103 protein-coding genes, 1 tRNA gene, 1 other RNA gene and 1 riboswitch (2 of these 106 only partly in view) are annotated in these 112443 nt (G+C 66.5%); of the genes, 39 read left to right on the top strand and 66 right to left on the bottom strand.

What is annotated here, in order from left to right; all coding sequences use genetic code 11:
- The 4 genes from CJZ86_RS02315 to CJZ86_RS02300 all read right to left on the bottom strand — a co-directional run.
- A protein-coding gene (locus CJZ86_RS02315) for an ABC transporter ATP-binding protein (RefSeq protein ID WP_353615201.1) crosses the window boundary here: on the bottom strand, window positions 1-24 show its start. The gene continues 1719 nt to the left of window position 1, outside the view; 24 of the gene's 1743 nt are visible here — the first part of the coding sequence; its start codon is at window positions 22-24; its stop codon lies beyond the left edge, outside the window.
- Between the two features lie 156 nt (window positions 25-180).
- On the bottom strand, window positions 181-1212 hold the full coding sequence (locus CJZ86_RS02310; RefSeq protein WP_094584350.1) for a glycosyltransferase: 1032 nt from the start codon (window positions 1210-1212) through the stop codon (window positions 181-183).
- Between the two features lie 40 nt (window positions 1213-1252).
- Complete coding sequence (locus CJZ86_RS02305) at window positions 1253-1966, bottom strand: biliverdin-producing heme oxygenase (protein WP_094584349.1); 714 nt, start codon at window positions 1964-1966, stop codon at window positions 1253-1255.
- Between the two features lie 76 nt (window positions 1967-2042).
- The gene (locus CJZ86_RS02300; protein WP_094584348.1) at window positions 2043-2495 is read right to left on the bottom strand and encodes a Tery_1686 family protein; all 453 of its coding nucleotides are present in this window, start codon (window positions 2493-2495) and stop codon (window positions 2043-2045) included.
- A gap of 70 nt (window positions 2496-2565) precedes the next feature.
- Here CJZ86_RS02300 and CJZ86_RS02295 point away from each other — a divergent pair, with 70 nt between their 5' ends.
- A complete protein-coding gene (locus tag CJZ86_RS02295) occupies window positions 2566-3996 on the top strand; it encodes an NADP-dependent isocitrate dehydrogenase (protein ID WP_094584347.1) in 1431 nt (476 codons plus the stop codon).
- 44 nt (window positions 3997-4040) lie between these two features.
- Window positions 4041-5414, top strand: a complete 1374-nt coding sequence (locus CJZ86_RS02290; protein ID WP_094584346.1) for a (Fe-S)-binding protein — start codon at window positions 4041-4043, stop codon at window positions 5412-5414.
- Here CJZ86_RS02290 and CJZ86_RS02285 read toward each other — a convergent pair.
- Entirely contained in the window at window positions 5396-6814 is a 1419-nt protein-coding gene (locus CJZ86_RS02285) for a four-carbon acid sugar kinase family protein (RefSeq protein ID WP_094584345.1), read from the bottom strand. The two genes, CJZ86_RS02290 and CJZ86_RS02285, sit on opposite strands and share 19 nt — an antisense overlap.
- A 17-nt stretch (window positions 6815-6831) precedes the next feature.
- Between CJZ86_RS02285 and CJZ86_RS02280 the strand changes: the two genes are divergently transcribed.
- Complete coding sequence (locus tag CJZ86_RS02280; protein WP_094584344.1) at window positions 6832-8052, top strand: FAD-binding oxidoreductase; 1221 nt, start codon at window positions 6832-6834, stop codon at window positions 8050-8052.
- Here CJZ86_RS02280 and CJZ86_RS02275 read toward each other — a convergent pair.
- Genes CJZ86_RS02275 through CJZ86_RS02260 form a run of 4 tightly spaced genes read right to left on the bottom strand, consistent with a single transcriptional unit; the run spans window position 8031 to window position 14089 of the window.
- Complete coding sequence (locus CJZ86_RS02275) at window positions 8031-8894, bottom strand: aldose epimerase family protein (protein ID WP_094584343.1); 864 nt, start codon at window positions 8892-8894, stop codon at window positions 8031-8033. The two genes, CJZ86_RS02280 and CJZ86_RS02275, sit on opposite strands and share 22 nt — an antisense overlap.
- Window positions 8891-11023: an acyltransferase family protein gene (locus CJZ86_RS02270; RefSeq protein WP_094584342.1), complete on the bottom strand. Its 2133-nt coding sequence runs from the start codon at window positions 11021-11023 to the stop codon at window positions 8891-8893. Before CJZ86_RS02270 ends, CJZ86_RS02275 begins: the two co-directional genes overlap by 4 nt.
- Window positions 11023-13131 (bottom strand): acyltransferase family protein, encoded by a 2109-nt coding sequence (locus CJZ86_RS02265; RefSeq protein WP_094584341.1) that lies wholly within the window; start codon window positions 13129-13131, stop codon window positions 11023-11025. Before CJZ86_RS02265 ends, CJZ86_RS02270 begins: the two co-directional genes overlap by 1 nt.
- A 52-nt stretch (window positions 13132-13183) precedes the next feature.
- Entirely contained in the window at window positions 13184-14089 is a 906-nt protein-coding gene (locus CJZ86_RS02260) for an alpha/beta fold hydrolase (protein ID WP_094584340.1), read from the bottom strand.
- A gap of 78 nt (window positions 14090-14167) precedes the next feature.
- Here CJZ86_RS02260 and CJZ86_RS16890 point away from each other — a divergent pair, with 78 nt between their 5' ends.
- On the top strand, window positions 14168-14491 hold the full coding sequence (locus CJZ86_RS16890; protein ID WP_158219486.1) for a hypothetical protein: 324 nt from the start codon (window positions 14168-14170) through the stop codon (window positions 14489-14491).
- Window positions 14492-14504: 13 nt separating this feature from the next.
- Here CJZ86_RS16890 and CJZ86_RS02250 read toward each other — a convergent pair whose 3' ends face one another.
- On the bottom strand, window positions 14505-15866 hold the full coding sequence (locus tag CJZ86_RS02250) for a cation:proton antiporter (RefSeq protein WP_094584339.1): 1362 nt from the start codon (window positions 15864-15866) through the stop codon (window positions 14505-14507).
- A 161-nt stretch (window positions 15867-16027) separates the two neighbouring features.
- Between CJZ86_RS02250 and CJZ86_RS02245 the strand changes: the two genes are divergently transcribed.
- Window positions 16028-18589, top strand: a complete 2562-nt coding sequence (locus tag CJZ86_RS02245) for a glycogen/starch/alpha-glucan phosphorylase (RefSeq protein ID WP_094584338.1) — start codon at window positions 16028-16030, stop codon at window positions 18587-18589.
- Window positions 18590-18616: 27 nt separating this feature from the next.
- Here the strand turns inward: CJZ86_RS02245 and CJZ86_RS02240 are convergent, their stop codons facing one another.
- From CJZ86_RS02240 to CJZ86_RS02225, 4 genes are all read right to left on the bottom strand, one after another.
- Window positions 18617-19096 (bottom strand): DUF8661 family protein, encoded by a 480-nt coding sequence (locus CJZ86_RS02240; RefSeq protein ID WP_094584337.1) that lies wholly within the window; start codon window positions 19094-19096, stop codon window positions 18617-18619.
- 81 nt (window positions 19097-19177) lie between these two features.
- On the bottom strand, window positions 19178-19495 hold the full coding sequence (locus tag CJZ86_RS02235) for a DUF8670 family protein (protein WP_094584336.1): 318 nt from the start codon (window positions 19493-19495) through the stop codon (window positions 19178-19180).
- 89 nt (window positions 19496-19584) lie between these two features.
- Window positions 19585-19836 carry a hypothetical protein gene (locus CJZ86_RS02230; protein ID WP_094584335.1) on the bottom strand — a complete coding sequence of 84 codons (252 nt, stop codon included), beginning with the start codon at window positions 19834-19836 and terminating at the stop codon, window positions 19585-19587.
- A 42-nt stretch (window positions 19837-19878) separates the two neighbouring features.
- Window positions 19879-19952, bottom strand: a tRNA-Arg gene (locus tag CJZ86_RS02225).
- Between the two features lie 189 nt (window positions 19953-20141).
- Here CJZ86_RS02225 and CJZ86_RS02220 point away from each other — a divergent pair.
- From CJZ86_RS02220 to rnc, 4 genes are all read left to right on the top strand, one after another.
- Window positions 20142-20912, top strand: coding sequence for a hypothetical protein (locus CJZ86_RS02220; protein ID WP_094584334.1), 771 nt, complete (start codon window positions 20142-20144; stop codon window positions 20910-20912).
- Between the two features lie 144 nt (window positions 20913-21056).
- A complete protein-coding gene (locus CJZ86_RS02215) occupies window positions 21057-21833 on the top strand; it encodes a hypothetical protein (RefSeq protein WP_502690413.1) in 777 nt (258 codons plus the stop codon).
- A gap of 33 nt (window positions 21834-21866) precedes the next feature.
- An RNA gene (rnpB, locus tag CJZ86_RS02210) (RNase P RNA component class A) lies at window positions 21867-22280 on the top strand.
- 12 nt (window positions 22281-22292) lie between these two features.
- Entirely contained in the window at window positions 22293-23048 is a 756-nt protein-coding gene (rnc, locus tag CJZ86_RS02205) for a ribonuclease III (protein WP_094584332.1), read from the top strand.
- On the opposite strand, the gene CJZ86_RS02200 is transcribed toward rnc, so the two are convergent.
- On the bottom strand, window positions 23026-23205 hold the full coding sequence (locus tag CJZ86_RS02200; protein ID WP_015109734.1) for an NAD(P)H dehydrogenase subunit NdhS: 180 nt from the start codon (window positions 23203-23205) through the stop codon (window positions 23026-23028). The two genes, rnc and CJZ86_RS02200, sit on opposite strands and share 23 nt — an antisense overlap.
- A 184-nt stretch (window positions 23206-23389) precedes the next feature.
- On the opposite strand from CJZ86_RS02200, the gene rimM reads away from it, so the two are divergent.
- The 3 genes from rimM (at window position 23390) to CJZ86_RS02185 (ending at window position 26477) form a co-directional block, all read left to right on the top strand.
- Entirely contained in the window at window positions 23390-23905 is a 516-nt protein-coding gene (gene rimM / locus CJZ86_RS02195; RefSeq protein WP_094584467.1) for a ribosome maturation factor RimM, read from the top strand.
- Window positions 23906-23997: 92 nt separating this feature from the next.
- Entirely contained in the window at window positions 23998-25446 is a 1449-nt protein-coding gene (locus tag CJZ86_RS02190) for a mannose-1-phosphate guanylyltransferase/mannose-6-phosphate isomerase (protein WP_094584331.1), read from the top strand.
- Complete coding sequence (locus tag CJZ86_RS02185) at window positions 25443-26477, top strand: ATP-grasp domain-containing protein (RefSeq protein WP_502690412.1); 1035 nt, start codon at window positions 25443-25445, stop codon at window positions 26475-26477. The genes CJZ86_RS02190 and CJZ86_RS02185 overlap by 4 nt, the downstream gene beginning before the upstream one ends.
- A 226-nt stretch (window positions 26478-26703) precedes the next feature.
- On the opposite strand, the gene glmS is transcribed toward CJZ86_RS02185, so the two are convergent.
- Together glmS and psaC are read right to left on the bottom strand one after the other, a co-directional pair.
- Window positions 26704-28602 carry a glutamine--fructose-6-phosphate transaminase (isomerizing) gene (glmS, locus tag CJZ86_RS02180; RefSeq protein ID WP_094584329.1) on the bottom strand — a complete coding sequence of 633 codons (1899 nt, stop codon included), beginning with the start codon at window positions 28600-28602 and terminating at the stop codon, window positions 26704-26706.
- Window positions 28603-28679: 77 nt separating this feature from the next.
- Window positions 28680-28925, bottom strand: a complete 246-nt coding sequence (gene psaC / locus CJZ86_RS02175; protein WP_011377242.1) for a photosystem I iron-sulfur center protein PsaC — start codon at window positions 28923-28925, stop codon at window positions 28680-28682.
- A 149-nt stretch (window positions 28926-29074) separates the two neighbouring features.
- Here psaC and acpP point away from each other — a divergent pair, with 149 nt between their 5' ends.
- The 5 genes from acpP (at window position 29075) to CJZ86_RS02150 (ending at window position 34581) form a co-directional block, all read left to right on the top strand.
- Entirely contained in the window at window positions 29075-29317 is a 243-nt protein-coding gene (acpP, locus tag CJZ86_RS02170) for an acyl carrier protein (RefSeq protein ID WP_035833476.1), read from the top strand.
- Window positions 29318-29324: 7 nt separating this feature from the next.
- Entirely contained in the window at window positions 29325-30572 is a 1248-nt protein-coding gene (gene fabF / locus CJZ86_RS02165; protein WP_094584328.1) for a beta-ketoacyl-ACP synthase II, read from the top strand.
- 75 nt (window positions 30573-30647) lie between these two features.
- Entirely contained in the window at window positions 30648-32666 is a 2019-nt protein-coding gene (tkt, locus tag CJZ86_RS02160; protein ID WP_094584327.1) for a transketolase, read from the top strand.
- A 57-nt stretch (window positions 32667-32723) separates the two neighbouring features.
- Window positions 32724-34301 (top strand): glucosyltransferase domain-containing protein, encoded by a 1578-nt coding sequence (locus tag CJZ86_RS02155; RefSeq protein WP_094584326.1) that lies wholly within the window; start codon window positions 32724-32726, stop codon window positions 34299-34301.
- Between the two features lie 25 nt (window positions 34302-34326).
- Window positions 34327-34581 (top strand): transketolase-like TK C-terminal-containing protein, encoded by a 255-nt coding sequence (locus CJZ86_RS02150; RefSeq protein WP_094584325.1) that lies wholly within the window; start codon window positions 34327-34329, stop codon window positions 34579-34581.
- Between the two features lie 66 nt (window positions 34582-34647).
- Here CJZ86_RS02150 and CJZ86_RS02145 read toward each other — a convergent pair whose 3' ends face one another.
- Window positions 34648-36354, bottom strand: a complete 1707-nt coding sequence (locus CJZ86_RS02145; protein WP_143594013.1) for a hypothetical protein — start codon at window positions 36352-36354, stop codon at window positions 34648-34650.
- Between the two features lie 384 nt (window positions 36355-36738).
- On the opposite strand from CJZ86_RS02145, the gene CJZ86_RS02140 reads away from it, so the two are divergent.
- From CJZ86_RS02140 to CJZ86_RS02130, 3 genes are all read left to right on the top strand, one after another.
- On the top strand, window positions 36739-37722 hold the full coding sequence (locus CJZ86_RS02140; RefSeq protein WP_094584323.1) for a glycosyltransferase: 984 nt from the start codon (window positions 36739-36741) through the stop codon (window positions 37720-37722).
- A complete protein-coding gene (locus tag CJZ86_RS02135) occupies window positions 37715-38113 on the top strand; it encodes a hypothetical protein (protein WP_094584322.1) in 399 nt (132 codons plus the stop codon). The genes CJZ86_RS02140 and CJZ86_RS02135 overlap by 8 nt, the downstream gene beginning before the upstream one ends.
- 117 nt (window positions 38114-38230) lie before the next feature.
- On the top strand, window positions 38231-39349 hold the full coding sequence (locus CJZ86_RS02130; RefSeq protein WP_158219485.1) for a class I SAM-dependent methyltransferase: 1119 nt from the start codon (window positions 38231-38233) through the stop codon (window positions 39347-39349).
- Here the strand turns inward: CJZ86_RS02130 and CJZ86_RS02125 are convergent.
- The 6 genes from CJZ86_RS02125 to CJZ86_RS02100 form a co-directional block, all read right to left on the bottom strand.
- A complete protein-coding gene (locus CJZ86_RS02125; protein WP_094584320.1) occupies window positions 39339-40274 on the bottom strand; it encodes an NAD-dependent epimerase/dehydratase family protein in 936 nt (311 codons plus the stop codon). The two genes, CJZ86_RS02130 and CJZ86_RS02125, sit on opposite strands and share 11 nt — an antisense overlap.
- 82 nt (window positions 40275-40356) lie before the next feature.
- Window positions 40357-41139, bottom strand: a complete 783-nt coding sequence (locus tag CJZ86_RS02120) for an aldolase/citrate lyase family protein (RefSeq protein ID WP_233133788.1) — start codon at window positions 41137-41139, stop codon at window positions 40357-40359.
- A 69-nt stretch (window positions 41140-41208) separates the two neighbouring features.
- Window positions 41209-43014, bottom strand: a complete 1806-nt coding sequence (locus CJZ86_RS02115) for a thiamine pyrophosphate-binding protein (protein ID WP_094584318.1) — start codon at window positions 43012-43014, stop codon at window positions 41209-41211.
- A complete protein-coding gene (locus CJZ86_RS02110) occupies window positions 43014-44150 on the bottom strand; it encodes a 3-dehydroquinate synthase (protein ID WP_094584317.1) in 1137 nt (378 codons plus the stop codon). The genes CJZ86_RS02115 and CJZ86_RS02110 overlap by 1 nt, the downstream gene beginning before the upstream one ends.
- A gap of 19 nt (window positions 44151-44169) precedes the next feature.
- Window positions 44170-44898 (bottom strand): SDR family NAD(P)-dependent oxidoreductase, encoded by a 729-nt coding sequence (locus tag CJZ86_RS02105; protein WP_143594012.1) that lies wholly within the window; start codon window positions 44896-44898, stop codon window positions 44170-44172.
- Between the two features lie 73 nt (window positions 44899-44971).
- The gene (locus CJZ86_RS02100; RefSeq protein ID WP_094584315.1) at window positions 44972-45937 is read right to left on the bottom strand and encodes a glycosyltransferase family 2 protein; all 966 of its coding nucleotides are present in this window, start codon (window positions 45935-45937) and stop codon (window positions 44972-44974) included.
- 21 nt (window positions 45938-45958) lie between these two features.
- Between CJZ86_RS02100 and CJZ86_RS02095 the strand changes: the two genes are divergently transcribed.
- Window positions 45959-46285 (top strand): hypothetical protein, encoded by a 327-nt coding sequence (locus tag CJZ86_RS02095; protein ID WP_143594011.1) that lies wholly within the window; start codon window positions 45959-45961, stop codon window positions 46283-46285.
- On the opposite strand, the gene CJZ86_RS02090 is transcribed toward CJZ86_RS02095, so the two are convergent.
- From CJZ86_RS02090 to rfbF, 6 genes are read right to left on the bottom strand one after another with little or no spacing between them, the layout of a single operon-like run.
- A complete protein-coding gene (locus CJZ86_RS02090) occupies window positions 46282-48057 on the bottom strand; it encodes a hypothetical protein (protein ID WP_094584313.1) in 1776 nt (591 codons plus the stop codon). The two genes, CJZ86_RS02095 and CJZ86_RS02090, sit on opposite strands and share 4 nt — an antisense overlap.
- A 19-nt stretch (window positions 48058-48076) precedes the next feature.
- The gene (locus tag CJZ86_RS02085; protein WP_094584312.1) at window positions 48077-49132 is read right to left on the bottom strand and encodes an SDR family NAD(P)-dependent oxidoreductase; all 1056 of its coding nucleotides are present in this window, start codon (window positions 49130-49132) and stop codon (window positions 48077-48079) included.
- Window positions 49133-49137: 5 nt separating this feature from the next.
- The gene (locus CJZ86_RS02080) at window positions 49138-50004 is read right to left on the bottom strand and encodes an NAD-dependent epimerase/dehydratase family protein (protein ID WP_094584311.1); all 867 of its coding nucleotides are present in this window, start codon (window positions 50002-50004) and stop codon (window positions 49138-49140) included.
- The gene (gene rfbH / locus CJZ86_RS02075; RefSeq protein ID WP_094584310.1) at window positions 50004-51494 is read right to left on the bottom strand and encodes a lipopolysaccharide biosynthesis protein RfbH; all 1491 of its coding nucleotides are present in this window, start codon (window positions 51492-51494) and stop codon (window positions 50004-50006) included. Before rfbH ends, CJZ86_RS02080 begins: the two co-directional genes overlap by 1 nt.
- Window positions 51491-52624, bottom strand: coding sequence for a CDP-glucose 4,6-dehydratase (gene rfbG, locus CJZ86_RS02070; RefSeq protein ID WP_094584309.1), 1134 nt, complete (start codon window positions 52622-52624; stop codon window positions 51491-51493). The genes rfbH and rfbG overlap by 4 nt, the downstream gene beginning before the upstream one ends.
- 2 nt (window positions 52625-52626) lie before the next feature.
- Entirely contained in the window at window positions 52627-53400 is a 774-nt protein-coding gene (rfbF, locus tag CJZ86_RS02065) for a glucose-1-phosphate cytidylyltransferase (RefSeq protein ID WP_094584308.1), read from the bottom strand.
- A gap of 82 nt (window positions 53401-53482) precedes the next feature.
- On the opposite strand from rfbF, the gene CJZ86_RS02060 reads away from it, so the two are divergent.
- Together CJZ86_RS02060 and CJZ86_RS02055 are read left to right on the top strand one after the other, a co-directional pair.
- Window positions 53483-54151, top strand: coding sequence for a J domain-containing protein (locus CJZ86_RS02060; protein WP_233133786.1), 669 nt, complete (start codon window positions 53483-53485; stop codon window positions 54149-54151).
- 4 nt (window positions 54152-54155) lie between these two features.
- Window positions 54156-55199, top strand: a complete 1044-nt coding sequence (locus CJZ86_RS02055) for a hypothetical protein (protein ID WP_094584306.1) — start codon at window positions 54156-54158, stop codon at window positions 55197-55199.
- A 78-nt stretch (window positions 55200-55277) separates the two neighbouring features.
- Here the strand turns inward: CJZ86_RS02055 and CJZ86_RS02050 are convergent, their stop codons facing one another.
- The 14 genes from CJZ86_RS02050 to ruvB form a co-directional block, all read right to left on the bottom strand.
- The gene (locus CJZ86_RS02050; RefSeq protein ID WP_233133785.1) at window positions 55278-55859 is read right to left on the bottom strand and encodes a PIN domain-containing protein; all 582 of its coding nucleotides are present in this window, start codon (window positions 55857-55859) and stop codon (window positions 55278-55280) included.
- 243 nt (window positions 55860-56102) lie between these two features.
- Window positions 56103-57686 (bottom strand): DUF4435 domain-containing protein, encoded by a 1584-nt coding sequence (locus tag CJZ86_RS02045; protein ID WP_198960054.1) that lies wholly within the window; start codon window positions 57684-57686, stop codon window positions 56103-56105.
- Between the two features lie 131 nt (window positions 57687-57817).
- Window positions 57818-58330: a YfbU family protein gene (locus CJZ86_RS02040; protein ID WP_198960053.1), complete on the bottom strand. Its 513-nt coding sequence runs from the start codon at window positions 58328-58330 to the stop codon at window positions 57818-57820.
- Window positions 58331-58333: 3 nt separating this feature from the next.
- Entirely contained in the window at window positions 58334-59158 is an 825-nt protein-coding gene (locus CJZ86_RS02035; protein ID WP_198960052.1) for an FRG domain-containing protein, read from the bottom strand.
- Between the two features lie 212 nt (window positions 59159-59370).
- Complete coding sequence (locus CJZ86_RS02030) at window positions 59371-60486, bottom strand: rhodanese-like domain-containing protein (RefSeq protein ID WP_094584303.1); 1116 nt, start codon at window positions 60484-60486, stop codon at window positions 59371-59373.
- 13 nt (window positions 60487-60499) lie between these two features.
- The gene (locus tag CJZ86_RS02025; protein WP_094584302.1) at window positions 60500-60922 is read right to left on the bottom strand and encodes a DUF6691 family protein; all 423 of its coding nucleotides are present in this window, start codon (window positions 60920-60922) and stop codon (window positions 60500-60502) included.
- On the bottom strand, window positions 60919-61368 hold the full coding sequence (locus tag CJZ86_RS02020; protein ID WP_198960051.1) for a YeeE/YedE family protein: 450 nt from the start codon (window positions 61366-61368) through the stop codon (window positions 60919-60921). The genes CJZ86_RS02025 and CJZ86_RS02020 overlap by 4 nt, the downstream gene beginning before the upstream one ends.
- A gap of 397 nt (window positions 61369-61765) precedes the next feature.
- A complete protein-coding gene (locus CJZ86_RS02010; protein ID WP_158219484.1) occupies window positions 61766-62167 on the bottom strand; it encodes a DUF1801 domain-containing protein in 402 nt (133 codons plus the stop codon).
- 239 nt (window positions 62168-62406) lie between these two features.
- A complete protein-coding gene (thiC, locus tag CJZ86_RS02005) occupies window positions 62407-63795 on the bottom strand; it encodes a phosphomethylpyrimidine synthase ThiC (protein WP_094584299.1) in 1389 nt (462 codons plus the stop codon).
- 32 nt (window positions 63796-63827) lie between these two features.
- Window positions 63828-63944, bottom strand: a riboswitch (TPP riboswitch).
- Between the two features lie 178 nt (window positions 63945-64122).
- Complete coding sequence (locus CJZ86_RS02000; RefSeq protein ID WP_094584298.1) at window positions 64123-64722, bottom strand: HEAT repeat domain-containing protein; 600 nt, start codon at window positions 64720-64722, stop codon at window positions 64123-64125.
- A gap of 5 nt (window positions 64723-64727) precedes the next feature.
- Window positions 64728-64991 (bottom strand): DUF3188 domain-containing protein, encoded by a 264-nt coding sequence (locus tag CJZ86_RS01995; RefSeq protein ID WP_094584297.1) that lies wholly within the window; start codon window positions 64989-64991, stop codon window positions 64728-64730.
- Complete coding sequence (locus CJZ86_RS01990; protein ID WP_094584296.1) at window positions 64988-66226, bottom strand: amidohydrolase; 1239 nt, start codon at window positions 66224-66226, stop codon at window positions 64988-64990. The genes CJZ86_RS01995 and CJZ86_RS01990 overlap by 4 nt, the downstream gene beginning before the upstream one ends.
- 34 nt (window positions 66227-66260) lie before the next feature.
- Window positions 66261-67043 carry a tetratricopeptide repeat protein gene (locus CJZ86_RS01985; protein WP_233133784.1) on the bottom strand — a complete coding sequence of 261 codons (783 nt, stop codon included), beginning with the start codon at window positions 67041-67043 and terminating at the stop codon, window positions 66261-66263.
- Window positions 67040-68110, bottom strand: a complete 1071-nt coding sequence (gene ruvB, locus CJZ86_RS01980) for a Holliday junction branch migration DNA helicase RuvB (RefSeq protein WP_094584295.1) — start codon at window positions 68108-68110, stop codon at window positions 67040-67042. The genes CJZ86_RS01985 and ruvB overlap by 4 nt, the downstream gene beginning before the upstream one ends.
- Window positions 68111-68172: 62 nt before the next feature.
- On the opposite strand from ruvB, the gene smpB reads away from it, so the two are divergent.
- On the top strand, window positions 68173-68673 hold the full coding sequence (gene smpB, locus CJZ86_RS01975; protein ID WP_094584294.1) for an SsrA-binding protein SmpB: 501 nt from the start codon (window positions 68173-68175) through the stop codon (window positions 68671-68673).
- Between the two features lie 6 nt (window positions 68674-68679).
- Here smpB and CJZ86_RS17240 read toward each other — a convergent pair whose 3' ends face one another.
- The 3 genes from CJZ86_RS17240 to CJZ86_RS01965 are packed head-to-tail and all read right to left on the bottom strand — an operon-like array spanning window position 68680 to window position 71841.
- Window positions 68680-69846: a hypothetical protein gene (locus tag CJZ86_RS17240; protein ID WP_233133783.1), complete on the bottom strand. Its 1167-nt coding sequence runs from the start codon at window positions 69844-69846 to the stop codon at window positions 68680-68682.
- Window positions 69743-70798 carry a protein kinase domain-containing protein gene (locus CJZ86_RS17235; RefSeq protein ID WP_233133782.1) on the bottom strand — a complete coding sequence of 352 codons (1056 nt, stop codon included), beginning with the start codon at window positions 70796-70798 and terminating at the stop codon, window positions 69743-69745. Before CJZ86_RS17235 ends, CJZ86_RS17240 begins: the two co-directional genes overlap by 104 nt.
- The gene (locus CJZ86_RS01965) at window positions 70795-71841 is read right to left on the bottom strand and encodes a cysteine synthase A (protein WP_502690411.1); all 1047 of its coding nucleotides are present in this window, start codon (window positions 71839-71841) and stop codon (window positions 70795-70797) included. Before CJZ86_RS01965 ends, CJZ86_RS17235 begins: the two co-directional genes overlap by 4 nt.
- 60 nt (window positions 71842-71901) lie before the next feature.
- Here CJZ86_RS01965 and egtB point away from each other — a divergent pair, with 60 nt between their 5' ends.
- Genes egtB through CJZ86_RS01940 form a run of 5 tightly spaced genes read left to right on the top strand, consistent with a single transcriptional unit; the run spans window position 71902 to window position 75646 of the window.
- Entirely contained in the window at window positions 71902-73152 is a 1251-nt protein-coding gene (gene egtB / locus CJZ86_RS01960) for an ergothioneine biosynthesis protein EgtB (protein ID WP_094584293.1), read from the top strand.
- Window positions 73146-74117: an L-histidine N(alpha)-methyltransferase gene (gene egtD / locus CJZ86_RS01955; RefSeq protein WP_094584292.1), complete on the top strand. Its 972-nt coding sequence runs from the start codon at window positions 73146-73148 to the stop codon at window positions 74115-74117. The genes egtB and egtD overlap by 7 nt, the downstream gene beginning before the upstream one ends.
- Window positions 74114-74350, top strand: coding sequence for a hercynine metabolism small protein (locus CJZ86_RS01950; protein WP_094584291.1), 237 nt, complete (start codon window positions 74114-74116; stop codon window positions 74348-74350). Before egtD ends, CJZ86_RS01950 begins: the two co-directional genes overlap by 4 nt.
- Entirely contained in the window at window positions 74347-74832 is a 486-nt protein-coding gene (locus CJZ86_RS01945) for a hercynine metabolism protein (protein ID WP_094584290.1), read from the top strand. Before CJZ86_RS01950 ends, CJZ86_RS01945 begins: the two co-directional genes overlap by 4 nt.
- 13 nt (window positions 74833-74845) lie before the next feature.
- On the top strand, window positions 74846-75646 hold the full coding sequence (locus CJZ86_RS01940; RefSeq protein ID WP_094584289.1) for a YdcF family protein: 801 nt from the start codon (window positions 74846-74848) through the stop codon (window positions 75644-75646).
- Between the two features lie 31 nt (window positions 75647-75677).
- Here the strand turns inward: CJZ86_RS01940 and CJZ86_RS01935 are convergent, their stop codons facing one another.
- The 7 genes from CJZ86_RS01935 to CJZ86_RS01905 all read right to left on the bottom strand — a co-directional run bounded on the left by CJZ86_RS01935 (window position 75678) and on the right by CJZ86_RS01905 (window position 82344).
- The gene (locus CJZ86_RS01935) at window positions 75678-75941 is read right to left on the bottom strand and encodes a DUF8660 family protein (protein WP_035832975.1); all 264 of its coding nucleotides are present in this window, start codon (window positions 75939-75941) and stop codon (window positions 75678-75680) included.
- 62 nt (window positions 75942-76003) lie between these two features.
- Window positions 76004-77500 carry a lysine--tRNA ligase gene (gene lysS / locus CJZ86_RS01930; protein ID WP_094584288.1) on the bottom strand — a complete coding sequence of 499 codons (1497 nt, stop codon included), beginning with the start codon at window positions 77498-77500 and terminating at the stop codon, window positions 76004-76006.
- A 72-nt stretch (window positions 77501-77572) separates the two neighbouring features.
- Window positions 77573-78457, bottom strand: a complete 885-nt coding sequence (gene rpaB / locus CJZ86_RS01925) for a response regulator transcription factor RpaB (protein WP_094584287.1) — start codon at window positions 78455-78457, stop codon at window positions 77573-77575.
- Between the two features lie 139 nt (window positions 78458-78596).
- Entirely contained in the window at window positions 78597-79937 is a 1341-nt protein-coding gene (locus CJZ86_RS01920; RefSeq protein WP_094584286.1) for an ABC transporter substrate-binding protein, read from the bottom strand.
- Between the two features lie 3 nt (window positions 79938-79940).
- Window positions 79941-80552 carry a rod shape-determining protein MreD gene (locus tag CJZ86_RS01915; RefSeq protein ID WP_094584285.1) on the bottom strand — a complete coding sequence of 204 codons (612 nt, stop codon included), beginning with the start codon at window positions 80550-80552 and terminating at the stop codon, window positions 79941-79943.
- Window positions 80552-81292, bottom strand: a complete 741-nt coding sequence (gene mreC / locus CJZ86_RS01910; RefSeq protein ID WP_094584284.1) for a rod shape-determining protein MreC — start codon at window positions 81290-81292, stop codon at window positions 80552-80554. The genes CJZ86_RS01915 and mreC overlap by 1 nt, the downstream gene beginning before the upstream one ends.
- A 5-nt stretch (window positions 81293-81297) precedes the next feature.
- Window positions 81298-82344: a rod shape-determining protein gene (locus CJZ86_RS01905; RefSeq protein ID WP_094584283.1), complete on the bottom strand. Its 1047-nt coding sequence runs from the start codon at window positions 82342-82344 to the stop codon at window positions 81298-81300.
- A gap of 159 nt (window positions 82345-82503) precedes the next feature.
- On the opposite strand from CJZ86_RS01905, the gene CJZ86_RS01900 reads away from it, so the two are divergent.
- The gene (locus CJZ86_RS01900) at window positions 82504-82902 is read left to right on the top strand and encodes a single-stranded DNA-binding protein (RefSeq protein WP_094584462.1); all 399 of its coding nucleotides are present in this window, start codon (window positions 82504-82506) and stop codon (window positions 82900-82902) included.
- A gap of 146 nt (window positions 82903-83048) precedes the next feature.
- Here the strand turns inward: CJZ86_RS01900 and CJZ86_RS01895 are convergent, their stop codons facing one another.
- Window positions 83049-83705 (bottom strand): DedA family protein, encoded by a 657-nt coding sequence (locus CJZ86_RS01895; RefSeq protein WP_094584282.1) that lies wholly within the window; start codon window positions 83703-83705, stop codon window positions 83049-83051.
- Window positions 83706-83779: 74 nt separating this feature from the next.
- Complete coding sequence (ahcY, locus tag CJZ86_RS01890) at window positions 83780-85222, bottom strand: adenosylhomocysteinase (RefSeq protein ID WP_094584281.1); 1443 nt, start codon at window positions 85220-85222, stop codon at window positions 83780-83782.
- A 91-nt stretch (window positions 85223-85313) separates the two neighbouring features.
- Here ahcY and tsaE point away from each other — a divergent pair, with 91 nt between their 5' ends.
- Window positions 85314-85850 (top strand): tRNA (adenosine(37)-N6)-threonylcarbamoyltransferase complex ATPase subunit type 1 TsaE, encoded by a 537-nt coding sequence (gene tsaE / locus CJZ86_RS01885; RefSeq protein ID WP_094584280.1) that lies wholly within the window; start codon window positions 85314-85316, stop codon window positions 85848-85850.
- Here the strand turns inward: tsaE and mutT are convergent.
- Window positions 85813-86982, bottom strand: coding sequence for an 8-oxo-dGTP diphosphatase MutT (gene mutT, locus CJZ86_RS01880; RefSeq protein WP_094584279.1), 1170 nt, complete (start codon window positions 86980-86982; stop codon window positions 85813-85815). The two genes, tsaE and mutT, sit on opposite strands and share 38 nt — an antisense overlap.
- A 498-nt stretch (window positions 86983-87480) precedes the next feature.
- On the opposite strand from mutT, the gene CJZ86_RS16430 reads away from it, so the two are divergent.
- Window positions 87481-88851 (top strand): P-loop NTPase family protein, encoded by a 1371-nt coding sequence (locus CJZ86_RS16430; protein ID WP_158219483.1) that lies wholly within the window; start codon window positions 87481-87483, stop codon window positions 88849-88851.
- 519 nt (window positions 88852-89370) lie between these two features.
- On the top strand, window positions 89371-94302 hold the full coding sequence (locus tag CJZ86_RS01875; protein ID WP_094584278.1) for a DEAD/DEAH box helicase: 4932 nt from the start codon (window positions 89371-89373) through the stop codon (window positions 94300-94302).
- 1735 nt (window positions 94303-96037) lie between these two features.
- Here the strand turns inward: CJZ86_RS01875 and CJZ86_RS01870 are convergent.
- The 4 genes from CJZ86_RS01870 to mgtE all read right to left on the bottom strand — a co-directional run bounded on the left by CJZ86_RS01870 (window position 96038) and on the right by mgtE (window position 101465).
- On the bottom strand, window positions 96038-97867 hold the full coding sequence (locus CJZ86_RS01870; protein WP_094584277.1) for a recombinase family protein: 1830 nt from the start codon (window positions 97865-97867) through the stop codon (window positions 96038-96040).
- A 225-nt stretch (window positions 97868-98092) separates the two neighbouring features.
- Window positions 98093-98854, bottom strand: a complete 762-nt coding sequence (locus CJZ86_RS01865; protein WP_094584461.1) for a putative 2OG-Fe(II) oxygenase — start codon at window positions 98852-98854, stop codon at window positions 98093-98095.
- A gap of 65 nt (window positions 98855-98919) precedes the next feature.
- A complete protein-coding gene (locus CJZ86_RS01860) occupies window positions 98920-99873 on the bottom strand; it encodes an RpoD/SigA family RNA polymerase sigma factor (RefSeq protein ID WP_094584460.1) in 954 nt (317 codons plus the stop codon).
- Window positions 99874-100088: 215 nt separating this feature from the next.
- Entirely contained in the window at window positions 100089-101465 is a 1377-nt protein-coding gene (gene mgtE, locus CJZ86_RS01855) for a magnesium transporter (RefSeq protein ID WP_094584276.1), read from the bottom strand.
- A 79-nt stretch (window positions 101466-101544) separates the two neighbouring features.
- On the opposite strand from mgtE, the gene CJZ86_RS01850 reads away from it, so the two are divergent.
- On the top strand, window positions 101545-102024 hold the full coding sequence (locus tag CJZ86_RS01850) for a glutathione peroxidase (RefSeq protein WP_094584275.1): 480 nt from the start codon (window positions 101545-101547) through the stop codon (window positions 102022-102024).
- A gap of 27 nt (window positions 102025-102051) precedes the next feature.
- Here CJZ86_RS01850 and CJZ86_RS01845 read toward each other — a convergent pair whose 3' ends face one another.
- Window positions 102052-102369, bottom strand: coding sequence for a hypothetical protein (locus tag CJZ86_RS01845; protein WP_094584274.1), 318 nt, complete (start codon window positions 102367-102369; stop codon window positions 102052-102054).
- Window positions 102370-102386: 17 nt separating this feature from the next.
- Window positions 102387-104345 (bottom strand): DNA topoisomerase (ATP-hydrolyzing) subunit B, encoded by a 1959-nt coding sequence (gene gyrB, locus CJZ86_RS01840; RefSeq protein WP_094584273.1) that lies wholly within the window; start codon window positions 104343-104345, stop codon window positions 102387-102389.
- Between the two features lie 249 nt (window positions 104346-104594).
- Between gyrB and miaA the strand changes: the two genes are divergently transcribed.
- Together miaA and infC are read left to right on the top strand one after the other, a co-directional pair.
- Window positions 104595-105530 (top strand): tRNA (adenosine(37)-N6)-dimethylallyltransferase MiaA, encoded by a 936-nt coding sequence (gene miaA, locus CJZ86_RS01835; RefSeq protein ID WP_233133781.1) that lies wholly within the window; start codon window positions 104595-104597, stop codon window positions 105528-105530.
- Between the two features lie 20 nt (window positions 105531-105550).
- On the top strand, window positions 105551-106132 hold the full coding sequence (gene infC, locus CJZ86_RS01830; RefSeq protein WP_094584272.1) for a translation initiation factor IF-3: 582 nt from the start codon (window positions 105551-105553) through the stop codon (window positions 106130-106132).
- 45 nt (window positions 106133-106177) lie between these two features.
- Here infC and CJZ86_RS01825 read toward each other — a convergent pair whose 3' ends face one another.
- Entirely contained in the window at window positions 106178-106987 is an 810-nt protein-coding gene (locus CJZ86_RS01825; protein ID WP_233133780.1) for a dienelactone hydrolase family protein, read from the bottom strand.
- A 104-nt stretch (window positions 106988-107091) separates the two neighbouring features.
- Here CJZ86_RS01825 and CJZ86_RS01820 point away from each other — a divergent pair, with 104 nt between their 5' ends.
- Both CJZ86_RS01820 and cysE read left to right on the top strand, forming a co-directional pair.
- Window positions 107092-108081 (top strand): GntR family transcriptional regulator, encoded by a 990-nt coding sequence (locus CJZ86_RS01820; RefSeq protein WP_015109798.1) that lies wholly within the window; start codon window positions 107092-107094, stop codon window positions 108079-108081.
- A 12-nt stretch (window positions 108082-108093) separates the two neighbouring features.
- Window positions 108094-108843 carry a serine O-acetyltransferase gene (gene cysE, locus CJZ86_RS01815; protein ID WP_094584270.1) on the top strand — a complete coding sequence of 250 codons (750 nt, stop codon included), beginning with the start codon at window positions 108094-108096 and terminating at the stop codon, window positions 108841-108843.
- Between the two features lie 217 nt (window positions 108844-109060).
- Here cysE and CJZ86_RS01805 read toward each other — a convergent pair whose 3' ends face one another.
- Window positions 109061-109336, bottom strand: coding sequence for a type II toxin-antitoxin system VapB family antitoxin (locus CJZ86_RS01805; RefSeq protein ID WP_094584269.1), 276 nt, complete (start codon window positions 109334-109336; stop codon window positions 109061-109063).
- A 46-nt stretch (window positions 109337-109382) separates the two neighbouring features.
- Window positions 109383-112217 (bottom strand): preprotein translocase subunit SecA, encoded by a 2835-nt coding sequence (gene secA, locus CJZ86_RS01800; protein WP_094584268.1) that lies wholly within the window; start codon window positions 112215-112217, stop codon window positions 109383-109385.
- Window positions 112218-112393: 176 nt separating this feature from the next.
- Between secA and CJZ86_RS01795 the strand changes: the two genes are divergently transcribed.
- Window positions 112394-112443: the 5' end (the start) of a GNAT family N-acetyltransferase gene (locus CJZ86_RS01795; protein WP_094584267.1), read on the top strand. It continues 415 nt past the right edge of the window; the window shows 50 of its 465 coding nt (coding positions 1-50); the start codon lies at window positions 112394-112396; its stop codon lies off the right edge, out of view.

The following is a 112443-nucleotide window of genomic DNA, read 5'->3' as shown; positions in this document are numbered from 1 at the left end:
GGCGACGCCGGCGAGAATCGCCAACGGGATCAGGCGCATCAGCGCCCGCTTGCGACGACGCGGCAATTGGGCCAGAAGTCGCACCAAACTCTTGAAGGTTTGGCTTTTGCGAAACATCTGGTCAGACTTTTGCCGGAATCGTACCCGTGCGGCCCGAGGGGCCGCCGCTGCGCCAGCCAGTCAGTTCAGTGATCGCCACATGGCCGAAAATCGGCGCCGCCACTGGTCGATCCGCACGGCCAGCACGGGGGGCGAGCGCAACGGCGACGCCCCCTCCAGCAGGTGGGTCCAGTGGGCGTCGATGGCCTCCAGGGCCGAATGCCAGCGTTCCTGCAGCATCGGCTCGCTGCAGGCCTCCAGCAGGCTGGCGAGGCGGGCCGGCGGCGGCAGCCAGGCCAGAGGGTCGGCCACCGCCGCCTGGATCCTCTCCAGATCGTGCTCCAGGCTGCCGCAGCCGATCTGGTGACCCACCACCCCCGGATCGAGGCTGTCGGCCAGGGCATGGTTGAGGCTGCTGAACACCACACAGCCACAGGCCATCGCCTCCAGGGGCGGCAGCCCGAAACCCTCGCTCACCCCCCGGCCGCGCCAGTAGTCGGCGGAGTCGTAGAGGACGACGGCCGCACTGTTGAACAGATCCACCAGATCGTCCACCCAGCCGCTCTGCACCTCCACCCGCAACCCGCGCCGGCGCAGGGCCGGCACCAGCTGCTCCAGGAGGTAGTGGCTGCTCTTGCGCTGCTGCACCAGAACATCGATGGGCCGGCCGCAGCCCACGGGGGCCGCCCGGTTGCCCCGCTCCAGCCACTGGGGCTGGAGCGCGTTCGGCACCAGGAACAGGGGATTGCGGGGGGACCGGTCGCCCCAGTAGCCGAGGGTGTTGCGGCTGACCGCCAGCAGCGGCACCCCGGGCGGCAGCGAAAACCCGTAGCCGCTGCTGTGGGCGTGGTAAGCCACGGGCCTGCCCCGCAGTCGCCGCAGCAGGCGGGGCACATCGAACCCCCAGCTGACGATCCAGAGGGCGTCCCCGGGCGCCTGCTCCCGGGCCAGCAGATCATCCAGGAACGGGTGATCGGCTTCCCGCTTCCGGTAGGTGACCACCTCGGTGGGGGTCAGCTGGGACGTCAGCCTGGCGGTCTGCAGTTCAACCAGCAGGCCGCCGCCGCGGAGGCGGCCGGTGGTGCCGGGGAGCAGGAAGCGGATCGGGCGCACGCGGTTCGGAGGGGCGGCGGCCGCCGCTGGCCTGGGAAACCTAGGCGGGCACGGCCTCGGTGCTGCCGGCGCGGGTGCGGCGGGTGAGGAAGCCGAACAGCACCTTGCCGATCGCCGCCACCAGATTGCCTTCCAGCTCCTGGAACATCTTCATGTTGCAGTGGAAGGCTTCGTTGGCCTCGGCCACGATCCGGTCGGCCATGGCCTGGTCGATGGGCAGGCTGTCGAGGGTGGCGCGGTAGTTGGCCTTGAAGGCCTTTTCGTCGTCGATGGCGTCGAATTCGTAGAAGCGCAGGCCATCGTGCTCACCCAGGTTCATCGCCTTCTGGGCGATGTTCTTGAGGATCTGGCCGCCGGAGAGGTCGCCGATGTAGCGGGTGTAGTGGTGGCCGACCAGCAGCTCGGGGCACTCCCGCGCCACCTGGTGCAGGCGGGCCACATACTCCTGGGCGCCGGGGGTGGCGCGGATCTGCTGGCGCCAGTCGCCACCGAAATAGAAGGTGAGATCGGCCTCGAGGGTTTCGCGGCGGTTGAGCTCGGGTGAAGCGATCGGACCGACCACCGGATGGTCGGCCAGCTTGCCGATCTCCTCCTCCATGGCGCTGTAGACGAACCACAGGTCGGCGACCAGGGTGCGATAGCTGGCCTTGTCGACGACCCCCTTGAGGAAACAGCTCACGAAGCCGGTGTTCTCGGCCATGGTGTGGGCTTTCTTCGTTCCCTCACGGAGTTGGGAAGCAAGGGCGACGGGCATGGGATCGGGAGGCTGCGCGGGCAGACGTACAAACGTAGGTGGGGCCTGCGGGGCGACGCGGCAAGGTTGCGAAGGATTACGCGGCCCGGGTGCCGCCGGCCGACACATCGCCAAAGAGATCGAACAGCTCCCGGCACACCTGCTGCAGCACGCCGACCACCTCCTCGGCGGGGAGATGGGACCCGGAGGGCTGCCAGTCCCCCACCGTGGCCAGGCGCCAGCGCTCCGATTCGTAGGTGAGCCCGCGGATCAGCACCCCCAGCAGCCGGGGCCGTTCGCCCGATCCGACCGGCGCCCGCTCCAGGCGCAGCTGCACCAGCAGCGAGCGGCACTGCAGGCGGGGGCTCCAGCCGGGGAAGTGGAAGGAGAGATCCAGTGTCTCCCGCTCATCGAAGGCCCGGGTGAGGGGATCGTCGCGCCAGGGGGTCAGGTTGGCCCGGGCGGCGGGGAAATGCAGGCGGAAGTGCCCCACCACCGCGGCGATCGCGGCGGCCAGTTCCACCGATCGGGCCTGGTCGGCCGCATTCATGCCGTTTCCCCTGAGCAGAAAGCCAATGTGTCCGAAACCTAGGCTCATCGGCGTGTTCCGTGCCGACTCAATGGCCACATACGAGAAGCTCACCGTCCCGTCCAGCGGCACGGCGATCCGATTCGAGGGCGGCCAGCCGATCGTTCCCAACGACCCGATCATCCCCTTCATCCGCGGCGACGGCACCGGCGTGGACATCTGGCCCGCCACCCAGAGGGTGCTGGACGCGGCCGTGGCCAAGGCCTACGGCGGTGAGCGCCGCATCGAGTGGTTCAAGGTGTACGCCGGCGACGAGGCCTGCGAGCTCTACGGCACCTACCAGTACCTGCCCCAGGACACCCTCACGGCGATCGAGCAGTACGGCGTGGCGATCAAGGGGCCCCTGACCACCCCGATCGGCGGCGGCATCCGCTCGCTGAACGTGGCCCTGCGCCAGATCTTCGACCTCTATTGCTGCGTGCGGCCCTGCCGCTACTACGACGGCACCCCCAGCCCCCACAAGCGGCCCCAGGACCTGGATGTGGTGGTCTACCGGGAGAACACCGAAGACATCTACATGGGGATCGAGTGGGAGGCCACGGATCCGGTGTGCGTGGAGCTGATCGCCCACCTCAACGACACCGTGATCCCCGCCAACGGCAAGCTCGGCAAGCGCCGCATCCCCGAGGGTGCCGGCATCGGCATCAAGCCAGTGAGCAAGGCGGGCACCCAGCGCCACGTGCGCAAGGCCATCCGCCACGCCCTGGGGCTGGAGGGCGCCAAGCGCCACGTGACCCTGGTGCACAAGGGCAACATCATGAAGTTCACCGAGGGGGCCTTCCGCGACTGGGGCTACGAGCTGGCCACCACCGAGTTCCGTGACCAGTGCGTCACCGAGCGGGAGAGCTGGATCCTGGGGAACCTGGAGGAGAAGCCCGGCCTGAGCATCGAGGACAACGCCCGCCTGATCGAACCCGGCTACGACAGCCTCACCCCCGAGAAGAAGGCGGCCGTCGACGCGGAGGTGAAGGCCGTGCTCGACGCCATCGGCACCAGCCACGGCGGCGGGAAGTGGAAGTCGATGGTGATGGTCGACGACCGCATCGCCGACAGCATCTTCCAGCAGATCCAGACCCGGCCCCAGGAGTACTCGGTGCTCTGCACCCTCAACCTCAACGGCGACTACATCTCCGACGCCGCAGCGGCGGTGGTGGGCGGCCTGGGCATGGCGCCCGGCGCCAACATCGGCGACAACGCGGCGATCTTCGAGGCCACCCACGGCACCGCCCCCAAGCACGCCGGGCTCGACCGCATCAACCCGGGATCGGTGATCCTCTCCGGCGTGATGATGCTGGAGTACATGGGCTGGCAGGAGGCGGCCGACCTGATCACCCAGGGGATCAGCGCCGCGATCGCCAACAAGGAGGTCACCTACGACCTGGCCCGGCTGATGGAACCCCGCGCCGAGGCCGTGAGCTGCTCCGGCTTCGCCGAGGCCGTGGTGCGCCACTTCGGAGGCTGAAGCCAGGGGCCTGGGGGCCCGCACGAGCGATCACAATGGGCCGCATGAGCCTTCCGTCCATCGCGACCAGCGGATCCCAGGCTGCCGGGGCGCCAGGGGCCGGCTTCATCGCCGCCGACCCCTGCGTCCACTGCGGTTTCTGCCTGCCCACCTGCGCCAGCTACCGGGTGCTGGGGACCGAGATGGACTCGCCCCGGGGGCGCATCCATGCCCTCAAGGCCATCGACGCCGGCGAGCTGACCCTGGATGCCACGGTCGCGAAGCACTTCGACACCTGCCTGGGCTGCTTCGCCTGCGTCACCGCCTGTCCGGCCGGCGTGCGCTACGACGAGCTGATCGAGACCATGCGGCCGCGGCTGAACGCGCCCGAGCTGCGCAGCCCCGGCCAGCGCACCTTCCGGCGGCTGCTGTTCGCCCTGCTCCCCTACCCCGGGCGGCTGCGGGCCCTGCTGGCCCCCCTGCGGGCCTACGCCGGCACGCCCCTGCAGGCCCTGGCACGCCGCAGCGGCCTGACCAGGCTCTTCGGGCCGCAGATCGCGGCGATGGAGACCCTGCTGCCGCCCCTGCCGGCGCAGTCCTTCCGTGACGACTGGCCCGTGCTGGTGCCGGCCGTGGGTCCCCGCCGCCACCGGGTCGGGCTGGTGCTCGGCTGCGTGCAACGGGTCTTCGAGCCGGGGGTCAACGCCGCCGCCATCCGGGTGCTGGCCGCCAACGGCATCGAGGTGGTGATCCCCCCCGACCAGGGCTGCTGCGGCGCCATGACCCACCACCAGGGGGAACTGGAGCAGACCCGGGAACTGGCGGCGGCCCTGATGGCCAGCTTCGAGGCGGTGATCGGCCCGGGGCGGGCGGCGGGCCCCGAACCCCTCGATGCCCTGCTGGTGGCGGCCTCGGGCTGCGGCCACACCCTGAAGGCCTACGGGCAGATCCTGGGCACCCGCCACCCCGTGCTGGGCACGGTGGCCGACCTGCAGGAATTCCTCGACACGGTCGGGCTCAGCGAGGACTTCCAGGCGGGGCTGCGGCCCCTCCTCCACGACGACGGCACCCCCGCCAGCGCCGAGCGACCCGTGGAGCTGGCCTACCACGATGCCTGCCACCAGCTCCACGGCCAGGGCCTGGCGGCCCAGCCCCGGCGCCTGCTGGGCCGGATCCCCCATGTGCGGATCCGCGAAGCCACCGAGGCCGGCGTCTGCTGCGGCAGTGCGGGCATCTACAACCTGGTCCAGCCGGAGGAGGCCGCCGAACTGGGCCGGATCAAGGCCGCGGATCTGAGCGGCACCGGGGCCCAGCTGGCCGTGAGCGCCAACATCGGCTGCACGCTCCAGATCCGCCAGGCCATGGCGGCGCAGCAGCGGCCGCTGCCGGTGGTCCATCCGATCGAACTGCTGGATCGCAGCTACGCCGGCCCGGCCTGAGCCTCCATCCGCCGCCAGGCCTCCCACAGGGTGCCCTCGTCGCCGAGATTGCCGGGAAAGGTGAGCACGGGCAGGGGCCCCTGATGGACTCCCTGGGCGGCCAGCACCAGGGACAGCCCCGGCAGCAACTGGCCCTGGAGCTCCACCTGCTCCAGATCCAGCCCGTCGGCCAGCAGGGTGTGGGTGGTGATGCCCCCCTTGCTGATCAGGTAGCCCAGGGCGGGGGCCAGAGCGGCCGCCAGCCGCGCCATCGCCCCCGCCAGGGCCAGGCCCAGCGCCCGGCGCTCGCCGGCATGGCGGCAGCGGGCCTCACCACGGCTGGTGTAGAGCACCGGCGTGTGCCCCCCGGCCAGCACCTCCGCCAGGCGCCGAGCCCAGGCCTGCTCCAGGGAGGCCAGCAGCAAGACGGGTTCCGGGCCCTCCAGCAGCCGCTGGACCTTGCTCACCTCCAGCTCCACCCCGACGCAGTCCGGCTCCGCCAGCAGCCGCTCCAGCTGCCGGTCGGCCAGGGGCACGTGGGAGCCCACCAGCACCAGCCCCGGCAGGGGGCCTGCGCCGCCGCGGCGGCGCAGGGACGCCAGGGCCGCCGGCGCCAGCGGCTGGGGCGGCAGCGCAGCCAGGGCCTGGATCAGGCTGGCGGCGCACTGGAACAGGAAGCGGCGGGGACGCCCCTCCCCGGGCCCATCGCCCGCTGGCGTTGACCCCCCGGCCGCACTCAGGGAGCGCACCGCGGCGGCCAGGGCCGCCAGCTGCTGGGTGGAACCCCCATCCACCGCCACGCAGACATTGCGCTCCAGGGAGGCCAGGTGGCCCATGAGGGCGGGGCCGCCGGCGTCCAGCTCCCGCCAGCCGATGCGGTCCACGGCGGTGGCGGGGATGCGGCCGCCGCTCTTCTCCTCCACCCAGTCCGGCAGATGGCTGGTTCCGTAGGCGAACAGTCCGTCCCGGGCGAACGGGCTCTCGTGCACGGGCTGGCCATGGAGCCGATGGACCCCATCGACGGTGGTGCGCCCCCCCTCCAGGAAGGCCGGCACCAGCAGGGTGGCGTCGAAGGGGCCGAGCTCCGCGGCGATCACCTCCACCTCCAGGGGGAAGTGGCCCCGCAGGGTGGAATCGCCCCGGCTCACCACCAGCCAGCTGCTGATGGTGCCGGCGGCCATCGCCCGCTCCAGGGCGGGCCGGAGGGCCCGGCAGATCTGCCGCACCCGGTCGGCCGCCTCGGCCGGCGCCAGGGCGCGGGTGTTGGCCAGCAGGAACAGCAGCGGCGACGGGTGGGCCAGGCCGGCGGCGAGCGTCTCAGCGTCCCAGCGCAGCAGCAACGGACAGCCGTGCACGGTCTGGGAGCCGGTGGGATCGTCGTCGATCACCACGATCTTGATCGCCTGGGCTGCCTGCGCCATGGCACCATCGTGCCGTGATGCGACCTGAGCCCAGCGAGCTGCAGGAGCTGGTGCGTGACCTGCACCGGCAGGGTTCGGCTTGGCTGCCGGCGGGCCTGGGCACCCGGCTCGACTGGGGCCCGCCCGTCGCGGGGCCCTGCACGGTGGTCAGCTGCGCCGGCCTGCGGGGCGTGCGGGAGTTCAACCCCGGCGACTTCACCATCACCGTGGCCGCTGGCACACCACTGGTGGAGGTCCAGGAGGTCCTTGGACACCAGGGACAGTGGTTGTCCGTGGATGCCCCCTGGGGGGACCGGCAGGGCGCCGCCGCCGGCAGCATCGGCGGCCTGGTGGCCCGGGGCCTGGCGGGCGGCTACCGCCAGCGCTACCTGGGGGTGCGGGACCAGCTGATCGGCCTGGCCCTGATGCGCGCCGACGGGGTGACGGCCAGGGCCGGCGGCAAGGTGGTCAAGAACGTGGCCGGCTACGACCTGATGCGGCTGTTCACCGGCAGCTGGGGCTCCCTGGGCCTGATCACCGAGCTGACCCTGCGCACCCTGCCCCAGCCGCCCCTGCGGCGCAGTGTCTGCTTCCAGGGAGGGGCGGAGGATCTGGCCGGCCTCAGCCGCTGGCTGCTGGGCTCCAGCCTCAGCCCGGAGCGCATCGACTGGTGGAACGGCAGCCTCGCCGCCGCCGCCGGGCTGGACCCGGAGCCCCTGCTGCTGATCGGCCTGGCCAGCGTCGATGCCGCCACCCTCCAGGAGCAGGTGCGCTGCCTGCAGGAGCGCAGCACCCTGCCCGCCCGGGTGCTGGACGCCGCCACCACCGGCACCTGGCTGGCCCGCGCGCGGGGGGGCACCGGCCCTGCCGCCGCAGCGCCCACGGGTGCCACCGCGCCCGCCTGGCTGCTGCGCCTCGGCGTCAGCCCCGATCGGCTCGGGACCCTGATGCAGGCCCCGGCCCTGGCGGGACTGGCCGTGGACATGGCGGCCGGCAGTGGCCTCGGCCTGGCCTGGTCAGACCCGACGGAGCCCCGGCCGGCCCTGACCTCCAGCCAGGTGAGCACCCTGCGCAGCCTCTGCAACGAACTCGGCGGCCATCTCACCGTGCTGCGCCAGCCCCCGGACGCCGGCCTGCCGGCCTGGCTGGATGCCCCCTCCCGCCCCCTGATCGAGGCGATCAAGCACCGTTTCGATCCAGCCGGCCAGCTGGCCCCGGGCCGGCTCCCCGGCGTCGCTCAGAGGCTCTCGACGGTGTAGCGGCACCCCAGCTCCAGGGAGTCCCCGGGGGGCACCAGCAGGCGCCGTTCGCCCGTGCTCAGGGCCCCCCGCGGGCCGCTCCAGGGCTCCAGACAGAGCATCGGCCGGGGCGGATCGCTCCACACCACCACCAGATCCATCGGAGCGGCGGGATGCAGCGTCACCGCCCGGCCTCCCGCCGGATCCACCAGCCGCACCGGGCCCCGGCCGCTGCAGAGGAAATCGACGCCCTGTTCCAGCCGGGAGAGCTGATCGGCGGTGACGGCCGGAGCCATGGTGAGGTGGTCGAAGCAGTCCGCCGGCAGGCCTTCGAGCCGCACCTGGGACAGGTCGGCGACGGCGATGTAGGGGTGCAGGCCCAGGCTGAAGGGCAGGGGATCGGTGCCGGCCTCGCCCTTGTGGCTGATCCGGGCCGTGATCGCCAGGGCCGAGGGCTGCAGCCGCAGCTCCAGCTCCAAGGCGAAGGCGAAGGGGAAATGGGGGCGGCTCTCCGGGCCGTCCTCGAGGCGCAGGGCCACGCCGCTGCCGTCGGCGAGCGGGGCGATGGACCAGGGCAGATTCCTTGCGAACCCGTGCTGGGGCAGCGGGAAGCGCCCCTGACTCAGCACGAGCGCGTCGCCGGGCAGGTTGCCGCAGATGGGGAAGAGCACGGGGATCCCGCCCCGCACCGATTTGGCGGGGTCGGCGAAGCGCTCCGCATCGAAGTAGAGGACGTCGCTGCCGCCGCAGCACCAGCCGGTGACCAGCCCGCCGCGCTCGGGGGCGACCGTGAGCACATCGCCGCTGGCCGGATCGGTGAAGCGCCAGTGGGGGGAGTCCCCGGTGGGGGGTTGCAGGGTCATGGCGACGGGGGGGAAAGGGTGGGCCGGGGGCTGGTGAGGCCCTGCTGCTGGAGAAAACGCTCGAACGGGGCTGCCAGGGAACGGCTCCCCGACACGCTCAGGTGGTGGGAATCGGCGTAGAGCGGCGTGCCGTCGGGCCGGCGGTACACCACCCGCCCATCGGGACCCACCAGGTAGGGGGTGGGGTCGAAGACATGGACGTTGGGAAGGCCGGCGGCCACTTCGGCGAGCAGCCTGCCCAGGGTCGCCCGCATCCGGGCGGTGGTGGCGGCATCGCCGGCGCAGCTGCTGCCGGCAGGGTCCTGACAGGCCACCGGCTCCCTGGCCAGGGACGGGTTGTCGACCACCAGCACCAGCTGGATGCCCCGGGCCGCCAGCCGCTCGGCGTAGGCCCGCATGCCCCCCACCCAGGCCCGCCGCACCTCGGCGATGCGCAGGCGGCGCTGGCCCAGGTAGGTGGGGGCGCCGTAGCCCCGGCCCTCCAGGTCGTTGCTGGCCAGGTAGTTGTGCAGGAAGCCCGAGACCAGGACGATGTCCCCCGGCTGGAGGCGCTGCAGGGAGCGCTCCATCTCGCCGGCCGAGAACTGGCGGCAGGATTCGTAGCGGCCCTGCTGCCAGGTGACCGTGAGCTGCGGATCGATCAGGCAGGCGCCCATGGCGGCGAAGGTGAGCCGCTGACCGGTGCGGGCGGTCACCGCATCCAGCATCGGCAGCAGGTGCTGGGCATGGGAATCACCGAGCAAGAAGATCTCCCGGGCGCCGGGGGTGCCGGGCCGGTTGCACTTGTCGAAGTTCGGCCGGGTGGTGGCGTTGTAGGGCTTGCCAGTGGGCACGGTGCAATCGCTGGTGATGCCGGTGCCCGGGATCAGGGGATTGAGGGCATGGACGCGCTCGCTGATCGGCACCGGATCGGCGTCCTTGCCGAGAAACAACTTGCCGCGGAACTGGTGGTGCAGGGCATCGATGCCGATCCACAGGCCCGCCACCGCCAGCACAGCCAGCAGCGTCTCCCACCACCACTTCAGTGGATAACGCCGCACCGGCTGCTCCACCAGCCCGTACGCCGCCACCGCCAGCACCACGCTCCCCGCCACCGCCACCACGTACTGCCACCACGTCTCCATCCCCCACGTCCACCGCAGCAGCACGATCACCGGCCAGTGCCACAGGTACAGCGAATACGACAGCAGCCCGCACGTCAGCAGCACCCGCTCCAGCCAGCGTCCCGGCAGAAATCTCCCCCCCTCTCCCGGGCCCGCCTGCAGCACCAGCAGCGTCCCCACCACCGCCGGCAGCACCCCGGGCACCGGGAAGCCCTCACGCTCCGACGTCATCACCACCGCCCACAGCAGCAGCGCCGCCCCCGCCAGCCGCGGCCAGCGGCCCTTCATCCACTCCGCCCCCAGCAGACCCCGCCGCTGCGACACCAGCAGCAGCGAGCCCACCGTCAGTTCCCACAGCCGGCTCGGCATCAGGAAAAACGCCGCCATCGGCGCGCTCTGCGTCCACCACCAGCTCGCACCCAGCGACAGCACGATCAGCGCCGCCAGCAGCGGCACGCTCCGCCGCACCCCGTAGCCGATCCCCACCATCAGCAGCGGGAACACCAGGTAGAACTGCTGCTCCACACCCAGCGACCAGGTGTGCAGGAACGGATTCAGATCCGAATCCGTGGCGAAGTAATCCAGCTGCCCCATCAGGTAGTTGTTCGACCACCCGAACAGCGCCTTGAGGGCGACGATGAAATACGGCCCGCTCTCCAGCGGCGGGATCAGCATCGCCACCCCCAGGCTCGTCACCGCCAGGCACACCAGCAGGTTCGGCAGCAGACGCCGCACACGCCGCAGATAGAAATTCCCCAGCCGGGGCCACAGCGGCTTGCTCGCCTGGCCCAGCAGCGAGCCCATCACCACGTAACCCGAGATCACAAAGAAGATGTCCACCCCGGTGAAGCCACCCGGCAGCCAGGCCTTGTTCAGGTGGAACACCAGCACCGCCAGCATCGCCGCTCCCCGCAGCGCATCGATGTCCGGCCGGTAGGCGAATGCTCCCCCCTTCCCGCCGCCTCCGGACGCCGGGACGCTCGCCGCTGCGGCGGCTCCGGTCGTGGCGGTGGGGGCCACCGCCATCAGCGCCCCCCCGGAATCAGGCCCGCCTCGGACAGGAACCGCTGGAACGGCCCCGCCAGCGAGCGACTTCCCGTGACACTCAGGTGGTGGGAATCGGAGTAGATGATCTTGCCCAGGTCATTGCGGTAGCGCACGCGGCCATCCGGGCCCAGCAGATAGGGGGTGGGGTCGAACACATGCACGTTCGGCAGGCCCGCCGCCGCCGCCGCCAGGGTGAGGCGCACCGCCTGCTGGCCCGCGGCGGTGGCGGCGGGGTCGGGGGCGCAGCTGGTGGCGGAATTCTTCGGGCAGGCCACGATCTCACGGGCGAGGGTGGGATTGTCGACCACCAGCACCAGCTGGATGCCCCGGGCCGCCAGACGCTGGGCATAGGCCCGCATGCTGAGAATGTGGGCCTGACGCATTTCAGCGACGTTAAGCCTCCGGCCTGAGAGGTAAGCCGGCTGCCCCTGGCTGGTGCCACCGGGGTCGGCGCTGCTCAGGTAGTTGTTGAGGTTGCTGGAGATCATGACGATGTCCCCCGGCTTCAGACGTTCGAGAGCCCGCTCCATCTCCCCGGCGGCGAAATCGGTGCAGGGCTTGTAGGGACGGTTGTTGAGGAACAGCGTCAGCTGGGGATCGATGAAACAGGAGCGCTTGTTGGTGAAGGTGATGCGCTGGCCTGTGGCGGCGGTGACCAGATCGAGCATCGGCAGCAGATGCTCGGCATGGGAATCGCCCAGCAGGAAGATCTCCCCGGCACCGGGCCGACCGGGCTTGCTGCAGCGTTCGAGATCGGAGCGGCTGGCGGGGCTGTAGGGGGTCCAGTAGGGAATGGCGCAGTTCTGATCGATCCGGGTGCCGGGCAGGGTGGGATTCCACTCCTGGACCCGTTCATGCAGGGGAACCGGATCCCGGTCGGTGCCGATGAAGAAGCGGCCGCGCACCGAATAGTGGAGGGTGTCGATGGCCGTCCACAGGCCCGCCACCGCCAGCACAGCCAGCAGCGTCTCCCACCACCACTTCAGTGGATAACGCCGCACCGGCTGCTCCACCAGCCCGTACGCCGCCACCGCCAGCACCACGCTCCCCGCCACCGCCACCACGTACTGCCACCACGTCTCCATCCCCCACGTCCACCGCAGCAGCACGATCACCGGCCAGTGCCACAGGTACAGCGAATACGACAGCAGCCCGCACGTCAGCAGCACCCGCTCCAGCCAGCGTCCCGGCAGAAATCTCCCCCCCTCTCCCGGGCCCGCCTGCAGCACCAGCAGCGTCCCCACCACCGCCGGCAGCACCCCGGGCACCGGGAAGCCCTCACGCTCCGACGTCATCACCACCGCCCATAGCAGCAGCGCCGCCCCCGCCAGCCGCGGCCAGCGGCCCTTCATCCACTCCGCCCCCAGCAGACCCCGCCGCTGCGACACCAGCAGCAGCGAGCCCACCGTCAGTTCCCACAGCCGGCTCGGCATCAGGAAAAACGCCGCCATCGGCGCGCTCTGCGTCCACCACCAGCTCGCACCCAGCGACAGCACGATCAGCGCCGCCAGCAGCGGCACGCTCCGCCGCACCCCGTAGCCGATCCCCACCATCAGCAGCGGGAACACCAGGTAGAACTGCTGCTCCACACCCAGCGACCAGGTGTGCAGGAACGGATTCAGATCCGAATCCGTCGCGAAGTAATCCAGCTGCCCCATCAGGTAGTTGTTCGACCACCCGAACAGCGCCTTGAGGGCGACGATGAAATACGGCCCGCTCTCCAGCGGCGGGATCAGCATCGCCACCCCCAGGCTCGTCACCGCCAGGCACACCAGCAGGTTCGGCAGCAGACGCCGCACACGCCGCAGATAGAAATTCCCCAGCCGGGGCCACAGCGGCTTGCTCGCCTGGCCCAGCAGCGAGCCCATCACCACGTAACCCGAGATCACAAAGAAGATGTCCACCCCGGTGAAACCACCGGGCAGCCAGCCCTTGTTCAGGTGGAACACCAGCACCGCCAGCATCGCCGCACCCCGCAGCGCGTCGATGTCGGGCCGGTAGGCGAAGCCTCCACCCTTGCTGCTCGCTCCAGACGCTGGGACGCTTGCCGACGGCGCGGCTCCGGTGCTCGTGACGGCGGCGATCAACTCGGCCCCCCTGTGTGGTGGGAAATGTACCGACCGGGAGCCGTCGCCGGGTTCAGCCGGCGGTCAGCGCGGGAACCGGGCTTTCCACCAGACCCGTCAGCCACTCCAGCAGGGCCCGGTTGACCTGATCGGGCACCTCATCGTGGGGGCAGTGGCCGGCCTCGAGCACCACTTCGGTGGTGCGGGCGGGGGCATGCCGCTGGAAGCTGGCCCGGCGGCCGGCGGCGTTGATCCAGGGGTCCCGGATGCCCCAGAGCAGCAGCAGCGGGGCGCTGAGGTCGGCGAACAGTTCGTCGAGGGGCTGGCCGCGGGGGATGTCGAAGACGGTGCGGAAGACGCCGAAGGCGCCGGGGTCCCGGGAGGGCCGCAGGATCGCCTCCACCAGGGCGTCATCGACGTTGGTGCGGTCGATGTACACCTGATTGAGGGTGCGGCGCACGGTGGCGGGCCGGCGCATGTTCTCGAACAGCAGGCGCTGCAGCACCGGGCTGCGCAGCAGGGCCGCGCCGATGGTGCGGCGGGCGATGGCCCCCCAGCCCCGCGGCGGCTCCTGCTCGTCGCTGAAGGGGCCGGCCGCATTCAGCAGGGCCACGCCGGCGGCCTGATCGCCCAGGGCGGCACCGGCGGCGAGGGCGGCGAAACCGCCGAGGGAGTTGCCCACCAGCACCGTGGGCCGACCGATCCGCTCCGCCACATAGGCGCAGAGCTGGTCGCGCCAGAGGGCGCCGCCGTAGGTGAGGCCGGCGGGTTTGGCGCTGCGGCCGAAGCCGAGCAGATCGATGGCATGGACCTCATGGGTGAGGGCCAGCACGGGGATGTTGAAGCGCCAGTGGTCGGTGGAGGCGCCGAAGCCATGCACCAGCAGGATCGCCGGTCCGGTGGGCTGCTCCGGAGCCGAGTGAATGGCGTGCACCCGATGGCCCAGGAACTGCCAGGGGGTCTCGGGTGACGAAGCCATGGACGCAGCGGTGGCGTGATGAGAGACGATGCTAGGAAGCGCGGCCAGTGCGCGGCCCTGCCCCCTGCGCCTGCCGCCATGTCCGACGCCTTCAGCCTCTCCGACCTGAGCCCGCTGCTGCCGGGGATCGCCCTCTGGGCCCTGGCCCTCTATCTGCCCCTGAGCATTCCCCTGGCCCGGCTGGAGAAGGTCCTGGCGGAGGCTTCCCTGGAGGAGGGGCTGCAGCAGCTGGTGCTGGTGGGCGGCAGCCTGCTGCTGGCCCTGGCGGTGGGCCTGGTGGTGGAACTGCTGCTGAGCTGGGCCCTGGGTCCGGGCTGGGCCGGCAGCCTGGGCCTGATCGCCGTGCTGGGCGGCCTGTCGATCGGCCTGGCGGCCGGACGGGACGACGAGCGCCGGCGCTGAGGCGGGGCCGGGATCAGGCGGCCTGCTCGGCAGGGGATGGCTCCGGGGGGTCGGCGGGGACCTCCACACCGCTGATCGCCAGCCGCAGCAGCAGGGGCGCCAGGAAGGTGGTGCCGATCACCATCAGCAGGATGGCCGCCTCCAGGGGCGCCGAAAGGATGCCGGCCTGGCTGCCCAGGCCCAGGAAGATCAGGCCCACCTCGCCGCGGGGCATCATCCCCAGGCCCACCACCAGCCGGTTGGTCTTCTCCTTGCTGAGGTAGCTCCAGCCGGCGGCCACCTTGCCAGCGATGGCCACCGCCAGCAGGAACAGGGCGACGAGCAGGCCTTCGCGGTTGTCGGGATTGAGGGGATTCATCACTGACAGATCCAGGGAGCTGCCGATCAGCACGAAGAAGACCGTGGCGAACAGGGCCACCAGGGGCTTCACCGACTGCTGGATCGCCTTGGTGTGCTTCGAGGCGCTGAGGATCAGTCCGGCGGCGAAGGCCCCGAGGGCCGCCTCCAGGCCGATCGCCTCGGCGACGAAGCAGCACAGGCCCAGCACCACGAAACCGGCCACCGCCACCTCCCCCGGAGCCTTGAGCCGATCGAGGAGCCAGTCGAAGGCGGGGGCGGCCGTGCGGCTGAGGAACAGGGCCACCGCCACGAACACCGCCGCCGCCAGCACCAACTGCAGGATCGGACCGGCCGAAAGCACGCCGTCACCGGAGAGGGCCACCACCACCGCCAGGATCACGATGCCGAAGATGTCATCAAGCACGGCGGCACCGATGACGGTCTGGCCTTCCCGGGTGCGGAGGAACCCGAGTTCCCCGAAGACGCTGGCGGTGATGCCGATGCTGGTGGCGGTCATCGAGGCGCCGGCGAACACCGCCGGAAACAGGGGAACATGGAAGAGGAGGTACAGCCCCGCCGTGCCCAGGGCGAAGGGCAGCACCACACCGGTGAGGGCCACGGTGGTGGCCTGCCGGCCCACCGCCATCAGCTCGTCGAGTTCGCTCTCCAGGCCCGTGAGGAACAGCAGGGCGTAGAGACCCAGCTTGGACGTGGCCTCCAGGGAGGGGAAGCTCTCGGCGTAGATCGTGGCCACCGCCTCCGGGCTGACCCCGGCGCAGGCGCCGATCAGGTCGAGCATGGCCTGGTTGAGCTGGGCGTGGACGTCCGGCGGCAGGATCAGGTGCAGACCGGTGACGCCGACCAGAACGCCCGCCAGCAGTTCCCCGAGGATCGTGGGCAGCCCCAGGCGCACCATCAGCTCCGCCAGGGTCCGGGCCGCCAGGAAGATAACCAGATAGCGCCCCACCTGCAGCAGGGTTTCCACCGTCTCGATCTGGGTGCTGCCGACCTCGAGCAGCAGGCTGGGCGCGACCATGAACGAAATCTGTGGCGAACGGACGCTAAGGGCGTGGGCGCCGGTCACGTGTGCCGTTGCTGATCTCCCAACAGGCCGGGCGAGGGGAATGGCAACCACCGCTACGGTCTGGGAACGCACGGCAAGACCTGTGCCCGAGGGACCACCGCGCGCCGACCGCCATGACCGACCAGCAACCCCGCAACCTGAGCCTGCCCACACCCGGGTGCTTCGCGGACCCCGATCGCAGCGGCCTGACGGCGACGGACGTGTTCGAAGGCATGACCGAGCACCTCTTCTACACGCTCGGCAAGCTGGCCCCCAGCGCCAGCCGCCACGACCTCTACATGGCGCTCAGCTACGCCGTGCGTGACCGGCTGATGACCCGCTACCTGGCCGGCATCGAGGCCATCGGTGCCAACCCCAAGCGGATCGTCGCCTACCTCTCGGCCGAATTCCTGATCGGCCCCCAGCTCGGCAACAACCTGCTGATGCTCGGCATCCAGCAGGAGGCCGCCGAGGCCCTGCGCCAGTTCGGCATCAATGACATCGAGGAGATCCTCGACGTGGAGGAGGAGCCTGGCCTGGGCAACGGCGGCCTCGGCCGTCTGGCCGCCTGCTTCCTCGAATCCCTCGCCACCCTCGAGGTCCCCGCCACCGGCTACGGCATCCGCTACGAGTTCGGCATCTTCGACCAGCTCATCCGCGACGGCTGGCAGGTGGAGATCACCGACAAGTGGCTCAAGGCCGGCTGGCCCTGGGAGATTCCCCACCCCGACCAAGCCTGTTTCGTCGGCTTCGGCGGCCACACCGAGAGCTACCGCGACCAGACCGGCGCCTACCGGGTGCGCTGGATCCCCGCCGAGCACGCCATCGGCGTCCCCCACGACGTGCCGGTGCTGGGCTATCGGGTCAACACCTGCGACCGGCTGCGCCTGTGGCGCGCCGATGCCACCGAATCGTTCGACTTCTACGCCTTCAACAGCGGCGACTACTACGGCGCGGTGGAGGAGAAGGTGGGCTCCGAGACCCTCTGCAAGGTGCTCTATCCCAACGACGGCACCGCCAAGGGCCGCCAGCTGCGCCTCAAGCAGCAGCACTTCTTCGTCAGCTGCTCGCTGCAGGACATGATCCGCAGCCTCGATGCCCGTGGCATTCCCGTCCAGGAATTCCCTGAGCACTGGGCCATCCAGCTCAACGACACCCACCCCTCGATCGCCGTCGCCGAGCTGATGCGGCTGCTCCTCGACGACAAGCACCTGGAGTGGGACACCGCCTGGGCCATCACCACCGCCTGCCTCTCCTACACCAACCACACCCTCCTGCCCGAGGCCCTCGAAAAGTGGGGCCTCGATCTCTTCGGGTCGCTGCTGCCCCGCCACCTCGAGCTGATCTTCGAGATCAACCGCCGCTTCCTCCAGCAGGTGCGCCTCAAGTACCCCGGCAACGACGCCGTGCTGCGCCGCCTCTCGATCATCGATGAATCGGGCGAGCGGGCCGTCCGCATGGCCCACCTCGCCACCGTCGGCTCCCACCACGTCAACGGCGTCGCCGCCCTCCACAGCGCCCTGGTCAAGCAGGACCTCTTCCCCGAATTCGCCGCCCTCTGGCCCGAGAAGTTCACCAACGTCACCAACGGCGTCACCCCCAGGCGCTGGGTCGCCCTGGCCAATCCCCAGCTCTCGGCCCTGCTCGACACCTCGATCGGCGACGGCTGGGTGCGCAACCTCGATGAGCTGCGCCAGCTGGAGCGCTACGCCGACGACAGCGGCTTCCTGGAGCACTGGGGAGCCACCAAGCTGTCGGTGAAGCGCCACCTCACCCACTACATCCATCGCCACACGGGCGTGCTGGTGGATCCCGCCTCGATGTTCGACGTGCAGGTGAAGCGCATCCACGAGTACAAGCGCCAGCACCTCAATGCCCTCCAGGTGATCGCCCAGTACCTGCGCATCAAGAACGGCCTCGCCGATGGAATGGCGCCCCGCACCGTGATCTTCGGGGGCAAGGCCGCTCCCGGCTATGCCATGGCCAAGCTGATCATCCGCTTCATCAACGGCATCGCCGACGTCGTCAACGCCGACCCCGACATGGACGGCCGCCTGCGCGTCATCTTCCTCGCCGACTACAACGTCAAGCTCGGGGAGCGCGTCTACCCCGCCGCCGATCTCTCCGAGCAGATCTCCACCGCCGGCCTCGAGGCCTCCGGCACCGGCAACATGAAATTCATGATGAACGGCGCCCTCACCATCGGCACCCTCGATGGTGCCAACGTCGAGATCCGCGAGCAGGTCGGCGACGACAACTTCTTCCTCTTCGGCCGCACCACCGAGGGCATCGCCGAACTCAGGCAGCAGGGCTACCGGCCCTGGGAGCTGATCGGCTCCACCCCGGAGCTGCCGGAGGTGCTGCATCTGATCGAGAGCGGCCACTTCAGCAACGGCGACAAGGAGCTGTTCCGTCCGCTGCTGGAGAATCTCACCGGCCGCGACCCCTTCTTCGTGCTGGCCGACTTCGAGGCCTACATGAAGGCCCAGCAGGACGTGAGCGAGGCCTGGAGCGACCGCCCCCGCTGGAACCGGATGTCGCTGCTGAACACCGCCCGCAGCGGCCTGTTCTCCTCGGATCGCTCGATCCGGGAGTACTGCGAGCGGATCTGGCAGGCGGAGGAGTTCCCCGTGACCATCACCTGCGAGATCGACGAGGCCCCGGCCAAGGGCCGTCGGCTGCCCGCCGCCCAGTGAGGGCGGCCTGAGACTGGCCGGGGCGGGTCAGCCGCCCCGGTGATCGGGCAGGTCGGGGGTCTGATGCAACAGACGATTGAGACGCAGCCGGTCGGCGTTGAGGGGGTCGGGGGCCAGTTCACCGGCCACTTCCCGGAAGGTCTGCTCCACGGGCTCGGGCACCCTCACGTCGAAGATGCGCTCCATCAGTGCTTCGATGGAGAAAAGGTGGGCGTTGATGTTCTCCAGATCGGCCATGGCCTGCTGGATCGCCTCGTTTTCAGGGGGTGCGTCGGCGCTGGCGTCGGCTGAGGCGGCTTCAGGGGCCGCGGGGGTGGGGGGCGTGTCGCCGTCGCCGTGCTGCTTCTGGAGCTCCTCCAGCACCCGGCCGGCGAGGGTGCGGAACGACTGCAGCGCCGCCCAGTTGAGCTCCTGCTGCTGACGCAGGCTGGGATTTTCGCGGATCAGCCGGTCGTGTTCCCGATAGAACCGCTGGCAATCAGGACATTGGCAGGGCTCTTCTGGCACCGCGTCCCTTCTTTCATTCAATGGTCATCATGGCACCGACCGGGAGCAGCGGGGCAAAGTGCAGCGCCGGAGCCGAAGCGATCAGGCGGCCATCGGGTCCTGATCGGGATGGTCCCCCGCCTCCTGGAGCAGCGGCAGGGGAATCTCGATCGAACTGACCACCTGAATCACATCGCGCAGGCGCATCGAGTCGGCGAACCAGCCCATGGCCTGCTCGACGTCACCGCGGCGCTCGGCATCGCCGGCCTGCTCCTCATGGGCATCGGCCAGCAAAGCAAGCCAGCAGAGGCAGCGGGCCTGGACCACCGACAGATCGAGTTCGTCGGGGTGGCTGTGGGCGATCGATTCGCTCTCCTGTTGCACCAGCAACCGCAGGCGCAGGTCGTGAAGCTGGGTCATCCACTGCTGACGACTGGCGACACGCTAGCGGGAGCGTCCGCTTTGGGAAGCCCACCAGCGGTAGCGCTCGTTACGGCCCAGGCCAGACGTCAGTTGCCGGCGTAGGCGATGCCGGCCTCCACCTCGGCGATCGCCTGGTTCACCAGGTTGATCGCCCGGTCGCGGTGCCCACCTTTGTTGGGGGCGGCCATCTGCAGGGACGACCGGGCGCTGAACAGCGCATTCAGGGCGTTCTGCATGTTGGGCTGCTGGGCCACGGCCACGCCCGAGGCGACGGCCGCACCGGCGAGGAAGGCGACGGGGGTGGCGAGCCAGGGGGAGAGCAGGGGACGGGAAGCCATGGCCTTAAGAAATGCTCAAGGAAATCTAGGCGGACCGGGGAACGGGGCTGGCGGGACTCGAACCCACGACCTACGGTTTAGGAAACCGTCGCTCTATCCGGCTGAGCTACAGCCCCTTGAGGCCAATTATGAAGGGTGTCGGGATCCGGCACGGCAAGCCCCGAGAGAACCCAGTGGCCACCTGGCTTCGACCGCCAGGGGCCGGGCCGGGATTTGCGGGTTCCTGGACAAGGGCCCGGGAATTCTGTGAAACGGGTGAGAGGTGGTAGTATTTCGGCGGTACGACTCCTCTCCTCCTACCCACCATGCTTTCGCTCAGATCGCCTATAGGCCTTGGGGCTGCGCTCAGCGCAAGCCTGGCCGCCTCTCTTCTTTCCGTCAGCCCGGTCCAAGCCCAGACCGCCGGAGCGCCCTCCGGCAACGAGTGGCCCGGCGGCGTCGACGGCAGCAGCAAGCCCGCTGCTTGCAACAGCTTTGCTCTGGGTTCCCAGATCTTCAGCGGCAGCTTTGCCTGCATCGCCGGCGATAAGATCTACAGCAGCTTCAGCCTGATCCAGGATACCGGCAATAAGCTGGCCTCCAGCATCTTCCAGTTCACGATCAACGGTACCAACCACACTCTGGCTGCCATCGGCGACTTCACGCCCGGTACCTATGAGTATGGCTACACCATGACCATCTTTGACGCTCTCAACAGCGGTCAGAGACTGGAAAGCGCTGCGACGTCGGCCACTTCGTCCAACATCGGCACCTCCATCCCGGCTTGGACCAAGACCCTGGATGTCTCCACCAACGACGAGGACCTGTTCATCACCACCTCCCAGGCCGGTGGCCCCCTGACGACCACCGATGGTCCCAAGACCTTCGGAGTGGCCGTTCAGCCAGTCTCGGCTGACTTCATCTCGAAGCTGGTTGTCGCCAACCTCCCGAACAACGCTGTCCAGGGGATCACCGATACCGTGACCCAGAAGTTCGACGACGGCGAATCCGTCCCCGGCCCGCTGCCCATCCTTGGTGCAGCCGCAGCCTTCGGTTTCTCCCGCAAGCTGCGCAGCCGCATCAAGCAGACCGTCTGAGCCCAATCGGGTCAACGTTTGTTTCGCCTCCACTTCGGTGGGGGCTTTTTTTTGCCTGATTGCCAGCCTGGTGATCGCTCCTGCAGGCGATGCTCCTCCTGACAAACGTCGGCGTGCCGGTAGATTTGGCCTCCCTTCAGAAGAATGCCCGTAATGGATGCGACGGAACTCAGGTCTTCGGACAGCGGTGAGGTGCGCATCAGGAAGGAGGCCGCTCGTGCCTTCTCCGTCGTGGGCATTGTCTCCATCGGCCTGGGTCTGGTCGTGCTGGTGTTCAGTTCCCTGCCGGTGCGCCTGATGGACCCGGTCTGGCAACTGCAGTTCTCCGGCGCCCTCACGGCGGGGGGGTTCTCGCTTCTGATCGGCACGCTGCTGGTCTGCACGGCCGGTGCCCTGCCGGTCTCGCCTCCACCCATCCACGCCAACGTGAAGTTGTTGCGTGGCATCTGCACCTGGGTGGCGATTCTCTATCTCGCACTCATCCCGATTCAGCTCTATGCCGGCATGCGGGTGCTGCAGCAGAAATCGGGCGAGGAGGGCCGGACACAGGCGAGCTGGAGAAAATTCAAGAAGCAGCTCGAGGCCACTGGCAACGAGCAGGAGCTGCGTGCCCTGCTCGGGCAACTGCCCCAGCCCATCAATCTTCCGGCCAAGCTCGACCAGCCGTTCCCCAAGTTCAAGGAGCTCATCGTTGCCGAAGCGGATTCCCGCTTCAACGCCCTCGCCTTCCAGACCGACCAGGCCCGCTCCAGGCGTCTGCAGGGCTTCATCAGCGAAGCGGCCAACAACACCCTCAAGTCCCTGCTGTTCGCGGGGGGCTTCGCCGCCTTCGGCCAGGGGAAGGAAGGCGGGCCGACCCTGCTCGACAAGGCGCTGGGTCTGTTCGGCAACAAGCCCCGCCGCCGCGGCCGCGCGGCATGAAGCCCAAGGGGTCGCTGCCTACAGTGACCCCGGAAAGCAGGCGAGGTGATCGCGATCGGTGCGGTGCGGCCTTCGGGCCACAGCCGCGGCCGGTTGAGGAAAGTCCGGGCTCCCCAATGGCCAGGCCTGCTGGGTAACGCCCAGTGCGGGTGACCGTGAGGACAGTGCCACAGAAACACACCGCCGATGGCCCGGGCTTGCCCGGCGCACAGGCAAGGGTGCAAAGGTGCGGTAAGAGCGCACCAGCGGCATCGAGAGGTGCCGGCTTGGTAAACCCCGGCTGGGAGCAAGGCCCAGGGACAGCGGTTGGCCATCTTCCCCGTCCCGATTCCCATGCGCCGCTCGAGGCCGCCGGTGACGGCGGTCCCAGACAGATGATCACCCCCCCAGCCGGCGGTCCGCCGCCGGCTGGGGAGAACAGAACCCGGCTTACGTCCTGCTTTCCCCTTTTGCCCCACGATGACTCCCCAGCGCCGCCAGCAGATCCTGGCCTTTCTGGAGAGCCTCGGCTTCGGCGCCCCCTCCGGCCTGCTGCCCCCGGATCCGGCCGCCGCGGACGCCGCCCTCGACACCCTGGATGAGGCCCTCACCCACAGCTCCACCGGCCTCCCCCGCCACCACGACCGCCTGGAGTTCCTCGGCGACGCGGTGCTGCGGCTGGCGGCCGCCGAGTTCCTGCACCGGGAGCATGCCTCCCTCAGCGTGGGCGACACCTCCGCCCTGCGGGCCCAGCTGGTGTCCGACCGCTGGCTGAGCGAGCTGGCCCGCAGCATCGCCCTGGAGCCGGTGCTGCTGATGGGGCCGATGGCTGCCGGCGACCGGGCCGGCCGCTCCACCGTGCTGGCCGAATGCGCCGAGGCCCTGGTGGGCGCCATCTATACGGTGGGGGGCGGTCCCCAGGGCGGCCTGATGGCCGTGCAGCGCTGGCTGGCCCCCCACTGGCAGCTGAGCGCCGCCGAACTGCTGGCCGACCCCGCGCGCCACAACTGGAAGTCGGTGCTGCAGGAATGGAGCCAGGGCCAGGGGAAGGGCCTGCCCATCTACCGCAGCCAGGAGCGCAGCCGGGTGCACGGGGATCCGGAGCGCTTCGAATGCCGGGTGGAGGTGGCCGACCTCAGCGGTGAGGGGCGGGGCGGCTCCCGCCGGGAGGCGGAGCAGCAGGCGGCCAGGGCGGCGCTGGCCGCGCTGGCGCTCAGGCCTGCTCCAGGGTGCTGAGGGGCACGGTCACCAGCTTGTCCCAGTTGCCGCCCTCGAACAGCACCGCGGCCATCGCCCCGCTGATGCGCTGCACGAAGCCCTGGTAGCCGTTGTAAATGGAGCGGGGATCGCGCACCACCACGGTGGAACCGGGCAGGATCGGGCTGCTGGCCATGGCGGATGCCCTGGGGGGGACCATCAAGTGGGGCCATTATCGATGCCGAAGCGTCGCGTTGGGCCACCGGCGGGTGCCCGCGGGCACCGCACAGCCCCGTGACGCGATGATGCGCCGCGACGGGAGCGATCAGGCCGTGGCCGACACCAGCAACGAGAGCCAAGGGGCCGACCCGGGTGAGCTCATGGCCGTCGGGCGGATCGTGGCGGCCCAGGGCATGGGCGGCGACGTGCGCCTGCTGCCCCTGAGCGACTTCCCCGAGCGGTTCACCCGGCCCGGCCCCCGCTGGCTGCAGGCCCCCGGGGGCCAACCCCGGCCGGTGCGGCTGCTGGCCGGCAGACCCGTGCCCGGCAAAACCCTGTTCGTGCTGCGCCTCGAGGGCATCGGCGACCGCAACGCCGCCGAAGGCCTGGTGGGCCATCACCTCATGGTGCCGGCCGCCGACCGTCCCACCCTGGAGCCGGGGGAGTTCCATCTCCTCGATCTGGTGGGGCTCCAGGTGCGGCTGCTGCCGGATCCCCAGGCCCCGATCGGCACCGTGACCGACCTGATCCACGGGGGCAACGACCTGCTGGAGGTGGAGCTCAGCAACGGCGGCCGGCGGCTGCTGATCCCCTTCGTGGAGGCGATCGTGCCGGAGGTGAACCTGGCGGAGGGCTGGATCGGCCTGACGCCGCCCCCCGGCCTTCTGGACCTCTGAAACCCTCCGGGGTTCACCCGGACGCTGACGGCCGGGTGCGGCTCCGGTTGAATGGGCCCGTCTGATGGTCCTGCGGGACAGCTGCCGCCGCGATGGCTACCCCCTCCCTGGTCCCGGTGATCCTCTGCGGCGGCACCGGCACCCGCCTCTGGCCCCTGTCCCGGGCCAGCTATCCGAAGCAGTACTGGCCCCTGGCCGGCACCACCGAGGAAACCCTCCTGCAGCAGACCCACCAGCGCCTCCAGGGGCTGCCGGACCTGGCGCCGCCGTTGCTGATCTGCAACGAGGACCATCGCTTCATCGTGGCCGAGCAGATGCGCCAGATCGGCGTCGAGCCGGCGGCGATCCTGCTGGAGCCGGTGGGGCGCAACACCGCCCCGGCGGTGGCGGTGGCGGCCCTGCAGGCCACCGCCCGCGGCGAGGACCCCCTGCTGCTGATCCTGGCGGCCGACCACGTCATCCGCCGGGCCGCCGACTTCCGCGCCACCGTGGCCGCCGGCATGGCCGCCGCCACCGCCGGCCAGCTGGTCAGCTTTGGCATCGTGCCCACCAGCCCCGAGACGGGCTACGGCTACATCGAGGCCTCCGAACCCCTGGCGGCCACCCCCGTGCCGATCGCCCGCTTCGTGGAGAAGCCGGACCGGGCCACCGCCGAGGCCTTCCTGGCCACCGGCCGCTTCACCTGGAACAGCGGCATGTTCCTGTTCCGCGCCAGCGCCATCCTGGCGGAGCTGGATCGCTTCGTCCCCGAGGTGGTGAGCGCCTGCCGCACCGCCCTGGAGCACGACAGCGCCGACCTGGAGTTCCTGCGGCTGGAGCGGGAGGCCTTCGCCAACGGCCCCAGCATCGCCATCGACGTGGCGGTGATGGAGCGGACCGACCGGGGCGTCGTGCTGCCCCTCGATGCCGACTGGAGCGACGTGGGCAGCTGGGCGGCCCTCTGGGAGACCTCGGAGCAGGACCCGGAAGGCAACGTGCTGCGGGGCCGGGTGATCAGCGAGGGCAGCCGCAACTGCTACCTGCGCAGTGAGCACCGCCTGGTGGTGGGGCTGGGGGTCGAGGATCTGGTGGTGGTCGAGACCGACGACGTGGTGCTGGTGGCCCACCGCGACCGCGCCCAGGAGGTGAAGGGCATCGTCGGCCGGCTGGAGCGGGACGGGGCCCCCGAGAGCCGCGCCCACCGCCGCATCTACCGCCCCTGGGGCCACTACGACGGGGTGGTGGAAGGGGAGCGCTGGCAGGTCAAGAAGATCTCGGTGAAGCCCGGCGCCAGCCTGTCCCTGCAGATGCACCACCACCGGGCCGAGCACTGGGTGGTGGTGCGGGGCACCGCCGTGGTGGAGAAGGACGGGGTGGAGGAGCTGGTGGGCGAGAACCAGAGCACCTACATTCCCCTCGGCGCCCGGCACCGCCTCACCAACCCCGGCAAGATCCCCATGGAGCTGATCGAGGTGCAGAGCGGCCCCTATCTCGGCGAGGACGACATCGTGCGCTTCGACGACCAGTACGGCCGCAGTGACGCCCCCCTGACCTGCCCTTGAAGAGCGTGTCCAGTTTCATGGCAGGGGCGGAACGGCCCCTGCGACCGCTCAGGCGCGCCCTGTCGGCGGCCATCAGCCGCCACCTGGCCCGCCGCCTCCTGCGGACGATGGAGCGCGCCACCCCGGCGCCGTTCGCGACGACCCCACCGGAGGGGTTCCGCCGCGGCATCGACCACTACACCCGCCAGGACCTGATCGCGGTCCTGCAGAACGTCCTGGCCTCCTACCGGAGGGCCTGCGGCCGCTACCCCGATCTCGCCAGGCCCCGCTCCTACTCCGAGAAGGTGAGCCACGCCAAGTTCTTCGCCCCCATCAAGGTGCCCGAGAGCGGCAACAAGCTGCTCACGGGCAGCTTCCTGCCCCCGGCCCTGGCGGGCCAGGTGAGCGTGCCGGAGGTGGTCTGGCACCACGACCAGCCCCAGCTGCCCGCCAATGGGCAGCTGGAGCCGGGCGAGTACTACCTCAAGGCCAGCCACGGCTCCGACATGGTCCAGCGCATCCGCTTCCCGCTGGAGGCAGGGCAGCGGGAGGCCCTGGAGGCCACCTGCCGGCGGTGGCTGAGCCGCCCCTTCGGCCTCGGGCAGGGTGAGTGGTGGTACAACAGCTTCCCCCGGCGCCTCCTGATCGAGCGGTCGATCTCCTCCCGCATCCCGTCGCTGTCCCTGCTCTTCTATGTGCTCGGGGGTGAGGTGGCCCTGATCACGGTCTTCGCCAAGGCGCTGCAGCCGGGCAAGCCCAACCGTCGCCTGCTGCTGGACGGACGCTTCGTCCCCCTGGCCGAGCAGGATCCTGCGGAGAAGCGGCTGGCGGACTTCCAGCTCAGCGAACCGCTCCAGCGGCGCTGCCTGGAGGTGGCCCGCACCGTCGCCGGCCCGTTGCACTCGGTCAGGGTCGACCTGATGGTGGGGGACGACGGCCGGATCTACCTGAACGAGGTCACCTTCTCCCCCAGCAACGGTCTCCCCTTCGTGGGCAGGGACCTGGACCTGCAACTCGGCCAGCTCTGGCCGGGGACCAGCCTGTGGCGCTGAAGGCGCCGGCCTGGGGCGGCGAGCCCGCGGAGCGGGCAACGCCGCCTTCGGTCGGCGCCCTCAGCGCCACAGGAGCTGGCGGAGAGGGGGGCAGGCACAGGCCATCCAAGCTTGCGGCAGAAGGCTCTCGCCTCCCCCGGGAGGGTGTGGCGCTGCGGTGAACCGGAGGCGGCGTTGCCGGCCCAGGCCGGCTCGCCGACCGGAGTTTCCCCGCAGCGCCACACCCTCACTCGACAGTGACGGACTTGGCCAGGTTCCTGGGCTGATCGACGTCCAGGCCCCGGTGGGCGGCGATGTGATAGCTGAGCAGCTGCATCGGGATCACCGTGAGCAGGGGACTGAGCAGCTCGTCCACCTCCGGCAGGGGCAGCAGCACGTCGAACAGCTCGGTGTCCGGGCAGGCGGGCGCCACGCCGATCAGCTGGGCATCGCGGGCCTTGGCCTCCTGGGCATTGGAGAGCACCTTCTCGAACACGGTTCCCGGCACGGCGATCGACACCACCGGAACCCGGGCGTCGAGCAGGGCGATCGGGCCGTGCTTCATCTCACCGGCCGGGTAGCCCTCGGCGTGGATGTAGCTGATCTCCTTGAGCTTGAGGGCCCCCTCCATGGCGATCGGGTAGTTGATGCCACGCCCCAGGAAGATCACGTCCTGGGTGTCGGCAAACAGGTGGGCCAGCTCGGCGCAGCAGCGGTCATGGTCGTCGACCAGGCGCTGCAGCACCGCCGGCATGGCCCGCAGCTGCTCCACCAGCTCCCGCAGCTGGGCGGGGGTGCGGCCGCCACCGAGGGGATGGGCGGTGCCGCCCCGGCGCTCGGCGAAGGCCAGGGCCAGGCCGTAGAAGGCCAGCAGCTGGCCGAGGAAGGTCTTGGTGGCGGCCACCCCCACCTCGATGCCGGCGCCGATGTCGAGCAGGTGGGGGACCAGGCGGCCGAGGGAGCTCTCCGGGCGGTTGGTGATGCCCAGCAGCCTGGGGGCATAGGCCGGATCGGCCACCAGGAAGCGCCGGTCCTGCTCCATCGCCAGGGCGGCGAGGGTGTCGGCCGTCTCCCCTGACTGGGTGACGCCGATGGTGAGCGTGTGGGGCTCCAGCGGCGGCGGGGCGTAGCGGAATTCACTGGCGTAGAACACCGACGTGGGCAGCCCCGCCAGCTGCTCGAGCAGATGGGCCCCCACCTGGGCCGCATGGCGGCTGGTGCCGCAGGCGAGGATCTGGATCCGCTCCACCCCCTCGTAGACGGACTCATCGAGGGGAAGGGCCACCAGGGCGCCCTCCGGCAGATGGCGGGCCACCCACAGGGCCACCGTTTCGGGTTGCTCGTGGATCTCCTTGTGCATGAAGTGGCGGAAGCTGCGCTTGTCCGCCACGTGCTCGGTGCCCACCAGCAGCGTCGGGTTGCGCTGCACCCGCGCTCCGTCCCGGTTGTAGAGCTCGATGCCCAGGGGCGTGAGCAGGGCCACCTCCCCGTCCTCCAGGGGCAGGATCGTGCGGGTGAAGCCAGCCAGGGCCGGGGTGTCGCTGGCGCAGAGGAACTCCCCCTCCCCCAGGCCGATCAGCAGCGGCGCCTGGCGCCGGGCCACCACCACCGCCCCAGGCACCGCCGCCCACACCACCGCCAGGGCATAGGCCCCGTGCAGCAGGGGGAGCACCTGCTGCAGGGCCTCCAGCAGCAGCGCCGGCGAAGCGCTGGCCCCCTCGGCCTGCCGCTGCCGCAGCCAGCGGGCGATCAGGTGGGGGATCACCTCGGTGTCGGTGTCGGAGCGGAACTCCACCCCCTCGCCCTGCAGCTCCTCCCGGAGGCTGCGGTGGTTCTCGATGATGCCGTTCTGGACCACGGCCAGCTGGCCGCTGCCGTCGAGGTGCGGGTGGGCGTTGCGCTCCTCCGGCTTGCCGTGGGTGGCCCAGCGGGTGTGGCCGATGCCGCACTGGCCCGGCGCTCCCCGCTCCTCGAAGCGGGCCGTGAGGTTGACCAGCTTGCCCTCGGCCTTGAGGCAGTGCAGGCCGGCCCCGTCAACGGTGGCGATGCCGGCGGAGTCGTAGCCGCGGTACTCCAGCTGGCGCAGGCCCTCCAGCAGCTGGGGGGCCGCCTCCCGTGAGCCGATCAGGGCAACGATGCCGCACATAGAACAAGTAGGCCAAAAAAAAGCCCGGCGCAGGCGCCGGGCATGAGCTTATGGGAGGGCAGCGGCGGCGCCGGTGCTCAGTAGGCCAGGCCCATGGAGCGGCTGGTCTCGTCACCCAGGTAGACGCGGATGCTCAGGAAGTCGGTGGGGCAGGCGGTTTCGCAGCGCTTGCAGCCGACGCAGTCTTCGGTGCGGGGCGAGGAAGCGATCTGGGCGGCCTTGCAGCCATCCCAGGGCACCATCTCGAGAACGTCGAGGGGGCAGGCACGGACGCACTGGGTGCAGCCGATGCAGGTGTCGTAGATCTTGACGGCGTGGGACATGCCAGGGCCGGGAACGAACGGCGAGGTGCCCAAAGTACCCACACCGTTCCGGCGCAGGGCGACACCCGGGGCTGGCCGTCACCCTTGTTCATACGCCGAAAGGCCCCGAACGGGGCGACCCGTAGGATGCTGCCTCCCTCACAGCAGCCATGTCCCAGGAAGCGATCTTCGAGAAAGTCCGGTCGATCGTTGCCGAACAGCTCAGCGTGGAGGCTGACGAGGTCAAGCCGGAATCCAATTTCCAGAACGATCTGGGCGCCGATTCCCTCGACACCGTCGAGCTGGTGATGGCCCTGGAGGAAGCCTTCGACATCGAGATCCCCGACGAGTCGGCCGAAGGGATCACCACGGTGGGTGACGCCGTCAAATACATCCAAGAGAAGCAGGCCTGAGGCGTCCATGGTGGAGGGTCTCCGCCGCGTCGTCGTCACCGGCCTGGGCGCGGTCACACCGATCGGCAACAACGTCGCGGATTACTGGGAGGGGCTGACCAGCGGCCGCAATGGGGTGGCGCCGATCACCCTGTTCGATGCCTCCCGCCATGCCTGCCGCTTCGCCGCCGAAGTCAAGGACTTCGACACGGCGGGCTGGCTGGAACCAAAGGAAGCAAAGCGCTGGGATCGCTTCTGCCAGTTCGGGGTGGTCGCGGCCAAGCAGGCGGTCGCCGATGCCGGCCTGACCATCGACGACGGCAACGCCTCGCGCATCGGTGTCGCCATCGGCTCCGGCGTGGGCGGGCTGCTGATGATGGAAACCCAGGCCCACGTGCTGGCCGACCGCGGTCCCGACCGGGTCAGCCCGTTCTGTGTGCCGATGATGATTCCCAACATGGCCACCGGACTGGCGGCCATCGCCATCGGCGCCAGGGGCCCCAGCAGCGCCGTGGCCACCGCCTGCGCCGCCGGCTCCAACGCCATCGGGGATGCCTTCCGGCTGATCCAGATGGGCCTGGCGGACGCCATGGTCTGCGGCGGTGCCGAATCGGCGATCACCCCCCTGGGGGTGGCCGGCTTTGCCAGCGCCCGGGCCCTGTCGTTCCGCAACGACGACCCCGCCACCGCCAGCCGCCCCTTCGACGCCGAGCGCAACGGCTTCGTGATCGGTGAGGGGGCGGGGGTGCTGGTGCTGGAGAGCCTCGAGCACGCCACGGCCCGGGGCGCCCGGGTGCTGGGCGAGATCGTCGGCTACGGCATGACCTGCGACGCCTACCACTACACCCTGCCCTCCCCCGGCGGCGTGGGGGCGGCGGAGGCCATCCGCCTGGCCCTGGCCGATGCCCGGCTGGAGCCGGAGGCGGTGGACTACGTCAACGCCCACGGCACCAGCACCCAGGCCAACGACAGCAACGAGACCGCCGCCATCAAGTCGGCGCTCGGGGCCCACGCCATGACCATCCCGGTCAGTTCCACCAAGTCGATGACCGGCCACCTCCTGGGTGGCAGCGGCGGCATCGAGGCCATCGCCGCGGTGCTGGCGGTGGCCCACAACCTGGTACCGCCTACGATCAACTACAGCACGCCTGATCCTGCCTGCGATCTGGATGTGGTGCCCAACCAGGCCCGGGAACACGCCGTCAACGTCGTGCTCTCCAACTCCTTCGGATTCGGCGGCCACAACGTCTGCCTCGCCTTCCGCCGGATGACCTGAACACCCGGCGCGCCAGCGCACCGGGTCACCCATCCCAGGAACACCTCCCTCCTCCCTGTACTCCCCCGTCAAGCCATGGTCGCCGCCCCCTCCACCCAGGTCGATAGTCACGTAGAGACGCTCTGCATCAACAGCATCCGCTTCCTGGCGGTCGACGCGATCAACAAGTCCAACTCGGGGCACCCCGGGCTGCCGATGGGCTGCGCACCGATGGCCTTCTCCCTCTGGGACAAGGTGCTGCAGCACAACCCGAAGAATCCGCAGTGGTTCAACCGCGACCGCTTCGTGCTCTCGGCCGGCCACGGCTGCATGCTGCTGTACGCGCTGCTGCACCTCACCGGCTACGACAGCGTGACCCTGGAGGACATCAAGCAGTTCCGCCAGTGGGGCTCCCGCACCCCCGGCCACCCGGAAACCTTCGAGACCCCGGGCGTCGAGGTCACCACCGGGCCCCTGGGCCAGGGCATCTCCAACGCCGTGGGCCTGGCGATCGCTGAAGCCCACCTGGCGGCGAAGTTCAACAAGCCCGACGCCACCATCGTCGACCACTACACCTACGTGCTGATGGGTGACGGCTGCAACCAGGAGGGCGTCTCCGGCGAGGCCGCCTCCCTGGCCGGCCACCTGGGTCTGGGCAAGCTGATCGCCCTCTACGACGACAACCACATCACCATCGACGGCAACACCGGCGTGTCCTTCACCGAGGACGTGATGAAGCGCTATGAGGCCTACGGCTGGCATGTGCAGCACGTCGAGGACGGCAACACCGACGTGGCCGCCATCACCCGGGCGATCGAGGCGGCCAAGGCGGTCACCGACCGTCCCAGCCTGATCAAGGTCACCACCACGATCGGCTACGGCTCCCCCAACAAGGCCAACACCGCCGGCGTGCACGGCGCCGCCCTCGGGGCCGAGGAGGCCGAGCTCACCCGCCAGCAGCTGGAGTGGGGCTATGGGGCTTTCGAAGTGCCCGAGCCCGCCTACGAGCACTGGCGCCAGGCGATCCAGCGCGGTGCCGCCGCCGAAGCCTCCTGGAACGAGAGCCTGGCCGCCTACCGCAGCCGCTACCCCGCCGAGGCCGCCGAGTTCGAGCGGCTGCTGCGCGGTGAGCTGCCCGAGGGCTGGGATGCGTCCCTGCCGGTGTTCACCCCCGAGGACAAGGGCCTGGCCACCCGCCAGCACTCCTACAACGCCCTCAACGCCTTCGGCCCCGGCCTGCCCGAGCTGATCGGCGGCTCCGCCGACCTCACCCACTCCAACCTCACCGACATCAAGGGCGAGGCCAGCTTCCAGAAGGGCCACGAAGCCAACCGCTACCTGCACTTCGGCGTGCGGGAGCACGCCATGGCGGCGATCCTCAACGGCATCGCGTACCACAACAGCGGCCTGATCCCCTACGGCGGCACCTTCCTGGTGTTCGCCGGCTACATGATCGGCGCCATGCGGCTGTCGGCCCTCTCCGAGCTGGGCGTGATCTACGTGCTCACCCACGATTCGATCGGCCTGGGCGAAGACGGCCCCACCCACCAGCCGGTGGAAACCCTCGCCAACCTGCGGGCCATCCCCAACTTGCTGGTGATCCGCCCCGGCGACGGCAACGAGACGGTGGGGGCCTACAAGGTCGCCGTCACCAACCGCAAGCGCCCCACGGTGCTGGCCCTCAGCCGCCAGGCCATGGTCAACCAGGCCAACTCCGCAGCCGAGAAGGTGGCCAAGGGCGGCTACATCCTCAACGACTGCGACGGCACGCCGGACCTGATCCTGATCGGCACCGGCACCGAGCTCGACCTCTGCGTCAAGGCCGCCGCCCAGCTCAGCGCCGAAGGCAAGGCCGTGCGCGTGGTGTCGATGCCCTGCGTCGAGCTGTTCGAGGAGCAGGACGCCGCCTACCGGGAGTCGGTGCTGCCCGCCGCCGTGCGCAAGCGGGTGGTGGTGGAGGCCTCCAGCTCCTTCGGCTGGCACAAGTACACCGGCTTCGACGGCGCCAGCGTCTCGATCGACAGCTTCGGTGCCTCCGCCCCCGGCGGCGTCTGCCTCGAGAAGTTCGGTTTCACCGTCGACAACGTGGTGGCGACGGCCAAGGCGCTGGGCTGAGGTGGTGCCCAATCCATCCATGGGCACTATCTTCCTAGCGAGTTCTTCCTAAGTCCGATGAAGAAGAAGCCAGAAAGTCCCACGGCAGACTTGCTGGCCCTCTTCTTATCAAGTGGCCTGACCCCAACCGCGGCGCTGGCACAGTTCGTGTTTGCATGCGTCGCGATGGGGGGGTTCATGTTCAGCCATGGCCTGAACATCGACGAAGAGTTGGGTTTGTTTACCCCGTTTTCAATCTCCCTTCAGGGCCGATTTTCCCTTGAACTGTTAGGCCAAATACTGCAGCCACCGGGAGTCTTACCCTTGGCCCCCTATGCACTGCTGGCTGCAGCCTATATCATTTCATATAACACCATTGTTTCCATTCACGGCCTACGCCATTCCTGGAGAACCCAGCTAGGCTTTCTGATTTTTATTCTGTTTCCAACGAACTGGCTTACTCAGGAGTATTCAGGCCTGGCTGCAGGCCTTGCTCTTGGGCTGATCTGCACATCCACGGCTGCCTTGTTGACGGTGGACAGAATCAGGAATCAACGCCCTCCCCTCCAGCACAGCCTGCTCTCAGTTCTCACGGTAGCTCTGCTGGTTCTCGCTCTCAGCACCTTTCAATCCCAGATCACCGTCTATTTTGCCATCGGAATGGGGGTAACCCTGTTTTCGATCTCTCAGGCAGAGAGCCATCAATCAGCATTTGGCCTTACCAGCCTTCGAACCTGGATTGTGTACGGGGTAGCATCCGTCCTGGCCTATGCGCTCACCGTCAAGGCGTATCTCACGCTCACAGGCCAGAACATCCAACATGTGAATATCTACTTTCGAAGCCCCTATTTCATGCTCAGGACAGAGCCGCTTCAGTACATCACGGGCAACCTGGAGCAATACACTAGAACCTATCTCACGCCTGGCTTCTTCTATGGCCATCCCCTCTGGGGCCTGCCCCTGCTTCTGATTGGCGCTCTTGTTCTTTACTTCATCTACTGCGGCCCAGCTCGCGATTTAACCCAGGCTTCCGGGATCCAACTCAAGGCAGGTTGGCGAGGAATGCTCGGCTGGCTATCCCTGCTTGCCATCCCCTTGGCCCTTAACATTGTCTCAAAACCGTATCGGATTCCGATGCGGGCTCTCTTCGCCGTTCCCTATGTGGCCTGGCTGGCATCAATGGTGTGGATGGAGCTGGCGGCAGGCTCACGGAGATTGAGGATTCTCATGGTTGGCGCAGCACTGTCTTGCGTGTTGATTCTGCAGAGCCTTATTACGATTTCCCATTATTACGCAGCACGTGCTTTCAATCAACGTGCTGATCAGCTGGTTGCCAACACTGTTGCTTCCGTGATTGCCACGAGTTCCAAGCAAGCACCCCGGGTCTCCAGAATTGCAACCGATGGCTCACTGCAACGGGAGCAACCTTATCGAACCGGATGGTACTCCTTTGCCGGTTCCTCCTTTTTCAATTGGGATGGAGGCAGTGCTCTGCGGATCAGTGCCTGGCTGAGAGCGATGGGCATTCCAGGCCTGAAACCCGTGGAAGAAAAAGAGAAGAAAAGATTTGAGACCGAGTTTGCAACCATGAAACCCTGGCCGCAACCAGGCTCCATCCAGGTGAATGACGACACCGTACTGATCAAGCTGAGCTGAGCATTGAAGACACAGTCACTACGCCTTGACGAAGTGTCGAGACATTCTCACTGCCGGAGAGTTCTCCAGAATCACCGTAACCTTCGTGCACCGACGCGACGTCGCTTTGCATAGTGAGCTGCGGGCACACGCTGGAGACGCTGACCGTTTCCACTGGCACACGTTCACCGGCTTTGACGGCGCCAGCGTCTCGATCGACAACTTCGGTGCCTCCGACCCCGGCGGTGTCTGCTTGGAGAAGTTCGGCTTCACCGTCGACAACGTGGTGGCCACCGCCTAGGCGCTGGGCTGACCTCGGCCTGGCCGAAGGCAACGCCAAGACATTCATCAACAGGAAGCCGGGATCTCACTCCCGGCTTGTTTGATGCTTCTCCTGGGGATCACTGATCCGTTCATAGAGGATGCCCAATTCATTGGTCTGACGCACGCGGTAAACCTCAAGCAAGTTGACGCCGTGGCGCCGGGCCAGCTCCTCCAAGGGGGGGAAGTTGGCCGGAGCAAGACCAGCACCCTTTCGCGGGGAGGACACATGGTCAAGCACGAATCTGGGCCTGTCCTGCGAAGTGGTGAGCGCGCGGATGTATGCCGTCGTGTCGTTCTTGACCCAGGACAAGACGAGTAGTGTGCCGAGGTTGAGGTCACTGATATGAGTGTCATGAACCCCTAGAAGGTGGGAATTCAATCCAAAGACATGGAGACCTTCCTGACGCGTTTCGGCGGGGAGGAGGGAACCCATGCGACTGCCGCCAGAAGCCAGCTCCCGGGTCATCCTGTGGCCCGTAACGCTCAGCAGAGCGAGAACAGGTGTAAGGGCCAGAAGTGGGGCCCACCATGGCATCGCGAACGGTCGGGCAGGCCATGAAGCCGGGACCTTTGCCGATGCAGCGGAGCTGACAAGGCCAGGGACGTTGGCCAGGCCTGTGGCCATAACCACGACAGCCGTGGGAATAAGAAGCAGGTAGTAGTTCAACATGCCCTTGTTGGGCAGCAGAATCGCGGCGATGGTGGCGAGAGACAGGAGAAGCGACGCCCTGAAGAAATGAAGAGAGTGGGGCGGGTAGCGCTGGGGGCGAACCAGGGGAACGAGCCACACAAGCCAGGCCAGCAGGAATTGAGGGGCTTCGACTGCCAGCGTGCGCAGCTTGGCCAGCAAACCCATGAGCAGATCAGGTGCATTGCGGACGAAAGTGAAAACCTTGACAATGAACCAGACGGCCACAGCCCGGAGAGAAAACCCAGACGGCTCCCTACTGGAGGCGTCGATATCTACGACGCCCATGTAGTCGCCCAACAGGGAACCGGCGCGGCTGAACAGCCCATAGCCCCCCATCCGGTAAACGAGCAGGTCAACCACCAGACACGCCACGAAAGAGATAGCTAGAAGCCGGAAAGTCCGCCGCCGGCCGAGGCCCCCACCCAGGATCAGAGCCCACACCTGGGGTACGAGCTGATACTTAAGGTGAAAGGCGGCCACGGAAAGGGCAACGACACCTGAGAGTGCTCGGCGTCCCGCTGGTCGATGAACCAGAAGCGTCCACATGCCAAGGAGCAGCACACTGCCAAGGATCTCGCCATTAGGAGTGAGTTGGGTGATCGACAGATCCGCTGGCCGGATCAGCAGAGGCGGTCCGACGCAAAAGAAGCAAACGGCAACGGATGCCCCGCGATTCAGCAGGGCACGACTTCCTGCATAGGCCAGCATGGCAATAAGACCCACGGCCACGGACTGCACGAAAGCGATCGCGAATCCGTCCTGTAATGGAGGTGGGATGCCGATGAAGCGGAGCAAAGCCAAGAGCGGGACGTATAGCAGGGGGTGGAGAAAACCTTGCGTATACATGTCAACGACCTCGGTGCCTGGGGGGCGCTGCAAGTAGCGGCGTGCCAGTGACGCAGCCACATGGACATCATCCTGAAATCCACTGGTAATCACACCCGCCCACAGAACCCGAATAAGAATGGCAAGGGACGTAGAAATAAACAGAAGAAGACCGATATTCAGGTCAGATGTTCGGAGCCTGAATGGACGACGAATTCGATCGGCCAGATCCATGAAACAATCACGCTGGTTCACCAAGATACACGACATCAACCCAGCTGAAGAGCCAGTTTGAGGCTGGGAACAAGGAGAACAGGGCACGGGTTCTCTGCAGAAACGAAAGACTGAGATCGCCTGGATGGGAGAAATCGCCAATGGGCATGGCAGTCTTCAACCACTGAGTGCAACAGACCTTCATGGAGTTTCGCCGAACGCCAAATAAGTCCTCGATGGTGCTGCAGCGAAGATGCCATCTGAGCATGATGCTGACGCGACGCCCATCATCGGTTGTGACAGCATGTTCACAGGACAGCATGCAACGGGCGCAAAGGCGTCTCGGAATCTGAAGACAAACGGGAATCATCGGCTAACGTGGAAACGACAGCACTCGTCTGCAGCATGACATCCGAACGACTCGTATACGTATCGACGGCCTACAATGAGTCGCTGAACCTTGAGGAGTTGCATACGCGCTGTCGTCAAGCCTTCGAGCAGATCAGGGAGGCCCTTCCGAACCCTGACGACCTTGAGTTCGGCATGGTGATTGCCGACAACAACAGCAGCGACGAAAGCCTGACGGTGATTCAGCGCATTGTCGCGAAGGACCCGCAGGTTATCGGGATCGCCAACAGCAGTAACTATGGCCCGGAAGCTTCAGCCGTCAACGCCTTCAAGCACGCGGGCGATTGCAGCTTGATGATCTGTCTCTGCTCCGATCTTCAGGATCCTCCCGAGCAGAGTGTGGAGATGGTGGTGCGGCTGCTTCAGGACAATTCCAAGGATGCGGTGCTGGCCGTCAAGAGTCGATCGGCAGGGGGGCCGCTGCTGCAGATGGCGCGCAGGACGTACTACAAGGCCCTCGGCTATTCCTCCAGGCTCCAACAGGTTCCCAGTGGCTTCCATGGCTTCGGCTGCTACCGAAGAGAGGTCGTGGAGGAGATCCTGCGCTACTGGGATGAGTCGGGGATGAACCTGCGCATGTGCATCGCCAACAGCTGCCATTCGCCGGTGCTGATTCACTACAGGCAGGCCGATCGAACCCGGGGGACATCCTCCTATCGCGGCGCAGGCTATGCCCTGGAGGCCATCCGTGCACTGGTGTCCGCAGACGCAGCCGCCAGTCGGCTGGCCCTCACCATCGGTGGATTTGGGGTACTTTTTGCCTTCATGGTGGCCGTGTTCCTGCTCGCCAACTATCTATCCGGGAACAGTCAGTACGAAGGCGGCATCCCCACGGTCATGGCCCTGGTTCTGATCAGCTTTGGCCTGCAGATGCTGACCATGGCGGTGGTCTCCCGGCAGATCGAAGGCCTGCGCCTTTCCGGCTTCAGGCCGAAGCTCAGATATACCTTGATGCGCCAGAGCCAGAGTCCGAATGATTAGCCATTCATTCACCCGCTATGGGCTCAACGGGATCGCCTTCACCATTCTCGGCCCAGCTCTTTTCTGGCTGGCCTATCCAATGGGCGCCTTTCTCGCCCTGGGCCTTGCAGAAGCAACCTGTCATGTCCTGAGGTACTTCAGCTTTCGCTTTCTTGTCTTCCCCAGCAGCCAGGGCTATCGGGTTTCCATCGGGCGCTACATCGTTTCCATCGTGCCCACCATTACGGCGGGAGCCGTCATCGTCGCCCTGTTCAAGGGAGTGATCGGTAGAACGGAGCTGACGGTGCTGGGCGCCGCCACGTCCCTGATCGTTGGCTATGCATGGAGCACGTTTGTTTACAAGCAGAAGATACCCACCAGGCGCACAGAGCATGACGAACCCCAGAGCTGAATCTCCTGCCCGAGGAGATGGGCAGCATGGAAGCCATCTCAATAAGTCCGTACTACGATGCCATTGCGGTGAGCAGCATCCATCATGAGACAGACTTGCCTCGTTTGCGGCCATCAGTTGTCGGAGCCGATCCTTCACTACAGCGATCTCCCTTCCGGCGCCCAACAGATGCCAACGAAGGAAGAGCTGGCTTCAGACAAGGGAATCGATTTCAGCGTCAGGCAATGCCTCTCCTGTGAGACCTTGCAGCTTGACTGCGAACCCGTTGCGTATTATCGCGATGTCATCAGGGCGATGCCGGTCAAGGGTGTCTTTGCCAATCTGAAGCTTGAGCTGTTCAAGGACTTTGCCAAGAAGTTTTCTTTGGACGGCAAGCATCTGATCGAAGTCGGCTGCGGCAAGGGTGACTTCATCCAACTCTTTTCCAGCGAATCGGTAAGGATCTCTGGAATTGAGCATGCGAATACCTCCGTCCTCGCCGCGCAAAGCAAGGGCCTCGACGTCGTTGAAGGATTTGTCGACTCCGCTGAATGCGGGGTGCCGAACGCGCCCTATGACGGGTTTCTCTCGATCAACTTCCTTGAACACCAACCAGATCCTTGCGGCATGCTGGCTGGAATTCACAGAAGCCTGACGCCCGATGGCGTAGGCCTGATTACGGTGCCCAGCTTCGATCACATTCTGCGCTATGATGCCTATTACGAGTTTGTCAGGGATCACCTACTCTACTTTACGGAAACCACGTTGCGGCGCATGCTCGAAACGAATGGGTTTGACATCCTGGAGATGGGCCTCTTCAATGAAGATACAATTTATGCCTACGTCAGGAAACGGCCAGTTGTTGCCTTGAGTGGGCTGTCCAACAACTACATGAAGCTGCGCAGCGAGCTGAATGCGTTGATTGATGATCTCAAGGCCCAGGGCAGACGCGTGGCCCTATGGGGAGCCAGCCATCAAGGCTTTACGATCATCGCTTGTGCGGGTATTGGAGAAAAGATTGAGTACATTATTGATTCGGCAGAGTTCAAGCAGGGCAAATACTCGCCCGCCACGCACATTGAGATCATTTCTCCCGCCGAAGCCCTATCCAGGGCAGCCAATGCCATCATCATCGCCGCACCGGCGTACACCAAAGAAATCCTCGGCGTGATCCTGTCGACCTATCCTTCGGATACCCATGTTTCCGCCCTCCGGCAAGACGGGATTGAGGTTCTTCATCAGCCGGTCAGCCCTTAAGGCCAGCAGCCGTATCGGTGATCTGCTCGTCCATGGTCCATGCGGAAAGGCCATGGGTGGAGAGGAAGTCCAGGAAAGGAGCGGGATCAGAGGAGTAGACATTCGGAGTGAGGCCCGGGTCAACAGAGGAGACGGGCTCAGGAAGGCTGAATAACCTGCTGACTCTCTGTGCCAGGGACGTCAGATCGGTTTCCTCGCTGACAGTGGCCAGGGGAGCCTCCAATGGAGGATGGTCGCTGGCCAGCCACGCCCAGGCCGACGCCACAATGTTGCCGGCATGGCCAAAGCCGCGAACCACGCGATTCTTGGACTTCAGGATGATCTGGCTACCGTCCCGGGCTTTGAGAAGAAAGTCACCCAGGGCATAGATCTCAGGGTTCGTCATGAATCTGCCCGAGAGCGTGTAGATCCTCAGGATGAGGCTGGCGGTGAGCTCCCTGATCCGCACTTCCTCTTCATACTTGAGGGCGCCATAGGGGTTTTCAGCGATCTTCTCTTCAGAGGCCCGACCGGTGCTATCAAAGGCCGCCGCGGCACCGGAGGAAATGTTCACAGCCCTGACGCCGGGTGAATGCACGATGGCCTCGCAGACAAGCCTGGTGATCTCCCGGTTGATCGCGATATAGGCGTCAACACCGACAGCATCCAGCCCGGAGCGAGGGAAGAAGGCCCCATGGAAGAGATAGCCAAAGGGCTCCTGCTTGGCATGCTCCGGCAGCTCAGCCAGTGGGTGGACGGGATAATCGAACGACTGGTCTTGCCCATAGGCTGTGGTGCTCAGCAAGGCGGGCTTACTGGCATAGGCTCGGACCTTCTGACGAAAGACATCGGGCGCGAGCAGACGCTGCAGCTCGTGCAGTGCGGTCTTTCCCACCCACCCGGTGGCACCGGTGACGGCAATGGGCTTGGAATGAAACTCAGACATCAGAAAATGGCGTGTAGGTGAAACAACTGATTCGTCGGTTATTGATCGTATGGCTCAAGATTCAGCATCGAATCGCTCAAGATCAGGTGTCGCGCTCAAGCACCTTCCAGCGGCTCTCCAGCATCTCGATGCGCATCTGGTCTTCCTGGTACATCAGGCCATAGTACTCACGCTTATTGAGCAGCCAGAGCAATTCGAAGTGAACAGCCTGCAGCAAGGCTTCTGCAAGATCGGGCGAGTCAAGGGCTGATCCCTGGAAGATGACCTTGCGGGTTTCGAAACGATCCAGATGGACAGCCTGGAATCGCTTCAGGTTGGGAAACGCATCAATCGACACGGCTCCGCCAACAACGAACTCAAGACCGGCCTTCTGGCACTTCCTGGCGATATCTTCACCAACCTCGGTGACCTCATTTCCTTCCAGGCCCTCCCGACCAACGCCGAGCGAGCAGCTGAAGTCAACACGTCCGAACACGACGCCATTGCAGCCAACCTCCGCAGAGGCTGCTGCGATCAGATCATCGATGCAGCGATAGCCCGCGATCGTTTCCACGTTGAACAGGAACTTGACATCCTCCTGATCCTCAGGAGCAAAGACCTTGTTCTTGGCGGCAATGAATTTCCCCAAGGCATAGGGGGATTCCACCATGGGGGCAATGATGTAATTGACCCCAAATTGCCGCGCCTCAAGCATGTCACGGATGGCCTCGCAGCCACCCACCTTCAGGGCCATGCCCACATCGGCCTTGTGGGCGATTTCGAGCAGCCTCAGGAGCTCGTCCGTACGGGTACCTTCAGCCTCAAACTCAGCCTTTGTTGCAACCACACCGAAACATTCTCTTCCGCGCTTAAGAATATCCAACATCTTCCGTTCATGAGCGTTCATCGGTCTCGTGACGATTGGTCGAATCTTACCAGAAATGGACGCTTTTGATTACTCGGATGTGTGCAGGTATCGGTAAACACAAGAAGCAATCTCGTCGGGGAGGTCGGGAGTCATCCTGTGAAGCGGATTGGATTCCATGCCACCCTGGGCACTGATACGGCTGGAGATCTTGGGGAAATAGCTTTGCTCCGGATCGATGGGTACAAGGAACAACGCTGGCGATGGACGCTCCCATAACTCAAGGAACACAGGATCGTCGGAACACCACCCAGCGGAGAGGGTGTGGACGGGCACGTCATAGGCCTTGCCAAGGAGCCTCCAATCGGGAAACCCCAGACCGGAGGGAACGTCACAGCCGACGTAAGAGCCTTGAAAGTAGTTCTTCTGGGTCATGCGGATCGATGCATAGCCCTCATTGCAGAACAGGAAGATCTTGAGATTCAGATCGTTGACGGCGACCGTGGCCAGCTCCTGAAGGTTCTGACTGAACCCACCGTCCCCCTCAACCAGAACGGTGCGATGGTGGCGGTCGGCGAGGGCCACACCGATCGCCGCCGAAAGGCCATAGCCCATGCTCGCCAGCCCCTTGTTCGTGAGCATCGTCTGGCCCTGACGCAGGTGAAAGGCCTGCATCATCACGGTGAAGGCACCACCACTGCTGCAGGGAACGATGTGGTCGGCATCACCGCAGACCCTGGAGAGGTCCATCACCATGTCGTAGGGATTCAGATAGCCCTCGGCCGTGGCATTGCAGGCCTCTGAGAGGGGCAATCGGGATTTGACGTCATGGCAGAAGGCCAGCCATTCCGGGTGCTGGCAAAGATCATGACGAAGCAGCTGGCTCAGAAAGGCATCGGCATCGGCCTGAATGGCCTCCGCCAGCGTCGGATTCGGCTTGGCCAGCTCGGCTGGGTCGATCTCCACCTGAATCACATCCCCCACCGGCAGGAACTCCTGCCAGTTGAAGCCTGTCTGCTGCAGCCCGAGCCGGGTGCCGATGGCAATCAGCAGGTCGGACTGCTGCAGAAGGATGTTGCTGTACCGCTGCCCCCAGGTGTTGGGCCGACCGAAGTAATTGGAATGGTCGGACCCATAGCGATCGGCCCCATTCCAGGTGGTCATCACCGGCAGACCCAGGGACTGCAGGAGGGACTCAAGCTGCTGGGCACAGGGCCGCGAGACACCACCACCTAGGAGCAGGACCGGCCGTTGGGCTGCGGCGACACGGGCCGCGATCCGGGCCGCGGTGGGGGCGGTGTCGGGAACCGCGGCCGTGGTCGCTGGGGTGAGGGGGGCCCCCTCTGCGGCCAGCCAGTCCTCGGGGACCGGATGGGCCTGGACATCCAGGGGGAGCTCCAGAAACACCGGCCCAGGCCGACCCTGCCAACTCAGCGCCACGCTGGTCAGGAAGGAGAGATGATCCAGGGGCTCCCGCAGACAGAGACTCTGCTTGCACAGTGGGGCCGCCAGCGCCACACCGTCCACCTCCTGGATACCCAGCTGACGCAGGCCGGGAGGGGCCAGATCACTCACTTTGACCTGGCCTCCGAGCAGCAGCAGCTCGCGGCTCTCCAACCAGGCCCCCGCCAGGCCCGTGAGGGCATTGGTCAGACCCGGACCTGCCGTGACCAGGACAAAGGCACGGCCGATTCCTTCTGCCGCGGTTCCCGAATTCAGGGTGGCATTGTGATGTTCGGCGGCAATGACGGCAGCCACCTCATGCACCGTGGGAACGCACACCATCTGATGGCGGGCGGAATTCAGCAGATGCATGATGTTCCCCCCCGCGACAAAGTAGCAGTGGGTGAAGCCCGCGGACTTGAGCCACTCCAGCATCACATCGGAGTATTTCATCAACCAATCTCCTGGGGAACGGAAGACACAGCCTTGAGGGCCTCCTCCATGGCGAGCTGGATGGCTGCCAACTGGGGCTCACCGGCCGGGATCTTGATTTCCTCGACCCCAAGCACACTGGAAGGCTCTAATCCTGGCTTCACACCGCTGGAGGTCGGAACGATCAGATGATAGTAACCGGGAGAATGCTTCTTGTCAGCAAGAAAGGCACGACGGAAACGTTCTGGGTCAAACGATTCAACGGTCGTGGGATCAAGCGTCGGATGCAGAAGCTGAAGGCAATGATCCCAGAGCGACAGACAATCGGGCGGTGACCCGAGAAAGCGGACCGCCGCCATCATCCCCAGGGCCACCGCCAGCCCGTGGGGAATGGCGAACTGGGTCGCCGATTCCAGGGCGTGCCCCCAGGTGTGGCCAAAATTGAGGCAGCGTCGCTCTGCCCGGTCGAATTCGTCCCTCTCCACGAACCACTGCTTGACCCGCAGGGTGGCGTGCAGCAAGGCGGCCAGGTCCTGCTCGCTCCAGGCTCCGGCCAACACAGGCTGCACCAGCTCCAGATAGCTGGAGAAGGCCTCAGGTCCACGGCAGAAGGCGATCTTGGCAGCCTCTGCAGCCCCACCTGCCATCTCCACGGCAGGCAGTGTGCGTGCGAAGACAGGAAGGATCTGAATGCAGCGAGGGGGGTGGAAATTGCCGATCAGATTCTTGTAGGGGCCGACATTGATCGAACTCTTGCCCCCCATGCAGGAATCGGCCATGCCCAGGAAGGTGGTCGGCACGTAGTCCCAGGCGATACCTCGCATGTACAGCGAGGTCACGAAGGTGGCGATGTCCTGGATGACGCCACCTCCCACGGCGAGCAGGCGGGAGCCGCGACCGAGTCCGGCCTGCTTGAGCGCCACGAACAGCTCGATGGTCTGCGGCAGGGACTTGGCGTCTTCGGTGGCCTCCAGGAAGATGACGGGCTGCTCTGCTGGAAAGCTGATCCTGTCCCGGAAGAAGGCATCCATCAGGATCAGGTCCGCCTCAGGCTTCCATGCCCCGAGATCGGTCAGCCCCTGGAAGTCGATGCTGTAGTCGGACAGTGAGCTGCGGATGACGATGGGGGGGAGCGAAGCCAGGGACAGGGACGTCATGAAGGACTGGGAGTGCTGGTTATGTGTGCTTGAAGCCGATGAAACCGCCGTCCACGGTCAGGAACTGGCCGGTGATGAAGCGATTGCCGGGCCCGACCAGGAAAGCCGTGGCTGCAGCGATGTCCTCGGGTTGGGCGAGGCGGTCGAGGGCCGTCTGGGACGTGATCGCCCCGATCTGCTCGGGGGACAGGTGACGTCGCGTCATCGGTGAATCCACCACACCGGGGAGCACCGCATTGATCAGGATGCCCTTCTCTCCCAGATCCATGGCGCAGGACTTCACCAGGCCCTGCAGTGCGGCCTTGGAGACGGTGTAGGAGAGTTTTCCCAGCCGGCTCTCCAGCTGCCAGATCGAACTGATGACGCAGAGGCGACTGCCGCGCTCCAGCCGCCCCGCCGACAACAGCGCCGAAAGACTGGCCGCAATGAACAGCACATTGCATTGCCAGAGCCGCTCGAAGGTGGTCGGATCGAAATCAGCGATCGAATCACTGGCGTTGAGGCCGTGGGCCCACACCACCGCATCCAGCGGCGGCAAGGCCGAAAACAGCTCGGCACTCACCGGCTCGGCATAGGAGAGGGCCACGTGGGAACGGGCACTCCCTGAGGGGGAAACGGCTGCCGAGCCGGCCGTGTGGAGCTGGTCACCCGCAGCCGTCAGGGCTTCGGCGATGGCCGAACCCAGGGCACCCCCGGCGCCGAACACCAGCACATTCCGGGGTCGCGGGTCAGGGGAAACGGCGCTCATGGAAGCAAGACCCCTAGGCCGCCAGCAGCAGGAAGCGTTGCTGTGCCCCATGGTAAGGGGACTCCCAGGATTTTCAGACCCTCGTCTCGCGGGAGGGAACGTTGTGGCGGCTTCGCTCCACCACCAGGGGCAGGCGCAGGGTGCGCTGGTTGATGAAGCCGATGTATTCGCCCAGGATGCCGAGGGCGAACATCATGGTGCCGGCGAAGAACAGCGCCGAAACCGACAGCATGGCCACACCGAACTGGAAGCTGTCCCAGAAGATCAGCTTGCTGACCATCACCACGAACGACAGCAGAATCGAAAGGGCCCCGAGCGACAGGCCGGCGGTGGTGATCAACCGCATCGGCTTGCGGGAGGAGGTGACGATGCCGAGCACGCCGAAATCCACCAGGAAGGAGAGCGAGGCGGAGCTGCTGCCGCCCTTGCGATCGGCACTCACGTAGGGAATCGTGGACCACTTGAAGCCGATGGCGCAGACCAGGCCCTTGATGAAGGGATAGGAATCGATCGATTGCCGCAGGGCCAGAATCACGGAGCGGTCGTAGATGCCGAATCCGGTGGTGTCGCGCACCATTGGGTAGTCGGACAGCCACGAGAGTGTGGCGTAATAGATCTTCTTGCAGAGGAACAGGATCGGGCTTTCGTGGCTGGAGCGCCGCACCGCGAAGATCACCTGGTCATCGCCCTTCTTCCAGGCGCTGATCAGATCGGCCACCAGCTCGGGGGGATCCTGCAGATCCGCCATCAGAAAGACATTGGCATCCGCATCGGGCACCAGCAGGGCATTGGCCGAGGAGCGCACGAAACCGAAGTTCGAGACGTTGCGGATCAGGCCGACGCGGGAGTCCCTGGCCGCCAGCCCCTCGATCAGTTGCACGGTGTGGTCGGTGGAGCAGTTATCGGCAAAAACGATCGAAAAGACATCGTCCGGAAACTGCTCGAGAACCTTGGCCAGCCTCACATAGAGCGCTTCGACGTTGGACGACTCGTTGTAACAGGGAATGCATATGGCAATATGATGCGTCGACGTCGTCATGGGCAAATGTTGTCAAAAAGCATGCTGCAGGCAGTGTATCTTTTGGCTGCCGTTCTTGCGGCATGCCTGGGCCAATTCATCTTGCGGATCCGGCCGCCGGCCGAAGGCGTCCGCACCGGTGCGATCTACCTGGCGGCCTCGCTTGTTTGCTATGGCGCCTCCTTCGGCATCACGGCCCTGGTGCTGCCCGGGGTCGATCGAAAACTGGCCGTGCTGGTGCTGAGCCTGCAATATCCGCTGCTGTATGTGTTCTTCTCGCTGAAGGATGCGGCCCCGGTGGCTCCGGCCAACATCCTGGCCATCACCCTGGGCTATGGGATCGTGGCCCTTGGGATGGCGGGCCGCTAGCTCACTCCCGCAAAGGCCACGGGACTGTCGATCAGCCTGGACACATAGATGGCCGTCTCACCCTTGGAGCTGTTTCCAGGCCGATCCAGATCGCTCAGGGAAAACTCCAGTGTCTCGCCGGAGCGCACCGCCAGGCCGCCTGTGAAGGGGAACCGGGCGATGTGGTTGTCCTGCAATCGGCTCTTGTCCACATCCGCCGAACAGACAGGGGCGGCCGCCGATGGGGATTGAACGCAGAGGCGCAGGACGCCATGGTTGACCCGGTTGTTGGTACCGATCATCAGACCGACGGCCTCCATCTTCAGATCCTCCTGTGGAACGACGGGAAAGCGCATCGTCCGACCGGTGTGCAAGGGCATGGGCTGGAGCTGCCTGGGCAGGAGGTCGCTGACCTTCGAATTCATCGGCGTGAAGTGCATCACGCCGGCGCAGAGTCGGTCGATCTGGGGCCGGCCCAAATGGAAGCTCCAGACGGGGCCCGCGAAGATCTGCAGCTCCATCGGCAGCTTGCCGGGCACCCGACACTGCTGCTCGAGCTGTTCGCTGTAGCTGATCGGCGCCGCGCGGCGGGCGACGTTGTTGTGATAGAAGACGATCGAAAGAATCAGCCAGCAGGCCAGGATCCTGGAGGCCGTTCCCTGGCGGGTTGTGCGATCGCGCACCAGGAGAACAAAGGCCGTGATCAGGATCGTGAGGAACAGAACGGTGTTCCAGAAGAAGAAGCGCCCGCCGGCATCCTCCACGGTCAAGACGGCGAGGGGAGCCCCCCGGCGCACCGCCACCAGCAGGCTGGAGAGGGAGAGCACCATGGTGGAGAACATGGCCAGATAGAGCAGTGACGGCTGCCGCATCCGGCGGCTCACCACCCGCACCGCCAGCACCACAACGGCCACCATCACAGCCACCAGCAGCAGTTGCAGCGGCTCCGGCAGCACCCGCAGGTACCAGCCCGGCTTGTAGCCGCCGAACAGGGGGCTGACCAGGTGGATGGTAAACCAGTCGAGCAGCACATCCGGCCGGGCCAGCAGCTTGCTGATCGCCTCGGCGGTGGAGACCTTGTAGCTGTAGCTCAGCTGGGAGAGATAGAGCTGCACGGAGGAGAGCAGCACCGGCACGGTGAGCCAGACCGGGGCCAGCGAGAGACGGCGCCGCTTCAGCAGCACGAAGACCAGCAGGGGCAGGCCATAGAGGGCGGCGAAGGGGCCCGTGAACACCGCCACCAGCCCATAGAGAAACAGCAGCAGCTGGAAGCCCGGCCACACCCGGAGGGGCGGCGCCTCACTGCCCTGCAGCAGGCGGCCGTAAACCGCATAGGCGATCAGGATGAAGCCGAGCGGGAAGAAGATGTAGGCGTTGGGCAGATTGAGATAGGTTTCCTGGCCGTAGGGATAGAAGACATAGGGGATATAGGAGAAGCGCAGGATCCGGCCGAAGAACCCCATCCGGATCAGGGCCTCCATGCAGCACAGGGGCACCAGGTAGCTGGCCCAGGCCACCGCCAGGAAAAACTGCGGGTAATCCAGCGGCGAGAGGTTGTTGACGGCGAACAGGGCCACCAGGCGCTGCAGCAGGTGGCTGTAGCCGGCGTAGGTCTTGAAGATGGAGTGGACGCCTGAATCGATCGCCGTCTGCAGAAAGATCGATCCGTCTTCCGCATAGAGGAGCGGCTCCAGGGAGATGGAGGGCCGCCTCAGGAAATAGAACAGGGCGCAGAGGCCGATGAAGCCGGCGGAGACGAGCAGGGGGCGCAGCTTCTGCAGGGCAACGGGCATGGTTCGGTTCACCCCGGCCTCAGCCCATCAGGTTGGTTTCGGTCCAGGCGAGCATGCGGCTGACGCCGTCGCGGCAGGAGATGGCCGGCGACCAGCCCAGCAGCCGCTGGGCCTTGGCGATGTCGGCGATGAAGCAGTCCTGGTCGCTGGCGCGGCGGGGGGTGGGGGTGTACACCAGCGGCGGAATGGCCAGCAGCTCGGCGAGCAGGGCGAACAGCTCCAGCAGGCTGAGGGAGTTGGCGGCGCCGCCGCCGATGTTGAAGATCTCGCCGGTCATGCGCTCCCGGTGCTCGTAGGCGGCCCGGTAGAGGCGGATCAGGTCGTCGGCGTGGAGGACATCGCGCACCTGCTTGCCGGTGCCCGCGATGGTGAAGGGCTCGGGGGCCACACCGGCCTGGTGGGCGCGCTTCTGCTCGATGGCCTTCTGGCAGAACCAGCCCACCCAGCCCTGGTCGAAGGAGGCGAACTGGCGGCCGCCGAAGATCGAGGAGTGGCGGAACACCACCGTCTTGAGGCCATAGACGCGGGCCCAGTCGCGTACGTACTGGTCCGCCGCCCCCTTGGAGCAGCCGTAGGGGGTGGAGAAATCGAGGCCGAGGGCTTCGTCGAGGCCTTCGGGGTGGTCGGGGAGGCGGTAGCGGGTGGGGGTCTCCTCGTAGCGGAGGCCCTCCAGGTCGCCGTAGACCTTGTTGGTGCTGCTGTAGGCGATCAGCGCCTCCGGGGAGAGGGCCCGGGCGGCTTCGAGCACGTGGAACGTGCCCAGCACGTTGGTCTGCAGGTCGCGGGCGGGATCGGTCAGGGAGGTGGTCATCGCCACCTGGCCGCCCACATGGGCGATGTAGTCGAAGGGGGCGTGGCGGCGGAAGACGGCCATCACGGCCTCGGCTTCGGCCAGATCGCCCTGGATGAAGTGGAAGCGCCCGGGGGCGGCCTGGGACTCCAGCCAGGCCAGGTTGGCCGCCGAACCGCGCCGGAACAGGGCATCGAGCACGATCACCTCGGCGCCTTCCTGCAGGTAGGAGGCGGCCAGGTTGGAGCCGAGAAAGCCGCAACCGCCGGTGATCAGGACCTTCATCGGATTCAGGGCAGAGGGGACGCGGGAAGCCTCAAACCAGCCAGGTCCGGAACGTATCGCTCGATCTGATCGGGTCGGTCGGGAAGCACACCGGGGCGCAATCTACCGGTCGCCCCCAGGTGGCTCCACTCCGCCTCGGCGAAGGCCAGCAGGCTGGTGGCGACGCCCGAGCCGATGTTGGCCACCAGGGGGCGGCCCGGGGCCACATCGGGGCGCGTGCAGGCCTCCAGCAGGTGGGCCGCCACGGCGGCGACAGGCACGAAATCACTGACCTGGCGGCCCGAGGTCATGGGGAAATCCTCCCCGGCCAGGGCGGCGCGCCGCAGGGAGGGCCAGAAGTTGCCCGCGAACTGGCCCTCGCCGTAGGCGGTGAAGATGCGGCCGTAGAAGAGCTCCAGGCGCCGCTGGATGGCGAAGGTGCGCAGGAGCTGGAAGGCCGCCGCCTTGCTGGCCCCGTAGGCGCTCAGGGGCTCCAGGGGGGCATCGGGGGGGATGGCCGCAAAACGGCGGGCGGCGTTGCCGTACTCGTGGCTGGTGCCGGTGACGACGCAGCGGCGCACCCCCGCCTCCGCCGCCAGCTCCAGCAGCCGCAGGCTGCCGGCCACGTTGGCCTGCACCAGCTCAGCCCAGGGCACCTGCTTCGGGCTGACACCCGCCGAGGCCAAGTGCAGCACCGCCTCCACCCCCTCCAGCGCGGAGGCCGGGAGGGTGAGCAGGTCGCCCTCGCACCACTGGGGCTGGCGGGGCAGGGGGATCACCGGGGCGGAGGCGGGGCTGCGGCGCAGGGCCCGCACCTGGTGCCCCGCCGCCAGGGCCGCCGCCAGCACGTGGGAGCCGATGAAGCCGGTGCCGCCGGTGAGGAACAGCCGCATCAGGCCTGGCAGAAGGCCCGGATCACGTCGATCTCCTTGGCCAGCATCGGCGCCGTGAGGCCCGGGTAGGTGCCGAGGAAGAGGGTGTCGACCATGATCGCGTCGGCGCCGGCCAGGTCGCCCACCACCCGCAGGGCGTCGGGGCGATCGGCGCGCAGCTGCACGAAGGCCGGCTGGCGCACCAGGTTGCCGCCGAACAGCATGCGGTTGCCGATGCGGTGGGCATCGAGCTCCCGGGCCAGGTCGGTGCGGCGGAAGGGGGCGTCGGGCTTGACGGCGATCTTGAAGCCGAACCAGGAGCAGTCGGTGCGGCAGCCGCTGGCATCCCAGGAGAAGCCCGTCTGCGGATCCCAGCCGGTGGCGTGGGTGGGCAGGGAGAACTCCAGCACATGCTCGGTGGCCACCAGGCCTTCACGCAGGGTCTGCCAGTTGCGCTTGCGGGCCTCGATGAACTCCGGCAGGCGGCGCAGCTGCACCCGGCCGATCGCGGCCTGGGGATCGAGGGGTTTGAGGTTGAAGCCGAGGTGGCTGTAGATGTACTTGTGGTCGTAGCCGGCGGGCAGTTCGCCGAGCTGCCAGTCGAAGCGCTTGCCGCAGGTGTCGTCCTTGCCGGAGGGGCACCAGCAGTCGCGGCCCCAGTCGCGGAAGCTCTCTGCCACCACCTTGAGCTTCTGGTCGCGGACGATGTTGACGGCGCCGCCCTCGCCCATGGTGAGGTGGTGAGGCGGGTAGAAGCTCTGGGTGCTGATGTCGCCCCAGGTGCCGGTCCAGCGGATGACGCGGTCGGGGCCCTCATCGAGGCCAGGGCTGTTGTCGGAGAAGCCGAGGGATTCGGCCAGCTCCCGGGGCATGGAATAGGAGCACCCCAATGCGTCGCAGTTGTCTTCGACGAGATAGAGGTCGTGGGCGCGGCAGAAGCGCAGCACGGCCGCCAGGTCGAAGGGGTTGCCCAGGGCGTGGGCCATCATCACGGCCTTGGTGACGCCGGGGGTGAAGGCGGCTTCCAGCTGGTCGCAGCGGGCGTTGCCGGTGATCGGATCGGCGTCGATGAACACCGGCACGGCGCCCACCTGCAGGATCGGCGCCACGGTGGTGGGGAAGCCGGCGGCCACGGTGATCACCTCATCGCCGGGGCGCAGGCGCCGCTCGGCGGGCAGGCGGTGGGAGGTGAGGGCCGAGATGGCCACCAGATTCGCCGAGGAGCCGGAATTGACCAGCAGGCTGTGGCGCACCCCCAGGAAGGCGGCCAGCTCGCTCTCCATGGCGGCGCCTTCCGTGCCGAGGGTGAGCCAGAAGTCGAGGGTGGTGCCCACGGCCGCTTCGACTTCGTCTTCGGTGAAGACACGGCCGGCGTAGGGGATGGTCTGGCCGTCGGCGTGGGGTGTGCGGTCCGGGTCGTCGCCGGGGCGGTAGCCGGCGTGGGCGCGGCGGGCGTAGTCGCGGGTGAGCCGGAGGATCTCCTGCTTGAGCTGGTCGAGGTCGGCGGTCATGGGGTGGATCGGCCCGGCGGGCAGCAGGCGAGATAGGCGGTGAGGTCGTCGAGGCAGCAGGACACGGGGTCGTCGCCGGCTTCGATCACGCGGCGATACCACTGAAGCGTGCGGGCGGTGGTGGTGGCGAAATCCCAGCGGGGCGACCAGCCGAGGCGGTGGTGGGCCTTGTCGACCACAAGGTTCAACAGACCCGCCTCATGGGGAGCGGTGGGATCGGAGGCATCGATCCAGGTGCCGGGCCAGTGGTGCAGGGCCTGCTCCACCAGCTCCTGCACGGGCCGGTTGGCCTCCAGCTGGGGCCCGAAGTTGAAGGCCTCCGCCATCGCGAGGCCATCGGACGGCTCGGCGAGGGCCTCGGCCAAGGCCAGGTAGCCGCCGAGGGGTTCGAGCACGTGCTGCCAGGGGCGGGTGGCGCCGGGATTGCGCAGGGTGATGGGCTCACCGGCGCGCAGGGAGCGGACGGTGTCGGGAATGATGCGGTCGGCGGCCCAGTCGCCCCCGCCGATGACGTTGCCGGCCCGGGCACTGGCCAGGCGCAGGTGGGGCGACTGGTGGGGCAGGGTGCCGCAGTAGCTGGCGCGCCAGGAGCTGATCGCCAGCTCGGCGGCGGCCTTGCTGCTGCTGTAGGGGTCGTGGCCGCCGAGGGGATCGTTCTCCCGGTAGCCGTAGAGCCATTCGTTGTTGCGGTACACCTTGTCGGTGGTGATCAGCACCGCGGCGCAGGGCTGGGCCAGGGGCCGCATGGCCTCGATCAGGTGGATGGTGCCCAGGACGTTGGTTTCCCAGGTGAGCACCGGCTCGGCGTAGCTGCGCCGCACCAGGGGCTGGGCCGCCAGGTGCAGCACCACCTCCGGCTGCACGGCCGCCACCAGCTCGCTGAGGGCGGCCGGATCGCGCAGATCGCCCACGTGGTGGTCGAGGCGGCCGGCCAGGCCCAGCTGGTCGAACAGGGAGGGCTCGGTGTCCGGCGCCAGGGCGAAGCCGGTGACGCGGGCGCCCAGCTCGCAGAGCCACAGGGCCAGCCAGCTGCCCTTGAAGCCGGTGTGGCCGGTGAGCAGCACCCGCTTGCCCTGCCAGAAGGCGGGATCGGGCTGCTGCCAGGCCCGCCGGGGGGAGGTGCTGGCCATGGTCAGCTCCAGATCTTCCAGGGGGCGCGGCCCTGCTGCCAGAGGTCTTCGAGGCGCTGGCGGTCGCGCAGGGTGTCCATGGGCTGCCAGAAGCCGCGGTGCTTGAAGGAGTTGAGCTGGCCCTGGGTGGCGAGGGCCTTGAGGGGGGCCTGCTCCCAGACGCACTGGTCGCCGTCGATCAGGTCGATCACGGGGGGGTCGAGCACGAAGAAGCCGCCGTTGATCCAGGCATTGTCGCCGTCGGGCTTCTCCTCGAAATCCGTGACCACATCACCGTCGAGGTGCAGGGCGCCGTAGCGGCCGGGGGGCTGGACGGCGGTGAGGGTGGCCTGCAGGCCCTGGCGCTGGTGATGGGCGATCAGGGCGGTGATGTCCACATCGGCGACGCCGTCGCCGTAGGTGAAGCAGAAGGACTCGTCGTCGGGGAGGTAGCTGCGCACCCGGGCCAGACGGCCGCCGGTGAGGGTGGCGTCGCCGGTGTCCACCAGGGTCACCTTCCAGGGTTCGGCCTTCTGGCGGTGCACTTCCATGTGGTTGAGGTCCATATGGAAGGTGACATCACTGGTGTGCAGGAAATAGTTGGCGAAGTATTCCTTGATCACATAACCCTTGTAGCCACAACAGATGATGAAATCGTTGATGCCGTGGTGGCTGTAGATCTTGAGGATGTGCCACAGGATCGGCTTGCCACCGATCTCCACCATCGGCTTGGGCCGCAGGTGGGTCTCCTCTGCGAGTCGGGTACCCAGTCCACCGGCCAGGATGACGGCTTTCATCAGGCAGCAACGGGCCAGGCAGGCGGCGGCAACCTAGCAAAGGCACTCCATACCACCGAACCCAGACAGGCCAGGCGTTCTGGTGGCTGCCGCAGGGTCAGGCAGGCAGGCGAAAGACGACAGTTTCCTAAGCCCCCAGGCAACGCCTGAGGCCTCTGGCCAGCATGAAAATCGTTTCCACCACTGGCCTGTGGCCGCCCGAAGCAAGAAGCTGACGCTGACGGAGGTCAGGGGGCTGATCCAGGCGCTCCTTGCGAAGCCGGACCTGGACGAGGCCGACCTGCTGGCCTTCGCGCAGACGGTCAACGGGGCAGCGTTCAAGGATCCGCCGCCGCCAAAGCCCAAGCCGCCCACCGCCACCGAGATCAAGAGCAAGGTGCTGGCCCACTTCAGGTGCAAGACCGTCACCCAGCTGCGCAAGGACAAGAACTTCCAGCTCTCGATGACGGGCGAAGAGGTGGCGCTGAAGACCAAGGACGACTGGCTGGTGCTCTACCGGCGCTTCATCGGCATTCCGGCCAACGAGCGGAACCTGGCGGACGGACCCACCGTGATCAACGGCATCGACGTGCTGCAGCACTTCCGGCCCTGGGTGGTGTTCGGCCTCGACCCGAAGACCGCCACCGCGGATGAGGTGCGCGAGGCATTCCGGCGCCTGATCCAGGTGCACCACCCCGACCACGGCGGCGATCCCCGGGTCGCGGAACGCCTGCAAACCATGAAGGACTCGATCCTTGCCCTGATGCCCTGAAGCGATGCGCGACTTTTTGACGGCCCAGGAAACGGCCAGGATTCTCGGGAAACGGATTGACATCCTCTACAACATCGTCGAAGCGTTCGATGCCAAAGCCGACGACGAATGGGAGCTGGTGGAGGGCGAGCACTTCGAGTACGCCGGCCCTGCCGTGGCCGGCGCCAATGGGCGGCGCCCCCGTCGCTTCAGCGAGGAGGGCGTGGAGGCCCTGGCCCGCTACATCGAAGCCACCGAGAAGACGGGCGTGCTGGGTTGGTTCCGTGAGCGGCTCTTCAACGTGAAGCAGAAGCGCAAGCAACTGTTGGTGTCGCGGCGGATCACCCAGGAGTTCATCGAGGCCGGCGGCACCCTGGAGATCCGGGGCGATCTGGCCTTCGTGAGCCGAAAAACCACGGTGGGGATCCTGCAGACCAACTACAAGGGCCTTTCCAACTCATGGGAGCGGCTGCGCACAGCTGGTACGGAGGAGGGGGAAGAAGCCCTTGAGCTGAACAAGGACTTCCTGGAGAACGAGGAGCGGCAGGTGCTGATCAGCCAGCGGGGCATCGCCCGTGTGGCCCGCGACATGCGGGTCAACAGCCGCATCACAAAAACGCGTCAGGCCTGGATCGAAGCCGTGGGCGAAGTGGTGGAAGCCTGCTTCAACTCCGAGATCCGCTACCTCACCGATGGGGTGAACCGGGCGATCAAGCGCGCCAAGTCGGCGGCCGGCCATCGCTGCGAAATCACCGGCAAGCAAGCGGCGGTGCACAAGAAGATCGACCTCGACGGCCACCATCTGTTCGACCGCCGCAGCCGACCGGACCTGGCCGACCTGCCGGAGAACATCTTGGTGCTGGTGCCCGATCTGCATCGGGAGTTTCATGGCTGGAAAAGCGGCCCCTGTACCCCGAAAGATGTACTGGTGTTCATCGAAACGGCACGGGGTGATCTGTTCGATCCGGTGAACTCTCGCGACATGAAGCGGCTACGGGCGCTGACCCACCGGCTGCAGCGGTTCCAGAGTGAGCGGGAGGGGCAGAAGGTGAGGTATCACCGGGCCTAATGCTTGCCATGGCCTGGCTGCAAAATGCCAGCGGGGCCACGAAGGAGCAGTTCGCGGGGGCATAGGCACAAGGCAGGGTTAGGCATCATTTGTCAGCTTGTAAGAAACCTTCTCATCAGCAACAGTGATGGACTTCGCCTTGGCCATCTGATCGATCACAGCCAGGACGTCTATGTCATTCACTTGCTTGTAAAGGATGGCGTCAATTGAAGACTTGAGAGCTGACAACGTCCGTGGGCGAGAGGACCCAGACCTTAAGCGATCCACCACTAGGGTCATGCGCTCCTTGGGCGTCTTGGCATTTGATGCACGGATCAAAGGGATCTCGCCAATTGTCTCGCTTCTTACCGAAAAAATTTTCCTCTCCCTTAGGTGCTCGATCAGTGGGTCAAACCCTTTGTCCTTGGAAATGATATGAAAAAACGCATTGGGATCAGTCGCACCAATTCTGCCTATGTAAAACGCAATATGAAAGTCTAATGCGTTCGGGCCCGCTCCGGAAATCTTGATATACTTGGCGCGCTCACCAAGGTCCTGTATTGCAGACACGGTCTCAAAAGAGAGTTTTGTCTGCCCCTTGCCCACAAAGACATAGGCAATAAACCCATCCCTATTGAGCAGTTCAAGCTGGTTTGGCTGAACGCTTTCATAGTCAATCAAGACATAGTTGATTCGCTTCGTCGTAGATGACATGCAAAGCGTCAGGCACAAGGACTGTGAAGTTGAGTCTAGGCATTGAAGACAGATATCGCCACTTCAGCAAGCTTCGCAACATTCGAAGCGTGTCCAGGCATATCTGGCTCCTACTGAATGCCTAACGCTTGCCATCACCTGGCCGCCAAGAGCAAGCAAGATCAACAACGTCCATCAGGGCGCGGCAAAGGTGAATGACTGCGTTAGGCGTCACCTTCTCGGCAAGTAGTTCAAGAATCGGCCAAGTATGTCGCTAGATTGGGAATCTTTTGCGAGTCTGAACACAAGCTCGCGATACTCGGCATGCTTCAGCCCCAGGCACGTGGATACTTGATCTGCCAGAGACTTACGGTTGTAGATTTTTAGTATGTCGTCGAGCCTCTGGTTCTGGAGTGCCGCCCTGAAGCGCGCCTCAGCGTCGGCTGCTATCGCTGTAATGTCCAGGGTTGCCAGTAAGGCATCCACTCCAGCTTGGAGCCCTGCTCGATCATTCGACAAGGGCGAGAAGCAGCTCAAGTGATATCTAATCCGTCTCGCTGCGGACTGCGTAACCTGTAGCTCAATTTCAGCGGTTAGAGATCTGCTGACATACTCCGTGACAGCGCGGACTGTTTCTGCCGGATCCCGGGCAAGCACTTGCCCTACGCAAGAGAGTACCTGTTCGTTGCAAAGAAGATTCTCAATTTCCGCAAAGGGAATCGAGAAGACTTGATGCCTCTCCAAAGCGGCGATCTCGTCATCAGACCGATGATCCCTATCCACTAGTCCAAACGCAGTAAGAGTGTGAAGAGCCGGGTTCGCGTTAAGCGCTTTAACCGATTCGACTACCTTTTCACTGCTTCCTCTTGGAACTACGTGATAGCTTGGATAGCACAGCTGGTACAGTGAGTGATCAAGGCCGCCGCGCTCGCCCTCGCAGAAGAGGACAGGCTTCCGATTACCCACGAGTTCAAGTACTAGGCTCTCGGGAAGTGCTTCATCGGTCGGCAGCTCTGACCATGTCCAAGCGCCTGCGGTGAAGCTTTGTACCCAGAACTTGGATGCACCGTACCGACTAGCGGCGAAGTCGAGGTCGTGCGTGATGTAGACGATGGACTTGTCCGGGCAAAGTTCTTCCACCTTGTTCCAAAGCTTGTCCATCAACGACTTGTGTAGATGAAGTTCCGGTTCATCCACGATGACGAGTGACCCTGGCGGCGCCGTAAGGCATTGGCCAAGCAGGTACAGCGTGACGCGCTCACCGTCGCTCATTTCCTTGGCGTGGTACTCGGCCGGTGTCCCCCTGTTGACGACCACCTTTCCATCATGAAATGAGACGGAGCGATGCGGCATCAGATAGCTCCACAGCTTGACAATGTTGTCTATTGCGGAATCAGGTACCGGCAAATACGCGGCGACCTCTCTGGTCATCTGAGTGTGGATTCGATCCCGTTCGCTTTCCTTCGCAAAGAGCAAAGCGAGAACGCCGTTGTAGTCGTTCAGCAGGTGCGTCGCTGGGTTTCCGCCCCAGCGATCATGAATCTTCCGGTCGGTGCTTGCGTGCTGATCTGATCGTCCGAAGTAGAGTTCCCTCTCCGCCTGCTCAACGTTCTTGACCTCTGCGTAGTCGGGCAGCGCTAGTGCCTTTTGCGCTCCTATGCGATGAACGGGAATGTGCCCCTGGTTCTGACCCTCCAGCCAGATGCCAAGTCGTGTCTTTCCGGAGCCGTTTGCTCCAATGACCACAACACGAGATGGATGGGGAACCTCAACAACGAGCCCACCCGGAGTAGTGCTAGGAAATCGAAGTGTCATGTACAGAGGCTTCGGTTGTGACGCCTAACCCCCAACATCAGCGGCGGGAGAAGATTTGTGCCATCATGAATAATTTGGAATCCCGCCCGCTGGATGTTGATGTTAGGGTTCAGTATAGCCAACGGTTTTGACTATGCGTCCAATATTGCGATCACTTCTTCAGGTGAAAGTCTGCGTACATTGCTGATGTCCCCCGCAGCACTAAGCATGCGGCGGTACTTTCCGACCATTGGCATGTGGCTGTTCATGCCATCATTCTGAGCAAGGTACTGCTCCTGTTCTTGGAACTTTCCCTGCTTTTCAAGAAGGAACCGGCAAAACCCTAGGTACCTTGATTCGTTATTCCCATCAAATCCTGGAAAAATGCTCAAATGATGGCTGACCAGCTGGAGGTCTCGGCTAGACCGCTTAACGTCTTCTATTGCTCGGTAGAGATTGAGCACCTCTAGGACAAAACGCCCTTCGCTTTCGGGCATGTCTTCAGAGATCCATTCGTCAACCATTGAATAGAAGACTTCATATCCGCATTCAAGTATATCAATCAACTCTAGATAGCGCGACTCTTCGCCCTTATTTAGTTCAGCAAGAATACGGTACTGGTTGATAAGGATGAGTCGGTCTTTTTTGGTGAGTGTAATTGTCATTTTTCAATAAAGAATCTTGTGCTTGATGTGGCGAGCCATCCCTACGATGTCGGGATAGATTGTGTATTCATCAAGATTAGCCCATCGCAAGAACTCGCGTGCCTCTGGTTTTGCAGCGCTTGGCAGAATCACTTTTCGAAACGTTTCAGAGGCTGCTGACTCAAATCCGGTTGGTAGTGAGCCGGCCACCGTGAAGACCCCCTTTTGAGCAACTAGCCTATCGCTCTGCGGACCTGGGCGTATTGCTAGCGGTTTCTCGATCTTGACTGGCCTATTTTCCCAATACATACTCTTATAATCAAATGACTTGTCTTCGGGTAAATTGATGACGTCATCCCGTCCGCTAAGCCGATTTAAGGCAATAGGGTCTAGTACAAAGAGGGCACTGTCGTCTGAATCGCTGTAGTCGCTATAAAGAATAAATGCTATTGCTACACCCATAACAGTGGTCCAGTCCAGAAGGCGAGTAGGGACCCAATAGTGCTGCATATCAAATAGCGTCTCCCAATCGCTAGTACGGCGGTCGAATAGACGAGTTGCTGACTTCGTAAACTCAATGAACAGCGCCTTTTCTTTCTTCTCCCAATCTGCTTCCCTAGGCAAACTAGGTACAAGATTCCATCCATGATCTGAATGGCCCCTATACCAGGTTTCTGTGGGATTGCCGAGGTCTTGTTCGGCATCTCTCACTTGATCTAGAAACTCACTCCAGGCTGACATGGAAGCACATGCGGAATTCTTCTTCTTATGTAAGTTTACGGTGACAGTGCGCATGGCAGGCATGCTGCTGTGTGATTCTGCCATGGAGATGGAAGACAGCGACGCCATCTGCCATGAACCCTAACTCCTTATTGGACAGTTCCGTGAACCACCCCCAGCCGGCATGTCCATTCCCGATAAGACAACTGAGTTCACAGCAACCAGTCTCTGAAACCCTTGGCAGGCAACGACAATCTAATCAGGAACCCCAACACCAGCCATGGTTAACGGGCCCGTGAACCACTTGTATTTACGGCTACAACAGACCACGATGATGTGATTCAAGCGGGATGCTCCAACGGCAGCCCCTGCGCCTTCCAGGCCCGCAGTCCCCCGCGCAGGTTGGCCACCTGGGTCAGTCCTTTCTTCTGCAGCTGTTGGGTGGCCAGAGCGGAGCGGCTGCCGGAGTGGCAAAGCACCACCGTGGGCCTATCCGTGGGGATCTCGCCGGCTCGCGTCGGCAACTCGGGCAGGGGAATCAGCAGGCTGCCCGGGATGCGACCGTCCGGGCCCTGCACCTCCGCTTCGGAGCGCACGTCCACCAGCGTCAGGGCCTCGCGGTGGCCGGCCACCCAGTCGGCGCTCAGTTCCGGCAGGCCGGCATAGCTGCGCTCGATCGGTGCCCAGTCGTCCGCCTCTTCCAGGCCACCGTCGGCGGGCCGGCCGGAGCGCAGGTTGGCCGGCAGGGCCACGGAGATCCGGTTGGGGTGGGGGAGATGCAGGTTCTCCATGTAGCCCACGAAGTCGCGCTCATCGGCCTCGCCCCCGAGCCGGGCGTTGTAGGCCTTCTCCTCGGCCACCGAGCTCACCGCCCGGCCGCTGTAGTCGTGGGCCGGGTAGAGCAGGCACTGGTCGGGCAGGGAGAGGAGCTGCTCGGTGATCGAGTGGTAGAGGGTGGAGGCATCCCCCTGCTGAAAGTCGCAGCGGCCGCAGCCCCGCACCAGCAGGGCATCACCGGTGAAGGCCACGCTGTGGTCATCGAGCACCACGCTCAGGCAACCGTCGGTGTGGCCGGGGGTGGCGCGCACCTCCAGATGGCGGCCGCCGAAGCTCACCCGATCCCCGTGGTGCAGGGGCAGGGTCACGTTCTCGGCCCCGGCCACGGCCGCCAGGCCGATGGCGCAGCCGGTGGCCCGATGCAGTCGCCAGCTGCCGGTCACGTGGTCGGCGTGCACGTGGGTGTCGAGGCTGGCGACCAGCTGGATGCCCAGCTCGCGGATCTGGGAGAGATCGCGGGGGTGCTGCTCATACACCGAATCGATCAGCACCCCCTGTCGGGAGGCCACATCGGCCAGCAGGTAGGTGAAGGTGCCCGTCTCGGCATCAAAGAGCTGCCGCAGCAGCAGCGGCGCACCGCCGGCGGCGGCCGACAGGGCGAAGGGAGCGTGGGGAGCCATCGCGTCTGCGGCGTCAGCCCTGCAGCTTGGGGCGTCCTTCCGCCAGCACCCCCTGCAGGTAGGCGCCCACGAACATCCCGGCCAGGCCGATCAGCACCGGCCCGTTGCCGATGCCAATGCTGGCCACCGCCGCCCCGGGGCACAGGCCGCACAGGCCCCAGCCCACGCCGAAGATCACCGCCCCCGGCACAGTGCCGGCCAGCATCGGCTTCACCTCGTGGGAGAAGGGCAGCCCCAGCAGCGTGGTCTCCCGCAGCCTCGGGGCCAGCCGGAAGCCGATCGTCGTGACCGCCAGGGCCGCCGCCATCACCAGCAGCAGGCCGAGGTCGCGCAGCTGCAGGAAGCTCAGCACCACCTCCGGCCGGGCCATGCCGCTCAGCGCCAGCCCATAGCCGAACAGACCACCGCCCAGCAGGATCGAGAACAGGCGCTTCATGGGGTCACCCCCAGCAGCATCACGACCCGGGCGGTGACGATGGCCACCGCCATGAACACCGCCACCGCCAGCAGCGAGGCCCGCGAGAAGGAGGCGACGCCGCAGATGCCGTGGCCGGAGGTGCAGCCCGAGGAGAGCCGGGTGCCGAAGCCCACCAGCAGCCCCCCCAGCGCCAGCCGCCACCAGCCCTCCGCCGTGACGAAGAAGGCCTGGTGGGTGGCGGCGTACAGCCAGGCGCCCAGCACCATGGCCAGGGCGAACAGCAGCCGCCACTGGCGCGAGCTGCGCTCAGCCGTGAGCGGCGTGACGTAGGTGAGCGTGGAGCTCAGGACGGAACTCGCCCCGGCTTTGACGCCGAGGGTGAGGTACATGACCATCAGTCCCAGTCCGAGGAACAGCCCCCCGTACAGATAGGACGTGACGCCATTGGGAAATGGGAAGCCCAATCGATGCGGCCAACAACGACGCTTGGACCATAAACACATCGGTGGACGCGGGCAACTTCTCGGGGCAGCCCCCCCGTGGAGGCCTGATCAGGCCGCCATCACCCGCATAGGACAATCCGTGCATGGCGGCCAGGGCCGGGCCGATCAGGTCCTCGGAGGTGATGGGCAGCACCGCTCCGAACTGATGCAGCAGATCCGAGCAGAACAGGGTGCTCTGCGTTTCCTCGAACAACAGGCCCGCATCCCAGCCGTGGGGCAGGTGGGGGGCGAAGTCGTCCACACTGACGACCTTGCTGACGAACGTGCAGACCGGCTCGGCCTGCGGGGCGATCTCGGTGACGCTGGCCGTAGTCGATTGCAGGGATCACTGAATCGCCGGGGGACAAGCGGCGACGTTCTAGGCCATGTCGAGCCCTAGAGCTGTCCGTCGTTCAGCTATGGAATCCTGCAATACCTTCACCGTTGCCGGTGATCGCACGGCCTCAATCGTACGAATCTTGATGTGCCTGAGCCTGGCGCCTGTACCCTCAAGGACTGGATGCGAATCGGCAATACTCGCGCCGTGATAGAAGCCCAGGTTTGCATAGCTCTTCTGGGGCATGATGTACGCATAGGCTTCGGACATCTTCTTCTCTCCAAAGCCATAGGCAACCGATGGCTCACCCGGGCGGGGCACCTCGATGCTATCCGGATGGAGTTCCTGGATGAGCGCTCTCAGAGCTTGGCAGATCAAGCGCACATCCTGCGGCGCAGACGCAAGAACATCCTCGAACGTGCCGAGCCTGTTAATGCTTTTCACTGGGGGCAAACCTCACTACTGGCTAACGCTTGCGATTATCGGCAAGAACGGGGACAACTGTCGCCCTTCCATCTAGGTGCCTCAGGAAATGGTGACTGCCTTTCACCCTGATCTCTTAAAAGCCAATATCTTTCAACGCTGCGATGAGGGCGTTTCCTGAAACCGCCGAATATCTTGTCACGCCAGACAGTCCAGATCAGGGGAAACAAGCTGCAGGGGCGGTGGCCCGCCCCCCCAACTCACACCCCCAGGGGTTCGCCCTGGGCCTTCTTCTGCTCGGCCAGCACCTGCTCCAGACCCTCGATGTCGGCGTCGGTGATCTTGGTCTGCATCGGGCAGTGCTTGGGGCCGCACATCGAGCAGAACTCGGCCTGCTTGTAGATGTCGGCCGGCAGGGTTTCGTCGTGGTACTCGCGGGCCCGTTCCGGATCCAGGCTGAGGTCGAACTGCTTGTTCCAGTCGAAGGCGTAGCGGGCGCGGCTGAGCTCGTCGTCGCGGTCGCGGGCGCCGGGGCGATGGCGGGCGATGTCGGCGGCGTGGGCGGCGATCTTGTAGGCGATCAGGCCCTCGCGCACGTCTTCGGCGTTGGGCAGGCCCAGGTGCTCCTTCGGCGTCACGTAGCAGAGCATCGCCGTGCCGTGCCAGCCGGCCAGCGCCGCGCCGATGGCGCTGGTGATGTGGTCGTAGCCGGGGGCGATGTCGGTGACCAGCGGGCCAAGCACGTAGAAGGGCGCCTCGCTGCACTCCTCCATCTGCTTCTTGACGTTGAACTCGATCTGGTCCATCGGCACATGGCCCGGACCCTCCACCATCACCTGCACGTCGTGCTTCCAGGCGCGGCGGGTGAGCTCACCCAGGGTCTTCAGTTCCGCCAGCTGGGCCGCATCGGAGGCATCGTGCTGGCAGCCAGGGCGCAGGGAATCCCCCAGGGAGAAGCTGCAGTCGTAGCGCTTGAAGATCTCGCAGATGTCGTCGAAGCGGGTGAACAGCGGGTTCTGGCGGTGGTGGTACAGCATCCACTGGGCCAGGATGCCGCCGCCGCGGCTCACGATCCCGGTGAGCCGTCCCTTCACCTTGGGCAGGTGCTCGATCAGCAGGCCGGCATGGATCGTCTGGTAGTCGACGCCCTGCTGGCAGTGCTTCTCGATCACATGCAGGAAGTCGTCCTCATCGAGCTTCTCGATCATCCCGTGCACGCTCTCCAGCGCCTGGTAGACGGGCACCGTGCCGATCGGCACCGTGGAGGCGTTGATGATCGCCGTGCGCACCTCATCGAGGTTCACCCCGCCGGTGGAGAGGTCCATCACGGTGTCGGCGCCGTACTTCACCGCCAGCTTCAGCTTGGCCACCTCCTCATCGAGGTCGGAGGCATTGGGGGAGGCGCCGATGTTGGCGTTGACCTTGCACTTGCTGGCGATGCCGATCGCCATCGGCTCGAGGCCAGGGTGCTCGATGTTGGCGGGGATGATCATGCGGCCCCGGGCCACCTCCTCCATCACCAGCGACTCGGGCAGGTTTTCCCGCTTGGCCACGTAGGCCATCTCCTCGGTGATCACCCCCTGGCGGGCGTAATGCAGCTGGGTGACGTTGGCTTGACCACGACGCTTCTGGATCCAGGCGCTGCGCATGACAGGAATGACGAAGGACTGTTGGGCGCAGCCTGAGAGCTTCCGCACTTCCCTGCGCCGGCATGACCCGGATCAGGTTCGGAGGGTGTGATCTCAGCCCTGGGCGAAGCGATCGGTGGATCCTGCGCCGGGCACCCCTAGTGACCCTCGAAACCTAGCAAGGCTGAACGGGGGTGGGGCCAGGGCTGAAAGGGTCAGGGCCAGGGCGGAACGGGGACCGGGCTCCGCCACCATGTTTCCGGGTTCTGTACAGGCTGTACAGGTTCGGGAAACGGCGCGCGCGCGCATCCCCGGGGCCACGAACGCCCGCTGGCGAGGGCGCAGGTGTCAGGTCTGCAGGCCGTCCAAAGCAATGGCCGTGACGCGATGGTCGCCGTCGCCCTGCAGCGCCGCCAGGGCCTCGCGGGCCTGGGCCGCCTCCGGCCCCCGGCCGTCCCGCACCAGGCGGCCCAGGATCTCGGCCCCACCGGCCCGGACCGTGCCGTCGCCATCGGTCACCGCCTCCCGAGCCAGCTCCAGCAGCCAGGCCGCCGGCATCGCCTCCTGCTCCGCCAGGGCCGAGAGGATGCTGCAGCGCACCAGCCACTGGTCGTCGGCCACGAACGCATCCCGCAGCAGGGGCCAGGCCCGCTCCACCCCATAGCTGGCCAGGGCGTTGGCGGCCTCGGCCCGCACATTGGCGTCCTCGTCCTGGCGCACCGCCGTCGCCAGCGCCGCCCAGCCGGCCTCGCTGCGCTTCACCCCCAGCCCGGCGCAGGCCAGTGAACGGATCACGAAGGTGGCCTGCTCCAGCCCCAGCAGCAGCAGCGGGATCGCCGCCTCCGGCTCCACCCCCCGCAGCCCCGCCAGGGCCGGCATCGCCCGGCTCGGATCGCCCGAAGCGATCGCCTGCCGCGCCGCTTCCAGATCGGGGGTGGACTCACTCACGGGGATCAGGGCGGGGATCCTTCACCTTGGCGCAGCTCGCCGCCGGCCGGGGGGCCCTGGCGCAGGGCCCGCAGCAGCTCGGCCCGCCGCCGCCGCCGCCGGATCCAGCTGGTGGTGAGCAGGCCGGAGCCGATCACCAGGGCAGGCACGGCCGGCAGCTTGTCGGCCCCCTGGCGGGTGCACAGCACCAGCAGGGCCAGCAGGATCAGCAGCGGCGAGGAAAGCGCCAGCAGCGCCGCCCGGAAGCGGGAGGGCCGACGGCCGCTCAAACCGGCTGCTCCATCCAGCGCAGCAGGCTGAGGGTGAGCACCTTGATGCCCACCTCCAGGCAGCCCTCGTCGGGATCGAAGCTGTTGCTGTGCAGGGGCGTGCAGCCCCCGGGCCCGGCCACCCCCAGGCGGAACATGGTGCCGCGGGTGCCCTCCAGCAGCTGGGCGAAGTCCTCGGCCCCCAGGGACGGCTGCTCCAGCCACTGCACCTTGGTGCGGCCCAGCAGCCCCACGGCCGTGTCGGCCACCAGCTGGGTGAGCTCCGGATCGTTGTGCACCGGCGGCGAGATGCAGCGGTAATGCACCCGGGCCTCGCCGCCGTGGCCCTGGCAGAGGGCGTGCACCGTGTCCTCGATCCAGCCCGGCAGCTGGGCGTGCACCTCCAGATCCAGGCAGCGCACCGTGCCCAGCAGCCGCACGTGGTCGGCGATGACGTTGAAGGCCTTGCCCCCCTCGATCAGCCCGAAGCTCACCACCACCGGATGGAGCGGGTCGAGCCGCCGGCTGATCGCCTCCTGCAGCCCGCTCACCACCCGGGCGGCGATCCAGATCGCATCGGTGCTCTGGTGCGGCCGGGCGCCGTGGCCCCCTTCCCCCAGCACCTCCACCTCCAGCTCCCCCGCCGCGGCCGTGAGGCTGCCGCTGCGCACCCCCACCGTGCCCACCTCCAGGCTCGGGAACACGTGCACCCCGAACAGGGCCTGCACCCCCTCCATTGCCCCGTCGGCCCGCATCCAGGCCGCTCCTTCCGCCGTCTCCTCCGCCGGCTGGAACAGCAGCCGCACCCGGGCCGTGAGCCGGTCGGCCACGCCGGCCAGCAGCCGCGCCACCCCCAGGCCCACGGTGGTGTGGATGTCGTGGCCGCAGGCATGCATCAGGCCCTGGCGGCTGGAGGCATAGGGCAGCTCGGTGCGCTCCTCGATCGGCAGGGCATCCATGTCGGCCCGCAGGGCCACCAGCGGCGCCCCCACCGGCCCCAGTTCGGCCACCACCCCGGTGCGGCCCACCCCTTCGCGCACCTCCCAGCCCCAGCGCCGCAGCTCACCGGCCACCAGGGCGGCGGTCTGCTGCTCGTGGCCGCTCAGCTCGGGGTGGCGGTGGATGTGGCGGCGGATCTGGATCAGCTCCGGCAGCAGCGACTGCAGGGTGTCCTCCAGCCCCAGGGCGTCCCAGGTCCCATCCCCCCCCTCGACGGGCCCGCCGGGTGAGAAGGGGGGAAAGGACAAGGGGGTCATGGGCGGAGGGGGAGGCCGAGGGGGCGAAGCCGGTTCAGGAGGCCAGGGCCAGGAACTGGGCCAGAGCCTGCACGGGCACGGGCGGCCAGCGCCGTATCTGCAGCAGCCATTCTTCCTGCCGGTAGCGGGGATCGAGGCCGGAGGCCGCGGCCCAGTGGCTCTCGGCCTCGCCCCGGGCCCCCCGCTGCCACAGCAGCGCCGTGAGGCCGGCGCGGGCATCGGCGAACAGCGGGTAGCGGCGGATCAGGTCGCGCAGCTGCTTCTCCGCCACCGTTGTGTCCCCCAGCTGGAAGGCGGCCAGGGCGGCGCTGGAACGGGCCATGGCGAAGCCCGGCCGGGCGGCGGCGGCCGCCTCGAAGCACTGGCGGGCCGCCGGCCAGTCGCCCCGGGAACCCTCCACGTTGCCGAGGTTGTAGAGGGCGGAGGCATCCTCCGGGTTGCGCTCCAGGATCCAGGCGTAGTCGGCCGCCGCCTCCGACCAGAGGCCCAGGGCCTCCTCGGCGGTGCCGCGGTTGAGGTGGGGGTCGGCGCTGGCGGGCTCCAGCTCGATGGCCCGTTCCTGGTCGGCGATCGCCGCCCGGGCGTCCCCCAGGGCCAGCTGCACGTTGCCGCGGTTGCTCCAGGCCGAGGCGTCCTCGGGCGCCAGATCCACCACCCGGTCCCACAGGGGCAGGGCCTCGCCGAAGCGCCCCTCGCGGCTGGCGGCCAGGGCCTGCTCGAACAGGTCCGGCAGTGACGCCGCCGCACTCGGCGGCCAGGCCAGCAGCCCCACCAGCAGCACCAGCAGGGCCAGCACCGCCGCTGCGCGCCGCCTCATGCCGCCACCGCGGACGCACCATCGAGGTGGGCGCGGCCGGCGGGGGTGACGATCCGGCCCCGGGGGGTGCGCTGCAGGAAGCCCAGCTGCAGCAGGTAGGGCTCCACCACCGCTTCCAGGGTGGCGGGGTCCTCGCCCAGGCCGGCCGCCAGGGTTTCGAGCCCCACCGGCCCGCCGCCGTAGGCCTCGAGCATCAGGCTCAGCAGGCGCCGGTCGCTGGCATCCAGGCCGCGGCCGTCCACCCGGTGCAGGGAGAGGGCCTCCTCCACCAGCGCCGCATCGATCTGGCCGTGGCCCCCCACCGCCGCCACGTCCCGCACCCGGCGCAGCAGCCGGTTGGCGATGCGGGGCGTGCCCCGGCAGCGGCGGGCCACCTCCTGGGCGGCGCAGGGCTGCAGGGCCAGCTGCAGCAGGCCGGCGGCCCGCACCACGATCGCCTCGAGGTCATCGAGGCCGTAGAACTCCAGCCGCTGGATCAGGCCGAAGCGATCCCGCAGCGGCGAGCTCAGCGAACCGGCGCGGGTGGTGGCCCCCACCAGGGTGAACGGGGCCACCTCCAGGCTGCGGGTGCGGGCCGTGGTGCCTTTACCGACCGTCAGATCGAGGCGGAAGTCCTCCATCGCCGGGTAGAGGATCTCCTCGGCCACCCGGTTGAGGCGGTGGATCTCATCGATGAACAGCACCTCGCGGGGCTGCAGGTTCACCAGCAGACCGACGATGTCCCGCGGGCGCTCCAGGGCCGGGGCGCTGGTGATCCGGCAGCGCACCCCCAGCTCCTCGGCCAGCACCAGGGCCATGGTGGTCTTGCCGAGGCCGGGGGGGCCGTAGAGCAGCACGTGGTCGAGGGCCTCCTGGCGGCGGCGGGTGGCCTCCACGGCGATGCGCAGCACCTGCTTCAGCTCGCTCTGGCCGATGTAGTCATCCAGCCGGCGGGGCCGCAGGCCGTCCTCCCGCACGGGGGGCTCCTCGACGGCGGCGGTCGGGTCCACGAGCCGCTCCGGAGCCGCCCCGGACCGTGGCCCCCGGGGAGCGGGTGCGGCCGTTCCTCCCGAAGAGATGATCGCCATGGTTGGAGGGTACCGGCTGCTGCCTAGGGTCGGGGAGCACCCAGGTGATCAGGAACGCGGCGATGGCGAAGGGGCCCGGCAGGAAGGGTGGTGGCGCCAAGGGCGCCGACCCGGCCAACCGGCTGCTGGCCGACAACCGCCTGGCCAGACACCAGTACGAGATTCTCGAAACCCTCGAGACCGGCGTCGAGCTGCTCGGCACCGAGGTGAAGTCGATCCGGGCCGGCCAGGTGAACCTGCGCGACGGCTTCTGCCTGATCCGCAACGGCGAGATGCAGCTCCACAACGTCCACATCTCCCCCCACAGCCACGCCGGCAAGTTCTTCAACCACGAGCCCCTGCGGGTGCGCAAACTGCTGGCCCACCGCCGCGAGATCGACAAGCTGCGCGTGGCCCTCGATCAGAAGGGCCTCACCCTGATCCCGCTGAACCTGCACCTCAAGGGCTCCTGGATCAAGATCACCATCGGCCTGGGCAAGGGCCGCAAGCTGCACGACAAGCGCGCGGACGAGAAGAACAAGCAGATCGCCAAGGAGACCCGGGCCGCCGTCGCCAGGCTCTGAGCGGCCTCAGTTGCTGGGCGGTGCGGGGGGCGCCGGTGGGGTCGCAGGGGCTGGGGCCGCCGGGGCGGCCGGTGCCGGTGTGGCGCCGGGGGTGTCCGGAGCGGGCGTGGCCGGCGTGTCCTGGGGCTCCTCGGGGGCCGGGGGCGCGTCCGGCGCCGGCGGCGGCGTGGGGGCCGGCGGATCGGCCCGCAGCGACAGGCGGATCAGGGCCGGGGCGACGCCGTCGTTGGTGAGCAGCAGCTGCACCGGCGAGCTCTTCTGGGAGTCGAGGGTGACCACCCGCAGCGGCCCCCTCGGCTCCAGCAGGGTGCCCCCGGCCGAGTAGACGCTCATCTGCAGCAGCGGCGAGCCGCTGACCCCGAGGGCGAGGCCGTGGCCGGCGGGCAGACGGATCGGGAACAGGCGCGCCCCGCTGGCAGGGACCTCGGCCGACAGCACCTGGGCGTTGCCGGAGGGGGCCTCGATCGGCTCGATCCTCAGGTTCTCCAGCATCATTTCGGCGGCCGCGTACCAGATCTGGCGGAAGGGTTCCGGCGGCATCGCCTGGGAGGCGCGGCTCGGCAGCAGGTTCTGGACGCTGGCCGACACCAGCTCCCGCAGCACCGCCGGGCTCAGCCCCTGGCCCACGAAGCCACCCTGCCGCTGCTCCCAGTCGCTGGCGCTGAAGTTGCCCAGCCGGCGCCGCAGAGGCAGGGGCAACTGCTCCACCCGGGCCAGCCATTCCTCGGCCAGTTCGTTCCACACCCGCCGCAGCGGCGCGTCCTCCAGGGAGTCGGAGGGGAGGCGGCCGTTGCGCTCGGGGTACTGGGCCAGCAGGGCCGCATCCACCAGGCTCAGGAACCAGGCCCGGTCCACCTGCATCGCCCGCAGGCGGTTGAGCAGCTGCTGGCGCTGGTCCACCTCCGAGGGGGGCAGGCTGCTGGGGAGCTCGCTCTGGCCGCCGGGGGCCGGGGCGGCCACCTTGCCGCGGCTCAGCCACCACCAGCCCACCGCCGTCCCCACGACCGCCGAGAGCACCAGGGCGATCAGCACCGGCCAGAAGCCCCCCTCGGCCTCCTCCTCCCGTTCCTCATGGCGGCGCCGCAGGCTGTCGCTGACGGCCACGGCGGCCGGCGGCGGTGGCGTGGTGGCGGTGGCCGTGCGCAGCGGCAGCTGGGGCTCCGCCCGCTCCACGGCAGGCCGGCGGGGCGCTGATGGCGGCCGCGATCGCCGCCTCGGCGGCGGCAGGGGCCGATGGCGGCGGCGGCGGGGCGGCTGGGGCGGCCTCGGGCACCAGCACCACGGTGCGGTCGGCCCGGGGCACCGGGCCCGTGCTGTCGGGCATCGCCAGGGACTGGAAGGCCACCAGGGCCTGGCCGGCGGAGGCGAAGCGCTCCTCAGGGTGGCGGCTGAGCAGGCGCTGCAGGTGGCGCAGCAGCTCCGGCTCGTGCTCCAGGGCCGCCGGCCAGCGCCACTGCATCGTCGCCGGATCGAGCAGGCGCTCCGGCCCGTCCCCGCTCAGCAGCACCAGGGACACCACGCCCAGGGCATGCAGATCCATCCAGGGCTGGGCAGGCTCGCCCCTGGCCAGCTCCGGCGGGGCGTAGCCCGGGGTGGCCCCCAACAGCCGCTCGCCGGCGGGGCCGGCGGACGTGCCCCGCACCAGGCCGAAATCGAGCGGCACCGGCAGGCCGTCGCTGTCGCGGCGCAGCAGGTTGGCGGGACTGAGGTCCCCGTGCAGCAGGTCCTGGCTGTGCAGGGCGGCGAGCACCGGCAGCAGCTGGCGCAGCAGCAGCAGCACCTCCCCCGCCCCGAACACCAGCTGGCGCTCAGCGCGCAGCTCCAGCAGCTGCTGGTAGGTGCGGCCCGCCTGCCACTCCCGCACCAGCCAGAGCTGGCCCTCGGCCTCGATCACGGCGCCGATGCGGGGCACCTGGGGGTGGAGCACCCCCTGCAGCCGCGACCACAGCTCCCGGGCCCGGGCCTGGTCCTGGTCCGGCCCGATGCGGCGCAGGGCCACGGGCCCGTCGGCGGCCAGCTGGTCACTCGCCTGCCACAGCTCCCCCTGGGGGCCGCCCGTCTCCGCCCCGAGACGGCGTTCGAGCCGGTAGCGGCCGCCGATCACCTGGCCCTGGGCTGCGCTCATGGGATCAGGGCCACGCCGGTGCGCTGGGGCTGCTCAAGGCCGCGGCCCGCCAGCCACTCCTGGTCGTAGAGGCGGGAGCGGTAGCGATCGCCGCTGTCGCAGAGGACGGTGACGATGCGATGGCCGGGGCCCAGCCGCCGGGCCGTCTCCACCGCCGCCGCCACGTTGATCCCCACCGATCCGCCCATGAACAGGCCCTCCTGCCACAGCAGGCCGTAGATCGTGCGCAGGGCCATGGGGTCGTCGATCCGCACCGCGTCGTCGATCGGCGCCCCCTCCAGGTTGGCGGTGACGCGGCTGTTGCCGATGCCCTCGGTGATCGAGTTGCCCTCGCTCTTCAGGGTGCCGTCGGTGGCCCAGCTGTAGAGGGCGCTGCCGCAGGGATCGGCCAGGACGCAGCGGATCCTGGGATCCTGCTCCTTGAGATAGAGGGCCACCCCGGCGTAGGTGCCGCCGGTGCCGGTGGCGGCCACCCAGGCATCCAGCCGGCCCCCGGTCTGCTCCCAGATCTCCGGCCCGGTGCTGCCGTAATGGGCCCGCCGGTTGGCGAGGTTGTCGAACTGGTTCGCCCACACGGCGCCGGGGGTCTCCTCGGCGATGCGGCCCGAGAGGCGCACGTAGTTGGCCGGGTCGCTGTAGGGCACCGCCGGCACCGTGCGCACCTCGGCGCCGAGGCTGCGCAGCAGGCCGATCTTCTCCGCCGACTGGGTCTCGGGGATCACGATCAGGCAGCGGTAGCCGCGGGCATTGCAGAGGTGGGTGAGGCCGATGCCGGTGTTGCCGGCGGTCCCCTCCACCACCGTGCCCCCCGGCTTGAGCAGGCCGCTGGCCTCCGCCTCCTGGAGGATGCCCAGGGCGGCCCGGTCCTTCACAGACCCGCCGGGGTTCATGAATTCCGCCTTGCCCAGGATCTCGCAGCCGGTGAGGGCGCTGAGGGCATGGAGCCGGATGAGCGGCGTCCCGCCGACCGCCCCGCTGAAGCCCTCGGTGATCCCGGTGCTCATGCCGTCGCTGTGGGCTCCCATGCGGCTGGCCTTCTCCATCGCTGCGTGGCCGGATCGTAGGGAACATCCCTATGGTCGGCCCCAGAGAACGGCAGGACCATGGGTTCCAGGGCACACGCGCCGGCGGACATCCCCTGCCTCCTGCAACGGCTCCAGGCGGTCCGTCAGCACAGTGAACACCTGATCCAGGGCCTGGAGCCGGAGGACCTCTGCCTCCAGGGCATGGCCGATGCCAGCCCCGCCAAGTGGCACCTGGGGCACACCACCTGGTTCTTCGAGACCTTCCTGCTGGAGCCCCACCTGCCGGGCCACGCGACGCCCGATCGCCGCTGGGGCCATCTGTTCAACTCCTATTACGAGGCGGTCGGCAGCCGCCACCCCCGTCCCGAACGGGGCCTGCTCACCCGGCCGGCCATCGGCGAGGTGCTCGCCTGGCGCCGGCGCGTCGACGCCGGGCTGGAGACGCTGCTGCTGCAGCTGGATCGCCAGCCACCCGAGGCGGCCGGGCCCCTGCTGGAGCTGGTGGAACTGGGGCTGCAGCACGAGCAGCAGCACCAGGAGCTGCTGCTGATGGATCTGCTCGACGGCTTCAGCCGCAACCCGCTGGAGCCCGCCTATGGCGTCGAACCCCCCGGCGCCGGGGCACCGGAAACCACCGGCGGCTGGCGCTCCCACCCCGGCGGGCTGGTGGAGATCGGCCACTCCGGTGGTGGCTTCCACTTCGACAACGAAGCCCCCCGGCACCGCCAGTGGCTGGAGCCCTTCAGCCTCGCCGAAACCCTCGTCACCAACGAGGCTTACGCCGCCTTCATCGCCGATGACGGCTACCGGCGGCCGGAGCTGTGGATGAGCGAGGGCTGGGCGCTGGTGCAGCAGCAGGGCTGGAACGCACCGCGCTACTGGCGCGGCGAATGGGAATTCAGCCTGGCGGGCCGCCGGCCGCGGCACCCCCAGGCGCCCGTGCGGCACGTCAGCTGGTTCGAGGCCGACGCCTTTGCCCGCTGGAGCGGCGGCCGCCTGCCCAGCGAAGCCGAATGGGAGCTGGTGGCGACGGAAGCCGCCCAACCGGACGGCCGCCCCCTGCCCCAGGCCTTCGGCGCCCTGTGGCAATGGACCGCCAGCCCCTACCGGCCCTACCCGGGGTTCCGCCCCGCCCCCGGGGCCGTCGGGGAATACAACGGCAAGTTCATGACCTCCCAGTTCGTGCTCCGCGGCAGCTGCTTCCTCACCCCGGCGGGCCACGCCCGCCCCACCTACCGCAACTTCTTCGGGCCCCACTGCCGCTGGATGGCCGCCGGGCTGCGGCTGGCCCGCGACGGCGCTGACGACGGTACCGGCGCCCCATGCTGATCGACCTCCATCCCGAACCGGCCGACATGGCCCGGCTGGTGATCGATGGCATGGCCCGCCGCCCCAAGCAGCTGCCGGCCTGGCTGCTGTACGACGCCGAGGGGTCCCGTCTGTTCGAGGCGATCTGCGAGCAGCCCGAGTACAGCCTCACCCGCACCGAGACGGCCCTGCTGGAGGCGCGGGCGCCCGAGCTGGCCGCCGCCCTCGGCCCCGGGGTGGTGGTGGAGTTCGGGGCCGGCAGCGCCCGCAAGGTGAGCCCCCTGCTCAGCGCCCTGGAGCCCGCCGCCTATGTCGCCCTCGACATCAGCGCCGACCACCTGGCCCCCGCCTGCCGGGCCCTGCAGCAACGCCATCCGGACCTGGCGGTGCTCGGCATCTGCTGCGACTACAGCCGCCTGGAGCAGCTGCCCGAGCACCCCGCCCTGGAGGGCCACGGCCGGCTGGGCTTCTACCCGGGCAGTTCGATCGGCAACTTCGATCCCGCCGGCGCCCGGGAGCTGCTGCGCCAGTTCCGCCGGCTGCTGGGGCCGGGCAGCCGCCTGCTGATCGGCATCGACCAGCCCAAGGCGGTGGAGCGGCTGGAGGCGGCCTACAACGACGCCGCCGGCTGGTCGGAGGCCTTCGCCCGCAACCTGCTCACCCGACTCAACCGGGATCTGGAGGGCGATTTCCACCCCGACGACTTCCACTACCGGGCCTGGTGGGAGGCCGGCCAGTCTCGCATCGCCATGGCCCTGGTGAGCCGCCGCGACCTGGAGGTGCGCCTGGCGGGGCGGCCCTGGCCGTTCACGGCCGGCGAACCGCTGATCACTGAATACAGCCACAAGTACGCCCCCGAGGCCTTCCTGGCCCTGGCCGCCGAAGCCGGCTGGCTGGGGGCGGGCCGCTGGAGCGATGCCGCCGGCGATTTCTGTCTGCATCTGCTGGTGCAGGCAGACTCGGAACAGCACCGGAGCACGCCATGAGCAGGGAGGAGCAGCGTCAGTCCATGCGTGGGGTGCGCGAGGGGCTGATCGAGGAACTCGAGGATCTCTATCGCCGGGCCTTCGACCGCATCGGCGAACAGGACCTGGGCGAAGGGGCCATCGCCCGGCTCACCCAGCTGCTGCTGCGCTCGCGGGAGGCGGCCATCACCCCCCTGCAGGAGGAGATTGAGGCGCCCCTGATCACCCGCGCCCCCGGCGAACCTGTGCCATGAGCAGCAGCTGGCTGGAGGAACTGGAAGCGCGGCTGGATCAGCAGCTGGAGGGCTTCCTGCGCACCAATCCCCAGCAGGAGGAGCTGCTGCGGGAACAGGCGTCCCGCGACCGCCAGCGGCAGCTACTGGCGGAACGGGTACGCCTGCGCCAGCAGGCGGAGGAGCAGCGGCGCGAACTGCTGCGGCTGGCCGAGGAGATCCGCCAGTGGCAGGAGCGCACCGGCCGGGCCCGGGCCGCCGGCGCCGAGGACCTGGCCGGCCGGGCCGAGCAGCATGTGACCGGGCTGATGGACCAGGGCCGCCACCGCTGGCGCGCCCTGGCCGATCTGGGCCAGCGCTTCGCCGGCGTGGAGCAGGAGCTGGCCGAGCTCACCAGCCGGCCCCGCCCCGGCGCCGCCCCCACCCCCGACCTGGAGGCCGACTGGGCCCATTTCGAGGCCCAGCAGGAGCTGCAGGAGCTGAAGCGCCGCAGCCAGCGCTGAACCCCGCCGCCCCATGGGTTTCCTGCTCTCCAAACTGCTGCCGCTCGGCCTCTACCCCCTCGGCCTGGCCCTGCTGCTCCAGATCGCCGGCCTGCTGGGCCGGCAGCGCCGCTTCGGTCCGGTGCTCTCCGGGGTGGGCATCGCCCTGCTCTGGCTGGCGGCCACCCCCCTGCTGAGCCGGCAGCTGGTCTGGAGCCTGGAGGAGCGGGCCGCCCGGCTGACGCCGTCGCCGATCCCCAGCGCCGATGCGGTGCTGGTGCTGGGCGGCGGCCTGCGGCCCGCCCTGCCGCCGCGCCAGGGGGTGGAGGTGAACGAGGCCGGCGACCGGCTGCTGCGCGCCGTGGCCCTGATGCGGGAGGGCAAGGCCCCCTGGCTGCTGGTGACCGGCGGCAAGGTCACCTTCATGGCCAATGATCCGGCGGCCGGTGAGGCCAGGCTGGCCAAGGCCCTGGCCACCAGCCTGGGGGTGGCGGCCGATCGGATCGTGACCAGCGAGGAGGGGCGCAACACCGGCGAGGAGGCGGGTGCACTGGTGCGGGTGGCCCGGCAGCGGGGCTGGAACTCCCTGCTGCTGGTCACCAGCGCCACCCACCTGCCCCGTTCGCTGGCCACCCTGCGCCGCGCCGCCCCGGACCTGCGGATCATCCCGGTGGCCTGCGACTTCCAGCTGCCCGAGCGGCGCTCCTTCGGCACCCCCACCCTGGCGGGCACCGTGATGGGGGTGCTGCCCAGCGCCGAAGCCCTGGTGCTCACCACCACGGCCATGCGCGAACATCTCGGCCTGCTGGCCTACCGGCTGCGGGGGTGGGTCTGAAGCTGGATCGCTCGCCGGGCGCTGCGGCGGGTTACTTCTTGGGGGCCGGCGGCACCAGGCTCACGCCCTCGGGCGGCGGAGTGGGGTCGGGATCGGCGATGAGCATGTGCTGCAGCACGATCTCCGGACGTTCACTGTCCCGCCAGCGGATGCGGTAGGCGGGCATCTTGGTGCCCCGGCTGGTGGTCTGCTCCACGGGCTCCATGACCCAGCCACGGCGAGATCGCCCCTGGGGATTGCGCTTCACCACAGCATCGGCGTGTTGAAAGCGAAAACCGACGCGCTCACCACTCATACCAGAGCCCCGAGGGGGAGAAGGCCTACTGGGGACCATTATCCCACTGCGTCGGTTCCGGCCTAGTCGCGGGCCTCCGGGCGCAGCAGGGGGAAGGCGATCACATCGCGGATCGAGGGGCTGTCGGTGAGCAGCATGGCGAGGCGATCGATGCCGATGCCGAGGCCGCCGGTGGGGGGCATGCCCACCTCCAGGGCGTGCAGAAAATCCTCGTCCACCGTCTGGGCTTCGGGGTCCCCCGCCTGGCGGCGCAGCTGCTGCAGCTCGAGCCGGGCACGCTGATCGAGGGGGTCGATCAGCTCGCTGAAGGCGTTGGCCGTCTCCCGCCCGACGATGAACAGCTCGAAGCGCTCCACCATCCCCGGCTTGCTGCGGTGGGCCCGTGCCAGGGGCGAGTTCTCCACCGGGTAGTCCATCACGAAGGTGGGCTGCACCAGGGTGGTCTCCACCGCCTGCTCGAAGGCCTCCACCAGCAGCCGGCCGACGCTGTCGGCCGCCTCGGGGGCCGCCAGGCCGGCGGCCTCCATCGCCGCCACCGCCTCGGCGCGGTCGCTGAAGCCGCTGAAATCCAGGCCGGTGGCCTGCTCCACCAGCTCGTGCATGGTGACCCGCCGCCAGGGCGGGGTGAGATCGATCGCCTCGCCCTGGTAGGTGAGGCGCGTGTCGCCGCAGACCTCCAGGCAGGCTGCGGCCAGCAGCTGCTCGGTGAGATCCATCATCGTGTGGTAATCGGCGAAGGCCTGGTAGATCTCCACCGAGGTGAACTCGGGGTTGTGGCGGGTGCTGATCCCCTCGTTGCGGAAGATGCGCCCCAGTTCGTAGACCCGTTCGAAGCCCCCCACCACCAGCCGCTTGAGGTGCAGCTCCGTGGCGATGCGCAGGGTGAGGGGCAGGTCGAGGGCGTTGTGGTGGGTGGCGAAGGGGCGGGCGTCGGCGCCGCCGGCCTCCGTCTGCAGGACGGGCGTCTCGATCTCGAGGAAGCCGCGCTCGTCGAGCCAGCGGCGCATGGCGCTCACCAGCCGCGCCCGGCGGCGGAAGGTCTCGCGGGTGTGGGGCGAAACGATCAGGTCCAGGTAGCGCTGGCGGTAGCGCTTCTCCACGTCCGCCAGGCCATGCCACTTGTCGGGCAGGGGCTGGAGCGCCTTGGAGAGCATCACCCAGTCGGTCACCTTCACCGAGAGCTCGCCCCGGTCGGTGCGGCGCAGGCTGCCGTGCACCCCGATCCAGTCACCGCCATCCACCAGGGAGGTGATCTGGGCGAAGGCCTCGGGCTCGTCCGGGTGGGCCGCCAGCAGGGTGGCCTTCTCGATGAACAGCTGGATCGGACCGGTTTCGTCGGCGATGGTGAAGAAGGCCAGCTTGCCCATCACCCGCCGGGTCATCACCCGCCCCGCCACCGCCACTGCCACGGCCCGCTCCTCGCCGTTGGGCAGGTCGGCGTGGGCCTGCTGCAGCTCGGCGGTGCGGTGGCTGGGGGCGAAGCCGAGCGCATAGGGAGCCCGGCCGAGGGCCTCCAGGGCGCGGGCTTTCTCCAGACGGGTCTCACGCAGATCCGACAAGGCAGGCAGGGCGATGGAGAAGGGTCGCTGCCCATCCTGCAGGACCGGCCGGCATCGACTTCAGCGCGCGGTTCAGCCGGCGGCGGCCAGGGTTCCCTCGCCCATCCGCTGGGAGGCGTAGCCCGTGCCGCGCACCGTGAGGATCAGCTCCGGGTTGCGGGGGTCGGGCTCGAGCTTGCCGCGCAGCCGCGCCACATAGACGTCCACCACCCGCAGGTCGGCGGCCCGGCGCGGCGGATAGCCCCAGAGCTGCTCGAGGATCTCGGCCCGGGGCACCACCCGTCCCGGCTCGCGGAACAGCAGCTCCAGCAGGCTGAATTCGGTGTAGGTGAGGGCGATGCGCTGTCCCTCGCGGGTCACCTGGCGGCGGTTGGTGTCGACCACCAGATCCCCCACCCGCAGCACCCCGGAGCCCGTGGGCAGCTCGCGGGGCTCGCTGGTGGCGGCCCCCCGGCCCATGCGGCGCAGGATCGTGGAGATGCGGGCCTCCAGTTCCTTGGGGCTGAAGGGCTTGGGCAGGTAGTCGTCGGCGCCGAGGTCCAGGCCCGCCACCCGCTCGGCGATGGCATCGAGGGCGGAGAGGAAAATGATCGGAACGCAGGATTCGGCCCGCAGCCGCCGGCAGACGGCGAAGCCGTCCAGCTTCGGCAGCATGACGTCGAGGACCACCAGATCGGGCTGCTCCTTGTGGAACAGGGCCAGGGCTTCCTCGCCGTCCTCGGCGCACAGGACCCGGTAACCGGCCAGCTGCAGGCGCATCAGCAGCACCCGGCGCACAGCGGCCTCGTCGTCGACGACGAGCAGGGTGGCGATCGGCTGGGCGGGCTGCTGGTCGGAAGGTGGCGGTGACGCGGGCTGCTGGGCGGCAGAAACACCACCGGAGGATTCCTGCAGATCAGCCCCGTCGGTGAACGGGGAGGCTGAGGATGCAGAGGATGCGACCGAAGGCGTGGGCATCGCTCCTGTCCGACCGGATGAAGAATCGCAACCATAACGCGACGCCGTTTCGTGCCGTGAGCACGGAATCGGTTCCGGCAGCTGGCCTCTGGCCGATTTACAACATTTCTTCAGGGTGCCAGTCCCGCCGCCGGCGGCCTCAGGGCCAGCGGGCCTCGGCGTAGCTGTTCCACTGCCTCTCGGCCTCGGCCAGGGCCGCGTCGCTGTCGAGCTGCCCCAGCATCGCCCGCTGCAGCTGGGTGTAGAGGATCGCCTGCAGCCGCTTCACCCCCGGGGTCGCCGGCACCAGCACCCGCGCCGCCGCCAGGGTCTCGATCGAGAGCAGCCGGGCGCTGTGGACCAGCCGCTCCTGGCCGTCGGCGGGCACCGCCGCCCGCAGCCGCCCCTCCAGGCTCGCCAGGGCGCCCCGGGAGGAGGGCAGCACCCGGGCCTCCTCGGCGAAGACCAGCTGGTTGGCGGCGTCGCTCAGGAACAGGGCGAAGCTCACCGCCTCCGGGGCCATGGCGCTCTGGCGCGGCACCACCAGGTTCATCACCGCCACGTTGGCCTCGCCGCTGGCCCCGGTCAGGGGCGGGAAGGGGGCGGAGGTGGCGGCGATGCCGGGGGCGTTGGTCTGCAGGTTGCGCAGGAAATCGGGGCCGCTGGCCACCTGGGCCAGGTCCCCGGCCTGGTACAGCTCGATCGCCCGCCGGTACCCCTGGCTCACCACCTCCCGCGGCAGCAGGCCGCGGCGGTAGAGGTCGCTCCAGAAGGCGAAGGCCCGGCGACCGGCGGGGCTGTTGAACGCCGCCCGCTGGCGGTCGTCGAGCAGCCGCACCCCCATCTGCACCAGCGCCTCCATCAGCTCACCGGAGTCGTCGGGCACCACGGTCACGAACAGGGCGTAGCGGCCGGTGCGGCGCCGGACGGCCTCGGCATAGGCCGGCACCTCCTCCCAGCGGCGCGGCGGGGCGGCCAGGCCGGCCTTCTGCAGCAGCCGGCGGTTGGCGATCGTCACCCGGGCCGTCAGGTACCAGGGAATGCCGAACTGTTCCCCCGCTTGCTGGCCCGAGGTCCAGATGCCGGCCAGGTAGCGCTCGGCGGCGTCGGGGGGAAGCAGGGGGGTGAGGTCCCGCAGGCCCCCCTTGCTGGCCAGGTTGGCGGCGAAGTTGGGGTTGAGGTTGACCAGATCAGGGGCGGTGCGGGCGAACACCGAGGCCAGCAGCTTGCGTTCCACCGACCCCCAGGGCACATCGGTCCAGCGCACCGTCACGCCGGGATGGGCCCGCTCCCAGGCGGCGATCACCCGCCCCATGTAGTCGTTGAAGCGGGGCGCCAGATCCAGGGTCCAGACGTTGAGCACCTTGCCCCGGCCGGACGCGGGCGGGCGGCCGCAGGCCCCGGCGGCGAGGGCGAGGGCGAACGGGGCGGCCAGCAGCCGCAGGGCCTGGCGGCGGGGCAGGCGGGACGGCCGGCTGGAGCGGGAAGACATCCTGGCCATGGCCTAGCGGCGCCAGCCGGAGCCCAGTTGCCGCCAGAGCAGCAGTTGCAGGGAGCAGAGCATCGGTGCGAGCACGGCCGTGATCAGGGTCTGGGCGAGCAGAACCCGCAGGCCGGATCCCGCCAGATCATCCCAGCGCCAGCCCGGCAGGGCCAGCAGGGCGGGATTCACCCCGTGCTCCCGGGCGCTGCGGCCTGCCAACGGTCCCGCCAGCTGCAGCGCCTCCCGGGTGCCGATCCAGTCGAGGATCCCCCACTGCAGCATCAGGGTGAGGCCCAGCAGGGCCGTGCCGATCAGGGCCAGCAGGCCGAGGCTGAAGCTGCGCTGGATCGGCGACGCCCGCCGTCCCATCCGCCCCCACCACCAGCCCAGCAGCAGCAGGGCGGGGATCTGGGTGACGCCGCCGGGGTGGAGGGCATCCAGCAGCAGGCCCAGGGCCAGGCCGGCGCAGGCTCCCGAGAAGGGGCCGTCGCACAGCGCCCAGGGCAGCAGCCACAGCACCGCCCAGCAGGGACCGACGCCGTCGAGGGCCAGCCAGCCCGGCGAGGCCAGGACGAGCAGCGGCACCAGCAGGACCGTGGCGGCAAGCAGGGGCTGCCGGCTGAGCAGATCCATCAGCGCACCTGCACCTGCACCCAGTCGAGGGCCGACACCGGCGCGATCAGCTGCACCACCGCCTCCGGCGCCGGATCGGCATTGGCGTCCATGGTCTGGATCACGCCCACCGGCAGGTTCGGCGGCACCAGGGTGCTGGCGGGGGAGGTCACCACCACGTCACCGGGACGGGCCTGGGGATCCTTCTCCAGGAAGCGCAGCAGGGGCCGGGCGGTGCCGATGCCGGTGAGCAGGCCATGGTGCTGGGTGCGCCCCACCCAGACCCCGACCCGGCTGCTGGGATCGGTGAGCAGGGTGACGGTGGCGGTGCTGGGGGTGACACTCCCCACCAGGCCGACCAGGCCGCCGGGGCCGAGCACCGCCTGGCCGGCCCGGATGCCGCTCAGGGCCCCCTGGCCGAGCAGCAGCTGGCGCCACCAGCCGGAGCCGTCGCGGGAGATCACCGGGGCGGTCACCCGGTTGGGATTCTTCTGCTGCAGGTCCAGGAGCGAGCGCAGCCGCTGGTTGTCCCGCTCCAGCTGGGCCAGCCGGGCACCGTCCTCCACCCGGCGGGCCGACCGCAGCCACTCGGCCTGGGCCGTCCCCGGCCAGAAGGGTCGGCTGAGGAAGGCGTAGGCATCGGTGAGCATCGCCCCCTTGCTGAGACGCACGGCCACGAGCGCCAGCAGCACCAGCAGCCAGGGCAGGAGGCGTCGCAGGGAGGAGCCGTCGACGAAGCGGAGCCAGCGCCAAGCCGGCATCGGACTCAGGCCGTCATCCGGGCGAATTCAGGGGTGTCGAGCACGCGCTCGAGCCGGCTGTAGTCCTCAAGGACCATGCCGCAGCCGTTGACCACACAGAGCAGGGGGTCTTCGGCCACGTGGGTGAGGATCCCGGTCTCGTGGCTGATCAGGTCGCAGATGCCCCGCACCAGGGCGCCGCCGCCGGCGAGCATGATCCCCCGGTCAACGATGTCGGCCGCCAGCTCGGGAGGGGTGCGCTCCAGGGTGCGCTTGACCGCCTCGACGATCACGTTGAGCGGCTCGGCCATGGCTTCGCGGATGTCGCCGGCCCGGATGTTGATCGTGCGCGGCAGGCCGGAGAGCAGGTGCAGACCCCGCACGTCCATGGAGGTTTCGTCGTGGGCGTCGTCGGGGAAGGCGGAGCCGATGCGGATCTTGATGTCCTCGGCGGTGCGCTCGCCCACCACCAGGTTGTGGACCTTCTTGAGATAGACGCTGATGGCGTCGCTGAGTTCGTCGCCGGCCACCCGCACCGACTCGCTCAGCACGGTGCCGCCCAGGCTCAGCACGGCCACCTCGGTGGTGCCGCCGCCGATGTCGACGATCATCGTGCCCACCGGATCGGTCACCGGCAGACCGGCGCCGATGGCGGCCGCCACCGGCTCATCGATCAGGTGCACCTGCCGGGCCCCGGCCAGGCCGGCCTGATGCACGGCCCGGCGCTCGACGCCGGTGACGCCGCTGGGGATGCCGATCACCAGGCGCGGGGCGATCACGCCGCGGCCTTCGTTGCCCTTCTGGATGAAGCTCTTGATCATCTGCTCGGCGGCGTCGAAGTCGGCGATGACGCCGTCGCGCAGGGGGCGGATCGCCCGGATGTTGCCTGGGGTGCGGCCGAGCATCAGCTTGGCCTCCTCGCCCACCGCCAGGGGGGTGCCGCGCTCCAGATCGATCGCCACCACCGAGGGCTCCTGCAGCACGATCCCCTTGCCCGAGACGTACATCAGCGTGTTGGCCGTCCCCAGATCGATGCCGATGTCGCGGGAGAACTGGAAGCGGCGGAAAAACACGGGCAAGGCCTCTGGCAGCGGTGAATCATAGGTGGGGCATTCCCAGCGGCCCTCCGCAGAGCCGCCGGGTGTGACAACCGGGACGAAGGGTGGAACGGAAAGGGAGAGGCCCCCGATCGGGGTGCCGCATCATTGATCCATTCGTTCCAGGAGCACGCCATGGGCGTCAATTCCATCACCCTCGTCGGCAGAGCCGGCCGCGACCCTGAGGTCCGCTACTTCGAATCCGGCAGCATGGTCGCCAACCTCACCCTGGCGGTGAACCGCCGCAGCCGCGACGACGAGCCCGACTGGTTCAACCTGGAGATCTGGGGCAAGCAGGCCCAGGTGGCCGCCGACTACGTCCGCAAGGGTGCCCTGATCGGCATCATCGGCTCCTTCAAGCTCGACCGCTGGACGGACAGGGCCAGCGGTGAGGAGCGCAGCAAGCCGGTGATCCGCGTCGATCGGCTGGAGCTGCTCGGCAGCAAGCGGGACGCGGAGGGAGGCGGCGGCGGCGGCGGCTTCGGGGGCGGTTTCGGCGGCGGCGAACCCAGCGAGGAGGAAGTGCCGTTCTGAGCCTGCGGGCCCGGATTCGGCCCGGGGGGCTTGTGCCAGTGGCCCAGCCGGGTTATCAAGCGTCCGAAGCCAGAGAAGGCGCCCCCCGGGGCGCCTTTTTTACTGTCCGGGGCCGGGCCGGAGTCCCTGCAGGCCCGGGACTCCGATCAGGGCCGCTGGCGGCTCTGCTTCCAGATCCGCAGCCCCAGCCACACGGCGCCGGCCAGCACCGCCACCAGCAACAGCACCTTCACCACCCGGGCGGCGGGCTCGATCCAGCGCTCCACATTCGTGTAGCCCTCGCCCAGGGCCAGGCCCGCCAGCGTCAGCAGCAGGGTCCAGATCAGGCTGCCGGCGGTGGTCCAGAGCAGGAAGGGGGCCATCGGCATCATCTCGATGCCGGCGGGCACCGAGATCAGGGTGCGGATGCCGGGCACCAGCCGGCCCCAGAACACCAGGGCCGTGCCATGGCGGCTGAACCAGCGGCGGCTGCGGCGCAGCTCCTGGGGGCTGATGCCGATCCAGCGGCCGTGGCGCTCCAGCCAGTGCTCGATGCGCTCCTCGTTCACCAGCCGGCCGATGCCGTACCAGGGCAGGGCACCGAGCACGGTGCCCAGCAGGCCGGCCAGCACCACCGGCACCAGGGAGAGCTTGCCCTGATGCACGAAAAACCCCCCGAGCGGCATGATCAGCTCGGAGGGAATCGGGGGGAACAGGTTCTCCAGGAACATGGCCGCGAAGATCGCGCCATACCCTGCGGCCGGGTTGGCCTCCACCGCAGCGCCGATCATCTCGGGCAACTTCTGGACCAGTTCGATCGCCATCGGGCCAGCCGGATCAGAGGCGCCAGTCTTCCACGACGGCCCGGTCGCTGCCAGGAGCTCCGGGCCGTCGCCGCTCAGTAGCGGTAGTGGTCGAGCTTGTAGGGGCCTTCCACGGGCACGGCGATGTAGGCCGCCTGCTCGGTGGTGAGCTCGGTGAGCCGGGCGCCGATCCGGTCGAGGTGCAGGCGGGCCACCATCTCGTCGAGGTGCTTGGGCAGCACGTAGACCTCCTTGCCGTACTGGTCACCCTTGGTGTACAACTCGATCTGGGCCAGCACCTGGTTGGTGAAGGAGTTGCTCATCACGAAGCTGGGGTGGCCGGTACCGCAGCCCAGGTTCACCAGCCGGCCCTCAGCCAGCAGGATGATCCGGTTGCCGCTGGGCAGGATCACGTGATCCACCTGGGGCTTGATGTTCTCCCAGGCGTACTGCTTGAGGGACGCCACATCGATTTCGTTGTCGAAGTGGCCGATGTTGCACACGATCGCCTGATTCTTCATGGCGAGCAGGTGCTCGTGGCGGATCACCTGGTAGTTCCCGGTGGCGGTCACGAAGATGTCCACATCCGCCACCACGTCCTCGAGACGCACGACGCGGTAGCCCTCCATGGCGGCCTGCAGGGCGCAGATCGGATCGATCTCGGCGATCATCACCGTGGCGCCGAGCCCGCGCAGGGACTGGGCCGAACCCTTGCCCACGTCGCCGTAGCCCAGCACCAGGGCCACCTTGCCGGCCACCATCACGTCGGTGGCACGCTTGATGCTGTCTACAAGCGATTCGCGGCAACCGTAGAGGTTGTCGAATTTGCTCTTGGTGACCGAGTCGTTGACGTTGATGGCCGGGAACGGCAGCTCACCGCTCTTCTGCATCTGGTACAGACGGGCCACGCCGGTGGTGGTCTCCTCGGTCACGCCCTGGATGTTGGCGTAGATGCGGGAGTAGAAGCCCGGCTGCACCGCCAGCCGCTGGCGGATGGAGTTGAACAGGGCCACCTCCTCCTCGCTGGAGGGGTTGTCGAGCACCGAGAGATCCTTCTCGGCCTTGCTGCCGAGCACCACCAAGCCGGTGGCATCGCCACCGTCGTCAAGGATCATGTTGGGGGTGCCGCCGTCGCCCCACTCGAGGATGCGGTGGGTGAAGGCCCAGTACTCATCAAGGGTTTCGCCCTTATAGGCGAACACCGGGATGCCGGCGGCGGCGATGGCGGCGGCGGCGTGGTCCTGGGTGGAGAAGATGTTGCAGGAGGCCCAGCGCACCTCAGCGCCGAGGGCCACCAGGGTCTCGATCAGAACGGCGGTCTGGATCGTCATGTGCAGGCTGCCGGCGATCCGGGCCCCCTTCAGGGGCTGCTCGGCACCGAACTTCTCGCGCAGGGCCATCAGGCCGGGCATCTCGGTTTCGGCGATCGCCAGTTCCTTGCGGCCCCAGTCGGCCAGGCCGAGATCGGCGATCACATAGGAAGAAGTTGCCTGAAGGCCAGCGAAAGCAGCCTCAGGGCTGGAAGGTGTTGCCACCATGAATGGGAAGCTCCCCAAGGGGAGGGCGAAAAAGTGGAAATATCTGCAGAGACGCCGAGGCTTCGGGCTCGCTGGAGGGCAATCTACATCGATGGAATCCGCTGACGCGATCGAGGTGTGCCATCTGGCGGACCCCGCCGCCACCGACGCCCTGGGGCGGCGACTGGCGTCGCAGCTGCTTGCGGCCGGTGACGGTGACGGCGCCCTGCTGCTGCTGCGAGGGGAGCTCGGGGCCGGCAAGACGTCGCTGGTGCAGGGGCTGGCCGCCGCCCTGGGCATCGCCGAGCCGGTCACCAGCCCCACCTTCGCCCTGGCCCAGCACTACGACACCGATACCGGCTCCGACGCCGGCACCACGGCCCTGGTGCATCTGGATCTCTACCGGCTGGAGACGGGCGCCGCGGCCGATGAACTGTTCGCCCAGGAGGAGGAGGACGCCCGCGGCCTCGGCGCCGTCCTGGCGGTGGAATGGCCCGAGCGGCTCAGCTTCCAGCCCGAGGGAGCCTGGGAGGTGGCGTTGAGCCACGCGGAGGAGGGCGAGGGCCGGCTGGCCCGGATCACGCCGCCGGGCTTCACCCCGCCGCCAGGCTTCACCCCGCCGCGATCCTTGCCTCCAGCGCCGCGATGATGCGGGCGTTGGCGGCCGGGAAGGGGTAGCTGGCGAGCTCATCCGGCGCCACCCAGCGCACCTGCTGAGAGGCCAGCGGCTGCGGCTCCCCCGCCAGCCAGCGGCAGAGATGCACCACGAAGCGCAGCCGCTTGTGGCTATAGGCGTGCTCGAGCGTGATCAGCTCCTCCCCCACCGTCACCTCGATGGCCAGCTCCTCGCGCAGCTCGCGCCGGATCGTCGCCTCGATCGCCTCGCCCGGTTCCTGCTTGCCCCCCGGGAACTCCCACAGCCCCCCGAGCAGGCCCTCCGGGAGCCGCTGGTCGATCAGCACCCTGCCGGCAGCGTCCGACACCACCCCCACCCCGATCACCTGGAACGGCACGGGCGGGGGGGTGTCCTTCACGGGGAAGCGGCCGGGGTCGCCGGCAGCGTAGGCAGCGCAGTGCGGCTGCCACGGACAGGTGCCGCAGGCGGGCTGGCGGGGGGTGCAGACGCCGGCGCCCAGGTCCATCAGGGCCTGGTTGAAGGCGCGGGGCCGCTGCGGGTCGAGCAGGGTCTCGCTGAGCCGCCAGAACCCGGCCAGCTCCCGCTTCGGCGGAACCGGGTGGGCCATCAGCCGGGCCAGCACCCGCTGGACGTTGCCGTCAAGGATCGCGAAGGGCCGATCGAAGGCGGAGGAGAGGATGCTGCCGGCGGTGCTGCGGCCGATGCCCGGCAGGGCCATCCAGCCCTCGAGGCTGCGCGGCCAGGGGTCGCCGCTGCCCGCAGCCGATGGCTGGGCGCCGGCGACGAGTTGCCGCGCCCCCGCGTGCAGACGGCGGGCCCGGGCGTAGTAGCCCAGGCCCTGCCAGAGCATCAGCACGTCGTGCTCGCTGGCGGCGGCGAGGGTCCCAACGTCAGGAAACGCCGCCATCCAGCGGTGCCAGTAGGGCAGCACCACCGCCAGCTGGGTCTGCTGCAGCATCACCTCGGCGACCCAGCACTCTAGGACACACAGCTCTTCGCCTGGATCTGGCCAGCGGCCATCCGGCGTGAACATCCAGGGCTTCTGGTCGATGCGGCGCCGTCCATGGGCTTCCCACCAGTCCAGAATCTGTCGCCGCAGAAGCGGAGCCTGGTCCGCCAGCCCGCTCAGATCAGGGTCGGACATGGGTCCTTGCGCGTCAGTTGGCATGGGCAATCCACCCCCTCAAGGGAGGCTCGTCCAAGCAGCGGGACTGCCTTGCGTCGCATCTGGCCTCCCGAATGCTCATGAAATCCCTGCGATGGATGCTTGAGAACACGCTGGAACGGCCCGCATGAAAGCCCAAGCCGCTGCCAGCCCATAGCAACCAATTGGGTGACTGCATCGGAAAATGTCGATTGCGATGCCCGAAGTCAAAATAAAAAGTTTTTAAATTTGGGGATGGCCCGACTGCGCTACAGGACGAAAGATGAGAGGCCAGTTTGCAATCTGCAACAGCAAAGGCCGTCTCTCCAGGCGCCTGGATCCATGATAGAAAAAAGAAGAAGGCCCCGATCCCTCAAGGGGCAAACCCAAACCTCAGCGAGCCAACGCACGGGCTCGCGCGGAATCATCAGACTCTGATAGAGGAAAAGGGCTGGCTCTGTGCGCAACCAGCCTCGGAGGGAATATCGGCAAAGTACCGTGCCTACTTTAGATAAGGATCATTCTCAGTTCGGAAAAACCAGTTCAATCGGTCTGAACGAACCAAAAGGCAACTTGAAGTCTTTGGTTTCCAGCAACAGCCTCTTAACAGCAAAACGGATTGAGCTGGAGATCGAGGAACTACTTAATGCCAAGCTTGCCAATAATCACAACAAAGTTGACGCACACTATTGTGCATTGTTCAAGCTCGGACTGAAGCGCGAACGGGCAGACGAGCGGGTCTTATATCTGTGGGCTGAGCGCCATAGCTATGATATTTCTCCAGGCGGAAATAACATTCACGTCGAGGAACGTCGTTTCGGGGAACAAAGGCACACCCAAGGCTTGCGCCAGCAATTGCCCGGATTTGGTATAGACAAAGAGCTGCATTTGCTGGTCGCTGATGCGTCTGCAGGGAAATCTACCGCCGCTGCGGAGCTTGCAACGGTCTACAGCACACGTGACAGGGGGTTCCTGGACCAGGAAGCACCTCGCAACGATCCTGAGGATGATCCCCGCAGCACTGTCTTGATCATCGCAAGCGATGGAGATGGGAGCGCCTACGCGATGTGGGAGGACTATCTGGATTCAGTGAATGCAAACGAACGGGGAGCCTCGATTGTCATTTGGGCACAGGATGACGAACGGGGCGAGCGTCCCTGGAACATGAGCCTTCCAAACCTTGAACGCCTCGCTAGTCGCCTGGAGAAAGGAGATATCTGTGCGGTCATCATTGATACTGCAAATGCTGTGTTTCGTGGAGCTGGATTGCAACCTGGCATTGGTCCCATCGAAGAATATCTGAGACTTCTCAAACAGATTGTCTGTAAACACAGCGCACTGTGGATCCTGCATCACACAAATCGGACTGGGAATGCATCCGTCAAAGGTATTGGTGGTCATGCTGCATTTCAGGAGGTGCCATCAGTAATCCACATGATTGAGTCGCGCCCAAACGGCAACGGAGAAAAGCTCAGGGTCTGGCATGTACTAAAGTTGCGTGGTTCCGATTATCGCAGCTTTTCATACGGGTTTACGGAGGAGGGGCTTAGGGTAACTGAAGGTCACTACTATGTGAACTGTGCTGACCAAGTCTTGGGGGCAATCGCCCAGCAACATGCAATGAAGGCACAAGGGATTACTGCTAGCACAAGTGCAGCGCAGATTATCGCTATTACAAAGCGGCCCAACCAATCGGTCTACAACGCAATCCAGCGCCTCAAACAAGAAGGAATGCTGAAGCGTAAAGGGACTGGCTACCTCCTGACTGCGAGGGGCACTAAACACTTGGACAGCCTTCGCGTAGCCAGCAAGTCGCCTGCACCCCCCCTTCCGCTGGAACATCACCCGACTGGTAACACAGAGGCTTAAAACCCTGTGACATCAGTGGGTTAAGAGGGATGCGTAGAGACCAGAACATCGAGACTATGATTCGAGGCATTCTGGACTTTCCCCTGAACTCCAAAAACATTGCGACAACAGAGATCATGGCCGTTGGCTTACCAATAAGGCAGTTTCGGGTGGGGGGTGGGGGGGATGGGCCTGATCAGCACCAATCGAGACCAGGTGGCGCCAGGGTCAAATGGATACTGCCTAGTTACCAGGACGATTGAAGGGTTGAATCAATTTCTACCTATAGAGAATCTCGACTTAAGCCTTCAATCTTCCAGAAGAGGCACACTGCGATTCTTCAAAGCTCGCCAACGGTGCATCTTGACGAACAGGTGGGTAATGGACTTGTTGCGACAGCCCAATCCGTGTTACAACTTCTGTACCAACTGGATGCTTGGTGACCTGGCAAGCCCCCTCTGCCAACGCAGGAGACGAACGGCAGGTAAGTGTTCGTTTTTCTCAAGCGTCAATTGACCACATCCACATTGAGTTGACTATATGAGCATCCATAACATCCTCGCCGAGTTCCGCGATGCCGCCCTCAACAACCGAGACCTAGGCGACAAGTTCGAGCGGCTTATCTGCCGATACCTCCAACTCGACCCGCAATACGCTGAGCGGTTCTCCAACGTATGGCTCTGGAACGAATGGCCACTCAAGGGGGATAGTGGCGATATTGGAATCGATATCGTCGCGGAGGAAGATGCCACCGGTGATATCGTCGGCATCCAGTGCAAGTTCTATCTGCCCGAGCACCAACTCTCCAAGGGCGATATCGACTCATTCCTCTCCGCCCTCGGCAAGCGGCAGTTTTCCTCCGGCATCATCGTCTCAACCACAGATAAATGGGGGTCGAATGTCGAGCACACAATTAAGGACCAGAGCAAGCCGATCCAGAAGCTCCGAGTCCAGGACCTCGACGCCTCACCCGTGGACTGGTCCACATTCTCGCTGGAGGCCATCAACAGGCTCAAACTCCAGAAGAAGCGTGACCCCCGACCTCACCAAAGAGCCGCCATCGCTGATGTCAAGGCGTGCTTCGCCGATCATGACCGCGGCAAGCTGATAATGGCGTGCGGCACCGGGAAGACTTACACCTCCCTTGCCATCACCGAAGAGATTGCCCTCGGAGGAACCGTTCTCTTCCTCGTTCCCTCTCTCGCTCTACTCGCCCAAACACTTCGCGAGTGGACTGCCTTCTCTAGCAAACCTATCCACGCGCTCGCCGTCTGCTCAGACTCTAGTATCGGCCGCCGAAAGACGAAGGACGCTGACGATGTTGATATTGACGTAACAGATCTTGCCTTTCCCGCCACGACTAACACAAAAGCGCTCATACACCAGTGGGAGGCCCTTCAGTCAAAAATCAAGAAGCGCAAGCAGTCCAAGGAAAACCGTGGCACTGCCGTCGTGTTCTCCACTTACCACTCAATCGCTTCTGTCCACGAGGCGCAGAAGAAGGGCCTGCCTGACTTTGACCTAGTTGTCTGCGACGAAGCTCACCGCACCACTGGCGTCACCCTCGCCGACCAGGACGAGTCCCACTTCATCAAGATCCATGATAACGACTACATTCGCGCCTCCAAGCGCCTCTACATGACCGCAACCCCACGGGTCTATGGAGACGAGACTAAATCGAAAGCCGACGACGCCGACGCCACTCTGTGCTCAATGGACGACGAGGCTGTCTACGGCCCAGAGTTCCATCGCCTCGGCTTTGGCGAAGCCGTCGAGAAGAATCTACTCACCGACTACAAGGTACTCGTCCTTGCCGTGGATGAAGCCTACGCCTCTAAGACCTTCCAGGCTCAGATCGCCGATTCCGACAACTCCCTAACCCTCGACGATGCCGTACGCATCACAGGCTGCTGGAACGGGCTCGCGAAAAAGCTTGATCACACAACCACTGACGAGGCAGAACTGTACGGGGATCTCGCCCCAATGCGTACCGCAGTCGCCTTCTCACGTTCCATAGCTGACTCCAAGGCGTTCTGTTCCTACTTCGGAGAACTCGTCGATTCATACAAAGGAGATCATCCCGACGAAGAAAACCTCCTTGACGTGCAAGTAGACCATGTGGATGGCAGTATGAATGCCATCACACGCGCCCACAAGTTGGATTGGCTCAAGGAGCCAGGTCCGGCCCTGCGCTGCCGCATTCTCTCCAATGCACGCTGCCTTTCGGAAGGTATTGATGTCCCCAGCCTCGACGCCGTTATTTTCCTCAATCCACGGAACTCCGTCGTCGATGTAGTCCAGTCCGTCGGCCGGGTAATGCGCAAAGCTACGGACAAGCAATACGGCTATATCATCCTACCCATCGGAATCCCTGCTGGCATAACACCTGAAGAGGCACTTAAGGACAACAAGAAATACGCAATTGTCTGGCAAGTTCTCCAGGCACTGCGTTCTCACGATGATCGCTTCAACGCTACTATTAATCAGATTGAACTGAACAAGAAAGCGCCCCCGAAGATTGGCGTTATTGGGATCGGAGAAGGTGGCGGAGTCTCAGACGACACCGGTTCAAAATCCGATGGCGACAGCACCGATAAAAAGTCCAATGGAAGTCAACAGTACACCTTTAACTTCTCCCATCAGCTCCAAGAATGGAAAGATGCTCTCTATGCACGCATTGTCAAGAAGTGCGGGGAGCGCCGTTACTGGCACAAATGGGCTGAGGACGTCGCCAAGATTGCACAACGCCACACTGACCGCATTCAGCTCCTGCTTGATCAAGGAGGGCCGAAACATGTCAAGGCCTTCGACCAGTTCTTGTCCGGACTCCACCAAAATATCAACCCTGCCATCACGAGCGAAGAGGCTGTTGAGATGCTCTCCCAGCATCTCATCAGCAAGCCCATCTTCGATGCCCTCTTTGCTGACTACGCCTTTTCCGATCTCAACCCGGTATCCCAGTCGATGCAGAAGATGCTTGACGCCCTAGAGGGTCAAGCGCTTGAAAAGGAAACTGCCAGCTTAGAGAAGTTTTATGCTTCCGTTCGCACCCGTGTTGCTGGCATTGACAATGCAGAAGGCAAGCAGAAGATAATCCTAGAACTTTACGAGAAGTTTTTTGCTACTGCCTTTAAGTCAGTTGCCGAACGCCTTGGCATTGTGTACACCCCCACAGAGGTTGTGGATTTCATCATCCGTTCAGTTGAAGACGTTCTCCAGAGCGAGTTCAATTCCTCTCTAAGCGCAAAGGACGTCCACATCATTGACCCCTTTACCGGCACCGGCACATTCATCACACGCCTCCTCCAGAGCGGTCTCATCAGACCCGAAGACATCCAGCGCAAGTTCACCAATGAACTCCACGCCAACGAGATCGTCCTCCTTGCCTACTACATAGCCGCCATCAATATTGAGGAGACCTTTCACACTCTGCAGCAAGAAGCAGGAGCGAACGACGACGACAGTCACAAGAGTGCTGATCGTCTCGAATACGTGCCATTTGATGGCATCGTCCTCACTGATACGTTCAACCTTACCGAAGTCTCGGAAACTCAGACCGAGATGCAAGATGTCATGTTTCCAGTTAACAACATGCGCGTCACACGGCAGAAGAATGCACCAATTCGCGTTATCCTCGCCAACCCGCCGTATTCGGTGAATGACAACCCAGTCGCTTACCCCACTCTCGACACTCGAATCACCGAAACCTACGCCGCCCGTTCAGCAGCCATCAATAAAAACTCTCTCTACGACTCATATATCCGAGCGATCCGCTGGGCCAGTGACAGAATAGGCAAACAAGGCGTTATCGGATTCGTAACCAACGGCCAATTCATTGACTCCAACGTAGGCAGCGGCCTACGTGCGTGCCTCGTAGATGAGTTCACATCGCTATATATAGTCAACCTTCGCGGCAACGCTAGAACCTCCGGTGAACAGCGCCGCAAGGAGAAGGATAATGTCTTCGGCCAAGGTTCTCGCACTCCAATTGCCATCTCTATCCTTGTCAGAAACCCTCTAAAGAGAGGGCCCGGAGAACTCTTCTACCACGATATAGGCGACTACCTCACCCGTCAGGAAAAGCTAAGTACTATCGCCAGACTCGTCAGTATAAACGCCCTGAATCGCGAGAATAAATGGTGCAGGATTAGGCCCAACAGCTCTCATGACTGGATAAATCATCGTGATCCGGCATTCCAGAGGTTCATTCCCATGAATTCAGATCATCACGGACAACTGGAGTTCTTCGCGGATCGACAGAACGGAGTTCAAACTAATAGAGACGCATGGGTTTACAATTTTTCGCGCCATAAGCTTGCCACAACAATGCAGACCAGCATTGACTTCTTCAACCAACAGGTAGATGCGCATGGAGCGGCTTGCAGAGCAGCGTCGGATCCACCTGCCGAAGCAAAAAGGCGAGTAATTGAAGATGACAAGCGAATAAAGTGGACTAGCTCCCTTATTGCAAAGCTGTGTCAGTCTCGGAAGACCACTTTCTCAGAGGCAAAGATCGGTATATCACTCTATCGTCCATATTCAAAGTCTGCACTATATTACGACAAGCACTTTAATCACCGCTACAAAGAACGGATCTATCCAACTATTAACCACCAGAACTTGATGATTATGTGGCAAGTTCGATGGAGTGGGTCAGGGATAGGTGCGCTAGCAGTGGGAAATCTGCCAGACTTACATCCTGATGGAGGTGTCCAGTGCTTCCCCCTATATCTCTATGAAAAGGTGCAGGCAATAGCTGGCAGACTAGACCTAGACACAGAAGATGATGACGTCGTAATCATTGATGGCTACCGTCGCAGAAATGCCATCACTGACGGTATACATGCCAAGTTTCGTCTCGTATATGGCGATAAAGTAGAGAAGGAGGACATATTCTATTATGTTTACGGCATCCTTCACTCACCTGAATACCGCGAACGCTTCGCTGCCGATCTTCAGAAGATGCTGCCACGGATTCCTTTGACTAAGGAGCTTGCCGACTACCAGTGCTTCACTCAGGCAGGTCGCGATCTCGCCAATATGCATCTTAACTACGAGACTGTTGACCCTCATCCGAACATCTCGGAACAATGCGACGAACTCTGTATTGATCCATGGGAGCTGTTTAAACTGCAGAAGATGACCTTTGCCCGACCCAGCCCTAAGCAGAAGGCCCAGGGATTAAAATGGGACAAGACCCGCATCGTCTATAACAGCAAAGTAACTCTTTCTGGCATCCCGCTAGATGCCTATGACTACGTCGTCAACGGCAAGCCTGCACTTGAATGGATCATGGAACGATATCAGATTACGGTAGACAAAAATAGTGGCATCAAGAACGATCCTAACGACTGGTGCCGCGAGCATGACAACCCCCGTTACATCATTGATCTCGTGAAACGAATTACTCGCGTGTCCGTTGAAACCAACCACATCGTCGCCAACCTGCCAGCCCTTAACGAAAGAACCTGATATCGATAAATTGCTTGTTTACTCAAAGGAACTCGGAGCGGTTGAATGCTCTTGGCCTCTACGGGGGGGGGTGGGGGGTAGAAGGCTACATTACCTTTGGAATGCCTTGTTAGCTTAACTCGCTCGATTAGCAGAACGCAGAGTAGGGCGCGCTACTCTGCATACTTACTTGCTAACCTCAATTCATAGATTGTGATAGTGACGGTCCTGCGGCCAATTTCAAATTCACGATCACGACGCGCCAGGATGGTGAGATATCGCGTATCAACGAGATGGTATCTGCTAGTAAGAGGCTAATATATTGATACCACTAATTCACCCCAGTGTTTTGAAGACTCGCATGGACTGGGTGGCGGTCTGCGAAAGCCTGATCCATGATTAGGGGCTCGCAATCACCCAATCAGCGGCGCCCGCTGGAGCCCGCGCACCCGTTGTTGGCGTCAACCAGAAGAAGTGTGGATCAACCAGCCACCAAAGGGCCCAGAAGCGATGCTGGCGCTACCATTTATTCGGGTCGCCTGAGTGGCAGCCAAGCAGTGACAACTTCCCTGAAAGTCACCGCCCCCTCCAGGTATGCGCCCCGCCGAATCCACTCCAATTTTCCCTGATACGGCGTGCCAGGCGGCCGCCCCAGCGCAGACTGGGTCAAGTAGGCTCCTCCTGCGGGAAGGCGGGTTGCAGGCTCGAAGAGTCTGTATTTTCTCCAATAAGCCTCTCGACGCTTACAGGCAGGCGGTTCCAGGGCATTATCGTGGACTCGCAGGCCTCTTATACCGCCGAAGCACCCCGAGCAGGATGGATACCGGACCCCTTCGAAATGCTGTTAGCCAGACATAGGACATGGACGCAGAGGCGATTCGGAAATTCACCATCTTGGCTAGTGCCGTCGACCACAGTTGGCGGGCAATGGAGAAGTCCCTGGAATGCGAGTGGGTCTTACCAGCTCTAACTCTCACTTACTGTTTCATCGATAACATGGCTTCTTTGGCTGCAGAGGAGACAGAAAGTGATATTGGCCCAAGATTTGAGCGCTGGGTGTCTGACTGGATGCTTTCGCGTGGGAAGCTGGACTGTGAAGCAAGCGATCTCTATGGGGCCCGATGTGCTGTAGTCCACCACTGGTCGGCAGAGTCAACCGTCAGCAAGAGGGGAAAGGCAAAACACATCCTTTACCACTATGGAAGCGCAGACCCCACTCAATTACATGATCTAGCACGCAGACATCCTGGCCAATATGTCGTTGTTCACTTGGATACTTTAATCGAAGAGACAAAGGGGGGCGCAGTCAACTTCATTGGTAGCCTAGATGTCAATGTAGAGCTTCGCGAAAGAGTTCTCGGCAAAGTTGATAAACTCTATGTGTCTCCAGCCACATGGCTAAGTCCTGGAATCGGAACAGGCTCGTCTTCTGGCTAACATCCAGATACAGAAGCCGGGAGCAGTGCAAATCTGTTTATCCTTCGATTATCTGCCCGCTTCTGATCTGGAGCGTTGATGGGCCTATGTTCTACAGCGCCCCAAACTCCATCACATCCAGCGTCATGCCATCGCCCCTGGGTGATCAGGGATCCGGTGTGCTTTGAGTGGCTGGTGGCCCCCTGCGCAGTGCTTGACCACGTCCGCCGCTCAGCTTCCGCAGCGTCTTCTCGGACCTCGCCCGCTGGGCGCTTGCCCCAGAGCCGCCTCTGTTTCCTGACGTGTCGTTTCAGATTAGGTCGTCTTCAGAGTTGATCTCCTAGGAAAGGGGGAGAGAGGCATCGACCCCCATTTCCTGGGCACGGAAATACACGATTTCCTGAAGCCCAGCGGCAACATCTGAAGGCAAAACAGGTCCATCCACAAGGGAAACCTCAGCTTTGCCTTCCTTGAGCCGCTGGAACCAACGCCTGCACGCGAACAAGAAGGCGAGCCCACGCTTATGCCCCATGGCGCGCAAGGCATGAAGCTCACCTATGACAGTCCCCCAGTACTGACTGAGATCACCCTCAGGGCCAGGACGATTGTACTGAAGAGTGATCAGGTCACCACCAACAACCCAATGGACACCAAGTTGCTGGAGCCAGGAGTTGAACTGCATCCGCTTAGCAACATCCCGCAGATCCGCCGACAAGAACTCTGCAACCCTCTTTGATGTGGCCTGAGCACTAAGTAGCGGATCTGCAGGTTGCAATTCGCTCAGCCTGAGGTTCAACTCAGCGGCCTGTTGCTCCGCCTCAGGTAACAGCCTTCGAGCGAGCTCTAGGGTCTTCGTCAAGACATCAATCTGAGTCTCATTCGGGCTCTCCTTCATGAGTTCATCAGCCAAGCGCTCTTCGCCGCGCTGAATCCTGCCTTGAAGCTCGACCCGCTCATCTTCCGCAGCCCGGATCTGCCTACGCAGAACCTCCACCTCAGGCCCACTCTGCACAGGAAACAGGTTCTGCCAGTCGGCCAACGACAACGTCGCCATCAACAGCGCTTCAGCTTCGTCCAGCGGAAGATTCATCGTTGGCTGTTTCCGCCAAGCCCCAAGCTGCTCGCGGCAGCGGCTCTCACCACGCTTGGCTGCAGCACCGCAACTGTCCATGCATGTGATGTATCCGGGATGGCCTGGACGGGCGTAGCGACCCGCTGCCCTGTAGGTCAGTAGGGATCCGCAACCAGCACACCGAACCAAGCCACCGAATAGAAAATGGGCCTTCCTAGCCTTGGTGGTTGATTTCTTCCGATCCCGGCTTGCCTTCGCCCGCTGTGCTCGATCGAAAATCTCTCGGCTAATCACGGACGGGTAATAGGCAGGGATGTCGTGACTGTTCTTCCGCTCAAGCATCCCGGTCACAGCCAAGTCCCTCAATCTCTGGCTGACCTGTCCACGGTTCCAACGTCCGTTCTTACTTGACGGTGCCGGATCGAATCCATCGCTGTTCAACTCGTCGGCGATCTGTGTCTGCCCCATGCCAGCAAGGCACATTCTGAACATCGCCTCGACAGCTCGGGAGTGACTATTCAGGCGGAATGGATCCTGGGGGCAGGCCTCATCCCGATCGATCCAGTAGGGGATGCCATGCCTGGGGCGCTCTCCTCGATCCTGGGCCTCATAGATCTTCTTCCACCCCCCACGTGACCAGGCGGACTTCGTCTGGCTTTCGCTGTGGGCCTGGGAGAACATCATGGAGAGAACCGCCAAGTGGATCCCACCCGCGTCAACCTTGAACAAGGGCTTCCCGGATTCGTAAGCGCAGCACGCGAAACCCAGACCTTGATCCCAAATGCTGAAGATCAACGACTTCAGCGCATCAACCGGCTCTTCCCTACTGAAGCGACGGAAGTCCTCAACCACCAGAACGCTGCCCACCGGAACAGTTCCACCCTCGGCCGCTCTCAGGAACCTCCCCAAGGCGCCTCTCAACCTGTGAGTGCCGCTGTAGGCCGAAAGCCCAGGGTCGATCAACTCCTCCGCCAGGGAGAACTCGGGATGCCCCCGCAACCACCCTGCGAGCGCCTGCTCCTGACGCTGGAGCCCAGACTTGCCGCCCTTGGCTTGGCCACCACTGGAGACGCGACGGTAGGAGAAAGCCAGTGCCATCCAAGAATCACGGCGGCATGGTCAGCCTAGTCTTGCTATGCCGCAGAGCACAGCATCACCTCGGCGACCCAGACCCCGTAGGCGGCCAGGGGCTCCCCCGGCCCCGGTCGGGAGCCATCGGGGTGAAGCTTCCAGGGAATGTGGTGGCGGCCCTCCCGCTCCCACCAGGCGAGCAGATCGGCCCGCAGGGGCCCAATCGGGCCCGGAAGCTGCGGGGGCCGCGTCCTAGAGGAACCCACCCGGTCGGGGTCGGCCGCTGGAGAGGGAGACGTTGCCCTGCAAGGGGCCCTGCCCAGCCCCCTGGGCAGGGGCCGGCGGCGGGGCGGGGCGCGATGGCGGCTGGGGCACGGCCACCACGTTGAAGGCGATCGACCAGCGCTCCCCCTCGCCCCGGAAGGGGGGCACCGAGTGGGGCTGCCAGGCCGGGAACACATAGAAGTCACCGGGCACCGGCAGCACGTAGTGGGCCATGCCGGTGCGGAAGCTCTGGATGTGCCATTCCTCCGGGCCGTGGAAGCAGAGCTGGCCGTCGAAGCTGTCGGCCCGGATCTGGGGCGGCACCTGCAGGAACAGTACGCCGGAGAAGCTGCCGCCGTGGGTGTGGGTGGGGTTGTAGTCGCCGGCGCGCTGGGCGTTGAGCCAGAGATCGATCATCTGCAGGCCGTAGCGGCCCGGCGTCCATGGACCCCGGCCCTGGGGCGGCTGCTGGTCGATCACGTGGCGGATCCAGCGCTCGCAGGCCGGCAGGATCACCGAACGGCAGAGCTCGGCGGCGGCGGGATGGTCGGGGCCGAGCTCCCGCTGCTGGGTCAGCTGGCCGGCCAGCTTCACCGAGGCATCGGGACTGCGTTCGGGCGCCGCCAGCACCCCCCGGGCCATGGCCTGAAGATCGGCCAGCTGGGCGGGGCCGAGGTGGCCCTGGAGCAGGTAGCGGGGAAAGAGACTGATCACCTCCATCGTCGGGTCCTCCGAGGCTGCGGGGGGCATGCCGGCCATGGGAGGAAGAGGTGCGTGCGGTTCCAAGCCTCGCAAACGGAGCGCCCGGGAAGGCGTCAGATGGCCACGTAGGCCTCGACGGCGTCGCTGACGCGCCGCAGGCCGGCCAGGCCGTCGCGCTCCAGGTTGCGCACCCGGTCGCGGCTGATGCCCAGGATGCGGCCAATGCCGGTGAGGCTCATCGGCTCCTCGCCGTCGATGCCGTAGCGCATCTTCAGCACCCGCCCCTGCAGTTCCGGCAGCTGCTCCAGCAGGGCCCGCAGGTCTCCCTTGAGGCATTCGCCGTCCACCAGATCGGCGGGCAGCAGGTCGTCGCCGGCCAGCAGATCCAGCAGCTCGGTGTCCTCACCGTCGCCCACCTTCGTCTCCAGGCTCACCGGCTGGCGGGCGCGGCAGAGGAGGTCTTTCACCTCCTCCTCGGGCAGCTCCACCGCCACGGCCAGTTCGCTCAGGGTGGGGGTGCGGCCCAGCTCCTGGCTGAGCTCCCGCTGGCCCTTCTTGAGCTTGTTGAGGGTTTCGGTGATGTGGATCGGCAGGCGGATCGTGCGGCTCTTCTCGGCGATCGCCCGGGTGATGCCCTGGCGGATCCACCAGTAGGCGTAGGTGGAGAACTTGTAGCCGCGGGTGGGATCGAACTTCTCGACACCCCGCACCAGGCCGATGGTGCCCTCCTGGATCAGGTCCAGGAGTTCCATGTTCCGCTTGGTGTACTTCTTCGCCACGCTCACCACCAGACGCAGGTTGGCGGCCACCATCCGCTCCTTGGCGCGGCGGCCGGCGTGCAGGCGCTTGCGCAGCACCTCCGGCCGCAGGCCCGCCGCCGCCGCCAGCTCCTGCTGGCTGGGCTCGCTGCCGCCGGAGCGCATCTTCAGCTCCTCGCGCATCTCCTCGAGGGCCATCAGCTCCTGCACCTGGCGGCCCAGGGTGATCTCCTGCTCATGGCTGAGCAGCGGCACCCGGCCGATGTCCCTCAGGTAGGAACGGACCAGGTCGCCGTCCACCGGCGGCATCGAGCGGCCGGAGGAGGCGCGGACCACGGCCTGGACCGTGTCGGAAACCTGGATCGTCTCGGCGATCTGGACCGTGTCGGACGTCGAGGGTTGGGCGTAGGCGAGGGCGACGACCATGGATCCGATCCATAACTGTCTGTAAAGCGTAACATCACGAAGTGTGAACTCCTCTCAGAAACGGGAGGGCCCAGAAACGCGGTCCGGACGGGCCCGCATCAGCCGGTGCCGAGCCGGGGCAGCAGCAGCTGGGCGGTCCTGAGGTAGATGAACACGCCGGCTACGTCGGTGGCCGTGGTGATGAACGGGGCCGACATCAGGGCCGGATCCAGTCCCAGGCGGTCGAACAGCAGGGGCAGGGCCGCTCCGGCGGTGGCCGCCAGGGTGGTGATGGCCACCAGGCTGATGCCCGCCGAGGCGGCCACCAGCGGACTGCCCCCCATGGTCCAGGCCCAGGGCACCACCACCACCGCCAGCAGCCCGCCCAGCAGCGCCCCGGCGACCAGCTCCCGGCCGATCGTGCGCCAGGGGCCCAGGGACTGCAGCCGCTGGGTGCTGAGACCCCGGATGACCACGGTGGAGCTCTGGGCGCCGACGTTGCCGCCGGTGCCGATCAGCAGCGGGATGAAGGCCGCCAGGAGCACCACCTGCTTGAGCACATGCTGCTCGGAGGCGATCACGGCCGAGGTGCCGGTGTTGGCCACCAGCAGCACCAGCAGCCACACCACCCGGCGCCGCGCCACGGTGAACAGGTTGCTGCGGAAGTAGTCGTCCTCGTCGCCGGCCTGCACGGCGCCGGCCGCATAGAGGTCGCGGGTGGCCTCCTGCTGGATGACGTCGATGACGTCGTCGACGGTGACGATGCCCACCAGCCGCTGCTCCCGGTCCACCACCGGCACGGCCAGGAAGTCGTAGCGCTGGATCACCCGGGCCACCTCCTCCTGGTCGGTGTCGGTGCTGACGCTCATCACCTCCCGGGTCATCACGTCCCCGAGCCGGTCCTCCGGATCGGCCGTCACCAGATCCCGCAGGGACAGCATGCCGCTGAGATGCCGGGAGGCATCGGTCACGTAGAGGCTGTAGATCGTCTCGGTGTCCCGGGCCCGGCGACGCACGATGTCGAGGGCCTGCTGGGCGCTGTGGAATTCCTTCAGGTCGATGAACTCGGTCGTCATCAGGCGACCGGCGGTCTCGGCCTCGTAGCCGAGCATCTGGGCGGTGACCCGCCGCTCCGCCGGGCTCAGTTCCGCCAGCAGCCGCCGGACCACCTTGGCCGGCAGTTCATCGAACAGTCGCACCCGGTCGTCCGGGGACATCTCCTCCACCAGCTCCAGCACCTCGCCGGAGCGCAGCCGCTCCAGCAGGCTCTGCTGCACCGAGCCGTCGAGGTACTCGTAGACCTCGATGGCCTCGTTCTTGGGCAACAGCCGGAAGGCGAGGGCCTGGAGCGTGCGCGGCAGGGTGCCGATCGCCTCGGCGGAATCCACCGGCTGCACGGGCTGCAGCAGCAGTTTGGCGCCGTCGTAGTTGCCCGCCTGCAGCAGACCCTCCAGCTGGCGGGCCACCACCTCGGCGACGGCGGAGGCCTCAGCCATCGCTCCTCAGATGCCGGTGGGTACGAGTGTATGGGCTGAGCCGCTAGGGTCCGCGGCGTTCTCCCCTCCCCAGGAACCCATGGCCGTCAACGTGAGCGACGTGGTGGTGCGCACCGCCGCCGGCCAGGAGCGCCGGCTCGGCGAGTGGGCCGGCCAGGTCCTGCTGATCGTCAACGTGGCCAGCCGCTGCGGCTTCACCCGCCAGTACGCCGGCCTGCAGGCCATCCAGGACCGCTTCGGCCCCCAGGGCTTGGCCGTGCTCGGCTTCCCCTGCAACGACTTCGGCGCCCAGGAGCCGGGGACCCTCGACGAGATCCAGCAGTTCTGCTCCACCACCTACGGCGTCGGCTTCGAGCTGTTCGACAAGGTGCACGCCACCGGCTCGAAGACCGCCCCCTACGACACCCTCACCCAGGCCGAACCCGCCGGCGACGTGGCCTGGAACTTCGAGAAGTTCCTGATCGGCAAGGACGGCACCGTGGTGGCCCGCTTCAAGAGTGCGGTGGAACCGGACGGGGCCGAACTGACCGCCGCGATCGAGAAAGCGCTGGCGGCCTGAGCCTGCTGGGACCCGATGCCGTCAGGGTCAGCCGGGCAGCCAGCCCCGGCTGGCCCGGCCGTCGGCGGTGGAGGTCTCCACCCGCAGCCAGCGGCGGCCGCCCGGCTCCAGCCATTCCCGCAGCACCCGCAGCGGAGCGCCTGTTTCCAGGCGCACCAGCACCGGTGCCTGGCAACGGGGGGCGCAGTGGAGACCGAGGCTGCCGCTGCTGATCAGGGGCTCGGCCTGGCGCTCCCGTCGCCGCACCTCCGGGAGCCGTCGCTCGCCGCCGCCGGCGGGCAGGGCGGCGGGGGCCATCAGGGCGAAGCCCAGAAGGGCGGCCCAGCGCCAGGCCGGCAGAGGCATCGCAGGACGCGGCCGCATCAGATGTCGAGCTGGGCGAAATCCAGCTCGGCGCTGTGGGTCTCGATGAACTCCCTGCGGGGGGCGACCTTGTCGCCCATCAGGATCGTGAAGATGCGGTCGGCCTCGAGGGCATCCTCGATCTCGACGCGCTTCATCATGCGGGTCTCCGGGTCCATGGTGGTTTCCCAGAGCTGCTTGGGCATCATTTCGCCAAGGCCCTTGAAGCGCTGGATGTTGTAGTTGGCCTTCTCGCCGAAGCCTTCCAGCACCTTCTTGAGCTCGTTTTCGTTGTAGCAGTAGTTGTGGTTCTTACCGCGCTCCACCTTGTAGAGCGGCGGGCAGGCGATGTAGATGTAGCCGCCTTCCACCAGTGCCTTCTGGTAGCGGTAGAAGAAGGTGAGCAGCAGGGTGCGGATGTGGGCGCCATCGACGTCCGCGTCCGTCATGATGACGATGCGGTGATAGCGGAGATTCTTCTCCTCGAAGTCCTCGCCCTTGATGCCCAGTCCGAGGGCCGTGATCAGGGCCTGAATCTCGGTGTTCTTGTAGATCTTGGCGTCGTCGGTCTTCTCGATGTTGAGGATCTTGCCCCGCAGGGGCAGGATCGCCTGGAAGCGGCGGTCGCGGCCCTGCTTGGCGGAGCCACCGGCCGAGTCCCCCTCGACGATGTAGATCTCCGATTCGCTGGGATCGCGGGAGCTGCAGTCGGCCAGCTTGCCGGGCAGGGTGGAGCTTTCCAGCACCGACTTGCGCCTGACCAGCTCCCTGGCGCGGCGGGCGGCCTCGGCGGCATTGAAGGCCTGGATCGCCTTCTCCAGGATCAGGTCGATCACCTGGGGGTTGAATTCCAGGTATTCGCCGAGCGCCTCACCCACCGTGGTATCGACGATGCCGCGCACCTCGGTGTTGCCCAGCTTGGTCTTGGTCTGGCCCTCGAACTCCGGATCCGGCACCTTGACCGACAGCACGGCCGTGAGACCTTCGCGGATGTTCTCCCCGGCCAGGTTGGTGTCGGCGTCCTTGCGCTTGCCCCGCTTCTTGGCGAACGTGTTCAGGGTGCGGGTGAGCACCGTCTTGAGGCCCTCGATGTGGGTGCCACCGTCGACGGTGCGGATGTTGTTGGCGAAGCCCAGGATGCTGTCGGAGTAGGCATCGACGCACCACTGCAGCGCCGCCTCCACCTGGACGCCGTCCTTGGTGGCGTTGACGTAGATGATCTCGGGATGCAGCGGATCCTTCTCCGCATTCATATAGGCGACGTACTCCCTGATGCCGCCTTCGTAGTGGTAGATCTCCTCGTGGGCCGCACCATCGGCGCCGACGGCGGCGCTGCGCTCGTCGCGGAAGACGATGCGGACACCACCGTTGAGATAGGCGAGTTCCCGCAGCCGGGCCGAGAGGGTGTGGTAATCGAACTCGATCCCGCCGCTGAAGATCTCGATGTCGGGCCGGAAGCGCACCGACGTGCCGGTGTGGGCGTCGGCGGCGTCCTCGGAGGCGAGGGTGCCGATCGGCAGGCCCCGCTCGAAGCGCTGGCGGTGGACCTGGCCCTGGCGGTGGACGGTCACCTCCACCCACTCGCTGAGGGCGTTGACCACCGAGATGCCGACGCCGTGCAGGCCGCCGGAGACCTTGTAACCGCCGCTGCCGAACTTGCCGCCGGCGTGGAGCACGGTCAGCACCGTCTCCAGGGCGCTGCGGCCGGTGCGGGGATGGATGTCGGTGGGGATGCCGCGGCCGTTGTCGGTGACGCTGGCGGAGCCATCTCCGTGCAGGGTGACCAGGATCTCGTCGCAGTGGCCCGCCAGGGCTTCGTCGACCGAGTTGTCGACGACCTCATAGACGAGATGGTGGAGACCCCGGGGCCCGGTGGTGCCGATGTACATGCCGGGCCGTTTGCGCACCGGCTCCAGGCCTTCCAGCACCTGAATCTGTTCGGCGCCGTAGGCCGCTTCGACTTTGATGGCGTCGCTCATTCAGAAAAGGTTTCCCCAGGGGGCTGACAAGGGCGGCGAATCCCAGGGGCGGTGGGGCGGCAATGGGGCGAAGCGGCTCCGAAAGGACGCTGCGCAAAGGCCAATCTACCACCGCCGTCCCGTAGAGCCCCAGAGGCGCCTCTGAGAACCGATTTGGATCGGGGGTGCAATCGCCGCCTGCGTCCCCCTCCGGCAGGATGGCCCGATTCCCCTGTCGCGCCCGGCCTGCCGCCGCCGCTCCCGACCCCCGTGGTGTCCCTCCCCGGCGCCGATCTCCCCCTGGTGATCGCCCTGCTGGGCCCGACCGCCAGCGGCAAGACCGCCCTTGCGATCGAGCTGGCCGAAGCCCTCGACCTGGCCGTGCTGTCGGTGGATTCCCGCCAGATGTACCGCCACATGGACGTGGGCACGGCCAAGCCCAGCGCCGAGCAGCGGGCCCGGGTGCGGCACGAGCTGCTGGATCTGAGCGACCCCGACCGGCCCCTCACCCTGCAGGAGTTCACGGCCCTGGCCACCGCCGCCATCGAAGCGGAGCATCGCCGCCGCGGCGTGGCCCTGCTGGTGGGGGGCAGCGGGCTTTACCTGAAGGCCCTGCTGGCCGGCCTGCGGCCGCCGGCGGTGCCACCCCAGCCGGCCCTGAGGGCCCAGTTCGCCGCCCTGGGCCAGCCGTTCTGCCACCAGGTGCTGCGCCAGGCGGATCCGGTGGCGGCCGGTCGCATCGCCGCGGCGGATGCGTTCCGCACCAGCCGGGCCCTGGAGGTGCTCTACGCCACCGGCAGGCCCCTGTCGGCCCAGCAGGGCCTCTCCCCTCCCCCCTGGCGGGTGCTGGAGCTGGGCCTGGATCCGGCCGACCTGCCCCAGCGCATCCGGCGCCGCACCGCCGCCCTGTTCGCCGGCGGCCTGGTGGAGGAGACGGCGCAGCTGATCGAGCGCTTCGGGACCGACTGCCCCCTGCTGGAAACGATCGGCTACGGCGAGGCCGCCCGGCTGCTGCGGGGTGAACTGGAGCCCGACGCCGCCGTCGCCCTGACGGAGCGGCGCACTCGGCAGTACGCCAAGCGCCAGCGCACCTGGTTCCGGCGCCAGCACCGTCCCCTCTGGCTGACGGACGCCGCCGCGGCCCCGGCTTCGGAGGCGGATGTGCTTCAGCGTGCCCTGGGGGCGGCCACGGGCGGTTTATGGTGAAGGTCTAACCGCCCCTGTGAATGCCTCCCCGTCCCCGTTTTGATCGCCGTGCTCCCGTGCGGGAGCTGCCCAACATCAACGACCGCATCAGCTACCCCAACCTTCGTGTGGTGGATGCGGACGGCAGTCAACTGGGAGTCATCACCCGAGAGGCGGCCCTTGATGTCGCCCGCGACCGGGAGCTGGATCTGGTCCTGGTGAGCGAGAAGGCCGATCCGCCGGTCTGCCGGATCATGGATTACGGCAAATACAAGTTCGAGCAGGAGAAAAAGGCCAAGGAAGCCAAGAAGAAATCGCACCAGACCGAAGTCAAGGAGGTGAAGATGCGCTACAAGATCGATTCGCACGACTATCAGGTGCGCATCGGTCAGGCGGTCCGCTTCCTCAAGTCCGGCGACAAGGTGAAGTGCACGGTGATCTTCCGGGGCCGGGAGATCCAGCACACCGCCCTGGCCGAGCAGCTGCTCTACCGCATGGCCAAGGACCTCGAGGAGAACGCCGAGATCCAGCAGCCCCCCAAGCGCGAGGGCCGCAACATGATCATGTTCCTGAGCCCGCGCAAGCAGGCGGCCGGCAAGACGCCAGCCACGGCGGCCAGCTGAGGCGCTCCGGCTGAGCCCCCCTCGCTCTCCTGGCGGAGCACGTTTTCAGCCTCCCGCCCGGTGCCTGTCGGGCCCCAGCTGGCTCTCAAACGCGTCCAGCAGCAGCGACCAACCGGCCGCCGCCGAGGCGGGGTGGTGGTCGGAGCGGGCCGCGCACATGAAACCGTGGCCCCCCTCCAGCAGCACCAGCCGGTGGAGCCCCGTGGAGGCATTGACCGCAGCCCGGGCGGCGTTCGCCGCGGCCAGGGCCGTTTCGATCGCCGCCACGTCGGCGGCCGGGATCAGGGGATCCTCCCGGCCGCAGATGCACAGCAGGGTGCCGCCGATCGTCGGCACCAGCTCGAGGCTGGGCGGGCCACCCCCAGGACGGCCCGCGGCCACGCCGGCCCCGTAGAAATCCACCGTGGCGGCCACCGCCGGCAGGCTGGCCGCGAGCAGGGCGACGTGGCCGCCGAAGCAGAAGCCCACGCACCCCAGGCCTCCGGCGGCGGCCGCGGGGGGCAGCTGCTGCTGCAGCCACGCGGCGGCCAGGCCCACATCGGCGAGCAGCTGGTCGGTGCGGGTGCGCTCCTTGTGGCTGCGCCCGAGGGCCAGCTCATCGGGGCCGTAGTCCAGCTCCAGATCGGGGGCGGTGCGGGCGAACAGGGGTACCGCCAGCGCCGCGTAGCCCGCCGCCGCCAGTCGCTCCGTCACGCCCCGGATCCAGCCGTTGAGGCCGAACACCTCCGGCAGCACCAGCACACCGGCGCGGGGCGGCCCGTCGGCGGGCCGGGCCCACCAACAGCGCAGCGGCACCTGGTCCGGGCGGCGGGGGTCGATCGACTGCCAGGAGGCGACGCAATCGGAGGGGGACAAACCGGCACAGGGCAACCGGCACATGGTCGTATGCCAACGAGGGAATTGTCACGGGCCCCAAAGCTCCGTAGGGTGGCGGCCAAGGACACCTTGGCCACACCGGCGTGCGTTTTCACATTCAGCAGGAGAGCGACATCCCGGCGTCGACCCAGCTGTACAACCAGATCTGCTTCGCCATCGCCGCCCGGCACTACCCACCGGGCCACCGTCTGCCGAGTACGCGCCAGCTGGCCATGCAGACCGGCCTGCACCGCAACACGATCAGCAAGGTCTACCGCCAGCTCGAGACCGACGGCGTGGTGGAGGCGATGGCCGGGTCGGGTATCTATGTGCGCGACCAGCAGAACCCGCGCGAGATCAAGCCGCCGCCGGGCCTGCGCAGCAAGGCCCTGCCGGACATCGACCGGGAGGTGCGCCAGAGCGTCGACGGCCTGCTCAACGCCGGCTGCACCCTGCAGCAGGCCCGGGAGCTGCTCACCCGCGAGATCGACTGGCGGCTGCGCTGCGGCGCCCGGGTGCTGGTGAGCACCTCCCGCGAAGACATCGGCGCCTCGATCCTGATCGCCGAGGAACTCAAGCCCAGCCTGGAGGTGCCCGTCGAGGTGGTGCCGATCGAGGAGCTGGAGTCGGTGCTGGAGACCTCCAGCAAGGGCACGGTGGTCACCAGCCGCTACTTCCTGCAGGAGGTGGAGCAGATCGCCAAGGTGCACGGTGTGCGGGCCGTGCCGGTCGACCTCAACGACTTCGGCCACGAGCTGGGCATGCTCAAGGAGCTGCGCCCCGGCAGCTGCGTGGGCCTGGTGAGCATCAGCCCCGGGATCCTGCGGGCCGCCGAGGTGATCCTGCACAGCATGCGGGGCAACGAACTGCTGGTGATGACGGCCAATCCCGACACCAGCAGCCGCCTCCTGGCCCTGCTGCGGGCCTCCAGCCACGTGATCTGCGACAAGCCCAGCCTGCCCCTGGTGGAGCAGACCCTGCGCCAGAACCGCGCCCAGCTGATGCGCCTGCCGATGGTGCACTGTGCGCAGAGCTACCTTGGCAGCGCCACCATTGACCAACTGCGCAAGGAGATCGGCCTCCTGGCGGCCTGACGGCGGGAATCCATGCTCGATGCACTCCGGGCCGACCTGGCCATCATCCGGCAGAGGGATCCGGCCGCCAGGGGCACCCTGGAGATCCTCCTTTGCTACCCGGGCTTCCACGCCCTGGAGCTGCACCGCGTCAGCCACCGCCTCTGGCGGATGGGACTGCCCCTGATCCCCCGGCTGATGAGCCAGCTGGGCCGACTGTTCACCGGCGTGGAGATCCACCCGGGGGCCCGGATCGGCCGGGGCGTCTTCATCGACCATGGCATGGGCGTGGTCATCGGCGAGACCAGCGTCATCGGCGACAACTGCCTCCTGTACCAGGGCGTGACCCTCGGGGGCACGGGCAAGGAGCACGGCAAGCGCCACCCCACCCTGATGGACAACGTGGTGGTGGGGGCGGGCGCCAAGGTGCTCGGGGCGATCACCGTGGGCACCAACACCCGCATCGGCGCCGGCTCGGTGCTGCTGCGCAACGTGGGGGCCGACAGCACCGTGGTGGGCATCCCCGGCCGGGTGATCCACCAGGCCGGTGCCCGCATCGATCCCCTGGCCCACTCCGCCCTGCCGGATGCGGAGGCCTCGGTGATCCGCAACCTGATGGAGCGGATCGACAGCCTGGAGAACGACGTCAACCGGCTGCAGGCCTGCCTGCAGGAGGTGGCCGCCGGCCGGCCCCTGAAGGAGCCCTGCAGCGGCACGGCCCAGAACCTGCGCGACCGGGAGATCCTTGAGTTCCTGGGTGACAACCCAGAGATCCAAAACTGAAGCTGCGGAGCGCCTTCAGAACACGGCCACTTTGACGTCGGTTTGGGAGAAGTCGTCGCCCTTGAACAACAGAGGCCGATCCAGAGCCATGGCCAGCCCATAGCTGAAGCAATCCCCGAAGTTCAGGCCTGCCCGGTGGCGACCCTTGCCGTAGTACTGCCAACCATGCAAGGCCCAGCGCAGCTGGTTCGCATCAAAGCAGAGGTGTCCACCACCATCACACCGGCAACCCCTGATCGTCATAGAGCTCGTCCTGAAACTCCTTGCTGGTCACGCCCTCCGGCCACTGAATCTGGCGAAATCGCTGCAAAAGTTCCTGAAGTCGGGCATGCCGAGCTGCGACCGCACTGGCCATCTCTTCCTCTCCGTGCTGGCTACGCTCAAGCTCGGCGCTGAGGGCTTGTCGCACCGCATTGGTCACGGTGGTGGACCGGCGGGCAGCCAACTCGCGTGCCATGGCATGCACCTCAGGATCCTTGATGTTCATGCCCATGGCGCCGCCAGGGTAGAAGAGATAGAAATTCTATCCTTGCTGACCTTCAGGCCGTGACGGCCTGCGGCACCTGGGGCTGGAACATGAACATCGAATAGATCACGTTGCGGCGCATCTGGGTCATCATCTCCAGGAACATGTCGTAGCCCTCGTTCTTGTATTCGATCAAGGGATCCTTCTGGCCGTAGCCCCGCAGGCCCACCGATTCCCGCAGGGCCTCCATGGCCTGCAGGTGCTCGCGCCAGAGAGTGTCGATCTGCTGAAGGATGAAGAAGCGCTCCGCCTCCCGCATCAGGCCCGGCCGCATCTGCTCGATCTGCCCCTCCTTGATGTCGTAGGCATTGCGCATCTGCTCCTGCAGGAAGGCCTTGAGCTCCTCCATCGACAGGCCGCTCACCTGGTCGGGGGAGAGGTCCGCCAGCAGGTAGATGAACTCCTTGACCTTCTCCACGAGGCGGGTGAGATCCCACTCCTCGGGCGGCAGATCCGGGTTCACGTAGGCCTCGACGATGTCGTCGATGGTGCGCTCGCCGTAGCCGATCACCTGCTGCTTGAGCTCCCTTCCCTCCAGCACCCGGCGCCGCTCGGTGTACACCGCCTTGCGCTGGTTGTTCATCACCTCGTCGTACTCGAACACCTGCTTGCGCATGTCGTAGTAGTACGTCTCCACCTTCTTCTGGGCCCCCTCCAGGGAGCGCGTCAGCATGCCCGATTCGATCGGCATGTCCTCCTCGACCCGGAAGGCGTTCATCAGGCCCGCCACCCGGTCGCCGCCGAAGATGCGCAGCAGGTTGTCCTCCAGGGAGAGGAAGAAGCGGGTGCTGCCCGGGTCGCCCTGGCGACCGGCCCGGCCGCGCAGCTGGTTGTCGACGCGGCGCGACTCGTGGCGCTCGGTGCCGATCACGTGCAGGCCACCGGCGGTGCGGACCTGGGCCTCCTCCTGCTTGACCACCACGTCGTACTCGGCACGCACCTGGGCGATCAGTTCCCGCAGCCGCTGGATCTGGGGATCGTCGGTGGGGGCCTTCTCGGCCGCCTGGGCGATGCGGTCCTCGAGTTCGAGCACGGTGAGGGTGCGGTCGCCCCAGGCCGCCACCAGCTCGCGGGAGAAGCCGGACAGGGCCTTCTCCGTGTCTTCGGAGAGGCTGCAGGGATAGAGGTTGCCGATGGCGCGGGCCTCACTGGCCGGCCTGGAGCTGGGGGCCACGGCGCCGCCGAAGCCGGCCGGCGCCTCGGTGGAGCGCTGCAGGGGCACAGGGGGACGGTGACCCTCCTCGGGGCGCACCAGCCGCGGCAGCAGCACTTCCCGCAGCTTGAGGCGGGCCATGTAATCGCTGTTGCCCCCCAGGATGATGTCGGTGCCGCGGCCGGCCATGTTGGTGGCGATGGTGACGGCACCGGCCCGGCCCGCCTGGGCCACGATCTCGGCCTCCCGCTCCACGTTCTCCGGCTTGGCGTTGAGCAGGTTGTGGGGGATGTCCTGCTCCTGCAGCAGGGTGGAGAGATGTTCCGACTTCTCGACGCTGGTGGTGCCCACCAGCACGGGACGGCCGCTCTTGTGCACCTGGGCGGTCTCGGCGGCCACGGCCTGCCACTTGGCCGTTTCGGTCTTATAGACCTGATCGGGCCAGTCGGCGCGGGAGCGGACCCGGTTGGTGGGCACCACGGCCACTTCCAGCTTGTAGGTCTTCTCGAACTCCACTTCCTCGGTCTTGGCGGTGCCGGTCATGCCGGCGAGGCGGGGGTAGAGCAGGAAGAAGTTCTGGTAGGTGATGCTGGCGAGGGTCTGGGTCTCGGGCTGGATCGGCAGGGACTCCTTGGCCTCGATCGCCTGGTGCAGGCCGTCGCTCCAGCGGCGCCCCGGCATCACCCGGCCTGTGAACTCGTCGACGATCACCGCGTCGGAGTCGCGCACGATGTAGTTGACGTCCTTGACGAACAGCTCCTTGGCCTTGAGGGCGTTGTTGATGAAGTGGGCCCAGGGGTCCTGGGGGTTGAAGAGGTCCTGGACGCCGAGCAGCTGTTCGGCCTTCTGGTAGCCCTCGTCGGTGAGGGTGACGTTGCGCTGCTTCTCATCGACCTCGTAGTCGCCCTCGGGATCGATGCCGTCCTTGCCCATCTCGGCGGCGCGCTGCAGCTCGGCGGCGATCCGGGCCGCCTGCATGTATTTCTCCTGGGGCCGCTCGATCTGGCCGGAGATGATCAGGGGGGTGCGGGCCTCGTCGACGAGGATCGAATCCACCTCGTCGATGATGCAGTACTGGAACTCGCGCTGCACCACCTCGGCGATGTCACTCGCCATGTTGTCGCGCAGGTAGTCGAAGCCCAGCTCGGAGTTGGTGGCGTAGGTGATGTCGCAGGCGTAGTTGCGGCGCCGCTCCGGCGGGCTCATGTCCTGCTGGATCAGGCCGACGCTCAGCCCCAGGAAGCGGTGGATCTGGCCCATCCACTCGGCGTCGCGGCGCGCCAGGTAGTCGTTGACCGTGACCACGTGCACCCCGCGGCCGGTGAGGGCGTTGAGGTAGGCCGGCAGGGTAGCCACCAGGGTCTTGCCCTCGCCGGTCTTCATCTCGGCGATCTGGCCGTTGTGCAGCACCATGCCGCCGATCAGCTGCACGTCGAAGTGGCGCATGCCCAGCACCCGCTTGCCCGCCTCCCGCACCACGGCGAAGGCCTGGGGCAGCAGCTCATCCAGCAGGGCCTTGCGGCGGGCCGCCGTCTCGGGCTTGTCCAGCTTCTGGCGGAACTCGGCCGTCAGGCCCCTCAGCTCCTCGTCGCTGAGGGGCTCGATCTCCTCCTCCAGCAGATTGATGTCGGACACCAACGGCTGGTAACGCTTCAGCTTGCGGGCATTGGGATCACCCAGCAGCAGCTTGAGCATGGAAAGGGCCTGTCCGTAGTTTCTTACCCTACCATCGCAAAACCGTGGCCGAGAGCGAAGAATCGTGCTGCCGCAAGGGTTTTCGGCGTCTCCTTCGCCGGGGATCCGCACCTGCAGGGCCCTCCGGCACCGGCCGCCGAGCAGGATTCGCAGCTGATGCGCCCCACCCCGGTCCGTTGAGCAGCGCCCCCCCCAGGCCCGAGGCCCCCTCCGCCATCCCGATCCG

The sequence above is a fragment of the Synechococcus sp. BO 8801 genome, from assembly GCF_002252675.1.
In the GTDB taxonomy this organism is placed as follows: Bacteria; Cyanobacteriota; Cyanobacteriia; order PCC-6307; family Cyanobiaceae; genus Cyanobium.
The sequence above is the reverse complement of the archived record's forward strand: the minus strand, read 5'-3'. Positions and strand labels throughout refer to the sequence as shown.

What these genes read in the sequence shown, in the direction of transcription:
- CJZ86_RS02305 (WP_094584349.1), bottom strand. Translation starts at nt 1,966, where the DNA reads ATGCCCGTCGCCCTTGCTTCCCAACTCCGTGAGGGAACGAAGAAAGCC.
- CJZ86_RS01915 (WP_094584285.1), bottom strand. Translation starts at nt 80,552, where the DNA reads ATGGATCTGCTCAGCCGGCAGCCCCTGCTTGCCGCCACGGTCCTGCTG.
- CJZ86_RS01865 (WP_094584461.1), bottom strand. Translation starts at nt 98,854, where the DNA reads ATGCCCCCCGCAGCCTCGGAGGACCCGACGATGGAGGTGATCAGTCTC.
- CJZ86_RS02285 (WP_094584345.1), bottom strand. Translation starts at nt 6,814, where the DNA reads ATGGCGCAGGCAGCCCAGGCGATCAAGATCGTGGTGATCGACGACGAT.
- smpB (WP_094584294.1), top strand. Translation starts at nt 68,173, where the DNA reads ATGGCGAAGGGGCCCGGCAGGAAGGGTGGTGGCGCCAAGGGCGCCGAC.
- CJZ86_RS02110 (WP_094584317.1), bottom strand. Translation starts at nt 44,150, where the DNA reads ATGACGTCCCTGTCCCTGGCTTCGCTCCCCCCCATCGTCATCCGCAGC.
- CJZ86_RS01870 (WP_094584277.1), bottom strand. Translation starts at nt 97,867, where the DNA reads ATGGCACTGGCTTTCTCCTACCGTCGCGTCTCCAGTGGTGGCCAAGCC.
- CJZ86_RS01850 (WP_094584275.1), top strand. Translation starts at nt 101,545, where the DNA reads ATGGCCGTCAACGTGAGCGACGTGGTGGTGCGCACCGCCGCCGGCCAG.
- CJZ86_RS02155 (WP_094584326.1), top strand. Translation starts at nt 32,724, where the DNA reads ATGAAGAAGAAGCCAGAAAGTCCCACGGCAGACTTGCTGGCCCTCTTC.
- CJZ86_RS02215 (WP_502690413.1), top strand. Translation starts at nt 21,057, where the DNA reads ATGCCCGTAATGGATGCGACGGAACTCAGGTCTTCGGACAGCGGTGAG.
- egtB (WP_094584293.1), top strand. Translation starts at nt 71,902, where the DNA reads ATGGGTTCCAGGGCACACGCGCCGGCGGACATCCCCTGCCTCCTGCAA.
- CJZ86_RS01805 (WP_094584269.1), bottom strand. Translation starts at nt 109,336, where the DNA reads ATGGGCATGAACATCAAGGATCCTGAGGTGCATGCCATGGCACGCGAG.
- CJZ86_RS02120 (WP_233133788.1), bottom strand. Translation starts at nt 41,139, where the DNA reads ATGTTGGATATTCTTAAGCGCGGAAGAGAATGTTTCGGTGTGGTTGCA.
- tsaE (WP_094584280.1), top strand. Translation starts at nt 85,314, where the DNA reads ATGGAATCCGCTGACGCGATCGAGGTGTGCCATCTGGCGGACCCCGCC.
- CJZ86_RS02235 (WP_094584336.1), bottom strand. Translation starts at nt 19,495, where the DNA reads ATGACCCAGCTTCACGACCTGCGCCTGCGGTTGCTGGTGCAACAGGAG.
- secA (WP_094584268.1), bottom strand. Translation starts at nt 112,217, where the DNA reads ATGCTCAAGCTGCTGCTGGGTGATCCCAATGCCCGCAAGCTGAAGCGT.
- CJZ86_RS01950 (WP_094584291.1), top strand. Translation starts at nt 74,114, where the DNA reads ATGAGCAGGGAGGAGCAGCGTCAGTCCATGCGTGGGGTGCGCGAGGGG.
- CJZ86_RS01895 (WP_094584282.1), bottom strand. Translation starts at nt 83,705, where the DNA reads ATGGCGATCGAACTGGTCCAGAAGTTGCCCGAGATGATCGGCGCTGCG.
- CJZ86_RS01985 (WP_233133784.1), bottom strand. Translation starts at nt 67,043, where the DNA reads ATGAGGCGGCGCGCAGCGGCGGTGCTGGCCCTGCTGGTGCTGCTGGTG.
- CJZ86_RS02025 (WP_094584302.1), bottom strand. Translation starts at nt 60,922, where the DNA reads ATGAAGCGCCTGTTCTCGATCCTGCTGGGCGGTGGTCTGTTCGGCTAT.
- CJZ86_RS02270 (WP_094584342.1), bottom strand. Translation starts at nt 11,023, where the DNA reads ATGGCGGTGGCCCCCACCGCCACGACCGGAGCCGCCGCAGCGGCGAGC.
- CJZ86_RS17235 (WP_233133782.1), bottom strand. Translation starts at nt 70,798, where the DNA reads ATGAGCGCAGCCCAGGGCCAGGTGATCGGCGGCCGCTACCGGCTCGAA.
- infC (WP_094584272.1), top strand. Translation starts at nt 105,551, where the DNA reads ATGCCTCCCCGTCCCCGTTTTGATCGCCGTGCTCCCGTGCGGGAGCTG.
- CJZ86_RS02135 (WP_094584322.1), top strand. Translation starts at nt 37,715, where the DNA reads ATGATTAGCCATTCATTCACCCGCTATGGGCTCAACGGGATCGCCTTC.
- CJZ86_RS01920 (WP_094584286.1), bottom strand. Translation starts at nt 79,937, where the DNA reads ATGGCCAGGATGTCTTCCCGCTCCAGCCGGCCGTCCCGCCTGCCCCGC.
- rnc (WP_094584332.1), top strand. Translation starts at nt 22,293, where the DNA reads ATGACTCCCCAGCGCCGCCAGCAGATCCTGGCCTTTCTGGAGAGCCTC.
- CJZ86_RS01845 (WP_094584274.1), bottom strand. Translation starts at nt 102,369, where the DNA reads ATGCCTCTGCCGGCCTGGCGCTGGGCCGCCCTTCTGGGCTTCGCCCTG.
- CJZ86_RS02230 (WP_094584335.1), bottom strand. Translation starts at nt 19,836, where the DNA reads ATGGCTTCCCGTCCCCTGCTCTCCCCCTGGCTCGCCACCCCCGTCGCC.
- CJZ86_RS02295 (WP_094584347.1), top strand. Translation starts at nt 2,566, where the DNA reads ATGGCCACATACGAGAAGCTCACCGTCCCGTCCAGCGGCACGGCGATC.
- CJZ86_RS02200 (WP_015109734.1), bottom strand. Translation starts at nt 23,205, where the DNA reads ATGGCCAGCAGCCCGATCCTGCCCGGTTCCACCGTGGTGGTGCGCGAT.
- thiC (WP_094584299.1), bottom strand. Translation starts at nt 63,795, where the DNA reads ATGCGCAGCGCCTGGATCCAGAAGCGTCGTGGTCAAGCCAACGTCACC.
- CJZ86_RS02300 (WP_094584348.1), bottom strand. Translation starts at nt 2,495, where the DNA reads ATGAATGCGGCCGACCAGGCCCGATCGGTGGAACTGGCCGCCGCGATC.
- CJZ86_RS02250 (WP_094584339.1), bottom strand. Translation starts at nt 15,866, where the DNA reads ATGGTCGCGCCCAGCCTGCTGCTCGAGGTCGGCAGCACCCAGATCGAG.
- CJZ86_RS02100 (WP_094584315.1), bottom strand. Translation starts at nt 45,937, where the DNA reads ATGACGACGTCGACGCATCATATTGCCATATGCATTCCCTGTTACAAC.
- CJZ86_RS16890 (WP_158219486.1), top strand. Translation starts at nt 14,168, where the DNA reads ATGTCCGACGCCTTCAGCCTCTCCGACCTGAGCCCGCTGCTGCCGGGG.
- psaC (WP_011377242.1), bottom strand. Translation starts at nt 28,925, where the DNA reads ATGTCCCACGCCGTCAAGATCTACGACACCTGCATCGGCTGCACCCAG.
- ahcY (WP_094584281.1), bottom strand. Translation starts at nt 85,222, where the DNA reads ATGGTGGCAACACCTTCCAGCCCTGAGGCTGCTTTCGCTGGCCTTCAG.
- rfbH (WP_094584310.1), bottom strand. Translation starts at nt 51,494, where the DNA reads ATGACCGCCGACCTCGACCAGCTCAAGCAGGAGATCCTCCGGCTCACC.
- CJZ86_RS02220 (WP_094584334.1), top strand. Translation starts at nt 20,142, where the DNA reads ATGCTTTCGCTCAGATCGCCTATAGGCCTTGGGGCTGCGCTCAGCGCA.
- CJZ86_RS02125 (WP_094584320.1), bottom strand. Translation starts at nt 40,274, where the DNA reads ATGTCTGAGTTTCATTCCAAGCCCATTGCCGTCACCGGTGCCACCGGG.
- rimM (WP_094584467.1), top strand. Translation starts at nt 23,390, where the DNA reads ATGGCCGTCGGGCGGATCGTGGCGGCCCAGGGCATGGGCGGCGACGTG.
- CJZ86_RS02245 (WP_094584338.1), top strand. Translation starts at nt 16,028, where the DNA reads ATGACCGACCAGCAACCCCGCAACCTGAGCCTGCCCACACCCGGGTGC.
- CJZ86_RS01860 (WP_094584460.1), bottom strand. Translation starts at nt 99,873, where the DNA reads ATGCCGCCGGTGGACGGCGACCTGGTCCGTTCCTACCTGAGGGACATC.
- CJZ86_RS02190 (WP_094584331.1), top strand. Translation starts at nt 23,998, where the DNA reads ATGGCTACCCCCTCCCTGGTCCCGGTGATCCTCTGCGGCGGCACCGGC.
- glmS (WP_094584329.1), bottom strand. Translation starts at nt 28,602, where the DNA reads ATGTGCGGCATCGTTGCCCTGATCGGCTCACGGGAGGCGGCCCCCCAG.
- CJZ86_RS01935 (WP_035832975.1), bottom strand. Translation starts at nt 75,941, where the DNA reads ATGAGTGGTGAGCGCGTCGGTTTTCGCTTTCAACACGCCGATGCTGTG.
- CJZ86_RS02275 (WP_094584343.1), bottom strand. Translation starts at nt 8,894, where the DNA reads ATGACCCTGCAACCCCCCACCGGGGACTCCCCCCACTGGCGCTTCACC.
- CJZ86_RS02105 (WP_143594012.1), bottom strand. Translation starts at nt 44,898, where the DNA reads ATGAGCGCCGTTTCCCCTGACCCGCGACCCCGGAATGTGCTGGTGTTC.
- acpP (WP_035833476.1), top strand. Translation starts at nt 29,075, where the DNA reads ATGTCCCAGGAAGCGATCTTCGAGAAAGTCCGGTCGATCGTTGCCGAA.
- CJZ86_RS01965 (WP_502690411.1), bottom strand. Translation starts at nt 71,841, where the DNA reads ATGGAGAAGGCCAGCCGCATGGGAGCCCACAGCGACGGCATGAGCACC.
- CJZ86_RS01990 (WP_094584296.1), bottom strand. Translation starts at nt 66,226, where the DNA reads ATGACCCCCTTGTCCTTTCCCCCCTTCTCACCCGGCGGGCCCGTCGAG.
- rfbG (WP_094584309.1), bottom strand. Translation starts at nt 52,624, where the DNA reads ATGGCCAGCACCTCCCCCCGGCGGGCCTGGCAGCAGCCCGATCCCGCC.
- CJZ86_RS02045 (WP_198960054.1), bottom strand. Translation starts at nt 57,686, where the DNA reads ATGACACTTCGATTTCCTAGCACTACTCCGGGTGGGCTCGTTGTTGAG.
- CJZ86_RS01945 (WP_094584290.1), top strand. Translation starts at nt 74,347, where the DNA reads ATGAGCAGCAGCTGGCTGGAGGAACTGGAAGCGCGGCTGGATCAGCAG.
- mutT (WP_094584279.1), bottom strand. Translation starts at nt 86,982, where the DNA reads ATGTCCGACCCTGATCTGAGCGGGCTGGCGGACCAGGCTCCGCTTCTG.
- CJZ86_RS02290 (WP_094584346.1), top strand. Translation starts at nt 4,041, where the DNA reads ATGAGCCTTCCGTCCATCGCGACCAGCGGATCCCAGGCTGCCGGGGCG.
- CJZ86_RS01875 (WP_094584278.1), top strand. Translation starts at nt 89,371, where the DNA reads ATGAGCATCCATAACATCCTCGCCGAGTTCCGCGATGCCGCCCTCAAC.
- gyrB (WP_094584273.1), bottom strand. Translation starts at nt 104,345, where the DNA reads ATGAGCGACGCCATCAAAGTCGAAGCGGCCTACGGCGCCGAACAGATT.
- CJZ86_RS02280 (WP_094584344.1), top strand. Translation starts at nt 6,832, where the DNA reads ATGCGACCTGAGCCCAGCGAGCTGCAGGAGCTGGTGCGTGACCTGCAC.
- CJZ86_RS02115 (WP_094584318.1), bottom strand. Translation starts at nt 43,014, where the DNA reads ATGAAATACTCCGATGTGATGCTGGAGTGGCTCAAGTCCGCGGGCTTC.
- ruvB (WP_094584295.1), bottom strand. Translation starts at nt 68,110, where the DNA reads ATGGCGATCATCTCTTCGGGAGGAACGGCCGCACCCGCTCCCCGGGGG.
- CJZ86_RS02035 (WP_198960052.1), bottom strand. Translation starts at nt 59,158, where the DNA reads ATGGCGTCGCTGTCTTCCATCTCCATGGCAGAATCACACAGCAGCATG.
- tkt (WP_094584327.1), top strand. Translation starts at nt 30,648, where the DNA reads ATGGTCGCCGCCCCCTCCACCCAGGTCGATAGTCACGTAGAGACGCTC.
- CJZ86_RS02095 (WP_143594011.1), top strand. Translation starts at nt 45,959, where the DNA reads ATGCTGCAGGCAGTGTATCTTTTGGCTGCCGTTCTTGCGGCATGCCTG.
- rpaB (WP_094584287.1), bottom strand. Translation starts at nt 78,457, where the DNA reads ATGCCCACGCCTTCGGTCGCATCCTCTGCATCCTCAGCCTCCCCGTTC.
- CJZ86_RS02040 (WP_198960053.1), bottom strand. Translation starts at nt 58,330, where the DNA reads ATGACAATTACACTCACCAAAAAAGACCGACTCATCCTTATCAACCAG.
- mreC (WP_094584284.1), bottom strand. Translation starts at nt 81,292, where the DNA reads ATGCCGGCTTGGCGCTGGCTCCGCTTCGTCGACGGCTCCTCCCTGCGA.
- rfbF (WP_094584308.1), bottom strand. Translation starts at nt 53,400, where the DNA reads ATGAAAGCCGTCATCCTGGCCGGTGGACTGGGTACCCGACTCGCAGAG.
- CJZ86_RS02030 (WP_094584303.1), bottom strand. Translation starts at nt 60,486, where the DNA reads ATGGCTCCCCACGCTCCCTTCGCCCTGTCGGCCGCCGCCGGCGGTGCG.
- CJZ86_RS02090 (WP_094584313.1), bottom strand. Translation starts at nt 48,057, where the DNA reads ATGCCCGTTGCCCTGCAGAAGCTGCGCCCCCTGCTCGTCTCCGCCGGC.
- CJZ86_RS01940 (WP_094584289.1), top strand. Translation starts at nt 74,846, where the DNA reads ATGGGTTTCCTGCTCTCCAAACTGCTGCCGCTCGGCCTCTACCCCCTC.
- CJZ86_RS02145 (WP_143594013.1), bottom strand. Translation starts at nt 36,354, where the DNA reads ATGGATCTGGCCGATCGAATTCGTCGTCCATTCAGGCTCCGAACATCT.
- CJZ86_RS02085 (WP_094584312.1), bottom strand. Translation starts at nt 49,132, where the DNA reads ATGAAGGTCCTGATCACCGGCGGTTGCGGCTTTCTCGGCTCCAACCTG.
- CJZ86_RS02140 (WP_094584323.1), top strand. Translation starts at nt 36,739, where the DNA reads ATGACATCCGAACGACTCGTATACGTATCGACGGCCTACAATGAGTCG.
- egtD (WP_094584292.1), top strand. Translation starts at nt 73,146, where the DNA reads ATGCTGATCGACCTCCATCCCGAACCGGCCGACATGGCCCGGCTGGTG.
- CJZ86_RS02260 (WP_094584340.1), bottom strand. Translation starts at nt 14,089, where the DNA reads ATGGCTTCGTCACCCGAGACCCCCTGGCAGTTCCTGGGCCATCGGGTG.
- CJZ86_RS01900 (WP_094584462.1), top strand. Translation starts at nt 82,504, where the DNA reads ATGGGCGTCAATTCCATCACCCTCGTCGGCAGAGCCGGCCGCGACCCT.
- fabF (WP_094584328.1), top strand. Translation starts at nt 29,325, where the DNA reads ATGGTGGAGGGTCTCCGCCGCGTCGTCGTCACCGGCCTGGGCGCGGTC.
- CJZ86_RS02055 (WP_094584306.1), top strand. Translation starts at nt 54,156, where the DNA reads ATGCGCGACTTTTTGACGGCCCAGGAAACGGCCAGGATTCTCGGGAAA.
- CJZ86_RS02080 (WP_094584311.1), bottom strand. Translation starts at nt 50,004, where the DNA reads ATGCGGCTGTTCCTCACCGGCGGCACCGGCTTCATCGGCTCCCACGTG.
- cysE (WP_094584270.1), top strand. Translation starts at nt 108,094, where the DNA reads ATGCTCGATGCACTCCGGGCCGACCTGGCCATCATCCGGCAGAGGGAT.
- mgtE (WP_094584276.1), bottom strand. Translation starts at nt 101,465, where the DNA reads ATGGCTGAGGCCTCCGCCGTCGCCGAGGTGGTGGCCCGCCAGCTGGAG.